The sequence below is a fragment of the Variovorax sp. Varisp85 genome (genome assembly GCF_047304045.1).
GTDB lineage: Bacteria > Pseudomonadota > Gammaproteobacteria > Burkholderiales > Burkholderiaceae_C > Variovorax.
In genome coordinates, this window is record NZ_JBGLYN010000003.1 from 57,105 (window position 1) to 140,501 (window position 83,397).

The following is an 83,397-nucleotide window of genomic DNA, read 5'->3' on the forward strand; positions in this document are numbered from 1 at the left end:
TCACGCTGCAGGGCCGCCACGACACCTACCCCAAGCGCCGCGGCATGACGCGCGTGCCCGAGCTGATGGCCGCCGGCGTCAACGTCGCCTTCGGCCACGACTGCGTGATGGACCCGTGGTACGGCATGGGCTCGGGCGACATGCTCGAAGTGGCGCACATGGGCCTGCACGTGGCGCAGATGACGAGCCAGGCCGGCATCCGCCAGTGCTTCGAGGCGGTAACGACCAATGCGGCGCGCGTGATGCACCTGCAGGGCTACGGCATCGAGGCGGGTTGCGATGCGAGCTTCGTGCTTCTGCAGGCGCGCGATGCGGTCGAGGCGATCCGGCTGCGCGCCGCGCGGCTCAAGGTGTTCCGCAAGGGCCGTCTGCTAGCCGAAACGCCTGCTGCCACGGCCAGCCTGCACCTCGCGGGCCGGGATGCATCGACGAGCTGGATGGCGCCGAAGCACGCCGGTTGAGTGCAACGGTCAGCCCGGCGACAGGGCTGCAGCGCGAAAATCCGGCCTTCATCGGTTCACCGGAAGCCCTCTCATGAAACGTCTTGCAGGGATCTGCGCGGCCTGGCTGCTGGCGCTGACGTTCTCGCCGGCCATCGCGCAGCAGCCCGGCGCCGAAACGGCCGCACCGCCCGCCAGCGTGCGCTTGCTGGCCAACCAGCCCTACGGCCCCGATCCGCGCCAGCGCATGGATGTCTACCTGCCGCCGAACGTGCAGCGAGGTACACCGGTGCTCGTGATGGTCCACGGCGGGGCCTGGATGTTCGGCGACAAGGCGGCCGCGTCGGTGGTGAACCAGAAGATCGAACACTGGGTGCGCGGACAAGGCTTCATCCTCGTTTCGGTGAGCTACCGCTTCGTGCCGCAGGTCGACGTGATGCAGCAGGCGCAGGACGTGGCACGTGCCGTCGCCACCGTGCAGGCGAACGCGCCGTCGTGGGGCGGCGATGCCGGCCGCTTCGTGCTCATGGGCCATTCGGCCGGCGCGCACCTTGTCGCATTGCTCAGCGCATCGCCTTCCATCGCCCGGCAACAAGGTGCCCGCCCCTGGCTCGGCGCCGTGGCACTCGACAGCGCCGCGCTGGACACGGTCCAACTAATGCAGCGCCGCCACATGCCCTTCTACGATCGCGTGTTCGGCAACGATCCCGCCTTCTGGCGCACCGTGTCGCCCACCGATGCCCTTGCGCCCGGCGCGCCGCCGATGCTGCTGGTGTGCTCCACCCAGCGCCGCGACGGCTCATGCACGCAGGCCCAGCAGTTCGCGGCGCGCATCGCCGCAACCGGTGGCCGTGCGGAAGTGGCCCCGGAAGATCTTTCGCATGCGCAGATCAATTCCGAACTGGGGCTGCCCGGCGCCTACACCGCGGCGGTGGATGCTTTCGTCCGCGCCCTGATCGGCACGCCCAGCCGGAGCTAGGCAAGCTGCTGCACCAGCGCCGTCAGCGCCTCGCCGACGGGGCGCTCGACCTTCAGCGAAAGCAGCGCATCGGCTCGCGTGCGCCCCAGGTTCACCGCCGCCACCGGCTTGCCCGCCGCGGCCGCCGCCTGCACGAAGCGGAAGCCCGAATAGACCATCAGTGACGAGCCGGCCACGAGCACCGCATCGGCCTCTTCCAGCGCGGCGAAGGCGGCGGTGACGCGCTCCTTGGGCACGCTCTCGCCGAAGAACACCACGTCGGGCTTGAGCAAGCCGCCGCAGTGCGAGCAGGCGGGCACGTCGAAGTTGGAGAAATCGCGGCCTTCGAGGTCGGCGTCGCCGTCCGGCGCGGCGCGGGCCTCCAGCTCGGCCCAGCGGGGGTTACGCTGTCGCAGTTCGAGCTGCAATCCGGAGCGCGGCGTGCGCCGCTCGCAGCCCATGCAGCGCACGGTGTCGATGCGCCCGTGCAGGTCGATGGCGCCCCGGCTGCCCGCGGCTTCATGCAGGCCATCGACGTTCTGCGTGAGCAGCAGGCCGACGCGGCCTGCGTCGCCCAGCTTCGCCAATGCGCGGTGCGCTGCGCCGGGCCGCGCTCCCGCCATGGTCGGCCAGCCGATCAGGCTGCGCGCCCAGTAGCGCTTTCGCGTGGATTCCTCGCCCATGAAGGCCTGGTAGGTGACGGGTGACGGGCGCTTCCATTCGCCATCCACGTCGCGGTAGTCGGGAATGCCCGAATCGGTGCTGCAGCCCGCGCCGGTGAGCACGAAGAGCTTGCGGTGGCGCGTGGCGAAGTCGGTGAGCGCATTGTGCGCGGCTGGGGTGGCGGGCATCCGGCCAGCATAAGCCGGCGGCCCGATTCCTGCTAAAGGCCTCATTCTTGTCCGTCAGCGGAGAACGCCATGCCCCACCTTCATCCCACGCGCCGCGGCGCACTGCAGATTCTTGCCGCAGGCGTCGCCTCGGCCGCCCTTCCCGCTTTCGCACAATGGCCCGACAGGTCGATCAAGATCATCGTGACCTTTCCGCCGGGCGGCTCCAGCGACGTGCTGGCGCGCGTGATGGCGGAGCAGCTCGCGAAGAAGCTCGGGCAGCCCGTGGTCGTCGACAACAAGCCGGGGGCCGGCGGCACCATCGGCGGCGCGCAGGTGTCGTCTTCGACCGCCGATGGCTACACGCTGATGCTCTCGAACACCACGCCGATCGCGCTCGGACCGTTCACGCTCGACAAGCAGCCCTACGACCCGGTGACGGGCTTCACCCACGTGGCCTACCTGGGTGCCGCGCCGCTGGTGATCATGGCGAGCAAGCAGTCGGGCCTGAAGAGCTATGCCGACCTGGAGGCGATGGCGCGCAAGGAAGGTCACCTGGACTTCGGCTCGGGCGGCCCGGGCTCCATCGGTCACATCCACGGCGAGCTGCTGAAGAAGATCACCGGGCTCAACATGGTGCACGTGCCCTACCGCGGCGGTGCACCGATGAGCACCGACCTGATCGCCAACACCATTCCAGTGGGCATCGACGTCATCACCTCGTACGTGCCCTTCTTCAAGAGCGGCCAGCTGGTGCCGCTCGCGGCGACGGGCGCGCAGCGCTCGCCGCTGATGCCCGATGTGCCGACGATGGTCGAGCTGCATCAACCGAAGCTGGTGCTCGAGAACTTCTTCGGCCTGTCGGGCCCCGCCAAGCTGCCGGCGGACGTTGTGACCCGGCTCAATGCCGCCTGCAACGAAGTGCTGGTGATGCCCGAAATCCAGAAGAAGCTGACCGAGCTGGGCATCGTCGCCAAGCCGGAATCGGTGGCCGCATTCAACGGCTTCGTCAAGGAACAGGTCGATGTGCTGGGGCCGACGGTCAAGGCCGCCGGCATCAAGCTCTAGAGCAGCGCGCCGGGCGAGATGCTCGTATACGCGCCGATGGCGCAGCCGGCATGCTCAGGCCTCGGGCGCGATGGCCTCGGCATATTCGTATAGCGCGCCGAGGATTTCCTCTCCGCGCTCGTCGGCGTTCTCGGAGAGCGCGTCAACCTCGCTGAACAGCATCTCGATGGTGCGCGCCCCGCCCTCGCCCTTGAAGAGCTTGGCCACGCGCAGAGCTTCCCAGCGCTCGTTTTCGTCTTCGTTCAGCAGTTCCGGCCAGTTGCGTGCGCGATAGCGGAAAAGAATCTCGTCGAGCCGGCCGTCGTCGAAGCCGGTGCGGTCCTTGGCCAGCTCTTCGGGCGACAGGTTGCGCAGCTGGTTCAGGCGCCGGCGGTCGGCGTTGCCGACGAAGCCGCCGTAGAGGTCTTCGTCGACGTCGGGCGTGGCCTCCTTGGGCCGGGCGTAGACCTGCGACCAGATGGCGCTCATGTCGGGCAGGTCGCGTGCGATCGCGGCGTGGCGCATGGCAGTGTCGAGATCGACGCCCCAGCGCCCTGCCATGGCCGGCGCGAGCGTGCGCAGGTTGCCGACCACCATCGGCGACTTGTTGAGGTGGATGCCCTTCAAGGGCAGGCGCACGACACCTTCGGGCAGGTCGGCCGTGCGGGTGAAGAGGCGCAGTCGCAGGGTCTCGACGTCGATGTCGCGCAGCTCGCTCGGGTCATGGGCCAGGTCCCAGGCCAGCAGTTCGTTCTTGTTGGTGGGATGGCTGGCCAGCGGCCACATCACGGCCAGGCAGCCGCGCTCGACCGGGAACATGCCCGACACGTGCAGGAAGGGCTTTGCCGTCTCGCGCATCGCGGGCAGGCCGAGTTCGCTGGCGACGCGGGCCTTCCTGTGCAGGCCGAAGGCGAAGTCGAACAGCTTGGGTTGCCTGTCGCGGATCAGCCGGGCCAACGCGATGGTGGCACGCACGTCGGACAGCGCATCGTGCGCCGATTCGTGCAGCAGGCCGTTGGCGCGCGCCAGGTCCTCGAGCTTGAAGCTGGGCTTGCCGTCTTCCTTCTTCGGCCATTCGATGCCGTCGGGGCGCAGCGCATAGGTGAGGCGGACCACGTCGAGCAGGTCCCAGCGGCCGCAATCGTTCTGCCATTCGCGCGCGTACGGGTCGATCAGGTTGCGCCAGAACAGGAAGCGCGTGACCTCGTCGTCAAAGCGGATGGTGTTGTAGCCCACGCCGATGGTGCCGGGCTGCGAGAAGGCGCGCTCGATGTGCGCGGCGAATTCATGCTCGGGAATGCCGCGTTCCAGGCATACCTGCGGCGTGATGCCGGTGATGAGGCAGGCCTCGGGGCTGGGCAGGTAGTCCGGCGCGGGCTTGCAATAGATCATCAGCGGCTCGCCGACTTCGTTGAGTTCGGCGTCGGTGCGGATGGCCGCGAACTGCGAGGGCCGGTCGCGGCGCGGCACCGCGCCGAAGGTTTCGTAGTCGTGCCAGAGAAAGGTGTGGTTCATTCAGAGCAAGGGTGAAAACAGGCGCGCAATCGCATCGCCGAGGCGAATCCAGAAATTCTGTGGCCGGTGGGCGCGCACCGCGCCGGAACTGTGCAGGTCGGTCTCGAACTGCGCCGCCAGCGGCCGGGCCAGTTCCGGACCATAAACCACCGCGCACACCTCGAAGTTGAGGCGGAAGCTGCGGTTGTCGAAATTCGCGGTGCCGATCATCGCGCAATGGTCATCGACCACCAGGGTCTTGGAGTGCAGCATGCGCGCCTTGTACTCCCAGACCTTCACGCCGGCGGCGATCAGCTCGTCGAAATATGAGCGCGCCGCCGCACTCACGATGGCCGAGTCGCTGCGGCGCGGCACCAGCAGCCGCACGTCGACGCCGCGCAGCGCGGCGCTGGTCAGCGCCATCAGCGCGGGCTCGCCCGGCACGAAGTACGGCGTGGTGAGCCACGCGCGGTGCGTGGCCGAATGGATGGCCTCGACGTGCATGCGGTGGATGGCCTCCATCGCGTTGTCGGGGCCGCTGGTGACGATCTGCACCGGGATATCGCCGGCTTCGAGCTGCGGCAGCATCGCGCTCATCGCGTCGTCCATGCCACGCGGGTCTTCGCCGGTGGCGTAGGTCCAATCTTCGAGGAAGGTGGTCTGCAGCCAGCGCACGGCGCTGCCCTCGATGCGCAGGTGCACGTCGTGGTACGCATCGGGCCGGGTGCGCTTGTCTTCCTCATCGGTGATGTTCACGCCGCCCGTGAAACCCACCCGACCGTCGCACACAACGATCTTGCGGTGCGTGCGGTAGTTGGTCACGGGGCGCAGGCGGCGGCCGATCTTGGTGTCGTGGAACAGCGCCACCTTGACGCCCGCCTCGTGCAGCGGCGCCATGAACTTGCGACCGACGCGCTTGGAGCCCAGTGCATCGATCAGCAGGCGCACCGTCACGCCCTGCTTCGCGCGCTCGACCAGCAGGTCGCGCAGCGCGGTGCCGATCCTGTCGGGCTCGAAGATGTAGTACTCGAGGTGGACGTGGTTCCGTGCGGCGCGCACGGCCTCGAAGATCGCATCGAAGGTGCGCGCCCCGCCCGAGAGCAATTCGACATCGACCGCGCTCGACACCGGCAGCCCGCAGGTCGCCGTGCCGAGCTTCGCCATCTGCTGCAGGGCCGGCGGGGCGTTCTGCGCCGCATCGCGCAGCCGCGCCACGTCGGCCTGGGCGAAGGCGCTGGCGCGGCTGCGCAGGCGCTTGAGCCGCTGCTTTCGCAGGCGCTGCGGCCCGAGGAAGTAGTAGATGACGAAGCCCGCGAACGGCAGCAGCGCGAGCGACAGGATCCAGCTCATGGTGGACACCGGCGCGCGCTTCTGCATCACGATCCAGATCGACAGCACTGCGATGTAGCCGCTCCACGCGAGGGAGAGGCCGGTTTTCCATTCGTGGCTGAGTTCGGGGAGGATCAAGGCGAAAAAGCGGTTGGAATGGCTGTGCGATATGGCTGGCCCAAAAGAAAAAGGCCGGTGGCGATGCTACCGGCCTTTGACTTCATTCCTGGAACCGCAGTGGGCTCACCCTGCTGCTGCTTCCTCTGCTTCGGGCTTCTGCTTGCCTTCCTTCTTCGGAAGCGGCTGGATGTCGAGCAGCACTTCGTCCTTGTCGTCGAGGTCGACTTCGAGGCGGCCGCCGTCGGTCAGGCGACCGAACAGCAGTTCGTCGGCCAGTGCACGACGGATCGTGTCCTGGATCAGGCGCTGCATCGGGCGCGCGCCCATCAACGGATCGAAGCCCTTCTTCGCCAGATGCTTGCGCAGCTTGTCGCTGAAGGTGACTTCCACCTTCTTCTCGCTGAGCTGCGTTTCCAACTGGAGCAGGAACTTGTCGACCACGCGCAGGATGATGTTCTCGTCGAGCGCCTTGAAGTTGACGATGGCATCCAGCCGGTTGCGGAATTCGGGCGAGAACAGGCGCTTGATGTCGCCCATTTCGTCGCCCGCCTGGCGCGGGTTGGTGAAGCCGATGGTCGCCTTGTTCATGGTCTCGGCGCCCGCATTCGTCGTCATGATGATGATGACGTTGCGGAAGTCGGCCTTGCGTCCGTTGTTGTCGGTCAGCGTGCCATGGTCCATGACCTGCAGCAGCACGTTGAAGATGTCCGGGTGCGCCTTCTCGATTTCGTCGAGCAGCAGCACCGAGTGCGGCTTCTTCGTGACAGCCTCGGTCAGCAGGCCACCCTGGTCGAACCCGACGTAGCCCGGAGGCGCGCCGATCAGCCGGCTCACCGCATGGCGCTCCATGTACTCCGACATGTCGAAGCGGATCAGCTCGATGCCCATGATGTAGGCGAGCTGCTTCGCGGCTTCGGTCTTGCCGACGCCCGTGGGACCGGAGAACAGGAACGAGCCGATCGGCTTGTCACCCTTGCCCAGGCCGGAACGCGCCATCTTGACCGCGGAGGCCAGCACTTCGAGTGCCTTGTCCTGGCCGAACACCACGCTCTTGAGGTCGCGCTCGATGGTCTGCAGCTTGCCGCGGTCGTCGTTGCTGACGTTGGCCGGGGGAATGCGCGCGATCTTCGCGACGATTTCCTCGACTTCCGTCTTGCTGATGGTCTTCTTGCGCTTGCTCGGCGGCAGGATGCGCTGAGCAGCACCGGCTTCGTCGATGACGTCGATCGCCTTGTCGGGCAGATGGCGGTCATTGATGTACTTGGCGCTGAGCTCGGCCGCAGCCTGCAGGGCCGCCACCGCGTACTTCACGCCATGGTGCTCCTCGAAGCGCGACTTCAGGCCCTTCAGGATGTCGACGGTTTCCTGCACCGACGGCTCGACCACGTCGACCTTCTGGAAACGGCGCGACAGGGCCGCGTCTTTCTCGAAGATGCCGCGGTATTCCGTGAAGGTGGTCGCGCCGATGCACTTCAGCTGGCCGCTGGAAAGCGCCGGCTTCAGCAGGTTCGACGCATCGAGCGTGCCGCCCGAAGCCGCGCCCGCACCGATCAGGGTGTGGATTTCGTCGATGAACAGGATGGCGTTCGGCTTGTCCTTGAGCGACTTGAGCACGCCCTTCAGGCGCTGCTCGAAATCGCCGCGGTACTTGGTGCCGGCCAGCAGCGCGCCCATGTCGAGCGAAAACACGTTCGACTCGGCCAGGATCTCCGGCACGTCGCCCTGCGTGATGCGCCATGCCAGGCCCTCGGCGATGGCGGTCTTGCCCACGCCAGCTTCACCCACCAGCAGCGGGTTGTTCTTGCGCCGGCGGCACAGGATCTGGATGACGCGCTCGACCTCATACTCGCGGCCGATCAGCGGATCGATCTTGCCGTCCTTGGCCATCTGGTTGAGGTTCTGCGTGAACTGCTCGAGCGGCGATGCCTTCTCGTTGCGTTCGCCGCCGCCTTCCTCGCCCTCGCCCGAAGGCGCTTCACCGCTGCCCTTGACGGCTTCCGGCGGATCGCTCTTCTTGATGCCGTGGGCAATGAAGTTGACCACGTCGAGGCGGGTGACGCCCTGCTGGTGCAGGTAGTACACGGCGTGCGAGTCCTTCTCGCCGAAGATCGCGACCAGCACGTTGGCGCCGGTGACTTCCTTCTTGCCGTTGCCGGTGGACTGCACATGCATGATGGCGCGCTGGATCACGCGCTGGAAACCCAGCGTGGGCTGAGTGTCTACATCGTCGGTACCCGCCACCTGGGGCGTGTTGTCCTTGATGAAGTTGGTGAGCGACGCCCGCAGGTCGTCGACGTTGGCCGAGCAGGCGCGCAGAACCTCCGCGGCGCTCGGGTTGTCCAGCAAAGCGAGCAGCAGATGCTCCACGGTGATGAACTCGTGGCGCTGCTGCCGGGCCTCGACGAAGGCCATGTGCAAGCTGACTTCCAGTTCTTGGGCAATCATGTGATTTCCTTTTGCCTTGCTGTAAATAAGTTCTCAGATGGGTTGGAGCTTGCGCAATTCAACTGGTTCATGCAACAGGTTCACTGACGCATTGGAGTGGATGCCCGGCCTGCTGTGCGGCCTCCATCACCTGGTTGACCTTGGTGGCCGCCATGTCGCGGGAATAAACCCCACAGACGCCTCGGCCATCGAGGTGGATCTTGAGCATGATCTGAGTCGCGGTTTCGCGATCCTTGCTGAAATATTCCTGCAGCACGACGATCACGAACTCCATTGGCGTGTAGTCGTCGTTCAGCATCACCACCTGGTACATCTGGGGCGGCGCGGTTTTTTGCGGCCGGCGCTCCAGGACGACCGAATCCCCGTCATCCCCGGCCGGTTTTTGGGCCGGGGGGGTGCTGGGAGTTTTTGGAATTCTCGTTGCCATGAAAATGATTCTATAGAGCGTGCAAGCGCCGTGCCGGCGCAGGAAGACTTGGTGACGTGTATTCGACAAATCAAGGGTCTTGCACCGTGAATGACGACGGAATTTCCGGAGAATTCGCCAGGAAACGAGCTCAGGCGAGCACATGAATGAAAAAGCCCCTGAACGCCTTTCGGCAGCTCAGGGGCTTGATGCTCGACGCCGGCAGGCATCGACGAGCAACCATGGCAATTACATGTGATCGATCATCACCTGCCCGAATCCCGAGCAGCTCACCTGCGTGGCGCCGTCCATCAGGCGCGCGAAATCATAGGTGACTTTCTTGCTGGCGATCGATTTCTCCATCGAGCTGATGATGAGGTCGGCGGCTTCCTTCCAGCCCATGTGGCGCAGCATCATTTCAGCCGAGAGGATTTCGGAACCGGGGTTCACATAGTCCTTGCCAGCGTACTTGGGTGCCGTGCCGTGGGTGGCCTCGAACATGGCGACGGTGTCGCTCAGGTTCGCGCCCGGGGCGATGCCGATGCCGCCCACCTGCGCGGCCAGGGCGTCGGACACGTAGTCGCCGTTGAGGTTGAGCGTGGCGATCACGCTGTACTCGGCAGGACGCAGCAGGATCTGCTGAAGGAAGGCGTCGGCAATGCTGTCCTTGACGGTGATTTCCTTGCCCGTCTTCGGGTTCTTGAACTTCATCCACGGCCCGCCGTCGATCAGTTCGGCGCCGAATTCCTTGGCGGCGAGGCCGTAGCCCCAGTCACGGAAGCCACCTTCGGTGAACTTCATGATGTTGCCCTTGTGCACCAGGGTGACGCTGGGCTTGTCGTTGTCGATGGCGTACTGGAACGCCTTGCGCACGAGACGCTCGGTACCTTCCCTCGACACGGGCTTGACGCCGATGCCCGAGGTATTGGGGAAGCGGATCTTCTTGACGCCCATTTCGTCCTGCAGGAACTTGATGAGCTTCTTCGCCTTGTCGCTCTCGGCTTCGAACTCGATGCCGGCGTAGATGTCTTCCGAGTTCTCGCGGAAGATCACCATGTTGGTCTTGTGCGGCTCGCGCACCGGGCTGGGTACGCCCTCGAAGTACTGGATGGGACGCAGGCAGACATAAAGGTCGAGTTCCTGGCGCAGCGCGACGTTCAGCGAGCGGATGCCGCCGCCGACGGGCGTGGTCAGCGGGCCCTTGATGGAAACCACATAGTCACGCACGGCGTGCAGCGTTTCCTCGGGGAGCCAGACGTCGGGACCATAGACCTTGGTCGACTTCTCGCCGGCATAGACCTCCATCCAGTGGATCTTTTTCTTGCCGCCGTAGGCCTTGGCCACCGCCGCATCCACCACTTTCAACATCACCGGGGTGATGTCCAGGCCAGTGCCGTCGCCTTCGATGAAGGGAATGACCGGTTGGTCAGGCACATTGAGCGAGTTGTCGGCGTTGACCGTGATCTTCTGGCCGTCGGTCGGGACTTTGATGTGCTGGTAACTGGTCATGAGAGGGGATGGCTCCGGAATTGACGTAATTTTTGACGACTGTCAGCGAATTCAGACACGGCGTGGATTCGCTGTACAGACTGTGAACAAATCGCTGTACATTTTAGACGCAGCCCATCAGCAAGCGTTTGTCAACCGGCGAGCCAATGGGCTCGTTAGTGGCTGACCTTCTGCTCGCCGGGAGGCGTTTCCAACCAATTCTCGATAGAGGAATCATCAATGAGCAAAATTCTCGCAGTCATGATCGCTGGCCTGTTCGCCGCTGGCGCCTACGCCCAAAACCCGGCCGGTACGACGCCCGAACAAGGTAACGCCACCAACAGCAAGTCGCAGCAACGTGCTGAAGCCAAGAAGGCTGCCAAGCCCGCTGGCCAGGTCAAGGCTGCTGGCGGCGACGAAGCCAAGACGCCCGAAGGCGGCGCCATCGGCACCGACAAGGCTGCTGCCTCTGGCGAGAAGCGCGCTGAAACCCGCGACCAGCGTCGTCGCAACAAGGACGGCAGCATCAAGCGCAAGTCGACCCAAGGCGGCACCCCGCAGTAATTCGGTCTGCCTCCCAAAAAAAAGCGCTCTTCCGAGCGCTTTTTTTTTTGATCGAGGGAGCTGCGTGGCTGTCAACCGCGCGAAACGGCTTTCGTTGAATGTCTACCTTCCGCAGGGAGGGCAATCCAGATCAACGAATTTCAAAGGATATGTTCATGAACAAGCTGCTCGCAGCCCTGGTCGCCGGTTTCTTCGCCGTCGGTGCTTTCGCTCAACAAGCCGAACCCGCGGCCGCTCCCGCCGCAGCCGCTCCCAAGATGGCCAAGCACGCGCCCGCCAAGAAGCACGCCGCTGCCAAGAAGCATAAGGTTCGCCACGTGGCCAAGGCCCACACGGCTGCCGCCAAGAAGGTGTAAGCTTTCCAGCTCACCGGCAATGCCCGCATCAGCGGGCATTTTTATTGGTTACGGGCTGGGCTTCGCCCCGCTCTGAAAGAGTTGTCCCCGATGTTCCAGCGTCTCGCCGCCCTGCTCCTCGTGTCTGCGTCCTTTTTGATGCCGGCTCATGCCCAGCAGCAACCCCAGACCGACCTGCCACGCACGCAGTTGTCGGTCGGCCTGTACAAGATCGACGCGCAGATCGCGCAAACGCCCCTGCAACGCGAAATCGGCCTGATGTTCCGCAAGGAAATGCCGCAGGCTGAAGGCATGATCTTCGTGTTCGAGCAGCCTGCAACGCAATGCTTCTGGATGCGCAACACGATCCTGCCGCTGACCGCTGCGTTCGTGGCCGAGGACGGCCGCATCGTCAACCTGGTCGACATGCAGCCCATGACCGAGAACTCGCATTGCTCGCTGGAGCCGGTGCGCTACGTGCTCGAAATGAACCAGGGCTGGTTCGCCAAGAAGAACATCAAGAAGGGAGCCAAGCTCGGCGGCGAGTTGTTCGCAGCCGGCAAGCGCTGAGCATCTGCCGTCTCAAGCCCTCAAAAAAGCCGACCCATGGGTCGGCTTTTTGCTGGAGAAACCCGGGCTCAGCCGAAGTTCTTCGCCGCGAAGTCCCAGTTCGCCAGCTTGGCCAGGAAGGTCTCGACGAACTTCGGGCGCAGGTTGCGGTAGTCGATGTAGTAGGCGTGTTCCCACACGTCCACCGTCAGCACCGGGGTGTCGCCGGTGGTCAGCGGCGTGCCCGCGGCGCCCATGTTCACGATGTCCAGCGAGCCGTCGGCCTTCTTCACCAGCCACGTCCAGCCCGAGCCGAAGTTGCCCACGGCCGACTTCACGAAGGCTTCCTTGAACGCGTCGTAGCTGCCCCACTTGGCGTCGATGGCCTTGCCCAGGGCACCGGTCGGAGCGCCGCCGCCCTGGGGCTTCATGCAGTTCCAGAAGAAGGTGTGGTTCCAGATCTGTGCGGCGTTGTTGTAGATACCGCCGCTGGACTTCTTGACGATCTCCTCGAGCGTCATCGATTCGAACTCGGTGCCCTTCTGCAGGTTGTTGAGGTTCACCACGTAGGCGTTGTGGTGCTTGCCGTAGTGGTATTCGAGGGTTTCCTTCGAATACTCGGGCGCCAGTGCGTCGAGGGCGTAAGGCAGGGGTGGGAGCACATGTTCCATGATTTTTTTCTCGCGGGTTGGTTGTAGGAATCAGCGATTCTAGGAAGTAATTAGCGAGGCAGCGTCGGACGTGTGCCCGTTGCATCGCCCGGCGTGACGGTCAGGTCGACTTCGCCATCAGCAAGCCGCGCCTTGACGGCGTCGCCCGCCGCCAGTTGCGTTGCGCTGACGATCGCATGACCGTCTGTGTCGGTCAGCCACGCATAGCCGCGTTGCAAGACCAGGGCCGGGTCGAGCAGCCGCAAACGCAAGGCCATGCTCTCCAGGCGCTCGCGACGCTGAACCAGTGCGCGCCCCAGCCGCAAGGGAAAGTCGGCCGCGATCGACCGCGGCGTCTGCGACAGGCGCTCCCGTCTCGACAGCACCGCATACCGCAGGCGCTGCGCATGATGCGCCAATCGGAGCTGCTGCCGCGCCACGAGGTTCGAGGGGCGGCCCAGGCGTCCCGCGGCTTGGTCGATGCGCTGCCCGAGCGCGTCGAGGCGCCCATCCAGCGCATCGCCGAGCCGCTCGTCGAGCAGATCGAGTGCACCGAGCCACAGGTCGCGCGGCGCGCTCACCAGTTCTGCCGCGGCCGTGGGCGTGGGCGCGCGCAGGTCGGCGCAGAAATCGGCGATGGTGAAGTCGGTTTCGTGGCCCACGCCGCTGATCAGCGGCACCGGGCTCTGCACGATGGTGCGCGCCAGCGTCTCGTCGTTGAAAGCCCAAAGGTCTTCGATGGAGCCACCGCCACGCACCAGCAGGATCACGTCGACGGCAGGTTCGAGGCGGTAGAGCGACTGCAACGCCCGCACCAGCTCGGCTGGTGCGCCGACTCCCTGCACTGCCGCCGGTGCGAGCACGACCGGGATGTGCGGAACACGCCTTCGCAGCGCCGTCACTACATCGTGCAAGGCCGCCGCGCCCAACGACGTGACGATGCCGACCGCCCGCGGCATGGCCGGCAACGCCCGCTTGCGCGCTGGATCGAACAGGCCTTCGGCTTCCAGGCGTGCCTTGCGCTGCATGAACTGCTCGAACAGGGCGCCCTGCCCGGCCCGCCGCAAGCTCTCGACCACCAGTTGCAGATCGCCGCGAGGCTCATACACCGCAAGGCGCCCACGCACTTCGACCTGATCGCCATCGCGCGGCGAAAAGTCGAGCAAACCGGCAGCGCGGCGGAACATCGCGCAGCGCAGCTGGCCGGACTCGTCCTTGAGCGAGAAGTAACAATGTCCGCTTGAGGCTCGCGAGAAGCCGGAAATTTCGCCCCGCACCGCGACCGGATTGAAGCGCGCGTCGAGTGCGTCGGCCACCGCCCGGCACAACGCGCCGACGGCCCAGACGCGCGGCCCCGGCGCGGAGTTCGATTCACGCAAGTTCACAGAATGCACGCTCGGCCAGATGCCACTCGTCCACAACAGGCCGCATGCGGCCCCGCGTCAGCCCCTGGAGCGAGGCAAACGCACGGTTTCTCGTGCAAGCCGTTGATTTCATTAAAAAAAGTGCTGCTCAAAATTCAGTCGATCTAGCAGAAAGGCCGCCCCATGCGGGCCCGGACGAGTTGCGTAGCAGGTTAATCACAAAGTTATCCACAGAATCTGTGCGTCCTTGCCGACACAAAAACAAGGTGCGTGCCGATGGTGGGCTCGGTGGATAATCGCCGCGCATTTGCAGTCTACGGGCCGGAGGATTTTTTCTTGTTTTCCATCATAGTTGCCGCGGGTTGGCCAATCTGGCCCTTGCTCGCTTGTTCGGTCATTGCGCTCGCGCTGGTTATAGAACGTTTCACGAGTCTGAAGACCGTGAGGGTACTTCCGCCGAAGCTGCTCGACGAAACCATCACCGTGTCGCACGGGGCCATTCCCGGCCCGGACATCGTGACCAAACTTGAACGCAACTCGATGCTCGGCCAGGTGCTGGCCGCCGGCCTGCGTGCGCTGAACGCCAACCCGCGCTGTACCGAAGACGATCTGCGTGCCGCCATGGAGGCCTCGGGCCGCACGGTGGCGCACAAGCTGGAGCGCTACCTGCCGGCGCTGGCCACCATCGCCTCGGCAGCCCCGCTGCTGGGGTTGCTGGGCACGGTGATCGGCATGATCGAGATCTTCGGTTCGCAGTCGCCGGGCAGCGGCGCTGTCGGCTCGGGTAATCCTGCCCAGCTGGCGCACGGCATCTCGATCGCGCTCTACAACACGGCCTTCGGCCTGATCGTGGCCATTCCGACGCTGATCTTCTGGCGCTACTTCCGCAGCCGCGTCGACGAATACCTGCTGAACCTCGAACTGTCCGGCGAGCGCTTCGCCCGCCACCTGAACGCACTGCGCAAATGATGACCCCCACGCTTGCCACTGCGTGTGCTGCGCTGCCCCCCGAGGGGGCCGCCGCCTCCTTGGGGCGGCCCGGCGGAGGCTTGTCATGACCCGCGCCCGCATGCAGTTCCGCCATGGTGCGCGCGACGAGCCGGAGATCAACCTGATCCCGTTCATCGACGTGCTGCTGGTGATCCTCATCTTCCTGATGCTGTCGACCACCTACAGCAAGTTCACCGAAATGCAGCTGAGGTTGCCGACGGCAGACGTCGACGCGCAGCGTGACTATCCGAAGGAAGTGATCGTGGCGGTGTCGGCCGACGGCCGCTACTCGATCAACAAGAGCCCGGTGGCCGACCGCAGCGTGGAAACCGTGACGGCAGCCCTCGCCGCCGCGGCCACCGGCGGCAAGGACAGCGTGGTGATCATCAGCGCCGACGCGACCAGCCCGCACCAGGCCGTGGTGACGGTGATGGAGGCCGCGCGCCGCGCCGGCATGATGCAGATCACCTTCGCCGCCCAGTCGACGGCACAAGCCGGGCACTGAGTGCCTTCCGACGGCCGCAGCAGCAGCAAGGCGGGTTCGCCGTCCGCCTCGCGGCTGCAGCGTGCCTGGCTGCGCCGAGGCCCGCTGGCTTGCCTGCTGTGGCCATTGTCGTTGCTATATGCCGCGCTCTTCGCGGTGCGGGGCTGGCTCTATCGGCTGGGATGGCTGCGGACCGAGCGGGTGCCCGTCCCGGTGATCGTGGTCGGCAACGTGATCGCGGGTGGAGCGGGGAAAACACCGGTCGTGATGGCCGTCGTCCAGCATCTGCAGGCGCGAGGACTGACGGTCGGCGTGGTGTCGCGCGGCTACGGCCGGCGCACCGACGATTGCCGCGAGGTGCTCGGCGACAGCGATCCACAGGATGTCGGCGACGAACCTGCGCTGATTCACCATGCCACGAAGGCGCCGGTGTTCGTGGCGCGCAAACGCATCGATGCGGCGCGCGCCCTGCTCGCCAGCCACCCGGCCACGCAGGTCGTCGTGAGCGACGACGGCCTGCAGCATCTGGCACTGGGTCGCGATATCGAGATCTGCGTGTTCGACGACCGCGGCATCGGCAACGGCTGGCGACTGCCTGCAGGCCCGTTGCGCGAAGCCTGGCCGCGGCCATGCGATCTGGTGTTGCACAGCGGCGCACGGCCCGCGTTCGCCGGCGGCTACACCGCTACCCGCGCGCTCGCATACGACGCCTTGACCGGCAGCGGACAACGCGTGCCCCTGGCAACCCTTGCAGGCCGGCCCCTGGTGGCACTGGCAGCCATTGCGCGGCCGGAGGCCTTCTTCGACATGCTGCGCGCACGCGGCCTGATGCTCGCCGAAACCATCGCACTGCCCGACCACTTTGACTTCGGGAGTTGGCAGCGCCCTGCCGCCACCGAACGCACCATCGTCTGCACGGAAAAAGATGCCGTCAAGGTGTGGCGCAAGGCGCCCGATGCGCTGGCAGTGCCATTGCACTTCGCGCCCTCGCCGGAATTCTTCACCGCACTCGACGCAAAGCTATCATCGCTCGATGGATACCAAGCTGCTTGAACTGCTCGTCTGCCCCGTCACCAAGGGTCCGCTAACCTGGAACCCCGAGAAGCAGGAGCTCTGCTCGCGCAGCGCGCGCCTCGCCTATCCGGTGCGCGACGGCATTCCAGTGCTGCTCGAGAACGAAGCGCGCACGCTCTCCGACGAAGAGCTCGGGCTGTGAGCTTCACCGTTCTGGTGCCGGCGCGCCTGGCGTCGACACGGCTTCCCAACAAACCGCTGGCCGACATCGCTGGCTTGCCTATGGTGGTGCGCGTGGCGCAGCGCGCCGGCGAATCCAGCGCGGCGCGTGTGGTGGTCGCCGGCGACGATCCTTCGATCGTTGCGGCGTGCAAGGCGCACGGCGTCGAAGCCATCCTGACGCGCCAGGACCACCCCAGCGGCACCGACCGGCTGGCCGAAGCCTGTGAGCAGCTTGGCCTGGACGGCGACGACATCGTTGTCAACGTACAGGGCGACGAGCCACTGATCGATCCCGCGCTGATCGACGCCGTGGCATCAACGCTGGCCACCCATGCGGAAGCAGCGATGAGCACAGCGGCCCACGAGATCGACTCGATCGGCGACTTCATGAACCCCAACGTGGTGAAGGCCGTGCTCGACACGCAAGGCAACGCCATGTACTTCAGCCGCGCACCGATCCCGTGGTGGCGCGACGGCTCCGCAAACGGCGCGGCCCCCGCGGTGCTGCCCACGCCCGCCCCGCTGCGCCACATCGGCATCTACGGCTATCGCGCGGGCTTCGTGCGGAAGTTTCCGTCGCTGCCGCCGGCGCCTGTCGAGGCCACCGAAGCACTCGAACAGCTGCGCGCGCTATGGCACGGCCATCGCATCGCGGTGCATGTGAGCCATGTCGCCCCCGGACCGGGCATCGACACGCCCGAAGATCTGGCGCGCGTGCGTGCCGTCTTTGCCGCCGCACCCCCCGCCTGAGACGCTCCGCAGCCTGCCCGGCAGCGGAAATTCTTCGCGGGCACGCGTGCTATCCTCGAAGCAACTCCGCCTAGCCCAGCCCTGGGGCCGACGCTTGGTGCGACACAAAATCCAAGAACCGTCCGAGGAAACCATGAGACTAATTTTGCTGGGCGCGCCCGGGGCGGGCAAAGGCACGCAAGCGGCTTTCATCTGCCAGAAATACAGCATTCCCCAAATCTCGACCGGCGACATGCTGCGCGCCGCCGTCAAGGCCGGCACGCCGCTCGGCCTGCAGGCCAAGGCCGTCATGGACGCCGGCGCACTGGTCAGCGATGACCTGATCATCAATCTTGTGAAGGAACGCATTGCGCAACCCGATTGCGCCGGCGGCTTCCTGTTCGACGGCTTTCCCCGCACCATTCCCCAGGCCGATGCCATGAAGGCAGCGGGGGTCAAGCTCGACTACGTGCTCGAGATCGACGTGCCCTTCGGCGACATCATCGAACGCATGAGCGGCCGCCGCTCGCACCCGGCCTCGGGCCGCACCTATCACGTCAAGTTCAATCCGCCCAAGGTTGAAGGCAAGGACGACGTGACCGGCGAGGAACTGATTCAGCGCGAGGACGACAAGGAAGAAACCGTGCGCAAACGGCTCGACGTGTACAGCCAGCAGACGCGTCCGCTGGTCGACTACTACTCGGCCTGGGCCGAGGCCGACCCGGCCGCCGCCCCGAAATACCGCGCCATCAAGGGTGTGGGCACGGTGGACGAAATCACGCAACGTGCATTGGCTGCCCTGAACAGCTGATCCTCCCAACCGCCCCTGTACGGGGCGGTTTTGCTTTCACCCCAGCAGTTCCAGCATCAGCGCGATGCGCGCCTTCACGGGCGTCAATGCGCCAGCATCGCGCAGCTCGTCCCCGGCCTTCGGCAGGATGCGCCCGTTGGCGCAACGCGTGGCGCGAACAACCGCAACGCCTGCGTCCTGCGCCTTGAGCGCAGCCGCTTCCAGCGCGTGGTGCAGGGTGCCGTTGCCAGTGGCGGCAAGCACCAGTCCTCGCACGGGATCGGCACCGCCGAACTGCAGCAGCGCATCGATCACAGCACCGCTGGCGCCGGCATGGCTCATGACGATCTCGACGCGGGGCCACTGAACCGCAGCCTCCAGGAAGACCTTCGACGCGTGTGATGCAGCGCCTTCCGGCCAAGACCGGACAAGGCGAACCTCCCCTTCCTCGACATAACCGACGGGCCCAGCATCGCCTGAAGCAAAGGCGTCAGGCCGATAGGTGTGCACCTTCTGGATGTCGATGCCGCTGTGGATCGTGCCGGCGCACACCACCGCTACGCCTCGCGCGCCCTGCGTCGCGGCAACGCTGATGGCGTCGCGCACGTTCTGTGGTCCGTCGGGCGCCAGCGCGGTCGCCGGGCGCATCGCGCAGGTCAGTACCACGGGCTTGGAGGGCGCCAGCACCGAGTGCAGGAAGAATGCGGTCTCTTCGAGCGTGTCGGTGCCGTGCGTGATCACGACGCCTGCCACGTCGGCCTGCGCCAGCCAGTGCGCACTGCGCCGGGCCAGTTGCTGCCAGATGGCGAACGACATGTCCTTGCTGTCCACCTGCGCGACCTGCTCCGCTTCCAGCAACACGCCCTCAGGCGCCTCGATGCCGCCCAACAGGTCGGCCACGCCGACCTGTCCCGCGGTGTAGCCGATGTTGTCGCCGCTACTGGCGGCCCGGCCGGCAATGGTGCCGCCCGTGCCCAAAACCACGACACGGCGGCGCGATTCAGGCGAAGAGGAATTGACCATAGCTTGTCAACTTTTAAAAACTGGTTAAAAATACAGCTACTGGATATCTAGCCAGTGCCGCAAGGAACCACATATGCAGTTCGCCGTGAAGCTTACAGCCCGCCAGCAGCAGATCCTGGACCTGATCCAGAGCGCCATAGCACGCACCGGTGCGCCGCCCACGCGCGCCGAAATCGCCACCGAGCTCGGGTTCAAGTCGGCCAACGCCGCCGAAGAGCATTTGCAGGCGCTGGCGCGCAAGGGTGTCATCGAGCTCGTGAGCGGCACCTCGCGCGGCATCCGCCTCAAGGGCGACGCCCTGCGTTCGCTCAATGAAACACGCCACCGCGAAGGTGGCCAGTTCTCGCTCTCGCTGCCCGGCATGGCCCAACTGGCATTGCCGCTCATCGGCCGCGTCGCAGCCGGCTCGCCCATCCTCGCGCAGGAGCACGTCGACCAGACCTACTACGTCGAGAACACGCTGTTCCAGCGCCAGCCCGACTACCTGCTCAAGGTGCGCGGCATGTCGATGCGCGACGCCGGCATCATGGACGGCGACCTGCTCGCGGTGCAGGCCACCAAGGAAGCGCGCAATGGCCAGATCGTGGTTGCGCGCCTGGGCGACGAAGTGACCGTCAAGCGCCTGAAGCGCAACAAGCAGGTCATCGAGCTGCACGCCGAGAACCCCGACTACCCGACCATCATCGTCCAGCCCGGCGAGCCCTTCGAAATCGAAGGCCTCGCAGTCGGGCTCATCCGCAACACCATGCTGATGTAGGCCCCGCGGCCTGCTTTTTGCAGCACCCCATCCGGCAGCGACAGGTGGCGGGCGTATGGCGAAGAGTCGCCATCACCCTGTCGCAGCCGACTCAAGAAATCCTGCCTGTGTTCAACCTCATACTTTTTTGGAGTTCACATGGGAATCGCCCTCCTCGCCATCGCTGATTTCTGGATGCCGCTGCAATCGCTGGCCAGCCGCCTGATGCCGGCACACCGTCCTCGCCGCAGGGATCGCCTCGACGCTGCCGAATCCTCGACCGGACTTCGCTACGTGGCGGTGCGCCCTGCCTGCACCGCCCGCGCCGGCGGCGGTGCAACACCCACAGCAGCCAGCGCCGCGCCGGCGCGTCCGTTGCGCGTGGTTCGCGTGGTCGACGGCATGGGCCAGCAGCGCAGCAACCGCGTCGTGATCTCGGGCCGCATGGCCGATGTCTGCGCCGAACTCGACCGGCTGGCCGCACTCGAAACCGCCGAGACCGCGGCCGCGGCCCCTCGTTCGACCCGCCTTCACTGAGCCAGAACACCCCTGCGAGCGGCTGTGGGGTGGGTATCCAAACGTTCACTGGCACGACATTCCAATGCTGCGAGGCACAATGGCACGCCATGAACATTGTGATCCTCGACGATTACCAGGACGCCGTGCGCAAACTGCGCTGCGCCGCCAAGCTGGACGCGTACGCGGCCAAGGTCTATACCAATACGGTGAAGGGTATCGGGCAGCTTTCGGTTCGCCTCAAGGATGCCGACGTGATCGTGCTGATCCGCGAGCGCACCCAGATCTCGCGCCAGCTGATCGAAAAGCTGCCGAAGCTCAAGCTCATCTCGCAGACGGGGCGTGTCGCCGGGCACATCGACGTTACTGCCTGCACGGAACGTGGCGTCGCGGTCGCGGAGGGCTCGGGCTCGCCGCAGGCGCCTGCTGAGCTCACCTGGGCGCTCATCATGGCCGCCATGCGCCGGCTGCCGCAGTACATCAGCAACCTCAAGCACGGCGCGTGGCAGCAGTCGGGGCTCAAGTCGGCCTCGATGCCGCCCAACTTCGGGATCGGCTCGGTGCTCAAGGGCAAGACGCTGTGCATCTGGGGTTATGGCCGCATCGGCCAACTGGTGGCGCGCTATGGACAGGCTTTCGGGATGCAGGTCGTGATCTGGGGCCGTGAAGCCAGTTGCGCCAAGGCCCGCTCCGACGGCTTCCAGGTCGCACAGAACCGCCACGAGTTCTTTGCCGCGGCCGACGTGCTGTCGGTGCATCTGCGGCTCAACGAAGAGACCAACGGCCTCATCACGCTGGAAGATCTCTCGCGCATGAAGCCGACGGCGCTGTTCGTCAACACTTCGCGCGCCGAACTGGTCGAAGCCGACGCCCTGCTCGCCGCGCTCAACCGCGGCCGCCCCGGGCTGGCCGCCATCGACGTGTTCGAGAGCGAGCCGCCGCTGCAAGGCCATGCGTTGCTACGGCTCGAGAACTGCATCTGTACGCCGCACATCGGTTACGTCGAGCAGGAGAGCTACGAGAGCTACTTCGGTCAGGCGTTCGACAACGTGGTGAGCTACATCAACGGCAACCCGACGAACATCGTGAATCCCGGCGCGCTGCAGGTTCGCCGGTGAACCGGCCGGCGCCCCGGGGTGCACTCTGGGCGCTGCTCGCCGGCAATTTCGTGATCGGCACGGGCGTGATGGTGGTGCCCGGCACGCTCAATGAAATCAGCACCTCGCTTTCGGTCACGGCCGCCACCGCGGGCCAGCTGATCACGGCCGCAGCGGCAGTGATGTGCGTCGGCGCACCGCTGCTGGCTGCGGCGGTCGCGGGCTGGGACCGCCGCCAATTGCTGGCGCTCAGCCTGCTCTGGTACGCCGCGGGCCACATCCTCTGCGCGCTGATGCCGAGCTTCGGCGCCCTGCTGCCGGTGCGCATGCTCACGGTGGTCGCTCCAGCCATCTTCACGCCCCAGGCCGCGGCCTGCGCCGGCATGCTGGTGCCGCCGGAGCAGCGCGGACGCGCCGTCACTTTCGTCTTCCTGGGCTGGTCCATGGCCTCGGTGCTGGGCCTGCCCATCGGCGCGCTGATCGGCGGCCACCTGGGCTGGCGCATGGCCTTCCTGGCCATTGCGGCGCTCAGTGTCGCAAGCGCGACAGCGGTCTGGCTCACCTTGCCGAACGGCGTCCGCCCCGCCGCTCTGACCGCCGAAGCATGGTCGCGCGTGCTGCGCAGCCCGGTGCTGATGGGCATCGTTTCGGTCACGGCGCTGCAGGGGGCCGGCCAGTTCGTGCTGTTCAGTTATTTCGGCCCGGTCCTCAAGCAAGGCTTCGGCGCGGACGCCACCACGCTGAGCGTGATGTGGGCGCTGTTCGGCGCCTGCGGGCTGGTCGGCAACATGATGGTCAGCCGCTTCATCGACCGTGTGGGCGCCGGCCGCATGGTGCTGATTACCACCGTGCTGATCGCCTCGAGCCTGCTGCTGTGGCCGCTGGCCTCCACGCTCGCCTGGCTGGCTGTCGTGCTCGTTCCGTGGGGGTTGGGCTGCTTCTCCGCCAACTCAGCCCAGCAGGCCCGTCTGGTGGGTCTGGCGCCGGCCCTCGCACCAGGCTCCGTGGCGCTCAACAGCTCCGGCATCTATACCGGGCAGGCCGTGGGCGCCGCGGTCGGCGGCTGGCTGCTTGCCAACGATGCCGGGGCATGGATGAGCTGGGTCGGTTTTGGCCTGCTGCTGGTCGCCATATCGCTCAGCGTGGCCATCGATCGCAGCCGCCGGGCGGCCTGAAAGCGCGCCCCCGCGTTAAACCCGTCACGCCCCACCCGCACGGGGCTGCAAAATCAGAGTCTTCGTCAGCATCAATCTCCAGCAAATGACAGTGAACTACACCCGAATCGGCGTCATCGGCGCAGGCGCCATGGGTCGCGGCATCGCACAGATCGCCGCCCAGGCAGGCAGCGAAGTGCTGCTGCTCGACAGTTTCGCAGGCGCCGCCGAGCGCGGCCGCGAGGCCCTCGTTGCGCAATGGAACAAGCTGCACGAGAAGAACAAGATCGACGCCGCCACGCGCGATGCCCAGATCGCCCGCGTCAAGGCGATCGACAGCATCCAGGCTCTGGCCGGCTGCGACCTGGTGATCGAAGCGGTCATCGAAGACCTCGAAGTCAAGCGCAAGCTGTTCCGCGAGCTCGAAGGCTCGGTGAGCGAGGCCGCCACGCTGGTCACCAACACCTCGTCGCTCTCGGTGACGGCCATCGCCGCCGGCCTCAAGCACCCGGAGCGCTTCGCGGGCTTCCACTTCTTCAACCCCGTGCCGTTGATGAAGGTGGTCGAGGTGGTCGCGGGCTTCAAGACCGCGCCCGAAGTCTGCAAGCAACTGGCCGGCTACGCGGTGCAGATGGGCCACAGCGCCGTGCAGGCACAGGACACGCCGGGCTTCATCGTCAACCACGCGGGCCGCGGCTATGGCACCGAGGCGCTGCGCATCGTCGGCGAAGGAGTGACCGACTTTGCGACCATCGACCGCATCCTCAAGGACCAGGCGGGCTTTCGCCTGGGCCCGTTCGAGCTGCTGGACCTGACGGCTCTCGACGTGTCGCATCCAGTGATGGAGTCGATCTACCACCAGTATTTCGAGGAGCCGCGCTTTCGACCGAGCGTGATCACCGCGCAGCGGCTGGCTGCGGGTGCCCTGGGCCGCAAGACCAACGAAGGCTTCTACCGCTACACCGACGGCGTGATGCAGCAGGCGCCCGAGGCCCCTGCGCCGGTGGTCGAGGGCACGCCTTCGGTCTGGGTGTCTCCGCGCGCAGCACGCCGCGCCGAGCTGCTGCGCCTGGTGAACACGCTGGGCGCGCAGATCGACAGCGGCGCCGCGGCCGCGCCGCACTCGCTGATCCTGGTGGCGCCGCTGGGCTTCGACGTGACCACGGTCGCAGCGGTCGAGCGCCTGGACGCCACGCGCACTGTCGGCATCGACATGCTCATCGACGACGACGCTACCAAGCGCCGCGTACTCGCCACCAACCCTGCGACGCGCCGCGACGTCCGCGATGCCGCGCACGCCCTCTTCGCGCGCGATGGCAAGGCAGTGAGCGTGATCCGCGACAGCGGCGGCTTCGTCACGCAACGCGTGATCGGCACCATCGTCAACATCGCCACCGACATGTGCCAGCAGCGCGTGTGCACGCCGGCCGACCTCGAGACCGCGGTGCAGCTGGGACTCGGCTATCCGCGCGGCCCGCTCGCCATGGGCAATCTCTACGGTCCGACCAACATGCTCGAAGTGCTGTTCAACCTGCAGACGGTGTACGGTGATCCGCGGTATCGCCCGAGCCCGTGGCTGCGCCGCCGCGGCGCGTTGGGCCTGAGCCTGCTGCACGAAGAAGAATAGACAGACATGACCGCCGAACTCAAGAGCACAAGCGAAGGCAGCACCATGGTGCTGACGATCGCAAACCCCACCCAGCGCAACGCACTGGGTCCGGAAATCTATGCCGCGGGCATCGAGGCGCTCAACGGCGCCGAGAACAGCGCCGAGATCCGCAGTGTCGTCATCGTGGGCGAAGGTGCATGGTTCTGCGCCGGCGGCTCGCTGCAGCGGCTGCTGGCCAACCGGCAGCTCGACCGCTCGGTGCAGGCCGAGAGCATCGAGGGCCTGCACAACTGGATCGATTCGATCCGCACCTTTCCCAAGCCGGTCATCGCAGCGGTCGAAGGCGCGGCTGCCGGTGCCGGCTTCTCGCTCGCGCTGGCTTGCGACTTCGTCGTGTCGGCCCGTGACGCGGTGTTCGCGGCCTCGTACAGCAACGTGGCGCTGTCGCCCGACGGCGGCCTGAGCTGGCACCTGGGACAGCAGTTGCCGCGCCAGCTGGCGAGCGCATGGCTCATGAACGGCGAGCGCATCGGCGCACCGCGTCTGCATGCGCTCGGCCTGGTCAACGAACTCACGGAAAACGGCCAGGCGCTCGCAGGTGCGCTGGCGCTGGCCGCGAAGCTCAATGCACGCGCGCCGAACTCGCTGGCCAGCATCAAGGAACTGCTCAGCGAGGCGCGAGGCGCCACGCTGGCCACGCAGCTCTCGCAGGAGCGCGACCACTTCGTGCGCAACCTGCACCATGCGAACGCAGGCATCGGCATCGCCGCGTTCCTCGAAAAGAAGCCGCCGCAGTACGAGTAACGCCAAACGGCGTCGCTCCCGTGACACCCACCAGCATTCCAGTCGCCGAGAGGACAGACCAATGGACGACCCCATTCTTACCATCGAAGAACGTGAAGCGATCAATAGTGGTCGCTGGTTTTCTTCCCTATCTCCATCGCTACGGCACGACATCCTCCGATGCGCCTTCGTCAAACGCTACAAGGACGGCGACCTGATCGCTGCCCGCGGCGATCCTCCCGAACACTGGATCGCCTGTGCCAAGGGCGCGGTGCGCGTGAGTTCGACGGCCGTCTCCGGCAAGCAGGTGACGCTGACCTACGTGGAGCCGGGCATCTGGTTCGGCGACGTGGCGATGTTCGACGGGGACCGGCGCACGCACGATTCCTACTCGCACGGCGACACCACGATCCTGTGCGTGGCGCGCGCCGACTTCCAGAAGATCCTGGCCTCGCACGTGGAGTTGTACGAGGCGCTGATGCGGCTGCAGGCACGCCGCATCCGCACGCTGTTCGGGCTGGTGGAAGACCTCAACACCCTGCCCCTGCGGGCACGGCTGGCCAAGCAGCTCATTCACCTCGTGCGCAGCTACGGCGTGCCGAACCTGGAAGACGGCAACCAGATGCGCATCGGCCTGCAGCTGGCGCAGGAAGAGCTGGCGCAGCTGCTGGGCGCATCGCGCCAGCGGGTCAACCAGGAACTCAAGACCATGGAGCGCGAGGGCAGCATCCGCATCGAACAGGGCGGCCTGGTCGTGCTGGACCGCGCAGCCTTGAGGCGCATTTCCGAAGCCGAGAACTGAAAAGCCAGACGCAGACATGAGCCAGGACTTCTCCAACTTCATCGGCACCCGTGCCGTCTCGCAACAGCACGCTTTCGACGTCGACGCGCTCGCGGCCTGGCTCGAGAAGAACCTCGAGGGGTTCAAGGGTCCGCTCGCGGTCGAGATGTTCAAGGGCGGCCAGTCGAACCCGACCTACAAGCTCGTCACGCCGTCGCAAAGCTATGTGATGCGCGCCAAGCCGGGTCCGGTCGCCAAGCTGCTGCCCTCGGCCCACGCGGTAGAGCGCGAGTTCAAGGTGATGAGCGGCCTGGCCGGCACCGATGTGCCCGTGCCACGCATGTACTGCCTGTGCGAAGACGAGGCCATCATCGGCCGCGCCTTCTACGTCATGGAGTTCATGCAGGGCCGCGTGCTGTGGGACCAGTCGCTGCCCGGCTTCAGCAATGCCGAACGCGCGGCCCACTACGACGAGATGAACCGCGTCATCGCGGCGCTGCACACGGTCGACTTCGCCGCCCGCGGCCTGGCCGGCTACGGCAAGCCCGGCAACTACTTCGAGCGCCAGATCGGCCGCTGGAGCAAGCAGTACAAGGCCTCGGCCGACGGCACCGGCGAACTCTCCCAGCCCATCGAGGCCATGGAGCGCCTGATCGACTGGCTGCCCGCCCACATGCCGGCGAGCGCGCGCGACGAGAGCAAGGTGTCGATCGTCCATGGCGACTATCGCCTCGACAACGTGATGTTCCACGCCACCGAGCCGCGGATCATCGCGGTGCTCGACTGGGAACTCTCCACGCTGGGCCACCCGCTGGCGGACTTCAGCTACCACTGCATGTCCTGGCACATGCCGCCCACCACGGGCCGCGGCATCGGCGGTGTGGACGTCGCCGCGCTGGGGATTCCCACCGAGAGCGAATACATCCGCCGTTATTGCGAACGCACCCGCATCAGCACACCCGAGGCGCTGGCGCCCGACTGGAATTTCTACCAGGCCTACAACCTGTTCCGCATGGCCGCGATCCTGCAAGGCATTGCCAAGCGGGTCGAGGCCGGCACCGCGTCGAGCGAGCAAGCCGTGGCTTCGGCCCGCGGCGCCCGCCCCATGGCCGAAATGGCCTGGCAGTTTGCCCAAAAGGCATAAGCCGCCCCACACCCACCAGGAGACGAAGATGGATTTCGAATACTCGGCCAAGACCAAAGACCTGCAGAAACGCGTCCAGGCATTCATGGACGACCACATCTATCCGGCCGAAGCCGAGTACCACGCCGAACTGGCCGCCAACACGGTCGCCGGCAAGCGCTGGTCGGCTCTCAAGACCGTCGAGAAGCTCAAGGAAAAGGCCAAGGCCCAGGGCCTGTGGAACCTGTTCCTGCCGGTCGACAGCGCCGCCGCCTCGGGCTATGAAGGCGCGGGGCTGACCAACCAGGAATACGCCCCGCTGGCCGAGATCATGGGCGCGGTGCCATGGGCGAGTGAAGCCTTCAACTGCTCGGCGCCCGACACCGGCAACATGGAGACCATCGCGCGCTACGGCTCGGAAGAAATCAAGGCCCGCTGGCTCAAGCCGTTGCTCGAAGGTCAGATTCGCTCGGCCTTCGCGATGACCGAGCCCGAAGTGGCATCGAGCGATGCCACCAACATCGCCACGCGCATCGAACGCCAGGGCGACGAATACGTGATCAACGGTCACAAATGGTGGATTTCGGGTGCGGCCGACCCGCGCTGCGCCGTCTTCATCACCATGGGCAAGAGCGACCCCGATGCGCCGCGCCACTCGCAGCAGAGCATGGTCATCGTGCCGGCCGATGCCAAGGGCATCCGCATCGTGCGCCCGCTGAACGTGATGGGCTACGACGATGCGCCGCACGGCCACGTCGAGATGTACTTCGAGAACGTGCGCGTGCCCGTCAACAACATTCTGCTCGGCGAAGGCCGTGGCTTCGAAATCGCCCAGGGCCGCCTCGGCCCTGGACGCATCCACCACTGCATGCGCCTGATCGGCCTGGCCGAGCGCGCGCTCGAACTGATGTGCAAGCGCGCCTCGTCGCGCGTGGCCTTCGGCAAGACCGTGGCCTCGCAGACCGTGACGCAGGAACGCATCGCCGAAGCCCGCTGCAAGATCGACATGGCTCGCCTGCTCACGCTGAAGGCCGCCTGGCTGATGGACGTGGCCGGCAACAAGGTCGCCAAGAACGAGATCGCCATGATCAAGGTGGTGGCGCCGTCGATGGCCTGCCAGGTGATCGACTGGGCCATGCAGGTCCACGGCGGCGGCGGCATGTGCGACGACTTCCCGCTTGCGGCCGCCTATGCCGGTGCGCGCACGCTGCGCTTTGCGGACGGCCCGGACGAAGTGCACCGCAATGCAATCGCCAAGTGGGAGCTGGGCAAGTACGCCCCGACCAAGGCGGGCGATGCCGAAATGCCGGTAACACGTTTCTGATCTGACTTGCCCCTCTTCCCGGGGGAGAGGGTTGGGGTGAGGGCCGACGGCGACAGGTACGCCTCGGCCCTTTTTCTTTTCAGAGCTTCTTCTGCAGGAAGACGGCCCTGCCGAACGCCGGATCGAGCTGATAGCTCACGAACCCGTCGCGTTCATAGGCGCGCAGCGCGGGCGCGTTGCCCGACAGCACTTCGAGCGTGAGCTTGCAGGCGCCGCGCCTGCGCGCCTCCTGCTCCACCTGAGCGAACATCTTCTGCGCCACGCGCTGCCCGCGATGGCCGGCCAGCACGACCACATCGTGCACGTTCACCAGCGGCTCGCAGGCAAAGGTCGAGAAGCCTTCGATGCAGTTGATGAGGCCCACGGCCCGCTCACCGTCGTAGGCCAGCACGCTGAAGGCCTGCGGGCGCGCTGCCAGCGCCGCAGGCAAGGCTTCGCGCACGGCCGCGTCGAGCGGCGTGCCGCCACCAGCCGGATCGCGGGCATAGCTGTCCAGCAGGGACACGACAGCCTCGGCGTGCGCGGGATTGCGATAGTCGGCGATCAGGGTCGCGATCGCGGCGTGGCCAGGCGTCGACATGCGATGCGCGCCGATCAGCCCAGCGTGGCCGCCAGGCGCTGGGCGTACGAGTCGGCTTGTGCCGCATCGCGCGCCTCGACCATCACCCGCACCAGCGGCTCGGTGCCGCTCGCACGGATCAGCACGCGGCCGCTGTCGCCAAGTTCCGCCTCGATGCGCTGGGTTTCGCTCGCGAGCGCCTTGTTGGACTTCCAGTCCTGGTCCGGAGACAGGCGCACGTTGATCAGCGTCTGCGGGAACAGCGTGACGCCTTCGAGCAGCTGCGCCACTGTCTTGCCGCTGCGCACGCAGGCCTGCAGCACCTGCAGTGCGCTCACGATGCCATCGCCCGTGGTGTGGCGATCGAGCGCCAGCAGATGGCCGGAACCTTCGCCGCCCAGCAGCCAGCCGCGCTTGTCCAGCTCTTCGAGCACGTAGCGGTCGCCGACCTTGGCACGCACGAACTCGATGCCCTGCCCGCGCAGCGCCACTTCGACGGCCTTGTTGGTCATGAGCGTGCCGACCACGCCCGCCGGCTTCTCGCCGCGCGCGATGCGCTCGGCCACCATGAGGTAGAGCAGCTCGTCGCCATTGAACAGGCGCCCGCTGGCATCCACCAGCTGCAGGCGGTCGGCGTCGCCGTCGAGGGCGATGCCATAGTCGGCCTGCTGCGTCGTCACCGCGGTCACCAAGGCCTGTGGATGCGTGGCGCCGAAGCCCTTGTTGATGTTGAGCCCGTCGGGCGAAACGCCGATGCTGCTGACCTCCGCACCCAGTTCGTGGAACACGTTGGGCGCGACCTGATACGCCGCGCCGTGCGCCGCGTCGACGACCAGCTTCATGTCGCGCAGGGTCAGGTCGTTGGCGAAGGTGCTCTTGCAGAACTCGATGTAGCGCCCCGGCGCGTCGTTGAGGCGGCGGGCCTTGCCCAGGTCGGCGGAGGCTGCCCATACCGGCGCTTCCTCCAATGCCGCCTCGACAGCCAGTTCCCAGGCGTCGTCGAGCTTGGTGCCCTGCGCGCTGAAGAACTTGATGCCGTTATCGGGGTAGGCGTTGTGGCTCGCGCTGATCACCACGCCCAGGCTCGCGCGCTGGGCGCGCGTGAGGTACGCCACGCCGGGCGTCGGCAACGGGCCGAGCAGCACCACATCGACGCCCGCCGAATTGAAGCCCGACTCGAGCGCCGACTCAAGCATGTAGCCCGAGATGCGCGTGTCCTTGCCGATCAGCACCGTGGGACGCGCCTGGGTTCTCTTGAGCACGCGGCCCACGGCATGTGCGAGGCGCAGCACGAAATCGGGCGTGATGGGCGCCTGGCCGACAGTGCCGCGGATGCCGTCGGTGCCGAAATATTTGCGGGTCATGTGGTTTCCTCTTTTCTTTGTTGTGGTTCTTGTGTCGCCTTCATTGCTCGCCACACGGCGAGGGCGGCCACTGTGTCGCGCATGTCATGCACGCGCACCACGGCCGCGCCGCGGTCCACGGCCAGCACCGCCGCGGCGACGCTGGGTACCATGCGCTCGCCCGCCGCCTCGATGCCCGTGACGGCGCCGATGGACGACTTGCGCGACCAGCCCAGCAGCAGCGGGTAACCGCCGGCGAGCAACTCGCGCTGGCGCGCCAGCAAGGCGAAATTCTGCATCACGGTCTTGCCGAACCCAACGCCGGGGTCGAGCATGATGCGCGAAGAATCGACTCCCGCCGCACGAAGAAGTTGCGCCTGCTCCCCGAGGAAAGACAGCACTGCCGGGATCACGTCGCCCGCCATGGGCACGGCCTGCATGGTCTGCGGGTCCCGATGCATGTGCATCAGGCAGATGCCGCACGAAGGGTGCGCCGAGACGGCTTCGCGCGCGCCCGGCTGGCGCAGCGCCCAGATGTCGTTGACGATGTCAGCGCCCAGATCGAGCACGGCGCGCATGACCTCGGGCTTGTAGGTGTCGATGGAGATCGGCGCGTTCAGCTTCACTGCCTCGCGCACCACGGGCAGCACGCGTGCCAGCTCGGCCTCGAGCGGCACCGCGGGGCTCCCTGGGCGGGTCGATTCACCGCCGATGTCGAGGATGTCGGCGCCCTCCTTCAGCAGCTGCTCGCAGTGCTTCAGCGCGCTGCCGGTGGAAGCGTGGGCACCGCCATCGGAGAAGGAGTCGGGCGTGACGTTGACGATGCCCATCACGCGCGGCTGCGCGAGGTCGATGCGAAAGCGTGAGGTCTGCCAGACCTCTCCATGGAAAACGGGGCCAGAGGCCCCGTTGTTGCTTGCTGCCAAGTCCACTTCAAGCCGCAGTGGGCGCCGGGTCGGGATTGACCGCCGGCGTGCCGCCGCTGCCGCCACTGCCCGAAGGCGGGATGCGCGGCGTCCAATCCTTGGGCGGGCGCGGCGCACGGCCGGCCATGATGTCGTCGAGCTGTTCGCTGTCGATGGTTTCCCATTCGAGCAGCGCCTTGGCCATGGCGTGCATCTTGTCGCTGTTCTCTTCGATCAGGCGACGCGCCAGGGCGTACTGCTCGTCGATGATGCGGCGCACCTCGCTGTCGACCTTTTCCATGGTCTGTTCGCTCATGTTCGTGGTCTTGGTGACCGAGCGGCCCAGAAACACTTCGCCTTCGTTCTCGGCGTAGACCATCGGGCCCAGCGCATCGGTCATGCCGTAGCGCGTGACCATGTCGCGGGCAATGGAGGTCGCGCGCTCGAAGTCGTTGCTGGCGCCCGTGGTCATCTGGTGCATGAACACTTCCTCGGCGATGCGGCCGCCGAACAGCATGCTGATCTGGTTGAGCATGTATTCGCGGTCGTAGCTGTAGCGGTCCTGCGAAGGCAGGCTCATGGTCACGCCGAGGGCACGGCCGCGCGGAATGATCGTGACCTTGTGGACCGGGTCGCACTTGGGCAGCAGCTTGCCGATGAGGGCGTGGCCGGACTCGTGGTAGGCCGTGTTGCGGCGCTCTTCCTCGGGCATGACCATGCTCTTGCGCTCGGGGCCCATGAAGATCTTGTCCTTGGCCTTCTCGAAGTCCTGCATCTCGACCACGCGCGCATTGCGGCGTGCGGCCATCAGGGCGGCTTCGTTGCAGAGGTTGGCCAGGTCGGCACCCGACATGCCGGGCGTGCCGCGGGCGATCACGCTCGGGTTCACGTCCTGGCCCAGCGGGACCTTGCGCATGTGCACGCCGAGGATCTGCTCGCGGCCGCGGATGTCGGGCAGCGTGACGTAGACCTGGCGGTCGAAGCGGCCGGGACGCAGCAAAGCGGCGTCCAGGATGTCGGGGCGGTTGGTGGCAGCCACCACGATCACGCCGAGGTTGGTTTCGAAACCGTCCATCTCGACCAGCATCTGATTGAGGGTTTGCTCCCGCTCGTCGTTGCCGCCGCCGAGACCGGCGCCGCGCTGACGGCCCACCGCATCGATTTCGTCGATGAAGATGATGCAGGGCGCGTTCTTCTTGGCGTTCTCGAACATGTCGCGGACACGGGCGGCGCCGACGCCGACGAACATTTCAACGAAGTCGGAACCCGAGATCGAGAAGAAAGGCACCTTGGCTTCACCGGCGATCGACTTGGCCAGCAGCGTCTTGCCGGTGCCTGGGGGACCGACCAGCAGCAGACCACGCGGAATGCGACCGCCGAGCTTCTGGAAGCGTTGCGGGTCTTTCAGGAAGTCGACCACTTCACGGACCTCTTCCTTGGCCTCGTCGCAGCCCGCGACGTCGGCAAAAGTGACCGTGTTGTTGTTCTCGTCCATCATGCGGGCCTTGCTCTTGCCGAAGCTGAACGCCCCGCCCTTGCCGCCGCCCTGCATCTGTCGCATGAAGTAGATCCAGACGCCGATCAGCAGCAGCATCGGCCCCCAGCTGACCAGCAGCGTCATGAGGAGCGAGCCCTCTTCGCGCGGCTTGACGTCGAACTTGACGTTGTGGTCGATCAGATCGCCCACGAGGCCGCGGTCGAGCACCGTGGCGGTCGTGCGGATCTTGCGATCGTCGTTGGTGACGGCGACGATTTCACCGCCGGCAGCGCCTTCAGGAATGATGGCGCTCTTGACCTGATTGTTCCGGACCTGGTCCAGGAACTCGGAATAGCTGACTGTCCCCGAACCGACGCTGCCGCGGGTGTCGAACTGCTTGAACACAGTGAACAACACCATGGCAATGACGAGCCATACGGCAACTTTGGAAAACCACTGATTGTTCAAACGAAGCTCCAGGCTAAAGCGCGTGACAGACAGATGAAAAACGCGCTATGGGTACGCAATTGCGACCCATTTTAGGCTTTTCAAGCTGCGAAAAGCGGGCATTTCCCTAATGCGGCGATAGGCTGGCATGGGTTTGTGCCCCGGACGCGCCCCTGCGCAGCAAGGTATCAAGGCGTATCCGAGGCCTTGAGGCCCACGCCGACCAGGAAGGTTTCAGCCGATTTGTCCCGCGATGCCTTGGGCTTGAAAGGCTTGACGATGCGGAAATTCGCCTTGAAAAGCTTCACCAGGTCGTCGTAGCCGCTGCCGTGGAACAACTTGGCCACCAGCGCTCCTTCAGGCTTCAGATGGTGCTGGGCGAAGTCGATCGCAAGCTCGATCAGGTGAGCCACGCGGGCGGCGTCGGCCGAATGGATGCCTGACAGGTTGGGCGCCATGTCCGACACCACCAGGTCGGCCTTTCGGCCCGCCAGCACGCCCAGCAACTGTTGCAGCAGCGCGTCTTCGCGGAAATCCCCCTGCAGGAAGGTCACGCCCTCGATGGGCTCCATCGGCAGGATGTCGAGCGAAACGATGGTGCCGTTGAGCTCGCCGGCCGCCGCCCCGCCGGGCGACATGCGCCGGCGCAGGTACTGGCTCCAGGCGCCCGGGGTAGAACCTAGGTCCACCACCAGCTGCCCCGGCTTGACGAGCCCAAGCGACTCGTCGATCTCCTTGAGCTTGTAGGCGGCGCGTGCGCGATAACCCTCCTTGGCGGCGAGTTTCACGTAGGGGTCGTTGATATGGTCGTGCAGCCACGCCTTGTTGACTTTTTTGCTTTTGGCTTTGGTGCTCATGAAGGTCTTCGTGTACGCGTCGATAATACGGGGATGCCCGCCATTCAACTTACCCCTGCCGAGCGCAAGGTGCACCGCGCCGAAGCTCACCACCTGGATCCGATCGTCATGGTCGGTGGAGACGGGCTCACCCCTGCCGTAAAAAAAGAGGCCGATGCGGCGCTCAAGGCCCATGGCCTGATCAAGGTCCGGGTCTTTTCCGACGACCGCCTCGCCCGCGACGCCATGCTGCGAGAGCTGTCCGACGAACTCGGCGCGGCCCCGATCCAGCACATCGGCAAGCTGCTGGTGCTGTGGCGCCCGAAGCCCGAAAAGGAACGCGTGGTCGATGAAGACCGCATGCCCGGCCCGCGCGACGTCAAGATCGTCAAGTACAGCAAGCGCGGCGGCCAGCGCCCCGAAATCAAGACCCTGCGTGTGCTCGGCAATCAGCGCCTCACCCCCGGCGGCACCATCAAGCGCGCCAAGGCAAAGCGGCCGCTGTCGGCCAAGAAGCGCAACCAGGCGGACTGAGCTTGGTGGCAGCGCAAGGCGCCCAGCGCCACATCCTCTGCATGAAATGGGGCACGAAATACGGCCCCGAATACGTCAACCGGCTCTACGCGATGGTGCGCCGCAACCTCCGCGGCGACTTCAAGTTCGTGTGCCTGACCGACGACGGCAACGGCATCCACCCCGAGGTGACGTGCCTGCCGATCCCGCCCCTCAATCTGCACCTGGCCCCGGGCCAGCGCGATGGCGCCTGGAAGAAGCTCACGACCTTCGAGCAGGACCTGCACGGCCTGCGCGGCACCGCCCTCTTCCTCGACCTCGACGTGGTGGTCGTCGGCAGCCTGGACGCCTTCTTCGAACAGCCCGGCGAATTCCTGATCATTCACGACTACGCCCGCCCCTGGCGACGCGAGCGGGTCACCGGCAATTCGTCGGTCTACCGTTTCGAGTTGGGCGCCCATGCCGACGTGCTGGCGTATTTCCGCGCCAACATGGACAAGGTCCAGGCCGAGTACCGCAACGAGCAGGCTTACCTCTCCGACGTGCTCCACAAGCAGGGCAAGCTGGCCTACTGGCCTGACGCCTGGTGCCCGAGCTTCAAGTACCACGGCATCCCGACCTGGCCGACCAACTACTGGAAAGAGCCCTTCGTGCCCGAGGGCGCGCGCATCATGGTGTTCCATGGCGAGTGCAACCCGCCGGATGCGCTGGCAGGCCGCCGCAACCGGGCCTTCCGGTACATCCGGCCTGCGGGCTGGGTCGCCAAGTATTGGAAAGAGTGAGAGGCACGAGGCGGCAATTGCCGCCTCTGCACTTCAGCCCGGCTTGCGGGCGCCCATGCGCCATAGCAGCACGCCGGTACACAGCCACTGCACGAAGTACATGCCGGTGCCCACGGCGTGCCACAACTTGAGGTTCTCGCGCGCCAGGATGCGCGGCGCCACGGCGTACTGCTGAAGCAGCGCCAGCAACAGCGCCCCCAGGATGAAGAAGATCGCCGTCATTGCCGGCCCGTCCATGCGCTCGTCGGCCTTGGACCTGAAATGGATCAGCAGGATCAGTCCGCAGGCAATTGCGATCCAGCTCTGCGCCTCGAACAACTGGCCGGCGAAGTTGCCCGCCACCGATGGATTGCCCAGCTTCGCGAACAGCATCGGCACCACCAGGAAGCCGATCGTGGTGAGGCTGCCCCACCAGAAGGCGGCCAGCATCAGCGCAATGCGGTCTTTCACGGGTCGAAGAATCAGAGGTAGCGCACGGCCACGATCTCGTAGCGCTTGAGTCCGCCGGGCGCCTGCACTTCGGCGGTGTCGCCTTCTTCCTTGCCGATCAGCGCACGCGCGATCGGGCTGGAAATGTTGATCAGGCCGAGCTTGAGGTCGGCTTCGTCTTCACCAACGATCTGGTACTTCACCGCGTCGCCGGTCTCTTCCTCTTCGAGCTCCACGGTGGAGCCGAACACCACCTTGCCACCGGCATCGAGCTCGCTGGGATCGATGATCTGCGCGGCCGACAGCTTGCCTTCGACCTCCTGGATGCGGCCTTCGATGAAGCCCTGGCGGTCTTTGGCGACTTCGTATTCGGCGTTCTCGCTCAGGTCGCCCTGGGCACGCGCTTCGGAGATGGCGTTGATGACCCAGGGACGGTCCACCGTCTTGAGCTGGTGAAGTTCGGCGCGCAGCTTTTCGGCACCGCGCTTGGTGATTGGAATGGTGGCCATGTTTGGTTCTCCATAAAGCGAAACCGCCGAACGATGCCGTTCGGCGGTCGATTGGGGGGACAGGTCAGACGAGATTGCGTCCGGTCAGCCGGCTCAGGATGGCGAGCGGGCTCGAGTCGGGATTGTATTGCTTCGAAGCGGCCAGATGAAGGGTCTGCTCGAGCATGTACTGGCCCGCCATCACGGCGTGCGAGGTCTGGTCGGAGAAGCACACCCACACCGAGCCCGGCGGGAACTCGGCCTTTTCCTGCGGCGAGTTTTCCTGGTACGCCATGTCCGATTTCATGCCGTCGTGCAGCTGCAGCATCAGGTGGTCGTACTCGCTGCGGAACGACTTGGTCACGTGCAGCGCCTGCAGCAGCCTGGCTTGCCAGCGCACATACGGCTTGGCGCGCGGCAGGAAGCGCTTCGCGATGTTCTCGAAAGGCTCGCCCACCCGCCACACGCGCGGTGCGCCTTCAGGATTGACATTGGTGAACACACGCAGGATGCGCTCGCCGTAGTTGGGACGCGACGGGAACGCATCGACGTGCAAACGCCGATCGTCCGCGCGCCACGACTGCACGCGCGTCTCGACCTGCGCCGGCCGGTAGCTCGTGGGCGCCAGCCGCAAGGCTGGCGTGTAATGCGGCAGCAGCCCATGAATGAGCTGCGTGGCCTGCGCCCGAAAGCGCCCCACCATCGCCGCGGCCTTGCGCTGCACCGCCTCGTCGCCGACAGCGCCCTTGAGCTTGCCATTGGCATCGAGGCTGATGTTGCGCACATCCGGCGACAGCAGGCTCGGCGTGAGCAGGCTGCGCTCTTCGGGCAGCAGCTCGAAGCTCAGGCGCGGGAAATACAGCACCTTGCCCGCTTCCAGCTCCGCGATCCACGCCTCGTTCGGCGTGGCCGCGTTCCAGTCGCTCAGGCTCAGTTCGACGAGCTGCGTTTCCATGACGGCGCTCAGGCGGCAGCCAGCTGCGCGTGCATCTCCTGCACCGAGATCACGCCCAGCTCGTCCATGAAGCCCATGCCTTCCACCGCGGCTTCGGCGCCGAAGATCGTGGTGAACGTGGTCACGCGCGCCAGCAGCGCCGAAGTGCGGATTTGCCGCGAATCGGTGATCGCATTGCGGCGCTCCTCCACCGTATTGATGACCAGCGCAATCTCGTTGTTCTTGATCATGTCCACGATGTGCGGGCGGCCTTCGGTCACCTTGTTCACCGTCGCACATTCGATGCCGGCGGCGCCGATGGCGGCAGCCGTGCCCTTGGTGGCGATGATCTCGAAGCCCAGCTTGACGAGTCCGCGCGCCACTTCCACGGCACGCGCCTTGTCGTTGTTCTTCACCGAGATGAAGACCTTGCCCGACTTCGGCAGGTGTGTGCCCGCGCCGAGCTGAGACTTCACGAAGGCTTCGCCGAAGGTCTTGCCCACGCCCATCACTTCGCCGGTCGACTTCATCTCTGGGCCGAGGATGGTGTCCACGCCCGGGAACTTGACGAAGGGGAACACGGCTTCCTTCACGCTGAAGTACGGCGGCGTGACTTCCTTCGTCACACCCTGCGACTTGAGCGACTGGCCGGCCATGCAGCGTGCCGCCACCTTGGCGAGCTGGATGCCGGTGGCCTTGCTCACGTAGGGCACGGTGCGAGAAGCGCGCGGGTTCACTTCCAGTACGTAGATGACGTCTTTGCCATCCTTTTGCTGGATCGCAAACTGCACGTTCATCAGGCCGACCACGTTCAGAGCCTTGGCCATCGCGGCGCTCTGGCGCTTCAGTTCAGCGATGGTTTCTGCGCTCAGGCTATAGGGCGGCAGCGAACAGGCAGAGTCGCCCGAATGCACACCGGCCTGTTCGATGTGCTCCATCACGCCACCGATCAGCGTGGCGCCTTCGGCGTCGCGGATGCAGTCGACATCGCACTCGACAGCGTCGTTCAGGAAGCGGTCGAGCAGCACCGGCGAGTCGTTGCTGACCTTGACCGCTTCGCGCATGTAGCGCTCGAGGTCGCGCTGCTCGTGCACGATTTCCATCGCGCGGCCGCCGAGCACGTAGCTCGGGCGCACCACCAGCGGGTAGCCCAGCGCCGCAGCCTTTTCGAGCGCCTCGGGTTCGGTGCGCGCCGTGGCGTTCGGCGGCTGGCGCAGGCCCAGTTCATGCAACAGCTTCTGGAAGCGCTCGCGATCTTCGGCCGCGTCGATCATGTCGGGCGAGGTGCCGATGATCGGCACGCCGTTGGCTTCGAGGTCGAGCGCGAGCTTCAGCGGCGTCTGGCCGCCGTACTGCACGATCACGCCGAGCGGCTTTTCGCGGTCGACGATCTCGAGGACGTCTTCGAGCGTCAGCGGCTCGAAGTACAGCCGGTCGGACGTGTCGTAGTCGGTCGACACGGTCTCCGGGTTGCAGTTGACCATGATGGTCTCGTAGCCGTCCTCGCGCATGGCGAGCGCAGCGTGCACGCAGCAGTAATCGAACTCGATGCCCTGGCCGATGCGGTTGGGACCGCCGCCGAGCACCATGATTTTCTTCTTGTCGGTCGGATCGGCTTCGCACTCGTCCTCGTAGGTCGAGTACATGTAGGCCGTGTTGGTCGCGAACTCGGCCGCGCAGGTGTCCACGCGCTTGTAGACCGGGCGCACGCCCAGGGCACGGCGCTTCTCGCGGATGGCCGTGTCGGTGGTCTTGAGCTGCTTGGCCAGGCGGCGGTCGGAGAAGCCCTTCTTCTTCAGCGCGAGCAGCGTGTCCTTGTCGATCTGGTCGAGCGACTTGGTTTCCAGCTCGAGTTCGATCTTCACGATCTCTTCGATCTGCACCAGGAACCACGGGTCGATCTTGGTCAGCGCGAACACCTCATCGACGCTCAGGCCCATGGCGAAGGCATCGCCCACGTACCAGATGCGCTCGGGACCGGGCTCGCCCAGTTCCTTTTCGAGCACTTCGCGGTCCTGCGTCTTCTCGTTCAGGCCGTCGACGCCCACTTCGAGGCCGCGCAGGGCCTTCTGGAACGACTCCTGGAAAGTGCGGCCCATGGCCATCACCTCGCCCACCGACTTCATCTGCGTCGTCAGGCGCGAGTCGGCCTGCGGGAATTTCTCGAACGCGAAACGCGGGATCTTGGTGACCACGTAGTCGATCGAGGGCTCGAACGACGCGGGCGTGGCGCCGCCGGTAATTTCGTTGCGCAGCTCGTCGAGCGTGTAGCCCACGGCCAGCTTGGCCGCGACCTTGGCGATCGGGAAGCCCGTGGCCTTGGAGGCCAGCGCCGACGAACGCGACACGCGCGGGTTCATCTCGATGACGACCATGCGGCCGTCCTTCGGGTTGATGGAGAACTGCACGTTCGAACCGCCGGTGTCGACGCCGATCTCGCGCAGCACGGCCAGCGAGGCGTTGCGCAGGATCTGGTATTCCTTGTCGGACAGCGTCTGCGCCGGTGCCACGGTGATCGAGTCGCCGGTGTGCACGCCCATGGGGTCGAGATTCTCGATCGAGCAGACGATGATGCAGTTGTCGGCCTTGTCGCGCACGACTTCCATCTCGTACTCCTTCCAGCCGAGCAGCGATTCTTCGATCAGCAGCTCGTTGGTCGGCGAGGCTTCGATGCCGCGCTTGCAAATGGTCTCGAATTCGTCGGGGTTGTAGGCGATGCCGCCGCCCGTGCCGCCGAGCGTGAAGCTGGGGCGGATCACGGTCGGGAAACCGAGCGTCTTCTGCACGGCCCAGGCTTCGTCCATCGTGTGGGCGATGCCCGAGCGCGCCGAACCGAGACCGATCTTGGTCATCGCGTCCTTGAACTTCAGACGGTCCTCGGCCTTGTCGATGGCTTCGGGCGTGGCGCCGATGAGTTCGACTGGCTTGTTGGTGGCCGCGCCCGTGTACTTGTCGAGCACGCCGTTGCGCCAGAGGTCGAGCGCGCAGTTCAGCGCGGTCTGGCCGCCCATGGTCGGCAGGATCGCGTCGGGGCGTTCCTTGGCGATGATTTTCTCGACCGTCTGCCAGGTGATGGGCTCGATGTAGGTGACGTCGGCCGTGGCCGGGTCGGTCATGATCGTCGCGGGGTTGCTGTTGATCAGGATGACCTTGTAGCCCTCTTCGCGCAGCGCCTTGCAGGCTTGCACGCCGGAGTAGTCGAACTCGCAGGCCTGGCCGATGATGATCGGGCCGGCGCCGATGATGAGGATCGATTTGAGGTCTGTGCGCTTAGGCATTCTTGCTCTCCGTCTTGTGCTTTTCCATGAGTGCCGTGAAGCGATCGAACAGGTAGCCGATATCGTGCGGGCCGGGCGAGGCTTCAGGGTGGCCCTGGAAGCAGAACGCGGGCTTGTCGGTGCGCGCCAGGCCCTGCAGCGTGTTGTCGAACAGGCTGATGTGGGTGGGACGCAGGGTAGCCGGCAGCGACTTCTCGTCGACCGCGAAGCCGTGGTTCTGGCTGGTGATGCTCACGCGGCCGTTGTCGAGGTCCTTCACCGGATGGTTCGCGCCGTGGTGGCCGAACTTCATCTTGAAGGTCTTGGCGCCCGAGGCCAGCGCCATGATCTGGTGGCCCAGGCAGATGCCGAAGGTCGGGATGCCGGTCTCGATCAGTTCCTTGACGGCGCTGATGGCGTAGTCGCAAGGCTCCGGGTCACCGGGGCCGTTGGCCAGGAAGATGCCATCGGGCTTGAGCTTGAGCACGTCGGCCGCGGGCGTCTGTGCCGGCACCACGGTGATGCGCGCGCCGCGCTGCGCGATCATGCGCAGGATGTTCTTCTTGACGCCGTAGTCGAAGGCGACGACGTGGAACTTCGGTGTGATCTGCACGCCGTAGCCCGCGCCGAGCTTCCACTCGGTTTCAGTCCATTCGTAGGTCTGCGTGACCGACACCACCTTGGCGAGGTCGAGGCCCGACATGCTCGGCGCGGCCTTGGCTGCGGCGATGGCCTTGTCGATCAGCGCCTGCGTCACGGTCTCGCCCGCGGCCAGGCCCAGGATGCAGCCGTTCTGCGCGCCGTGGGTGCGCAGGTGTCGCGTGAGCTTGCGGGTGTCAATGTTCGCAATGGCCACCGTGTTGCCGGACACGAGGTACTCGGTCAGCGTGGTGGTCTTGCGGAAGTTGGAGGCGACGAGGGGCAGGTCCTTGATGATCAGGCCCGCGGCATGGATCTTGTCGGCTTCGATGTCTTCACCGTTGACGCCGTAGTTGCCAATGTGCGGATACGTGAGGGTCACGATCTGCTGGCAGTAGCTCGGGTCGGTGAGGATTTCCTGGTAACCGGTCATGGCGGTGTTGAACACCACTTCACCGGTCGTGGAGCCGGTGGCTCCGATCGAATTGCCTTGAAAGACCGTGCCGTCTGCGAGCGCCAGGATGGCGGGCGGGAAACTTCCCTTGAGAGACAAAAGCACTGGGTTCTCCGGATGGTTACGGTCGCCCGGAGCCCCAGGCGCGTTGCCTGCGGACTGCTGCTTCAGGGGATTTTGGCGTTAAAGGCGGCCGGGCGACGCTGATTTGCGAGTAAGCCCCCGATTGTAGCCCGGACTGGGTGTGTTATTTGGCCTGCAGGGCTGCTCCGCTCGCATGCAAGCAGATCGCGGCAGCTGCCGCGACGTTGAGCGACTCCTCGCCGCCTGGCTGGGCGATGCGGATATGGTGCGTGGCGCGCGCCTCGAGCGCGGGCGACACGCCCTGCCCTTCATGGCCCATCAGCCAGGCGCAGGGATGCGGCAGCTCGGCCTTGTGAAGCCACTCGCCGTGGTGCGAACTGGTCGCCACCAACGGCACTTTCAGGCCGTCGAGCACGTCGGCGTCCACGCCTTCGATCAGCCGCAGGCCAAAATGCGCACCCATGCCTGCACGCAGCACCTTCGGCGCCCACAGGGCCGCCGTACCCTTGAGCGCGATCACCTGGGTGAAGCCGAAAGCGGCCGCGCTGCGAAGGATGGAGCCGGCGTTGCCGGCGTCCTGCAGACGGTCGAGCACCACGCTGGGCGCATCGGGGATCAGCTCCGGCCGCGCTGGCAGGTCGAGCACGAAGCCCATCGGCGCAGGCGACTCCAGGCCGCTGGCGCCGCGCAGCAGATCGTCGCTGACTACTACGGTTTTAATAGCGCTACTTGCCCATTCGGCAGGGGCTGTAGGCCAGAAAGACTCCGAAAACACCGCAATCGCCGGCTTCACGCCGCGCGCCAGCGCCGCCCGGCACAGATGGTCACCTTCGAGCCAGATGCGGCGCAGCTTGCGATAGGCGCCCGGGTCCTGGGCCAGTTTGCGCAGGTCCTTGAGGAGCGGGTTGTCGCGCGAACTGATGAGGCTCGCGCCGGGATCGGTGGTCATGAGAGTCAGGGCGCAGCGCGCAGGTCGAGGTGCACGGTCTCGACCGTTGCCGCGAACACCGTGGGCGCGACAGACTCAGTCTCGACGACCTGCGCGGTACCCGCTGCCGTCCGAGCCAGCGCGGCGGCAACCGGGCTGAACGACCTGCGGTGATGCACACAGGCGCCGTGGCGCTGCAGCGCTTCCAGGTGCTCCGGCGTGCCGTAGCCCTTGTGGCCGGCAAAGCCGTAGTTCGGAAATTCGACGTGCAATTGCTCGCAGAGACGGTCGCGATGGACCTTGGCCAGGATGGACGCAGCCGAAATCGCCTTGACCAGCGCATCGCCCTTGACCACGGCTTCGGCCAGCACGTCCAGCGTCGGCAGGCGGTTGCCGTCGACCAGCACCTTGGCCGGCTTCAGGCGCAAGCCCTCGACCGCGCGCCGCATCGCAAGCATCGTGGCCTGCAGGATGTTGTGCGTATCGATTTCCTCGACGCTCGCCTGGGCGATGGAGCAGCAAAGGGCCTTGGCCAGGATCTGGTCGTGCAGGCGCTCGCGCTGCAAAGGTGTGAGGGTCTTGGAATCGGCCAGTCCGCGGATCGGCCGGGTGTCGTCGAGGATCACCGCCGCGGCCACCACGGGGCCCGCCAGCGGGCCGCGACCGGCCTCGTCCACGCCTGCGAGCAGGCCCGGCGCGTCCCACACCAAACGGGCTTGCTCAGCTTTCAAGAACTTTCTGGATCGCATCGGCGCAAAGTGTCGGCGTATCGCGCTGCAATTGCACGTGCAGCTCGGAAAATCTTTGTTGCAGGGCCCGCGTCTTTTCGGGCTCGTCGAGCCAGGCGAGCGTGGCCTGGGCCAGCGCCTCGGGCGTGGCGGCTTCCTGCAGCAGTTCGGGCACCACGAACTCGCGGCACAGGATGTTGGGCAAGCCGACCCACGGCTGCAACTGCTTGCGCTGCATCAGGCGCCACGAGAGCGCGTTCATGTTGTAGGCGATGACCATCGGCCGCTTGAACAGCGCCGCCTCGAGCGTGGCGGTGCCGCTGGCGATCAGCGTGGCGTCGCAGGCGGCCAGTGCGGTGTGCGACTGGCCATCGAGCAGCTTCACCCGGCCCGTCATGCCGCTGGCCTGGAGCAAGGCCTCGACCTCGGAGCGCAGCCTCGGAAGGATGGGCGCCACGAACTGGAGCGCCGGCCGGGCCTTCTGCATCAGCGCGGCGGCGGCGAAGAATCGGTCCGCCAGGTAGCGTATCTCGGAGCGGCGGCTGCCCGGCAACAAGGCGACGACCTGAGCCTCGGACGCCAACCCGATCGCGGCGCGGGCCGCGGCGCGGTCGGGTGTCATCGGGATCACGTTGGCAATCGGATGCCCCACGTAGCTCGCGGCAACACCCTGCTTTTCGAGCAGTTCGGGCTCGAACGGGAAGATGCACAGCACATGGTCGGCTGCAGCCCGGACCTTCTCGATGCGCTTCGGCCGCCAGGCCCAGATCGAAGGGCAGATGAAATGCACGGTCTTGATGCCCTGGCTGCGCAGCCCGGCTTCGAGATCGAGATTGAAATCGGGCGCATCGACGCCGATGAACAGCTCGGGCCGTTCGCTCAGCAAACGGGTCTTCAGCTGGCGGCGGATGCCGGCGATCTCGGCATAGTGCCGCAGCACCTCGACGTAGCCGCGCACCGCGAGCTTTTCCTGCGGCCACCAGCTCTGGAAGCCGTGGGCCAGCATGCGGGGGCCGCCGATGCCGACGGTCTGGAGATCCGGCCAACGGGCCTGGAGGCCATCGAGCAGCAAACCCGCGAGCAGATCGCCGGAGGCTTCGCCCGCGACCAGCGCGAAGCGTCGCTGTCCGTCCTTCTGCATCGCGGTCACGTCAGCGCGCGATGCCGCGCGTCGAGTTGGCGAGGAAGGACTCCATCAGCGCGACGTCACCTGCAGCTTCCGGCATTTCCGTCGCGAGCGCGGCAATGCCCAGGCGCGCTTCTTCGAGCGTCTTGCCCTGACGGTATAGCAGGCGATGCATCTGCTTCACCGCTGCAAGCCGCTGGGCAGAGAAGTCGCGCCGCCGCAGGCCGACGATGTTGAAGCCGCGCACTGCCAGCGGATTGCCGTCGACCAGCATGAAAGGCGGCACGTCCTGCGACACCGCGCTTGCGAAGCCGAGCATGGCATGCGCCCCCACCGAGACGAACTGGTGAATGCCGGTGAGCCCGCCGACCGTCACCCAGTCTGCGAGGTGAACGTGGCCGGCCAGCGTGGTGTTGTTGGACAGCGTGGTGTGGTTGTCGACCTGGCAGTCATGCGCGATGTGCGTGTACGCCATGATCCAGTTGTCGTCGCCCACGCGCGTCACGCCGCCCGCCCCCGGCACGCCGAGATTGAAAGTGCAGAACTCGCGAATGACGTTGCGGTCGCCGATAACGAGCTCGGTCGGTTCGCCCGCGTACTTCTTGTCCTGGGGAATGGCGCCGAGCGACGAGAACTGGAAGATCCTGTTGTCGCGCCCGATGGTCGTGCGCCCCTCGATCACGCAATGCGCGCCGATGGTAGTGCCCGCGCCCACCCGCACGTGCGGACCGATCACGGTATAGGGACCGACCGACACCGAGGCGTGGAGTTCGGCCTGGGGGTCGACGAGTGCGGTCGAATGAACCTGGGTCATGCCTTGTGGAAACGACTGCGGCCGGATCAGTTGATCTGGCGCATGGCGCACATCAGCGTCGCCTCGCAGGCGAGTTCGCTGCCCACCAGGGCCCGGCCCTTGAACTTGGAAATGCCGGCCTTCATGCGCTCGATCTCGACTTCGAGCGTCAACTGGTCACCGGGCTCCACGGGCCGCTTGAAGCGTGCGCCGTCGATGGCGGCAAAGTAGTAGACGGTGTTGTCGTCCGGCACGATGTCGAGCGAGTGGAACGACAGCAGGGCCGCGGCCTGGGCCATGGCTTCGAGCATCAGCACGCCCGGCATCACCGGACGGTGCGGGAAGTGGCCGTTGAAGAACGGCTCGTTCATCGTCACGTTCTTCAGCGCCGTGATGCGCTTGCCCTTTTCCATGTCCAGTACGCGGTCCACCAGCAGGAACGGGTAGCGGTGGGGCAGCAGCTTGAGGATTTGATGGATATCGAGCGCTATCGCTGGCTTTGTCATGATTTTCTGTTCCTGCATCGTCGTCATTTTTTCGAGGGAGCCTTCTCCAGCGCCTTCAGTCGTTCGCGCAGGCTGTGCAACTGCTTGAGCGTTGCCGCATTCTTTTCCCAGCTCGCATTGTCATCGATGGGAAACATGCCGGTGTATTGGCCGGCCTTGTGGATCGAACGGGTAACCACGGTTGCGGCGGACACGTGGACGCCGTCGGCCACCGTCAGATGGCCCAGCACGATGGCGCCGCCGCCGAAGGTGCAGTTGGCACCGATGGTGGCGCTGCCAGCCACGCCGACACAGCCCGCCATGGCGGTGTTCTTGCCGACGCGCACGTTGTGGCCGATCTGGATCAGGTTGTCGAGCTTCACGCCGTCGTCGATCACTGTGTCGTCGAGCGCGCCGCGGTCGATGCAGGTGTTGGCGCCGATCTCGACGTCGTTGCCGATGCGCACCGCACCCAACTGTTCGATCTTGATCCAGCGCCCCTCGTGCGGCGCCAGGCCGAAGCCGTCGGCACCGATGACCACGCCCGGGTGCAGCAGGCAGCGCTCGCCGATGGTGCAGTCTTCGCTGACCGTCACCCGGGACTTCAGCACAGTGCCCGCACCGATGCGCGCGCCCCGCTCCACCACGCACAGCGCGCCGATGCGCGCAGTGGCATCGACTTGCGCCTCAGCATGGATCACTGCGCTGGGATGGATGCGATCGGCTTCCGGACGCGCGTGGTGCGCCTTCCAGAGCTGTGTCAGGCGGGCAAAGTAGAAGTACGGATCCGGCGTGAGGATGAAAGCGCCACGCGCCGCAGCCGCCTCGCGCATGGCCGGCGACACGATCACGCAAGCGGCCTTCGAAGCCGCCAATTCCTGCTGGTATTTGGGATGGCTCAGGAAACTGAGCGCATCGGGCTGCGCATTCTGCAGCGGCGCCAACCGCTCGATGGACAGCGCCGCATCGCCATGAAGTTCGCCCCCAAGGGCGTCAACGATGGCTCCGAGCTGCAGTGACACGCCGGCTCCCGGCGCTACTTGCCGGCCGCAGGCGCAGAAGAGCTGACCGACGCGTTCAGCGCCTTGATCACCTTGTCGGTGATGTCGTGCTTCGGATTGATGTAGATCGCCTCCTGCAGGATGGCGTCGTACTTCTCGGCCTCGGCCACCTGCTTCACCACGCGGTTGGCGCGCTCGTAGACCTGCTGGAGCTCTTCATTCTTGCGCGAGTTCAGGTCTTCCTGGAACTCGCGCCGCTTGCGCTGAAAGTCGCGGTCCTGGTCAACCAGCCCGCGCTGGCGCGCTGCCCGCTGGCTTTCCGACAGGGTGGGTGCCTCGCGCTCGAACTTCTCCGAGGCCGCTTTCAGGGCGTCGCCCTGCGAAGTCAGATCCTTCTCGCGCTTCAGGAATTCGGCTTCGAGTTTTGCCTGGGCAGTCTTGGCCGGCTGCGCCTCGCGCAGCACGCGGTCCGGGTTCACGAAACCGATGCGAAAGGTTTCCTGCGCCTGGGCGGGCACCGCAGCGAACGCGAGAGCGGGAATCAACAACACGCCTGCCGCGGCGCGAATCAAATGCTTCATTTAGAAAGACGTTCCGATCTGGAATTGGAGGCGCTGAATTCTATCCTTCGGGATGTAGCCGGGCGTCAGCGGGACCCCTACTTCCTTCTGGGACTTGATGGGGAAGGCGTAGGCGAGGCGCAGCGGGCCCAGCGGCGAGATCCAGCTGATGCCCAGGCCGACGGAAGCGCGCAGCTTCTTCTCGGCCTTCCATTGCTCGTCGGTCAGTCCGGCGGCACGCGAGCCGAACACATTGCCGACGTCGAAGAAGCCGTACAGGCGCAGCGTGCGGTCGTTGCCGGCCCCCGGGAACGGCGTGCTCAGCTCCGCGTTGAAGATGGCCTTCTTGGTGCCGCCCAAAGCAGCACCTTCGCTCTGGCCCAACAGCGGCACGTCGCGTGGACCCAGCGAGTTTTGCTCGAAGCCGCGAATGGAGCCGAGACCACCCGCGTAGAAGTTCTTGAAGATCGGATAGACCTTGCCGCCCAGCGCCTTGGCATAGCCGACTTCGCCGTTGATCGAGAAGGTGTACTGCTTGTTGATCGCGAAGAACTGCTGGTACTGGTAGTTCGTCTTGACGTACTTCATGTCGCCCGCCACCCCCAGTTCGAGGTTGGCACGCTGCAGCCGCCCGGTGGTCGGAATCAGCGCGCTGTCGCGGTTGTCCCGGCCCCAGCCTACGCTCAGCGGCACGCCCCAGACGCTGTCCTGCGAGCAGCCCGTGACGAGCCAGCCGGCCGGTGTCGGCGGCAGCAGCGGGCCGTTGCTCACAGGGCTCGTGTTGAGATGGCACTGGAAGTAGTCGAGGTAGGAACGCGGCGTGGTCAAGCCCGCGAGTGCCGTCGTCTTGTTCGGATCGAACGCATACCGCTCCAGGCCGATGCCGAAGAAGACCGTATCGACCTCGCTGAACGGAACGCCAAAGCGGATGGAAGCGCCCTGGTTGACCAGCTTGTAGTCGCCGTCGATGGTCGTCGAATACGGCCGTGTCGTCGTGTGATACACGCTGATCGTGCGCGAGATGCCGTCAGGCGTGAAGTACGGGTCGGTCGTCGTCAGCGACAACGTGCGGTTGTACTTGCTGGTGTTGACCTGCACGCCGAGGAAGTTGCCCGAGCCGAACACGTTTTCCTGCGAAATACCGAAGGTCAGTGCGACCTTCTCGGCGCTCGAGTAGCCGGCGCCGAGCTGCAGGCTGCCGGTGGGCTTTTCGGCCACGTTGACTGTCAGGTCCACCTGATCAGGCGAGCCGGGCACTTCCTGCGTATCGACATTCACCTCGGTGAAGAACCCCAGGCGGTCCACGCGGTCGCGCGAGAGCTTGATCTTGTCGCCGTCGTACCAGGAGGCCTCGTACTGGCGGAACTCGCGGCGAATGACTTCGTCGCGGGTCTTGTTGTTGCCGCCCACCGACACGCGCCGCACGTACACGCGGCGCGAAGGTTCGGCCTGCAGCGTGAGCGCGACCCGGTTGTTGACACGGTCGATCTCGGGGCGCGCCTGCACGCGTGCGAACGCGTAGCCGAAGGTGCCGAAATAGTCGTTGAAGGCCTTGGTGGTCTCGGTGACCTGCTCGCCGTTGTAGGGCTCGCCCGGCTTGATGGTAATGAGCGACTTGAACTCCTCGTCGCGGCCGAGGTAGTTGCCGTCGAGCTTGACGCTCGACACCACGAACTTCTCGCCTTCGGTGATGTTCACGGTCACCGTCAGGTCCTTGCGGTCCGGCGAGATGGCAACCTGGGTCGAGTCGATGCGGAACTCCAGATAGCCGCGCGTGATGTAGTACGAGCGCAGGGTTTCGAGGTCGGCATTGAGCTTGGCGCGCGAGTACTGGTTCGACTTGGTGTACCAGCTCATGAAGCCGCCGCTGTCCTGGTCGAACAGGCTCAGCAGCGTCGATTCGCTGAAGGCCTTGTTGCCCACCACGTGCACTTCGCGGATGCGGGCCGAATCGCCTTCGGTCACGGTGAAGGTCAGGTTGACGCGGTTGCGCTCGATGGGCGTGACGGTGGTCACGACCTGCGCGTTGTAGAGGCTCTTGCTCACGTACTGGCGCTTGAGTTCCTGCTCGGCACGGTCGGCCAGCGCCTTGTCGTAGGGACGGCCATCAGCCAGACCGACTTCGCGCAGCGCCTTCTGCAGAGCCGCCTTGTCGAACTCCTTCGCACCAACGAAATCGACGTCTGCAATGGTCGGCCGCTCTTCAACGATCACCACCAGCACGTTGCCGTTCACGTCGATGCGCACATCCTTGAACAACCCCAGATCGAACAGCGCGCGAATGGCGGCCGAGCCGCGCTCGTCGCTGTAGGTATCGCCCACGCGCAGCGGCAGCGATGCGAAGATCGTGCCGGCTTCGACGCGTTGCAGGCCTTCGACGCGAATGTCGCGCACCGTGAAAGGCTCGACGGCCCAAGCTGCCGTGGCGGCGAGCGCACTGGCGACCACCGCGGCAACGCTACGCAGGCGAAAGCGACTGAAGTTTTTGTTCATCTGTGAATTGAACCGGCACGGAAAGGGCCGGCTGAAAGTTAACCAAAGAGCCGCGTGACGTCGTTGAAGAGTGCGACCGACATCATGACCAGCAGCAGGGCCACACCCCCGCGCTGAAGCCGTTCCATCCAGGCGTCGGAGACGCTCTTGCCGGTCAGGCCCTCCCAAAGATAATACATCAGGTGTCCACCATCGAGGACCGGCAGCGGCATGAGATTGAGGACCCCGAGGCTCACGCTGATGAGCGCCAGGAAGATCAGATACTGAGTGAAGCCGAGGCTTGCGGACTTGCCCGCGTAGTCGGCGATCGTGAGCGGACCGCTCAGGTTCTTGAGCGAAACCTCGCCGATGACCATCTTGCCCATCATGTGCACGGTCAGCGCGGAGACCTCCCAGGTGCGCACCACGCCGCGCCAGACACCGTCGATCGGCCCCTGACGCACCGTCACCATTTCGGGCGGCGCACCGACGTACGCGCCGATGCGACCGACCTTGTTGCCGCCCTCTTCCCGCACCTCGGGTTTCACGTCGATCGTGAGCGACCTGCCACCGCGCTCGACCTGCCAGGCCTGCGTGCGCGGCTCGCCGCCATCGACCGACGCCCGGATCGCTTCACGCAGCTGCTGCCCGTCGACGATGGCCGTGCCGCCGATGGCACGCACCACGTCGCCGTTGCGAAGACCGGCACTCTCGGCCGCGCCACCTGCCATGACTTCACCGATCTCGGGCCTGGTCAGGGGGGCCAGCACGCCGATCTTGCGGAACATTTGAGGATCAGCGTCCTTGGCCTCCATGCGGCTCAGCGGCAGCACCAGTTGCCGCGCCGGCCGGCCGCCCTCGCCCGCCACTTCGAGCGTCAGGTCGTGTCCATCCAGCGCGCCGCGCGTCATGCGCCAGCGCAGGTCCTCGAAGGACTGCACCCGTGAAAGGTCTCCATCGAAGCCCGCCCGGGTGATCTGTTCGCCACCGCGCAGGCCCGCTGCCTCTGCCAGCGAAGCCGCCACCGGCCGCGCAAGCCTGGCGACCGGCTCCTGCACGCCGATCCAGTTGACCGCGGTGTAAAGCACGACGGCCAGCAGCAGATTGGCAATAGGCCCCGCCGCAACGATGGCCGCTCGCGAACGCAGGGACTGGGTGTTGAAGGCGCGATGACGCTCTTCGGGCGCAACCGGCCCTTCGCGCTCGTCGAGCATCTTGACGTAGCCACCCAATGGATAGGCGCCGATGACGAATTCGGTCTGCTGCCCCGGATGCTGGCGCTTCGGTTGCCAGCGAAACAGCGCCTTGCCGAATCCGACGGAGAAGCGCTCGACCTTGACGCCACAGGCAACGGCCACGCGGTAGTGCCCGTATTCGTGCACCGCGATCAGGACACCGAGCGCGACCACGAAGGCTATGACTGTGAGCAGCATCGGGATCCTTGGTCTCTTGAGGGGGTACGTCAGGCTGCGAAGCGCAGCGCAGCGGCATTGGCCGCCGCACGGGCGCTGGCATCGATCGCCAGCAGGTCGGCCAGCGATGCCGGCTTGGAGGGAGAGACTGCTTCCAAAGTTTCCATGTTGACCGCATGAATGCAATCGAACCGAAGGCGGCGGCTCAGGAAAGCTTCCACCGCAACCTCGTTGGCAGCGTTGAGCACCGCCGTCGTGCCCGGTGCGGCGCGCAGCGCGTGCCATGCAAGGCCCAACCCGGGGAAGAGCGTCGCATCGGGGGATTCGAAGGTCAGCGAACCCATCTGCCGGAAGTCGAGCCGCGCGGCGCCGCTCTCTATGCGTTCGGGCCAGGCCAGGCCCACCGCGATCGGCACCCGCATGTCGGGCGTACCGAGCTGTGCGATGACCGATGCATCGGTGAACTGCACCATCGAGTGCACCACGCTCTGCGGATGGATGACGACCTCGATCTGCTCGGGCGAGACGCCGAACAGGTGACGCGCCTCGATCACCTCGAGCGCCTTGTTCATCATGGTGGCCGAGTCGACCGAAATCTTGCGGCCCATGACCCAGTTCGGATGGGCACAGGCCTGCTCGGGCGTTACCGTGCCCAGGGTTTCCGGAGCACGCGTACGGAACGGACCGCCCGAGGCGGTCAGGATGATCTTGTCGATGCGCCGTGCCCAGGTGGATGGGTCCTCGGGCAGCGACTGGAAGATGGCCGAATGCTCGCTGTCGATAGGCAGCAGCGTGGCGCCGCCCTCGCGCACGGTACGCATGAAGAGCTCGCCGCCGACGACCAGCGCCTCCTTGTTGGCCAGCAGCAGGCGCTTGCCGGCGCGCGCGGCGGCCAGGCACGGGCCCAGGCCCGCGGCACCGACGATGGCGGCCATGACGGCATCCGTTTCGTCATGGGACGCTATCATTTCGAGAGCGCCATCGCCCATCAAGACAACCGTCTTCAGGCTGTTCTGCTTCAGCTTTTCAGCCAGCATCGCGGCATGCGGCGCGCTGGCCATCACCGCGAACCGCGGCAAGAACTGGGCGCACTGCGCCAGCAACTCGTCGACCTTGGTGGCAGCCGAAAGCGCGAACACCTCAAAGCGCTCGGGGTGGCGCGAAATGACGTCGAGCGTGCTCACGCCGACCGAGCCGGTCGAGCCGAGCACCGTGACGCGTTGTCTTCTGAGTGAGTTCACAGGAAAGCCAGCATCATGGCAATGGGAAGCGCCGGCAAGAGGGCATCCACGCGGTCGAGAACACCACCGTGGCCGGGCAACAGCCGGCTGCTGTCCTTGGCGCCGGCACTGCGCTTGATGAGAGATTCGACGAGGTCGCCCACGACGCTCATGGCCGAGAGGAACAACGCGGCGAGCAGCAAGAGCCACCAGCCACGCTCGTTGAGACGGGTGTAGAGGCTGGCCACGGCGGCGCCGGTGGCCTTGTCGGCCCAGGCCCAGGCAAAGGCCAGTACCACCACGCCGATCATGCCGCCCCAGACACCTTCCCAGCTCTTGCCGGGACTGATCGCGGGCGCGAGCTTGTTGCGCGTGAACCTGAGGCCGAAGGCACGGCCGGCGAAATAGGCGAACACGTCGGCCACCCATACCAGCACCAGGATCGACAGCAGGAAGTTGATGCCGATCATGCGCGCCTGCACCGCGGCAAGCCACGCCACCCAGAGCGCAAGCAGGCCGCCGACCAGCCGCAGCCCACGCGGAATGCGGGGCCAGCCCGGCACCGCCACGCGCAGCAGGGCCGCACCGCCCAGCACCCAGGCTGCGCTGGCCAGGGTCCACACCAGCACCAGCGGCCGCTCCAGCAACCCCAGCCACCAGGACAGCGCACACAGCACCACCATCTCGAAGCCGAGGAATACCGACAGCCGCTGGCCGTATCCGTTCAGGCGCCCCCACTCCCAAGCGGCCGCGCCGATCAAGACCAGCATGACGCAGGCAAAAGGGATGTAGTTTCGGTAGAACAGCGCCGGCAGCAGGATCGCGAGCAGCACGATCGCCGTGAGGATGCGTTGTTTGAGCATGCGTGAGGTTGTGAGGTCTTCAGGCCGCAGCCGTCGAAACCTGTGCCGAGGTCTGGCCGAAGCGGCGCTCGCGGCCTTGGAACGCGGCAATCGCCTCGTCCAGCGCGGCCTCGTCGAATTCGGGCCACAGCTTGTCGCTGAAGAAGAGCTCGGCGTAGGCACTCTGCCAGAGCAGGAAATTGGACAACCGCTGCTCGCCGCCCGTTCGGATGAACAGGTCAGGGTCGGGCACGTGGGCCAGGGCCATGGCGCGGTCGAGGCTGATCTCGGTGATCGCTTCGCCCTGCGCCACCAACCTGGCGGCGGCCTGCGCGATGTCCCAGCGGCCGCCGTAGTTGAAGCAGACGTTGAGCACCATGCGCGTGTTGTGTGCCGTGGCAACCTCGGCGTCGACCAGGCCCTTCACCATCTTCGGTGACAGGCCGCCCCGCTCGCCGACGAAATGCAGCCGCACACCGTCGCTGCTGAGCTTGGGCACCTCGCGGGCGAGCGCCCCGACCATCAGCTCCATAAGCCCGGAGACTTCCTCGACGGGCCGATTCCAGTTCTCGGAGGAGAACGCAAACACCGTGAGCACGCCCACGCCGCGATCGGCGCAGGCCTTGACACAGCGCCGCAGCGCTTCGACGCCCTGTTTGTGCCCCGCGACGCGAGGCAGGAAACGTCGCGTCGCCCAACGGCCGTTGCCGTCCATGACGATGGCAACGTGGTGGGGAATGCGCGGCGCTGACGAGGCCATGGCGAGCCTCAAACGGCCATGATCTCCGCTTCCTTGGCCGCGACCAGGCGGTCGATTTCCGCGATGTGGCGGTCGGTAACCTTCTGGATCTCGGCTTCGGCACGCTTCTGGTCGTCTTCGGAGGCCAGCTTGTCCTTGACCAGCTTCTTGACCGACTCGTTCGCGTCACGGCGCAGGTTGCGCGTGGCGATCTTGGCGGTTTCGCCTTCGTTGCGGACCAGCTTGGTCATTTCCTTGCGGCGCTCTTCGCTCATGGCGGGCAGCGGCACGCGGATCAGGTCGCCCATCGAGGCGGGATTCAGGCCCAGGTCGCTTTCGCGGATGGCCTTCTCGATCTTGGCGCCCATGCCCTTTTCCCAGGGCTGGACGCTGATGGTGCGCGAGTCGAGCACCGACACGTTGGCCACCTGGCTCAGCGGCACTTGCGAGCCGTAGTACTCGACGTGGATCGAGTCGAGCAGCGCCGAATTGGCGCGACCCGTTCGGATCTTGGTGAGGTTGTTCTGGAATGCGGCGAGCGACTGATTCATCTTCGCGTCGGTCGCACTGCGGATGTCTGCAATGGTCATCTCAAATACTCCTAGGCATGCACCAGCGTGCCCTCGTCCTCGCCCATCACGACGCGCTTGAGCGCACCGTTCTTGAGGATCGAGAACACCTTGATCGGCAGCTTCTGGTCGCGGCACAGCGCGAAGGCCGTGGCATCCATGATGCCGAGATTTTTTGCGATCGCCTCGTCGAAAGTCAGCGTGGCGTAGCGCGTTGCATCGGGGTTGGTCTTGGGGTCGGCGGTATAGACGCCGTCGACCTTGGTCGCCTTGAGCACGAGCTCGGCGCCGATCTCGGCGCCGCGCAGCGCGGCGGCCGTATCGGTGGTGAAGAACGGATTGCCCGTGCCGGCCGCGAACACCACGACCTTGCCCTCTTCGAGGTATTGCAGGGCCTTGGGGCGCACATAGGGCTCGACCACCTGCTCGATGGCAATAGCGGACATCACGCGGGCCACGAGACCCTGCTTGTCCATTGCGTCGGCCAGCGCCAGCGAGTTCATCACGGTGGCCAGCATGCCCATGTAGTCGGCCGTGGCGCGGTCCATGCCGACCGAGCCACCCGCGACGCCGCGGAAGATGTTGCCGCCCCCGATCACGACCGCCACCTGGACGCCCATGTTCACGACCTCGGCCACTTCCTGCACCATGCGCACGATGGTGGCGCGGTTGATGCCGAAGGCGTCATCGCCCATCAATGCCTCTCCCGACAGCTTCAACAAGATTCGCTTGTGGGCTGGGCGGGCATCAGACATGGGCAATTTCCTTTGATTTGGCGGGGACGAGTGTAAAACGTAGCGATGAAAAAGCGACGGCACGCGTGGCGCACCGTCGCTGGAGCCCGAAAGGCTTAGGCAGCGGCCTTGGCTGCTGCGACCTGCGCGGCAACTTCCGCAGCGAAGTCGTCAACTTTCTTCTCAATGCCTTCGCCGACCACGTACAAGGTAAAGCCCTTGATCGAGGTGTCGGCGGCCTTGAGCATCTGCTCGACGGTCTGCTTGTCGTTCTTCACGAACGGCTGGTTGTGCAGCGAGACTTCCTTCAGGTACTTCTGCACGCCGCCTTCGATGCGCTTGGCAACGATGTCGTCGGGCTGCGGCTTCTTGCCTTCGGCCTCGGCTACCTTGCGGTCTTCGGCAGCCTTGCCGGCAGCCACGGCGCGCTCTTTTTCGATCAGCTCGACAGGCACGTCCGACGCCTGGATGGCGACCGGCTTCATGGCGGCAATGTGCATCGCCACGTCCTTGGCCGACGTATCGTCGCCCTCGAACTCGACCATCACGCCGATGCGCGTGCCGTGCAGGTACGAAGCCAGCTTGCCGTTGCCGGCAAAGTGCTTGAAGCGGCGAAAGCTCATGTTCTCGCCGATCTTGCCAATCAGGCCCTTGCGCACGTCCTCGAGCGTCGGGCCGAAGCCGTCCTGCTCGTAAGGCAGCGCGCCCAGCGCAGCGATGTCGGCCGGGTTGTTCTTGGCGACCAGCATCGCGGCAGCGTTGGCCATGGCCAGGAAGCTGTCGTTCTTGGTGACGAAGTCGGTTTCGCAGTTGATTTCGATCATGCCGCCGGCAGCGCCATCGACGAATGCCGTGACCACGCCTTCGGCAGTGATGCGGCCCGATGCCTTGCCAGCCTTGTTGCCGAGCTTGATGCGCAGCAGCTCTTCGGCCTTTTCCATGTTGCCGTCGGCCTCGGTCAGGGCCTTCTTGCATTCCATCATCGGCGCGTCGGTCTTTGCGCGCAGTTCGCCGACCATGCTTGCGGTGATTGCAGCCATTGTTGTATCTCCGTAAATCCAAAAATCAGGTTAAAAAAAAGGGGCACCAAAGCCCCTTCTTCAGGCTCGCGAGCGCGCCTATCAGGCCGAAGCGCCCTCTTCGACTTCGACGAATTCGTCGCTGCCTTCGGCGATGGCCTTGACCACGTCACCGGTGGCGCTGTTGCGGCCTTCGATGATCGCGTCAGCGATGCCGCGGGCGTACAGCGTGACAGCCTTCGACGAGTCGTCGTTGCCAGGAATCACATAGTCGATGCCTTCGGGCGAGTGGTTGGAGTCCACCACGCCGATCAGCGGAATGCCGAGCTTCTTGGCTTCGGCCACGGCGATCTTGTGGAAGCCCACGTCGATCACGAAGATGGCGTCGGGCAGCGCGGTCATGTCCTGGATGCCGCCGATGTCCTTTTCGAGCTTCTCGATTTCGCGCGAGAAGGTCAGTTGCTCCTTCTTGCTCAGCGAGTCGAGACCGGCTTCCTGCTGGGCCTTCATGTCCTTCAGGCGCTTGATCGAGGTCTTGACCGTCTTGAAGTTGGTCAGCATGCCGCCGAGCCAGCGGGTGTCGACGAAAGGCACGCCGGCGCGGCGAGCCTCGGCAGCCACGATTTCACGGGCCTGGCGCTTCGTGCCGACCATCAGGATCGTGCCGCGGTTGGCGGTGAGCTGCTTGGCGTACTTCATCGCGTCCTGGAACATCGGGAGCGACTTTTCCAGGTTGATGATGTGGATCTTGTTGCGATGGCCGAAGATGAACGGGGCCATCTTGGGGTTCCAGAAGCGGGTTTGGTGACCGAAATGGACACCTGCTTCCAGCATTTCGCGCATGGTGGTAGACATTGAAATTACTCCAAAGGTTGGGTCTAAAATCCAGCCCGTTTTGTGCTCTTTTGAACGGAGTCACAACACCTTGATTGGGCCGGTTTGCGGATGTGTCTGGCTGGATGCAACGAAAGCCGTCGCTTTGCCAGCGAAACCCAAAGAGTATAGCACGGCCGCCGCCCCTTCTCCCTCGAAACCGAGCCGCCTCACGGCATCCGCAGCCTCCATGAACGACCTTCACGCCACTCGCTTCACCCTTCTGGCAGGTGGCTCCGACGCCCGCACCGAAATGGAGCGCGCCATCGGCATCGCCCTGTCCCCGGCCTGCGCGCACGTCTTCACCCGCACCATGTTCGACGAGGCCCGCCAGACTGCCGCCGCGTCGACCCCCGATAGCCGCCTTTCCGGACTGGCCTTCACTGCGAAGGACCTGTTCGATGTCGAAGGCCAGCCAACGCCCGCCGGCTCCGCAGTGCTGGCCCATGCGCCCGCTGCCAAGGCCGACGCCCTTGCCGTGGCGCGGCTGCGCGCCGCGGGCGGCGTGCTGACCGGCCGCACCAACATGACGGAGTTCGCCTTCTCGGGCGTCGGCGTCAATCCGCACCACGGCACGCCGGCCAACGCGTGCGACGCCGCCACGCCCCGCATCCCGGGCGGCTCGTCGTCCGGCGCGGCAGTGTCGGTGGCCAGCGGCGCTGCGTTCATCGGGCTGGGCTCCGACACCGGCGGCTCGATCCGCATCCCGGCGGCGCTGAACGGCATCGTCGGCTTCAAGAACACGGCCCGGCTGACACCTGCGGAAGGCGCACTGCCGCTCTCGACCACCCTGGACACGGTTTGCGCCATGACGCGGTCGGTGCGCGACGCCATCACGGTGCACGAAATCCTCGCCGCGCGGCGCGTGACCGCCGGCAACGCCCCGCTGGCCGCCTACAGGCTGGCGGTAGTGAAGAACGTGTTCTTCGACAGTATCGAACCCGCCGTGGCCGCCGCTGTCGAGCGCTCGCTGAAGGCGTTGCGGGCCGCCGGCGCCCGCATCATCGAGATCGAACTACCCGAACTGGCCGAGTTGACCACCATCAACGCCACTGGCGGCTTCTCGGCAGCCGAGTCTTACGCCTGGCACCGCCTGCTGCTGGAGCGCAGCGGCGCAGGCTACGATCCGCGCGTGGTCCAGCGCATCCTGCGCGGTGCCACGATGAAGGCGCACGAATACATCGACCTGATGCATGCCCGCCGCGACTGGATCGCCCGCGTCGAAACCGCACTCGCCCCGTTCGACGCCGTCCTGTCGCCGACCGTGCCGATCACCGCGCCGTCCCTCTCCAGCGTGGCGCCGGGCGCCGAGCGCGACGACGAATTCTTCCGCGTCAATACACTGCTGCTGCGCAATCCATCGATCGTCAACATGCTCGACGGCTGCGCCATCTCGCTGCCCTGCCACGTCGACGGCGAACTGCCGGTCGGCCTGATGCTGTGGCACGCCGCGCTGCACGACGACGCCGTGCTCGCAGTTGCGCTCCAGGCCGAGCGCTCGCTGCAAAAATAACAACCGACGCTGCCCAACTCACAGGCGCCAACCATCTCTCTTATCCAGAAAATTCAATGAAAATCGCGATCGTGGGCGCCGGCATCGTCGGCGTCACCACCGCCTGGGAACTGGTTTCCGACGGCCATGAAGTGACCGTGTTCGAGCGCAGGGGCGCCGCCGCAGAAGAAGCCAGCTTCGCCAACGCCGGCGTGGTCGCTCCCGGGTACGTCACGCCATGGGCCGCCCCCGGCATGCGCGGCAAGGTGCTGCGTTCGCTGCTGTCCTCGCACGGCGCCGTCAAGCTGCGATGGCCGCTGGCTTCGCGCGACATAGGCTGGCTGTCGCGCTGGCAAAAGGCCTGCAAGCTCGAAACCTACCTCGCCAATCGCGCACGCATGCAGCGCCTGGCCTTCTACAGCCGCAACCGCCTGCACGAAGTGACCGAGGCGCGCGAGCTCAGCTACGAACGCAGCGACGGCTACCTGGTGCTGCTGCGTTCCAAGCGCGAAAAGAAGCTGGTGCAGCCCGGGCTCGACGTACTGCGCGCGGCCGGCAGCGTTTTCAAGGAAATCGATGCAGACGAGGCCCGGCTGATCGAGCCGGCCCTCAACCCCGAGGCCCCGCTGGCGGGCGCCATCCACCTGCCCGACGATGAAGTGGCCAACTGCCGGCAGTTCGCACTGCTCCTCAAGTGGGAGGCCGAGTCGCTCGGCGCCCAGTTTCACTTCAACTGCGACATTGCCCCCCTGAGCCGCGCGGCGCCCACTTCGCTGTCTTTGGCGAGCGGCTCGGACCCGGTGCGCTACGACGCGGTCGTGATGTGCGCCGGCCTGGCGTCGGCGTCGCTGCTGCGGCCGCTGGGGCTGCGCATCCCGATGGCGCCGGTCTACGGCCATTCGATCAGTGCGCCGATCCGCGAACCGCTCAATGCACCGCGCAGCGCGGTGATGGACGAGCGCTACAAGGTTGCCATCTCCCGTCTGGGCCAGCGCGTGCGCGTGGCTGGCGGAGCCGAGATCGGCGGCTCGCTCGACACGATGAATCCGGCTGCCGTGCAGACGCTCTACAAGGTGCTGCACGACTGGTTCCCGGGCGCAGCCACGCTGCAGTCCGGCGTACAGCAATGGAAAGGCGCGCGGCCGATGCTGCCCGACGGCCCGCCCGTGCTGGGCGCAAGCGGCATCCCCGGCGTGTGGCTCAATCTCGGCCACGGCTCGAGCGGCTGGGCGCTGTCATGCGGCAGCGCGCGCGTGCTGGGCGACCTGATCGCCGGACAAGACCCTGGCATCGACCTCGAAGGCCTTGGGGTCGAACGGCTCAGTCTTTAGGACCCCACCGGCGCAGGCGCTCGGCGCTGGCCGGCTGCTCGACGGGCAACCCGGGCTCCGGCGGCGGCCGGAGTTTCTGCGCAGTCCATCCCAGCAAACCGGGGCCGACCAGCACAAAGAAACCCAGGCACAGCGCATCAGCACTCAGCAGCGCGAGGCGCGCCAGACCGGAAACGGTTTCGGACGGCACGTCAAACCAGCGGACCACGCTGATGCCGAAGCCGACATTGGCGGCCCATGCCAGGTCCCGCAAAGCCACCCATCGCTTCAAATCGGCCAGCAGAAAGGCGCCCCACACGCAGCACAGCAGGCCCAGGACCCATCCCAGCCCTGCAATCCACGACATCGTCGCAGCCACGAAGAAGACGAGCGCCGCGCAAAGCAGGACGAGCACCCAGCCGACGCTCTTGAGATTCATCCCCGGATGATAAGGAGACGACGCGACGGCACAATGCGCCGATGCAACGCATCACGTCCGCCACCGTCGCCGAGCTGTTCGACATCGCCGCCACGCGCCGCATCGAACAGGCTGCGGCGGCCGCCCTGCCCGCGCACGCGCTGATGCAGCGTGCCGGCCTCGCAGTCGCACGGCTGGCAATGGCGATCGCGCCGCATGCACGGACGATCTGGGTGGCCTGCGGGCCAGGCAACAACGGCGGCGATGGCTTCGAGGCCGCTGCGCAGTTGCGGCACAGGGGCTTCTTTCCGGTCGTCACCTTCCTGGGGGATGAAAGCCGCTTGCCGCCGGACGCCAAGGCATCGCTGCAGCGCGCCCGCGACGCAGGCGTGACATTCGCATCGACACCGCCTTCGGCCTATGAACTGGCCATCGACGCGCTGCTCGGCATTGGATCGACTCGGCCACCCGAAGGCACGATGGCCGAATGGCTGGCGAATATGCATGCAAGTGCCCGGCCGGTGCTCAGCGTCGACGTGCCATCGGGCCTGAATGCCGACACGGGCACGCTAACCCACGGCATCGAACCTGCCCAGACATCGACGCGCAGCTGCGTCACCTTCCTCACGCTGAAGCCCGGCCTGTTCACCGCCCAGGGCCGCGATGCGGCAGGCGCCGTGTGGTTCGACGATCTGGGTTGCGGCGCATTCAAGGATCAACCCGCGGCCCGGATCGCCGGGGCGCCCGAAGCTCGGCGGCGCGCACATGCGTCGCACAAGGGCAGTTTTGGCGATGTCGCGGTGATCGGCGGCGCGCTCGGCATGGCAGGAGCCGCGCTGCTGGCCGGGTCGGCGGCTTTGCACAGCGGTGCGGGGCGCGTATTCGTCGGGCTGCTCGATCCGAGCGCGGCCCCCGTCGACATCGCGCAACCCGAACTGATGCTGCGCGACGCCCGAACGCTCGACCTGTCAGGCATGACAGCAGTGTGCGGATGCGGCGGCGCAAAGGCCGTGGCCGAACTGCTGCCGCGCGCGCTCTCGACGGCGGCCGCACTGGTACTCGATGCCGACGCGCTCAATGCCATCGCAGCCGATGGCGCGCTGCAAGCCCAATTGGTATTGCGAGGAAAAGGCGGAGCACCCACCGTGATCACGCCGCATCCGCTGGAAGCGGCGCGCCTGCTGGGCTGCCCGGTCGGCGAGGTCCAGGCCGACAGGCTGGCCGCAGCCCACCAACTCGCCGCGCGCTTCGGTGTCGTGACAGTGCTCAAGGGTTCAGGCACTGTGGTTGCCGACGCCCGCGGCGCACCACCCATCATCAACCTGACCGGCAATGCGCGCCTCGCGACGGCCGGCACCGGCGACGTGCTGGCCGGCATGATCGGCGCGGCACTGGCCATGCGCCAGCCAGCCTTCGAGGCGGCGCACGAAGCCGTCTGGCAGCACGGCCACATCGCCGATACCTGGCCGGCCGATGCCGCCCCGCTCACGGCCGGCACGCTGGCCCGCCGTGCGTCCGCCTGACGGCGCTTAGCCGCGCCCGACGAAGGGCATCTTCGTCGCCATGATGGTGTGGAACAGCACGTTGGCTTCCAGCGGCAGGTTTGCCATGTAGAGCACCGACTGGCCCACGATCTTGACGTCGATCAGCGGCTCGATCGCAAGTTCGCCGTTGGCTTGCGGCACGCCCTTGGCCATGCGTGCGGCCAGTTCGGTCATGGCATTGCCGACGTCGACCTGCCCCACCGCGATGTCGTACTTGCGGCCATCGAGCGACGCAGTTTTCGTCAGCCCTTCGACCGCATGCTTGGTCGCCGTATAGGCAGCCGAGTTCGGCCGCGGCGCGGTGGCCGAGATGGAGCCGTTGTTGATGATGCGGCCCCCCTGCGGCGTTTGCGCCTTCATCGTGCGGAACGCCTGCTGGATGCAGAAGAACATGCCCGTCAGGTTGATGTCGACAACACCCTGCCACTGCGCGGGCGTCCAGTCCTCGAACGGGCCCGGCGGGTTGCCCACGCCGGCGTTGTTGAACAGCAGGTCGACACGGCCGAAGCGCTCGACCGTGGCCGCGAACAGGGCTTGCACCGAGTCCGCATTGGCCACGTCGGTCGGCACCGCGAAGGCGCGCGCGCCGGCACCCGATTCTTGCGCCACCTGTTCCAGCGGCTCCAGGCGGCGCCCCGCCAGCGCCACGCTCCAGCCGTCGCCCAACAGCGCCAGTGCGGCTGCGCGGCCGATGCCGGAGCCCGCCCCCGTGACGATGGCGATGCGGCCCTTGTTGTCTTCAGCGCTCATGCTGTGTGTCTCTTTCTCTTCTTGGGTTGGTCGATGGTTCGTGCGGCCTGGGCTTCATCGGCGCGGCTTGCGCCCCTTCATCTTGTTGGCGGCCTTCTTGACCGCCGACTTGAAGGCCTGCATTGCCGACTGCGGTCCTGCCGCAGGCGAGGAACCGCGCTCCGCGCGCGGCTCGGCGTTGCCGGCTTCAGCCTTCTGGCGCGTGCTGCGCTTGGCCGAGGCCTTGACCGGCACGCCCGATGCCACGCCCTTGTCCTTCATGGCACGGGTCGCCAGCTCTTCGCCTTCGCGCACGAGGCGGAAGTCGATCTTGCGGCCGTCGAGGTCGACGCGGCTCACCTGCACCCGCACCCGCGTGCCGATGGCGTAGCGGATGCCGGTGCGCTCGCCGCGCAATTCCTGGCGCATCTCGTCGAACTTGAAGTACTCGCCGCCAAGCTCGGTGATGTGCACCAGGCCCTCGACGTACATCGCATCGAGCGTGACGAAGATGCCGAAAGTCGTGGCGGCCGTGACCACACCGCCGTATTCCTCGCCGAGGTGCTCGCGCATGTACTTGCACTTGAGCCACGCCTCGACGTCACGGCTGGCTTCGTCGGCTCGGCGCTCGTTGGCGCTGCAATGCAGGCCCGCGGCCTCCCATGCGAGCACTTCCTTGCTTGGCGCCACAGTGGCCTTCTGCGGCTTGTTGGTCGGCGCCTTCACGCGCGACGCAAGCCGCTTGGCCAGTTTGGCGTGCGCTTCGCCGGGCGTGGGCAGCATCGGCAGCTGGTAGCGCGTCTTGCCGAGGATCGCCTTGATCACACGATGCACCAGCAAATCCGGATAGCGCCGGATCGGGCTCGTGAAATGCGTGTAGGCCTCGTAGGCCAGGCCGAAGTGGCCGCTGTTGATCGGCGTATAGATCGCCTGCTGCATCGAGCGCAGCAGCATGGTGTGGATCTGCTGCGCATCGGGGCGCTCTTTCGTGGCCTCGGCAATCGCTTGGAACTCGCCCGGCCTGGGGTCGTCGGTGATGCTCAGGCCCACGCCCATCGCCTTCAGGTAGCCACGCAGGATTTCCTTCTTCTCGGGCGTCGGGCCTTCGTGCACGCGGTACAGGCCCGGGTGCTTGCCTTCGGCGATGAAGTCGGCGCTGCAGACGTTGGCCGCGAGCATCGCTTCCTCGATCAGGCGGTGCGCTTCGTTGCGCGTGCGCGGAACGATCTTTTCGATGCGCCCGGCGTCGTCGCAGATGATCTGCGTCTCGGTGGTTTCGAAGTCGACCGCGCCGCGCTTGCCGCGTTGCTTGAGCAGCGCCTTGTAGACATCGGCGAGGTTCAGCAGATCCTTGACGCGGTCCTTGCGCTTGGCGGCTTCGGGGCCGCGTGTGTTGCCAAGGATGGCCGCCACTTCGGTGTACGTGAAGCGCGCATGGCTGAACATCACGGCCGGATAGAACTGGTAGGCGTAGATCTCGCCGTCTGCGGCCACGAGCATGTCGCACACCATGCACAGGCGCTCGACCTCGGGGTTCAGCGAGCACAGGCCGTTCGACAACTTCTCGGGCAGCATCGGAATGACGCGGCGCGGGAAGTAGACGCTGGTGGCGCGGTCGTAGGCGTCGATGTCGATGCCCGAACCCGTCTGCACGTAGGCGCTGACGTCGGCGATCGCAACCAGCAAGCGCCAGCCCTTGCCACGGCCCACCTTCGCAGGCTCGCAGTACACGGCGTCGTCGAAGTCGCGCGCGTCTTCACCGTCGATGGTGACGAGCGGAATGTCGGTGAGGTCCACGCGCCCCTTCTTGTCGGCGGGACGAACCTTCTCTGGCAGCGCCTTGGCCTCGGCCAGGCACTCTGCGGAAAATTCATGCGGCACGCCGTACTTGCGCACGGCGATCTCGATCTCCATGCCGGGGTCGTCGATCTCGCCCAGCACTTCCTTCACGCGGCCCACCGGCTGGCCGAACAACGCCGGCGGCTCGGTGAGTTGCACGACCACCACCTGCCCCACCTTTGCGGGACCGGTGGCGCCCTTGGGAATCAGGACGTCCTGTCCGTAGCGCTTGTCTTCCGGCGCAACAAGCCAGATGCCGCCTTCGTGCAGCAGGCGGCCGATGATGGGCTGCTCGGGACGCTCGACGATCTCCACCACGCGCCCCTCGGGACGGCCGCGGCGGTCCTGGCGCACAACGCGCGCCTTGACGCGGTCCTTGTGCAGCACCGCGCGCATCTCGTTCGGGGGCAGGTAGATGTCTGCCTCGCCGTCATCGCGCTGAACGAAGCCATGCCCGTCACGATGCCCTTGAACGGTTCCTTCGAATTCATCCAGCAAGCCGCTGGAAGTGACATTATTTTTGATATGATCTCCTTCTTTCCTGAAATTCAAAACATAACTGCTTCGGCAGTTCTGTGGGCCCAGATGGCGGAATTGGTAGACGCACTAGTTTCAGGTACTAGCGAGTAACATCGTGGAGGTTCGAGTCCTCTTCTGGGCACCAGATTCAACAAGACCCTTACCAGGTCATTCGATTCAAGCCACCGGCCTCCGGTGGCTTTTTTCTTGTCCGCTTGAATCTGAAGCATCAAACGGGCAGCGCGATCAAGTCATGGCCCTCGGCGCCCACGATGCGGGCGCGAGTGAACTCGCCCACCTTCAGCGTCTTGCTGATCTTCTCGGGCGGCAGCAGGCGAACCGTGCCGTCGATCTCCGGCGCATCGGCGTACGTGCGCCCCACTCCACCCTTGCGGCCCATGCCCGGCGCCGAATCAACCAGCACCTGCATCGTCGAGCCAACACGCTTCTGCAGCTTGGCGATCGATACGATCTCCGCCACCTCCATGAAGCGGGCGCGACGCGCTTCACGCTCCGGCTCGGGCAGCATGCCGGGAATGTCATTGGCGGTCGCGCCCTCGACCGGGCTGTAGGCAAAGCAACCAGCACGATCGATCTCGGCTTCCCGGATGAAGTCGAGCAGATGCTCGAACTCCCGCTCCGTCTCGCCAGGAAAGCCGGCGATGAAGGTGCTGCGGATCACAAGCTCCGGGCACACCTCGCGCCAGCGCGCCAGCCGCTCCAGATTCTTCTCGCCACTGGCCGGGCGCTTCATGCGCTTCAGCACATCGGGATGGCTGTGCTGCAACGGCACGTCGAGGTACGGCAGCACCTGGCCGCTGGCCATGAGCGGAATGACTTCGTCGACGCTCGGATACGGGTACACGTAGTGCAAACGGACCCATGCGCCGTAGGGCTCGGCGATTTCACCCAGCGTGCGCACCAGTTCGAGCATGCGGGTCTTGACCGGCTTGCCATCCCAGAACCCGGTGCGGTACTTCACGTCGACGCCATAGGCCGAAGTGTCCTGGCTGATCACCAGCAGTTCTTTCACGCCGCCTTCGAACAGGGCCTTCGCCTCGCTCAGAACATCTCCGACCGGCCGCGACACGAGGTCGCCGCGCATCGAGGGAATGATGCAGAAGGTGCAGCGGTGGTTGCAGCCTTCGCTGATTTTCAGATAGGCGTAGTGGCGCGGCGTCAGCTTGAGGCCGGCAACGCCGAAGGTGTTCGGCACCAGGTCGATAAACGGATCGTGCGGCTTCGGCAGGTTCGCATGCACCGCGTCCATCACCTCCTGCGTGGCATGCGGACCGGTCACGGCCAGCACGCTCGGGTGCATCTGGCGCACCAGGTTGCCCCCCTGGTCGCCAGTCTTGGCGCCCAGGCAGCCAGTAACGATCACACGGCCGTTCTCGGCCAAAGCCTCACCGATGGTGTCGAGGCTCTCCTTCACGGCATCGTCGATGAAGCCGCAGGTGTTGACGATCACTAGATCGGCGCCTTCGAAAGTCTTGGCGGTTTGATAACCCTCGGCACTCAGCTGGGTCAGGATCAATTCGGAATCGGTAAGGGCCTTGGGACAGCCCAGGCTCACGAATCCGACCTTAGGGGCGGCCGGCGTGGCCGTACGTTCGGGGGAGGCAACTTCGCTCATATGCCTCTATTGTCCCAGCTATCGGTGACGGCTGGGCATTCAAGGGCGCTTGATGCCAAAGGCCCCCAGTACCTGTTCGGTGTTTTTTTGCATCTGCTCCTGCATCTGCAGGAAAACGTTCTTCGATTGCTCGACGTAATTGCCCATCAGCCCCTGCAGCATCGGAGACTGCATGGTCATGAAGCGCGACCACATTTCCGGCGTCAGCCCCTCGGCCTTCTCGGCCAACTGTGCCTGCACCTCGGTCATGGCCTGGATGTTCTTCTCGAGATACGGCCCCATGTAGCCCTGCATAGCCTGTCCATAGAACCGGATGATGTTGGCCAGGACCTGCTCGGTGAACATCGGCGCGCCGCCCGCTTCTTCTTCGAGAATGATCTGCAGCAGGATGCTGCGAGTGAGGTCGTCGCCCGTCTTGGCATCGCGCACCACGAACTGGGCGTTCTGGATGACCAACTGCTTCACCTCGGTCAGCGTGATGTACGTGGATGTCTCGGTGTCGTAGAGCCTTCGGTTGGGGTACTTCTTGATCACACGCTGTACCGGCTTGACCCCGGACTTCTTGCTCTGCACTGCGGACTCCTTCACATGGACGCCCATGTCATCGGATGATTCTAGGGAGCGGTTTTGCTGCGCCGCGACAAGGTTTACCCTGACCGGGCTCGCCGCCTTCCTCAATCCGACGATGTCGCGTACTCCGCGCCGCACGCATGGCAGGCGGCCGACTCGGGCCGCTCTTCGTCGGCCTCTCGAAAACGCAGCGGTGTTTTTTGGCCGTAGACCACCCAGCAGCGCGGACAGTGCTCCTGCCCCACGGTCGGCAGGTAGGCACGAGCGCGCTGTTCGGCGCGCTCTTCGGTCAAGGGCATGCCCTGGCGTTGGGCACGCGCCACTTCGCGCGCCGCCATCGTGTCGGTACGTCCACCCGCGTGGTCGTTGATGCCGTAGACAGCACGCGCAAACTCGACGGGAGCCTGCTTCAACAGCGCCGCAAGGCGCTTGTCGGCATGAGCCCGATCAACCAGCGTTGATCGCGTATTCATCGGATCGCTTGTCAAGAAAAATGGAATGAGGATGCAGAGAGGCCAAGGTAGCACAACAACATGGTCGAGGGCTTTTTCCGCATCACCGCAAATGGGACGATATGTGCACCGGGGAACCCGGTGCATGCTCTGTTCAACGGGTCCGGTGGTTGGCCGGGGTTGAAACAGAAATTGGTAGGCGCGATTGGACTCGAACCAACGACCCCCACCATGTCAAGGTGGTGCTCTAACCAGCTGAGCTACGCGCCTAAGGATGTGTCCGAGAAGCAGCTATTGTAGCAGGAGAAAACGCGCTTTTCAGCGGCGACGTGCAGATCGCACACCAATAACTGCAGTGACCAGCCCAAGGACCTGCGTGAGCCGCGCGGCATCTGCGATTTCCACAGTGAACGTCATCCACGCCGTGCCCTTGATCGACTGCGTCTGCACGCCGATCACGTTCATCTTCTCGCGCGCAAACACGTCGGAGATATCGCGCAGCAACCCTTGGCGGTCGGCCGCCTCGACGGCCACGTCCACCGCATACACAGGCGCATCGGCACCCTTCTTCGCAACGCCCCACTCCACATCGATAACGCGCTCGCCATCCTTCGCTGCCATCGTGCGGAAGTTGCTGCAATCGCCGCGGTGCACGCTGACGCCATGGCCCCGCGTGACGAAGCCGCGAATGGCATCGGGCGGCGCGGGCTTGCAGCACTTGGCGAGCTGCGTCATCAGCGAAGACACGCCCACCACCAGCACGCCGCCCTTGCCCGATTTTTCGCTGCCGCGCGCTTTCTTGATAAGCACGCCGTCATCCGGCCCCGGTGCGGGCTCGGGCGGACGCAGCAGCGTCTCGATGTTGCGCAGCGAGAACTCGTCCTTGCCCACCACTTCGAACAGGTGGTCCGCCGACTTGAAGCCGAGCTGCGACGCCAGGTCTTCGAGCCGCACTGCTGTCTTGCCTTCGCGCTGCAGCAGCTTCTCGACCGCTTCGCGTCCGCGCGCCACGGTCTCGTGCGTGATCTGTGCGTTGAACCATGCGCGCACCTTCGCGCGCGCACGATGGCTGGCCAGATAGCCCAGTTCAGCATTGAGCCAGTCGCGCGACGGACCGCCCTCCTTGGCCGCGATGATCTCGACCGTCTGCCCGTTCGACAGCGGCGTGTTCAACGGCACCATCGCACCATCGACGCGCGCTCCGCGGCAGCGATGGCCCAGCGTGGTGTGCACGGTGTAGGCAAAGTCGACCGGCGTCGCGCCCTGCGGCAACTCGACGATGGCGGCATCGGGCGTCAGCACATAGATGCGGTCGTCGAACAGACCCTGACCCTGCAGGCCGCCCGACAGATCGCGCTCCCATGCCAGCAGTTGCCGCAGCACCGCGATCTTCGCGTCGTACTCGCCACTCGCCCATACGCCCGCGTAGCCCTTGTGGCCCGCTTCCTTGTAGGCCCAGTGCGCCGCCACGCCATGCTCGGCGTGGTCATGCATTTCTTCGGTGCGGATCTGGATCTCGATCGGCTTGCCCGCCTTGCCATCCACCAGCTCGCGCACCACCGTGTGCAGCGACTGATAGCCGTTGGGCTTGGGCCGCGCGATGTAGTCGTCGAACTCCTCGTCGATCGGCTGGAAGTGCGAATGCACCCACGCCAGCGCCGCGTAGCAATCCTTGACGTCGGGCACCACCACGCGCAGTGCGAGGATGTCGAAGACCTGCTCGAAGTCGAGCGACTTGCCGCGCATCTTCTTGACGATGCTGTAGATGTTCTTGGGGCGCCCCTGCACAGTGGCCTTGACGCCTTCGGCCTGCAGTTCGTGCTCGAGCTGCGAGCGCAGTTGCTCGATGTGCCCCTCGCGCTCGATGCGCTTTTCGTCGAGCAGGCGCGCGATCAGCTTGTAGGTTTCGGGCTCGAGGAAGCGGAACGAGAGGTCCTCGATCTCCCACTTCACCTGCCAGATACCCAGCCGGTTGGCCAGTGGCGCGAACACCTGCAACGACTCGCGAGCCACGCTCTCGGGCGCAGGCTGCTTGCTTGCGGCCGCATGCCGCAGCGTCTGCAGGCGCGAAGCCAGCCGCAGCATCACCACGCGAAGGTCGCGCGAGAACGCAAGCAGCATCTTGCGCACGTTCTCGGTCTGCGCGCCCGCGCCTTCGACGTGATGCCCCTGCGACGCGGAGCGGGCCTGCTCCTGCACACGCACCAGCTTGGTCGTCTCGACGGCGAGCGCTGCAAAGTTGTCGCCGAACACCTTGGCGATCACCTCCTGCGGGCGATTCAGGTGCTGACACGAATAAACCAGATAGCTCGCCGCCTGCATGGCCTCGGAGCCACCCATCTTCGCGACGATGGCGGCAACCGCGTCGGCATGCGCGAGCGAGTTCTCGCCCGTGTCGAGCTTCTCGTCGGCGATCAGCGGTTCGGCGAACGCACGCGCGCGCGCCAGCATGTTTTCCATCACCGGCGTACGGTCGGCCGTTGCCGCGGACAACGGATAGTCGACCATGGCCGCGTCGGACATGGGTGCCGTCTGGAGACTCGAGGAATCGCGCTTCACGCTTCAATCAATCAATCGAACAGGAAGTTGGTGACAGCGGCGATCTGCAGGGGATCGACAAAGGTCGGCGCGTGGCCCACGCCTTCGAACTCGACCAGCGTGGCGTGCGGGCCGCGCTGTGTCATGGCCAGTGCGGTTTCGCGCGACAACAGATCCGATTCGGCGCCCCGCGTGACGAGCGTGCGCGCCTCGATGGCGTCGTACAGGCTCCACATGATCGCGCCGCCCTGCGCCGCGGCCTCGGGCGTGATGGCGCGCAGCGCCACGCCGATGGCGGGGTCGTAGTGAAGCAGCCAGGCCCCCTCGTCGCCGCCAGCCTCGGCCTTGGCCGAACCATCGGCAGTGCGCTGCGACGCGGGCACCACCATGTGCTGCGACAGCGCCAGCCACTGCGCGGGCGTGTGCGGCCCGAAGCTGGTCGACAACGTCCACATGGCATCGGCCGCCGCCTGCACGCTCGCGTAGGAACCGTTTTTCCCTACGTAGGCGCCGATGCGCTGCACTGCGGCCGGCTCGATCGTCGGACCGACATCGTTCGCGATGAAGCGGCGGATGGGCCGCGCCAGCGGCAGTTCCTTGTGGCCCGCGAGCACGAAGCCGATCAGCCCGCCCATGCTGGTGCCGAGGTAGTCGAGCGTGCCGATGGCCTGCTCGCGATGGAGCTGCGCGATCAACGCGACCATGTCGGCCGCATACACCGGCACCTGATAGAAAGCGGGGTCGCGCAGCCAGTCGCTGCGCCCACGGCCCACCACGTCGGGGCAGACCACGCGCACATCGCCGGCAGCGCGCGCCACGATGGCCTGAGCCAACAGGTCGAAATCGCGGCCCTGCCGGGTCAGCCCGTGCACGCAGATCACGACATGCGCACTGCGCGCGTCGCCCCATTGCCAATAGGCCATGCGATGGCCGCCTTGGGCGTCATCGCACGCCACGTAATGAAGCGTCGGTTCTGTCATGAAAACGAAGTCGTCCTGGTGCGGATAATTGTCTCGTCGCATCCTAATTCATCCGGAGATTGATCTTCATGCTCAAAGGCAAAACCGCGCTTGTCACGGGGTCCACCAGTGGCATTGGCCTCGCCATCGCCAAGGCTCTCGCCCAGCAGGGCGCACACATCGTGCTCAACGGCTTCGGCGATGCCGAAGCCCCCAAGGCCCAGATCGAGGCGCTCGGCGTGCGCGCCGAGTACCACGGCGCCGACATGAGCAAACCCGACCAGATCGAAGACATGATGAAGTTCGCCGCGTCGAAGTTCGGCCGCGTCGACATCCTCGTGAACAACGCCGGCATCCAGCATGTGGCCAAGGTCGAAGACTTTCCCACCGAACGCTGGGATGCGATCATCGCCATCAATCTCACCAGCGCATTCCATACGACGCGGCTGGCGATTCCCGCGATGCGCGAAGCCAACTGGGGCCGCGTCATCAATATCGCGTCGGCCCATGGCCTCGTGGCATCCGCGCAGAAATCGGCCTATGTCGCCGCCAAGCACGGCATCGTCGGCCTGACCAAGTCGGTCGCGCTCGAAACCGCGACCACCGGCGTCACTGCCAATGCAATCTGCCCCGGCTGGGTGCTGACCCAGCTGGTGCAAAAGCAGATCGACGACCGCGCGGCGCGCGAAGGCATCACGGCGGCGCAGGCGCAGAACGAGCTGCTGGGCGAAAAGCAGCCATCGCTGCAGTTCACCACCGTCGAGCAGTTGGGCGGCCTGGCCGTCTTCCTGTGCTCGCCGGCGGCCGATCAGGTCCGAGGCGTCGCCTGGGCCATGGACGGCGGCTGGACTGCCCAATAAAGGGTAGCCTGCCGGTACGCGCGCCCCTTACTTGAGCTGCACCGAGCCCGACACGCTCACCACGACGCTGGTCTTGCCGGCTTCGACCGGGACCGTCGAGTCGGACGAGAACGACTTGGCCTGCACCGCCATCATGCGCGGGCGGATCGGGCCACCGTCGTTCGCGTTCACCGATACCTCGCGCAGCGTGTAGCCGCTGAAGCCGAAGCCCTTGGCCAGCTCGCCGGCCTTCTGCTTGAAGTTCTCGATGGCGATGTTCTGCGCCTCGGTTTCGGTCTTGGCGCGCTGCTCGCGGCTCAAGCCGAAGCCCACGTTGCCCACGCTGAGCGTCGTGATGCGGCCGGCCGTCTGGGTGATGCGCGGGAAGTCGCGTCCCTCGAGCACCAGCTCGGTCGAGCCCTGCCAACCGTTGATCTTGCCGTCCTTGGAATAGCGCGGCGACAGGCTGAAGTTGCCGGTGCGCACGTCGAGCTGGCCCGCCTGGGCGTTCTTCTTCGCTTCGGCCAGGGCCGCGTCGAGCGCCGCCTTCAGCTGCGTCTGCACGGCGGCCGCGTCAGGGGCGTCGCGGGTGGTCACGAGCGTCATGCTCAGCATGTCCTGCTGCACTTCGACCGTGCCGGAAGCCGCCAGCTGCAGCACGTTCTGCGGTACCGGCGCAGCGTTCTGGGCCAGTGCGGTGCCGGCGGCGGCCAGGGCGGCGCACGCCGCGAGCAATTTGATTGTTTTCTTCAAGACGAAGTACTCCCCTGAGTTGGTATGAAAAGACAAGCCTGCGCCCGCAGGCTCGCGCATCAGCGGCGCTGGCTGCGCGGTGCGGTCAAGGACGGGCGGGCCGCGGGCGGCGGCACCGGCACGATCCGCTCGGCCGGCTGCGATTCTGCCGAATTGAGCAAAGCACCCGTCGCGGGCGGGGTCCATTGGCCGCGAACCTGCTGCCGCAGCTCGAACAGTTCGGCGGCGGTCAGGCGCCTGCCCGCGGCCGCCTGTTCGCGGCGGACCTCCTCGCGCTGCGCGGCACGATGGGCCGCCACCGCGTCCCGGACTTCGCTGCGGCGCACTTCGCCCACCCTGAAGAAATCGCCGGACATCGCCAGCGACGAACCGCAGGCGAAAACGAGGATGAACGGCAGGGCGAAAAATGGACGTCTCATTGAGCACAAGTCATCAGGAAATAGGACTTTGCCACCTCCCCGCTAACGTCGGATGACCAGACCGCGAGCGTCCGCAAGTTTTGTAACTTAGTGTCAAACCATAAGTAAATCCGGCTCAACGGAGCCTCAACGCCTTCAGAATCGGCCCTGTTACAAATTCATCGTTGTAGAAATGACTCAAGTTCCCGCTCGCACCGACAAGATCGTGATCGTCGACGACGACGCCCGCATCCGCGACCTCCTGCGCCGCTACCTGACGCAAGAAGGTTTCGAAGTGATCGTGGCCGAGGACGGCAAGGCGCTCAACCGCATCCTGTTGCGCGACACGGTCGACCTGATCGTGCTCGACCTGATGATGCCCGGCGAAGACGGCCTCTCGGTCTGCCGCCGCCTGCGGGCCGCCAACGACCGCACCCCGATCATCATGCTCACCGCCAAGGGCGAGGACGTGGACCGCATCGTCGGCCTCGAAGTCGGCGCCGACGACTATCTCGGCAAGCCTTTCAACCCGCGCGAACTGCTGGCCCGTGTGCACGCCGTGCTGCGCCGCCGTCCGCCGCTGGAGGCGCCGGGCGCCCCTTCTACCGAGAACGAGACCGTCACTTTCGGCCCGTTCGCCTTCGACCTCGGCTCGCGCACCCTGAAGAAGGATGGCGAAGAACTCTCGCTGACCACCGGCGAGTTCGCGATGCTGAAGGCGCTCGTGCGCCATCCGCGTCAACCGCTGTCGCGCGAAAAGCTGGCCCAGCTGGCGCGCGGGCGCGAGTTCGAGCCCTTCGACCGCAGCCTGGACGTGCAGATCTCGCGCCTGCGCAAGCTGGTCGAGTCCGACGCCGCGGCGCCGCGCTACATCCAGACCGTCTGGGGCGTCGGCTACGTGTTCGTGCCGGACGGCACGGCCTGACGCGCCGTTGACAGGTGGCCGTCGGCCAACCCACCAGACCCGGCGCGGCCCAGGAGGACGGCGTGCAGGTCACGATGCCGAGCCCGCTCGAAGCGAGCGCGCAACGTGACCGCCGCCCCGGCCTCAAGCTGGGGTTCAGCCTTTTCTGGCGCACCTTCTTTCTGCTGGCGCTGCTGCTCATCGGCTGCACGGTCGCCTGGCTGCAGACCTTCCGCTCGCTCGAATATGAGCCGCGCGCCATCCAGACCGCGCACCAGATCGCCTCGCTCGTGAACCTCACGCGCGCGGCGCTGGTGTATTCGGACGCGATAACCCGGGTGTCGCTCATCAAGACGCTGGCCGACCAGGAGGGCGTGCGCATCCTGCCGCGCGAACCCAACGACCGGTTCCAGCCCTACACCAGCGGCGCGCTCGACCTGCGCGTGACCGAGGAGCTGATTGATCAGCTCGGTGAAGGCACCACGGTGGCCAGCCGCGTGAACGACGAGGCGGGTCTCTGGATCGGCTTCACCATCGAGAGCGACACCTACTGGCTGCTGCTCGACCCCACGCGCTTCAGCCGCGTGGGAGGGCGTACCTGGCTGGTCTGGCTCAGCACGGCGATGGCGCTCTCGCTGGCCGGCGCGGCGCTGATTACGCGGCTCATCAACCTGCCGCTCAAGCAGCTGTCGCGCGCGACCATGCAGGTGCGCGAAGGCGAGTACGAGGCGCACCGGCTCGACGAACGAGCCCGCACCAACGAGATCCGCGCCGTCAACATCGGCTTCAACCGCATGGCGGACCAGCTCGCCAAGATCGAGCAGGACCGCGCCATCATGCTGGCCGGCATCTCGCATGACCTGCGAACGCCGCTGGCCCGGCTGCGGCTGGAAACGGAGATGAGCGTGGCCGACGAGGACGCGCGCGACCACATGGCGGCCGACATCGCCCAGCTCGACGCGATCATCGACAAGTTCCTCGACTACGCGCGGCCCGACCATGTCGATCCTCGTCCGGTGCTGCTGCGCGACGTGGTCGACGCCTGCACCTATGCGGTGCAGGACTACGAGGAGATGAACATCAAGGTCGAGGTGCCGTCCGACCTGCGCGTGATGGGCGATGAAGTCGAACTCACGCGCGTGATCTCCAACCTGGTGGAGAACGCGCGGCGCTATGGCAAATCGCCCTCCACAGGCGTGGCCGACGTCACGATCCAGGCACAGGCCAACAACGACGCGGTGCTGATCAAGGTGCGCGACCACGGCGCAGGCGTCGAGCCCGCCCTGCTCTCGCAGCTGACCAAGCCCTTCTTCCGCGGCGACACAGCGCGCACCTCGGCAGCCGGCGCGGGCCTGGGCCTGTCGATCGTGGCGAAGAACATCGAGCGCATGGGTGGCACCTTCGCGCTGACCAGCACGCCGGGCCGCGGCCTGGCGGCGCACATCAGGATGCCGCGCGCGATGCCGGCGCCGAAGCCGGGTGAGCTGCCGGGAGGCAGGAAGCCAGCCTGAGCCCGCGGAGGCCTCAGCGATGCAGAAGTACGGCCGCGCGGGCTTCCATCGCGCGGCCCTCGCCCACCGGGCCGAGCTTCTCGGCCGTCTTGGCTTTCACGTTCACCTGGCCGACCGCAATGCCGAGCGTGCCGGCGATTCGCTGGCACATGAGCGGAATGTGAGGCGCGAGTTTGGGCGCCTGCGCGATCACGGTGCTGTCGACGTTGCCGATCTCCCAGCCCGCCGCGCGCACCCGGCGCGCCGCCTCGGCCAGCAGCACCGACGAATCGGCACCGCGGAACTGCTCGTCGGTATCCGGAAAATGCCGGCCGATGTCGCCGAGCCCCGCGCCACCCAGCAGGGCGTCGGTGATGGCGTGCAGCAGCACGTCGGCATCGGAATGCCCCAGCAGGCCGGTGGTGTGCGGCACCTCGACACCGCCCAGGATCAGCTTGCGCCCCGCCACCAGCTGGTGAATGTCCCAGCCCTCGCCGACACGGATGTTGAAGGCGCTCGTCATGCAATGCCCTTCTTGCGGCCCTGCAGGACCGCCTCGGCCAATGCGAAGTCCTCGGGGAACGTCACCTTGAAGTTCTGCGCGCTACCCTGCACCAGCAGCGGCGACAGGCCGATGGCCTCTATGGCGCTGGCCTCGTCGGTCACGGTGTCGCCCGTGCGCTCCAGCGCGTCGAGCAGCATGCCGATGCGGAACATCTGCGGCGTCTGCGCCAGCCACTTGTCGGCGCGCGACAGCGTCTGGGCTACTCGGCTCTCGGCCGTCGACGCCTTCAGTGTGTCCGCCAGCCGGTGCGCCAGCAGGCCGCCCACAGCGTCGTGCTCGCAGGCCGCAATCAGCGCCTCGATCTGGCTCGACGTGACGAGGCAGCGCGCCGCGTCGTGCACCAGCACCCAGTCGTGCGCGCCTGCGCCCTTCTGCCGCAGTGCCACCAGGCCGTTGCGCACCGTGGCCGCGCGGGTCACGCCGCCCACGCGCAGCAGGTATTCGTTTTCGGCGGGAAAGCGCGGCAGCACCGCATCCACGTCGCGGTCGTCCGGCGACACCACCAGCGCCAGCCCGGCGAAGCGCCCCGCCAGCGCGCGGAAGGCCTCCAGCGTGTGGGCCACCATCGGCAGGCCGGCCAGGCGTCGGTACTGCTTGGGCAGCGCGGACTGCGCATGCCCCGCACGATGGCCGGAGCCGGCGCATGGGATCAGCACGAAAAGTCGGGAAGAGGACATGAGGGCCCGGCGCCGGCGCTGGCCAGCAAGCGAATAAAGGGCCGCCATTCTAGAATCGACCGCTACGCACACCCCTCGCCAACCGGCGCGGGGTGTTGTGCATTTCCAGTAAGCGTTCCATGGACCTCCCCCACCTCACGGCGGGCAAGCGTTTCACGCTGCCGCGTCCCCCGTTGTCGGCCGATGCACTGCTGCTGGCGCAGCTGGCCATGCGCGAGAAAGCCGCCGGGCGCGCCACGGCGATGTTCACGGCCGACGCCAACGACGCGCAGCGCCTGATCGATGAAATCGCCTTCTTCGCGCCCGACCTGCGATGCGCCTTGTTCCCCGACTGGGAGACGCTGCCCTACGACAGCTTCTCGCCCCACCAGGACCTGATCAGCGAGCGCCTGGCCACCCTCTGGCGCATCAGCCAGAAGGAGGCCGACGTGGTGCTGGTGCCCGCCACCACCGCCCTCTACCGACTCGCACCCCCGGCCTTCCTGGCCGGCTACACCTTCCACTTCAAGGCCAAGCAGAAGCTCGAGGAATCGAAGCTCAAGGCCCAGCTCACGCTGGCCGGCTACACCCACGTGACGCAGGTGGTCAGCCCCGGCGAATACGCGGTGCGCGGCGGCCTGATCGACCTGTTCCCCATGGGCTCGCCGGTGCCGTTTCGCGTCGACCTGTTCGACGACGAGATCGACACGATCCGCACCTTCGACCCGGACACCCAGCGCAGCCTCTACCCCGTGCCCGAGGTGCGCCTGCTGCCGGGCCGCGAATTCCCGATGGACGACGACGCGCGAGCGCGCTTTCGCAGCCGCTGGCGCGAACTGCTCGAGGGCGACCCGACCAAGAGCCGCATCTACAAGGACATGGGCAACGGCGTGGCCACCGCCGGCATCGAGTACTACCTGCCGCTGTTCTTCGACGAGACGGCCACGGTGTTCGACTACCTGGGCGCAGACGCCACGGTGGTGCTGCACGGCGACCTCGAACCTGCGTTCCAGCATTTCTGGCAGGACACGAACGAACGCTACCGGCTGGTGCGTGGCGACCCCGAGCGCCCCGCCCTGCCGCCCGAGGCGCTGTTCCTGAACGCCGAGCAGTTCTACCAGCGCGCCAAGCCGCACGCGCAACTCGCCATCCGCGGCGACGTGCCCACGGAAGCGCCCTACGCCGAATTCGACAAGCTGCCGCCCTTCGCCGTGGTGCGCGGCGCGGAAGACCCGCTGGTCGGGCTCAAGGCCCACATCAAGGCCACGCCCCACCGCGTGCTGCTGATCGCCGAGAGCGACGGCCGCCGCGAGAGCCTGCTCGACTTCCTGCGCGCCAGCGGCGTGAGCCCGCCGGCCTTCGACTCGCTGGCCGAGTTCGAAGCCTCTGCCGACGAAAAGGTCGGCATCGCCACCGCCGCGCTGGCCTCGGGCTTCGCCTGGCGCGAGCAGGGGATCGACCTCGTCACCGAGACCGAACTGTTCGCCACCGCGCCCACCACGCGCCGGCGCAACAAGAAGCAGGAGCAGGTCAGCGACGTCGAGGCGCTGATCAAGGACCTGTCGGAACTCAACGTCGGCGACCCGGTGGTCCACACCGCGCACGGCATCGGCCGCTACCGCGGCCTGATCCACATGGACCTGGGCCAGGGCAGCGGCCCCGACGGCAAGCCGCTGCTGCAGGAAATGCTGCACCTGGAGTACGCCGACAAGGCCACGCTCTACGTGCCCGTGTCGCAGCTGCACCAGATCAGCCGCTACACCGGCGTGAGCGCCGACGAGGCCCCGCTGCACAAGCTGGGCTCCGGCCAATGGGAAAAGGCCAAGCGCAAGGCCGCCGAGCAGGTGCGCGACTCCGCTGCCGAACTGCTCAACATCTACGCTCGCCGCGCCGCGCGCGAAGGCCATGCTTTCCGCTACTCGCCGGCCGACTACGAGGTGTTCGCCAACGACTTCGGCTTCCAGGAAACCGCCGACCAGAAGGCCGCTATCCACGCCGTGGTGCAGGACATGATCTCGCCCCAGCCCATGGACCGCCTCGTGTGCGGCGACGTGGGCTTCGGCAAGACCGAGGTGGCGCTGCGCGCCGCCTTCATCGCCGTCACCGGCGGCAAGCAGGTCGCGTTCCTCGCGCCCACCACGCTGCTGGCGGAGCAGCATTACCAGACGCTGGTCGACCGCTTCGCCAAGTGGCCCGTGAAGGTGGCCGAGATGAGCCGCTTCCGCTCGGCCAAGGAAATCACCACCGCCGCCAAGGGGCTGGCCGAGGGCCAGGTCGACATCGTGGTCGGCACGCACAAGCTGCTGTCGCAGTCGGTCAAGTTCAAGAACCTGGGCCTGCTCATCATCGACGAGGAGCACCGCTTCGGCGTGCGCCACAAGGAGGCGATGAAGGCCATGCGCGCCGAGGTCGACGTGCTCACGCTCACGGCCACGCCGATTCCGCGCACGCTGGGCATGGCGCTCGAAGGCCTGCGCGACCTCAGTGTGATCGCGACCGCACCGCAACGGCGCCTCGCCATCAAGACCTTCGTGCGCAACGAAGGCACGGGCGTGATCCGCGAGGCCGTGCTGCGCGAGCTCAAGCGCGGCGGGCAGGTCTACTTCCTGCACAACGAGGTCGAGACCATCGAGAACCGGCGCCAGAAGCTGGAAGAAATATTGCCCGAGGCCCGCATCGCCGTGGCCCATGGCCAGATGCCCGAGCGCGAGCTGGAGCGCGTGATGCGCGACTTCGTGGCGCAGCGCTACAACCTGCTGCTGTGCTCGACCATCATCGAGACCGGCATCGACGTGCCAACCGCCAACACCATCGTGATGAGCCGCGCCGACAAGTTCGGCCTGGCGCAGCTGCACCAGTTGCGCGGCCGCGTCGGCCGCTCGCACCACCAAGCCTATGCCTACCTCATGGTGCCCGACACCGAGGGCCTGACCAAGCAGGCGGCGCAGCGGCTCGACGCCATCCAGCAGATGGAAGAGCTGGGCTCCGGCTTCTACCTCGCCATGCATGACCTCGAGATTCGCGGCACCGGCGAGGTGCTCGGCGAGAACCAGAGCGGCAACATGATGGAAATCGGCTTCCAGCTCTACAACGAGATGCTCAGCGAGGCCGTGCGCTCGCTCAAGGCCGGCCAGGAGCCAGACCTGCTCTCACCGCTGTCGGTCACCACCGAAATCAACCTGCACGCGCCCGCCCTGCTGCCTGATGACTACTGCGGCGACGTGCACCTGCGCCTGTCGTTCTACAAGAAGCTGGCCACCGCGAAGACGCCCGACCAGATCGACACGCTGCTCGAAGAAATCGTCGACCGCTTCGGCAAGCTGCCGCCGCAGGCACAGACGCTGATCGACACGCACCGCCTGCGCGTGCTGGCGCGGCCCTACGGCGTGGTCAAGGTCGACGCGGCGCCGGGCATCATCAACATCACGTTCAAGAAAGATGCGCCGGTCGATGGCATGGCCATCATCCAGCTGATCCAGAAGAACAAGCACATCAAGCTCGCCGGCAACGAGAAGCTGCGCATCGAGCGCGAGCTGAAAGAGCCCAAAGAGCGAGCCCAGATGGTGCGCGACGTGCTGCGCAGCCTGGGCCAACCCCTCGTCAAGGAAACAGTCACCGCATGAGCGCTACCCAAGAAATCTCCCCCGGCCTCGTCATCCAGCGCGTGAAGCCACCGTTGCGGCTCGCCGACTTCAAGCTGATTGCGTTCGACATGGACTCGACGCTGATCAACATCGAATGCATCGACGAGATCGCCGATGCCGTCGGCAAGAAGGCCGAGGTCGCCGCCATCACCGAGGCCACGATGCGCGGCGAGATCAAGGACTTCAAGGAAAGCCTGCGCCGCCGCGTGGCGCTGTTGCAGGGTGTGCCGGTCGAGGCGCTGCAGCAGGTGTACGACGAGCGGCTGAAGCTCAACCCGGGCGCGAGCGAACTGGTAGCAGCCTGCAAGAAAGCCGGCCTCAAGGTGCTGCTGGTGTCGGGCGGCTTCACCTTCTTCGCGAACCGCGTGAAAGACCGGCTGGGCATCGACTTTGCGCGCTCCAATCTGCTCGACGAAGCCGGCGGCAAGCTCACCGGCGAAGTCGTCACGCAGAGCTGGGGCGACATCTGCGACGGCGCCGAAAAGCGCAGGACGCTGCTCGAGGTGGCTTCGCTCATGGGCATCTCGCCGCAGGAAACCATCGCCGTGGGCGACGGCGCGAACGACCTCCCGATGATGGGCGAAGCCGGCCTGTCGGTGGCCTATCACGCGAAACCCAAGGTGCGTGAACAGGCAATGGTTGCAATCAACGAAGGCGGACTGGACCGCCTTCTCGAAATACTGCGATGAGCGATTGGGGGCGTGGTTCGGGGGCGATGATGCCGACGGGGGACATTCGCGCAGGAGCGTACCCGGTGCCCTTGCACGCGCCCTGAACGACAGCGCCCCCAAGAACAACCGCCCCAACGAGACACGGACCACTGACATGACCGACACCGCCCCGCTCTACCGCGCCGAAGCCCTCAAGGACTACGCGAGCGCCCTGCTGCAAAAAGCCGGGCTCGCCGCGTCGATGGCCGACAGCGTCGCCCGCACGCTCGTCGAAGGCGACCTGCTGGGACACGACACGCACGGCCTCGCGCTGCTGGCCGGGTACGTCAAGGAACTGGAATCCGGTGGCATGACGCGCGACGGCACCCCCGAGGTGCTGTCCGACCGCCCCGCCGCCGTGCTCTGGGACGGCAAGCGCCTGCCCGGTCCTTGGCTCATGGACCAGGGCATGGATTTGCTGATTCCGCGTGCCCGCGAACTCGGCACCGCCTCGCTCGTCATCCGCCGCAGCCACCACATCGCCTGCCTCGCCGTCTACATGTTGCGCGCGCTGCAGGAAGACATGCTGATGCTGCTGGCCTGCTCCGACCCCAATGCCGCCAGCGTCGCGCCCTTCGGCGGCACGCAGGCCGTGTTCACGCCGAATCCGCTGGCCATGGGTTTTCCGCTCTCGCAAGGCGGCGTGATGGTCGACATCTCGGCCTCCATCACCACCAACGGCATGAGCAACCGCAAGCGCGCAGCGGGCGAGACCTTCGCCGAGGAATGGCTGATCGACGCTGCCGGCAAGCCGTCGAACGACCCGCAGGTGCTGTTCGACCAGCCGCCTGGCACGCTGCTGCCGGTCGGCGGATTGAGCCACGGCCACAAGGGCTACGGCATGGCGCTGCTGGTCGAGACGCTCACGGCCGGCCTCGCGGGCCACGGCCGGGCCGATCCGCCCGAGGGCTGGGGCGCGACGGTGCACATCACGCTGCACGACCTGAATGCCTTCGGCGGCAAGGACGCCTTCCTGCGCCAGATGGACCATGTGGCGGCGAAGTGTCGCGGCAACGTGCCCATCGACCCGGCCAAGCCTGTGCGGCTACCGGGCGAAGGCGGTTTGAAGCGTCGGGAAGCGCAGGCCAGGAACGGGGTGCGGCTGCACCCGTCGATTGCGCGCTCGCTGCAGGATGCGGAGCAGCGGTACGGCCTGCGGTTGGCGCAGGCGCAGGCCTGACGGCGGTTATTCCTCTTCGGAATCGGTGGCCGCGCCCTGTTCGCCTTCAGGCCGCGGCTTGCGCTTGCCGGGCTTGGCCAGGATCTCGATGTAGAACTGCTTGCCGCCTTCCTTCACCACCCCGTCGATGAGGCCCGTGATGGCGGAAAGGTGAATGACTTCGGCGGATTCCTGGGCCGCGCCGAACTTGCAATCGAAGTCCCAGAAATCGCTGCCTTCGGGCAATTCGCGCCGCCGCTCGCGCTTGATGTACTTGCGGATCTCGTGCTTGATGGCTTCGAGGAGACGGTCGGGGTGCTTGCCCTCGACCTGAAGCTGAAAGGTTTTTCTCATGGGTGATCGTAACCAATGTGGATGCCGCCGATTCGCGCGCCATCCGATGCCCTCGATGGGCACCGATCTTGCTCGCTACCATGGCTGCCGAGCAAATTCCACGGCGGCCATGCCGAATCGCCCATGCTGACCTACTTCCATCCAGAGCAGCTGCTGCACCATCCGCGCAGCTACCTGTCGCGCGGACAGATGCGCACCCCGCAGGAAATTCCCGACCGCGCACTTCGACTCGTCGCCGCCGTGCAATCGCTCGGCTTCGATCTCCGGACGCCGGCCGACGCCGGCATGGCGCCATTGGCCGCCGTGCACAGTGCCGACTACCTGCGCTTTCTGGAGGACGCGCACGGCGAATGGAAGCAGATGCCGCCCGACTGGGGCGACGAGGTGATGTCGAACGTTTACGTGCGCGAGCCCAACCGCCTGCGCGGCGTGCTGGCCAAGGCGGCGCGCTACCTTGCCGACGGCAGCTGCCCGGTCGGGGCCGAGACCTGGCGCTCCGCGTACTGGTCGGCCCAGAGCGCGGTGGCCGGCGCGGCGGCCATCGTCGACGGCGCCCCTGCGGCCTACGCACTGTGCCGCCCGCCCGGCCACCATGCGCGCGTCGATGCCGCTGGCGGCTTCTGCTACCTCAACAACGCGGCCATCGCCGCCCAGGCGCTGCGCGGGCGCTTCGCTCGCGTGGCGGTCCTCGATACCGACATGCACCACGGCCAGGGGGTGCAGGAAATCTTCTACGACCGCAGCGACGTGCTGTATGTCTCGATCCACGGCGACCCGACCAACTTCTACCCTGCCGTGGGGCGCGGGGCCACCCCGCGCGGCCGCGCCGGCGGCGCGCCGCGGGAGACACGCGTAAAACATAGCCACCGGCCCCCCG

The 83,397-nt window shown here is 66.0% G+C and carries 81 protein-coding genes and 2 tRNA genes (1 of these 83 cut by a window edge); 34 read left to right on the plus strand and 49 right to left on the minus strand.

Annotated elements, in window-relative coordinates; translation table 11 throughout:
• Together ACCC97_RS02465 and ACCC97_RS02470 are read left to right on the plus strand one after the other, a co-directional pair.
• Positions 1–461, plus strand: partial view of an amidohydrolase family protein gene (locus tag ACCC97_RS02465; protein ID WP_413331500.1) — the final stretch only. The gene continues 826 nt to the left of window position 1, outside the view; only the last 461 of its 1,287 coding nucleotides appear in the window; its start codon lies beyond the left edge, outside the window; it ends in the stop codon at positions 459–461.
• Between the two features lie 73 nt (positions 462–534).
• Positions 535–1,419: an alpha/beta hydrolase gene (locus tag ACCC97_RS02470; protein ID WP_413331501.1), complete on the plus strand. Its 885-nt coding sequence runs from the start codon at positions 535–537 to the stop codon at positions 1,417–1,419.
• On the opposite strand, the gene ACCC97_RS02475 is transcribed toward ACCC97_RS02470, so the two are convergent.
• Positions 1,416–2,249 (minus strand): NAD-dependent protein deacetylase, encoded by an 834-nt coding sequence (locus tag ACCC97_RS02475; RefSeq protein ID WP_413331502.1) that lies wholly within the window; start codon positions 2,247–2,249, stop codon positions 1,416–1,418. The two genes, ACCC97_RS02470 and ACCC97_RS02475, sit on opposite strands and share 4 nt — an antisense overlap.
• A 69-nt stretch (positions 2,250–2,318) precedes the next feature.
• Between ACCC97_RS02475 and ACCC97_RS02480 the strand changes: the two genes are divergently transcribed.
• A complete protein-coding gene (locus ACCC97_RS02480; protein WP_413331503.1) occupies positions 2,319–3,296 on the plus strand; it encodes a Bug family tripartite tricarboxylate transporter substrate binding protein in 978 nt (325 codons plus the stop codon).
• Positions 3,297–3,350: 54 nt separating this feature from the next.
• On the opposite strand, the gene sbcB is transcribed toward ACCC97_RS02480, so the two are convergent.
• The 5 genes from sbcB to icd form a co-directional block, all read right to left on the minus strand.
• Entirely contained in the window at positions 3,351–4,790 is a 1,440-nt protein-coding gene (gene sbcB, locus ACCC97_RS02485; RefSeq protein WP_413331504.1) for an exodeoxyribonuclease I, read from the minus strand.
• Positions 4,791–6,236 (minus strand): cardiolipin synthase, encoded by a 1,446-nt coding sequence (gene cls / locus ACCC97_RS02490; RefSeq protein WP_007838834.1) that lies wholly within the window; start codon positions 6,234–6,236, stop codon positions 4,791–4,793.
• A 105-nt stretch (positions 6,237–6,341) separates the two neighbouring features.
• The gene (gene clpA, locus ACCC97_RS02495) at positions 6,342–8,663 is read right to left on the minus strand and encodes an ATP-dependent Clp protease ATP-binding subunit ClpA (protein WP_007838831.1); all 2,322 of its coding nucleotides are present in this window, start codon (positions 8,661–8,663) and stop codon (positions 6,342–6,344) included.
• Between the two features lie 67 nt (positions 8,664–8,730).
• Entirely contained in the window at positions 8,731–9,090 is a 360-nt protein-coding gene (clpS, locus tag ACCC97_RS02500; protein WP_042674481.1) for an ATP-dependent Clp protease adapter ClpS, read from the minus strand.
• Between the two features lie 228 nt (positions 9,091–9,318).
• Positions 9,319–10,578, minus strand: coding sequence for an NADP-dependent isocitrate dehydrogenase (gene icd, locus ACCC97_RS02505; protein ID WP_007838827.1), 1,260 nt, complete (start codon positions 10,576–10,578; stop codon positions 9,319–9,321).
• Between the two features lie 219 nt (positions 10,579–10,797).
• Here icd and ACCC97_RS02510 point away from each other — a divergent pair, with 219 nt between their 5' ends.
• The 3 genes from ACCC97_RS02510 to ACCC97_RS02520 all read left to right on the plus strand — a co-directional run bounded on the left by ACCC97_RS02510 (position 10,798) and on the right by ACCC97_RS02520 (position 12,026).
• On the plus strand, positions 10,798–11,121 hold the full coding sequence (locus tag ACCC97_RS02510; protein ID WP_413331505.1) for a cell envelope biogenesis protein TolA: 324 nt from the start codon (positions 10,798–10,800) through the stop codon (positions 11,119–11,121).
• Between the two features lie 155 nt (positions 11,122–11,276).
• Positions 11,277–11,477, plus strand: a complete 201-nt coding sequence (locus ACCC97_RS02515; RefSeq protein ID WP_007838823.1) for a hypothetical protein — start codon at positions 11,277–11,279, stop codon at positions 11,475–11,477.
• A 90-nt stretch (positions 11,478–11,567) separates the two neighbouring features.
• Positions 11,568–12,026 carry a DUF192 domain-containing protein gene (locus tag ACCC97_RS02520; protein ID WP_007838821.1) on the plus strand — a complete coding sequence of 153 codons (459 nt, stop codon included), beginning with the start codon at positions 11,568–11,570 and terminating at the stop codon, positions 12,024–12,026.
• Between the two features lie 68 nt (positions 12,027–12,094).
• Here the strand turns inward: ACCC97_RS02520 and ACCC97_RS02525 are convergent, their stop codons facing one another.
• Together ACCC97_RS02525 and xseA are read right to left on the minus strand one after the other, a co-directional pair.
• A complete protein-coding gene (locus ACCC97_RS02525; RefSeq protein WP_413331506.1) occupies positions 12,095–12,676 on the minus strand; it encodes a superoxide dismutase in 582 nt (193 codons plus the stop codon).
• A 50-nt stretch (positions 12,677–12,726) separates the two neighbouring features.
• Positions 12,727–14,040 (minus strand): exodeoxyribonuclease VII large subunit, encoded by a 1,314-nt coding sequence (gene xseA, locus ACCC97_RS02530; protein ID WP_413331531.1) that lies wholly within the window; start codon positions 14,038–14,040, stop codon positions 12,727–12,729.
• A 315-nt stretch (positions 14,041–14,355) separates the two neighbouring features.
• Between xseA and ACCC97_RS02535 the strand changes: the two genes are divergently transcribed.
• The 6 genes from ACCC97_RS02535 (at position 14,356) to adk (ending at position 18,269) form a co-directional block, all read left to right on the plus strand.
• Positions 14,356–14,988: a MotA/TolQ/ExbB proton channel family protein gene (locus ACCC97_RS02535; RefSeq protein ID WP_042674017.1), complete on the plus strand. Its 633-nt coding sequence runs from the start codon at positions 14,356–14,358 to the stop codon at positions 14,986–14,988.
• 100 nt (positions 14,989–15,088) lie between these two features.
• Positions 15,089–15,514 (plus strand): ExbD/TolR family protein, encoded by a 426-nt coding sequence (locus tag ACCC97_RS02540; RefSeq protein WP_042674034.1) that lies wholly within the window; start codon positions 15,089–15,091, stop codon positions 15,512–15,514.
• Positions 15,515–16,546: a tetraacyldisaccharide 4'-kinase gene (lpxK, locus tag ACCC97_RS02545; RefSeq protein ID WP_413331507.1), complete on the plus strand. Its 1,032-nt coding sequence runs from the start codon at positions 15,515–15,517 to the stop codon at positions 16,544–16,546.
• Positions 16,527–16,709 (plus strand): Trm112 family protein, encoded by a 183-nt coding sequence (locus ACCC97_RS02550; RefSeq protein ID WP_007836935.1) that lies wholly within the window; start codon positions 16,527–16,529, stop codon positions 16,707–16,709. Before lpxK ends, ACCC97_RS02550 begins: the two co-directional genes overlap by 20 nt.
• Positions 16,706–17,479 carry a 3-deoxy-manno-octulosonate cytidylyltransferase gene (gene kdsB, locus ACCC97_RS02555; protein WP_413313576.1) on the plus strand — a complete coding sequence of 258 codons (774 nt, stop codon included), beginning with the start codon at positions 16,706–16,708 and terminating at the stop codon, positions 17,477–17,479. Before ACCC97_RS02550 ends, kdsB begins: the two co-directional genes overlap by 4 nt.
• Positions 17,480–17,612: 133 nt before the next feature.
• Positions 17,613–18,269 carry an adenylate kinase gene (adk, locus tag ACCC97_RS02560; protein WP_413331508.1) on the plus strand — a complete coding sequence of 219 codons (657 nt, stop codon included), beginning with the start codon at positions 17,613–17,615 and terminating at the stop codon, positions 18,267–18,269.
• A gap of 36 nt (positions 18,270–18,305) precedes the next feature.
• Here the strand turns inward: adk and ACCC97_RS02565 are convergent, their stop codons facing one another.
• Entirely contained in the window at positions 18,306–19,271 is a 966-nt protein-coding gene (locus tag ACCC97_RS02565; RefSeq protein WP_413331509.1) for an asparaginase, read from the minus strand.
• A gap of 73 nt (positions 19,272–19,344) precedes the next feature.
• Between ACCC97_RS02565 and lexA the strand changes: the two genes are divergently transcribed.
• The 9 genes from lexA to ACCC97_RS02610 all read left to right on the plus strand — a co-directional run bounded on the left by lexA (position 19,345) and on the right by ACCC97_RS02610 (position 28,394).
• Positions 19,345–20,028 carry a transcriptional repressor LexA gene (gene lexA, locus ACCC97_RS02570; protein WP_007836939.1) on the plus strand — a complete coding sequence of 228 codons (684 nt, stop codon included), beginning with the start codon at positions 19,345–19,347 and terminating at the stop codon, positions 20,026–20,028.
• A 138-nt stretch (positions 20,029–20,166) separates the two neighbouring features.
• Positions 20,167–20,544, plus strand: coding sequence for a hypothetical protein (locus ACCC97_RS02575; protein WP_007836940.1), 378 nt, complete (start codon positions 20,167–20,169; stop codon positions 20,542–20,544).
• Between the two features lie 89 nt (positions 20,545–20,633).
• Positions 20,634–21,641, plus strand: a complete 1,008-nt coding sequence (locus ACCC97_RS02580; protein WP_007836951.1) for a D-2-hydroxyacid dehydrogenase family protein — start codon at positions 20,634–20,636, stop codon at positions 21,639–21,641.
• Positions 21,638–22,795, plus strand: a complete 1,158-nt coding sequence (locus ACCC97_RS02585; protein ID WP_007836952.1) for an MFS transporter — start codon at positions 21,638–21,640, stop codon at positions 22,793–22,795. The genes ACCC97_RS02580 and ACCC97_RS02585 overlap by 4 nt, the downstream gene beginning before the upstream one ends.
• An 85-nt stretch (positions 22,796–22,880) precedes the next feature.
• Positions 22,881–24,401, plus strand: coding sequence for a 3-hydroxyacyl-CoA dehydrogenase (locus ACCC97_RS02590; protein ID WP_007836953.1), 1,521 nt, complete (start codon positions 22,881–22,883; stop codon positions 24,399–24,401).
• A gap of 6 nt (positions 24,402–24,407) precedes the next feature.
• On the plus strand, positions 24,408–25,187 hold the full coding sequence (locus tag ACCC97_RS02595; RefSeq protein ID WP_413331510.1) for an oxepin-CoA hydrolase, alternative type: 780 nt from the start codon (positions 24,408–24,410) through the stop codon (positions 25,185–25,187).
• Between the two features lie 61 nt (positions 25,188–25,248).
• The gene (locus ACCC97_RS02600) at positions 25,249–25,968 is read left to right on the plus strand and encodes a Crp/Fnr family transcriptional regulator (RefSeq protein WP_007836955.1); all 720 of its coding nucleotides are present in this window, start codon (positions 25,249–25,251) and stop codon (positions 25,966–25,968) included.
• A 16-nt stretch (positions 25,969–25,984) separates the two neighbouring features.
• Positions 25,985–27,091: a phosphotransferase gene (locus ACCC97_RS02605; protein WP_413331511.1), complete on the plus strand. Its 1,107-nt coding sequence runs from the start codon at positions 25,985–25,987 to the stop codon at positions 27,089–27,091.
• Between the two features lie 28 nt (positions 27,092–27,119).
• Positions 27,120–28,394, plus strand: a complete 1,275-nt coding sequence (locus tag ACCC97_RS02610) for an acyl-CoA dehydrogenase family protein (protein WP_056592700.1) — start codon at positions 27,120–27,122, stop codon at positions 28,392–28,394.
• 79 nt (positions 28,395–28,473) lie between these two features.
• On the opposite strand, the gene ACCC97_RS02615 is transcribed toward ACCC97_RS02610, so the two are convergent.
• From ACCC97_RS02615 to ACCC97_RS02635, 5 genes are all read right to left on the minus strand, one after another.
• On the minus strand, positions 28,474–28,974 hold the full coding sequence (locus tag ACCC97_RS02615) for a GNAT family N-acetyltransferase (RefSeq protein WP_413331512.1): 501 nt from the start codon (positions 28,972–28,974) through the stop codon (positions 28,474–28,476).
• Positions 28,975–28,988: 14 nt separating this feature from the next.
• Complete coding sequence (gene glmM, locus ACCC97_RS02620; RefSeq protein ID WP_007836960.1) at positions 28,989–30,317, minus strand: phosphoglucosamine mutase; 1,329 nt, start codon at positions 30,315–30,317, stop codon at positions 28,989–28,991.
• The gene (folP, locus tag ACCC97_RS02625; RefSeq protein WP_413331532.1) at positions 30,314–31,126 is read right to left on the minus strand and encodes a dihydropteroate synthase; all 813 of its coding nucleotides are present in this window, start codon (positions 31,124–31,126) and stop codon (positions 30,314–30,316) included. Before folP ends, glmM begins: the two co-directional genes overlap by 4 nt.
• A gap of 103 nt (positions 31,127–31,229) precedes the next feature.
• On the minus strand, positions 31,230–33,146 hold the full coding sequence (gene ftsH / locus ACCC97_RS02630) for an ATP-dependent zinc metalloprotease FtsH (RefSeq protein ID WP_007836965.1): 1,917 nt from the start codon (positions 33,144–33,146) through the stop codon (positions 31,230–31,232).
• 167 nt (positions 33,147–33,313) lie between these two features.
• Entirely contained in the window at positions 33,314–33,982 is a 669-nt protein-coding gene (locus ACCC97_RS02635) for an RlmE family RNA methyltransferase (protein WP_413331513.1), read from the minus strand.
• 33 nt (positions 33,983–34,015) lie between these two features.
• Between ACCC97_RS02635 and ACCC97_RS02640 the strand changes: the two genes are divergently transcribed.
• Positions 34,016–34,495 carry a YhbY family RNA-binding protein gene (locus ACCC97_RS02640; RefSeq protein ID WP_042674024.1) on the plus strand — a complete coding sequence of 160 codons (480 nt, stop codon included), beginning with the start codon at positions 34,016–34,018 and terminating at the stop codon, positions 34,493–34,495.
• Positions 34,496–34,497: 2 nt separating this feature from the next.
• Positions 34,498–35,256 carry a glycosyltransferase gene (locus ACCC97_RS02645; protein WP_413331514.1) on the plus strand — a complete coding sequence of 253 codons (759 nt, stop codon included), beginning with the start codon at positions 34,498–34,500 and terminating at the stop codon, positions 35,254–35,256.
• A 33-nt stretch (positions 35,257–35,289) separates the two neighbouring features.
• Here the strand turns inward: ACCC97_RS02645 and ACCC97_RS02650 are convergent, their stop codons facing one another.
• The 21 genes from ACCC97_RS02650 to rpsB all read right to left on the minus strand — a co-directional run bounded on the left by ACCC97_RS02650 (position 35,290) and on the right by rpsB (position 57,024).
• A complete protein-coding gene (locus tag ACCC97_RS02650) occupies positions 35,290–35,706 on the minus strand; it encodes a DUF4149 domain-containing protein (RefSeq protein WP_042674026.1) in 417 nt (138 codons plus the stop codon).
• A gap of 11 nt (positions 35,707–35,717) precedes the next feature.
• Positions 35,718–36,194 (minus strand): transcription elongation factor GreA, encoded by a 477-nt coding sequence (gene greA / locus ACCC97_RS02655; RefSeq protein WP_007836973.1) that lies wholly within the window; start codon positions 36,192–36,194, stop codon positions 35,718–35,720.
• A gap of 64 nt (positions 36,195–36,258) precedes the next feature.
• On the minus strand, positions 36,259–37,128 hold the full coding sequence (locus ACCC97_RS02660) for a Kdo hydroxylase family protein (protein WP_413331515.1): 870 nt from the start codon (positions 37,126–37,128) through the stop codon (positions 36,259–36,261).
• Positions 37,129–37,136: 8 nt separating this feature from the next.
• Positions 37,137–40,385, minus strand: coding sequence for a carbamoyl-phosphate synthase large subunit (gene carB, locus ACCC97_RS02665; RefSeq protein ID WP_007836975.1), 3,249 nt, complete (start codon positions 40,383–40,385; stop codon positions 37,137–37,139).
• Complete coding sequence (gene carA / locus ACCC97_RS02670; RefSeq protein WP_007836976.1) at positions 40,378–41,562, minus strand: glutamine-hydrolyzing carbamoyl-phosphate synthase small subunit; 1,185 nt, start codon at positions 41,560–41,562, stop codon at positions 40,378–40,380. Before carA ends, carB begins: the two co-directional genes overlap by 8 nt.
• Before the next feature lie 142 nt (positions 41,563–41,704).
• A complete protein-coding gene (locus ACCC97_RS02675; protein WP_007836977.1) occupies positions 41,705–42,490 on the minus strand; it encodes a TrmH family RNA methyltransferase in 786 nt (261 codons plus the stop codon).
• 5 nt (positions 42,491–42,495) lie between these two features.
• On the minus strand, positions 42,496–43,218 hold the full coding sequence (gene rnhB, locus ACCC97_RS02680) for a ribonuclease HII (RefSeq protein ID WP_042674028.1): 723 nt from the start codon (positions 43,216–43,218) through the stop codon (positions 42,496–42,498).
• Complete coding sequence (gene lpxB / locus ACCC97_RS02685) at positions 43,190–44,338, minus strand: lipid-A-disaccharide synthase (RefSeq protein WP_413331516.1); 1,149 nt, start codon at positions 44,336–44,338, stop codon at positions 43,190–43,192. Before lpxB ends, rnhB begins: the two co-directional genes overlap by 29 nt.
• A 10-nt stretch (positions 44,339–44,348) precedes the next feature.
• A complete protein-coding gene (gene lpxA, locus ACCC97_RS02690) occupies positions 44,349–45,137 on the minus strand; it encodes an acyl-ACP--UDP-N-acetylglucosamine O-acyltransferase (protein ID WP_007836980.1) in 789 nt (262 codons plus the stop codon).
• 26 nt (positions 45,138–45,163) lie between these two features.
• A complete protein-coding gene (gene fabZ / locus ACCC97_RS02695) occupies positions 45,164–45,622 on the minus strand; it encodes a 3-hydroxyacyl-ACP dehydratase FabZ (RefSeq protein WP_007836981.1) in 459 nt (152 codons plus the stop codon).
• Positions 45,623–45,645: 23 nt separating this feature from the next.
• On the minus strand, positions 45,646–46,623 hold the full coding sequence (gene lpxD, locus ACCC97_RS02700) for a UDP-3-O-(3-hydroxymyristoyl)glucosamine N-acyltransferase (protein WP_007836982.1): 978 nt from the start codon (positions 46,621–46,623) through the stop codon (positions 45,646–45,648).
• A gap of 14 nt (positions 46,624–46,637) precedes the next feature.
• On the minus strand, positions 46,638–47,183 hold the full coding sequence (locus ACCC97_RS02705; protein WP_007836983.1) for an OmpH family outer membrane protein: 546 nt from the start codon (positions 47,181–47,183) through the stop codon (positions 46,638–46,640).
• Positions 47,184–49,655: an outer membrane protein assembly factor BamA gene (gene bamA, locus ACCC97_RS02710; protein WP_007836984.1), complete on the minus strand. Its 2,472-nt coding sequence runs from the start codon at positions 49,653–49,655 to the stop codon at positions 47,184–47,186.
• A gap of 38 nt (positions 49,656–49,693) precedes the next feature.
• Positions 49,694–51,067: an RIP metalloprotease RseP gene (gene rseP, locus ACCC97_RS02715; protein ID WP_413331518.1), complete on the minus strand. Its 1,374-nt coding sequence runs from the start codon at positions 51,065–51,067 to the stop codon at positions 49,694–49,696.
• A 29-nt stretch (positions 51,068–51,096) separates the two neighbouring features.
• Entirely contained in the window at positions 51,097–52,287 is a 1,191-nt protein-coding gene (gene ispC / locus ACCC97_RS02720; RefSeq protein WP_413331519.1) for a 1-deoxy-D-xylulose-5-phosphate reductoisomerase, read from the minus strand.
• Positions 52,284–53,129, minus strand: coding sequence for a phosphatidate cytidylyltransferase (locus ACCC97_RS02725; RefSeq protein ID WP_413315777.1), 846 nt, complete (start codon positions 53,127–53,129; stop codon positions 52,284–52,286). Before ACCC97_RS02725 ends, ispC begins: the two co-directional genes overlap by 4 nt.
• A 19-nt stretch (positions 53,130–53,148) precedes the next feature.
• Complete coding sequence (gene uppS / locus ACCC97_RS02730; protein WP_007836990.1) at positions 53,149–53,868, minus strand: polyprenyl diphosphate synthase; 720 nt, start codon at positions 53,866–53,868, stop codon at positions 53,149–53,151.
• Positions 53,869–53,876: 8 nt separating this feature from the next.
• The gene (frr, locus tag ACCC97_RS02735) at positions 53,877–54,437 is read right to left on the minus strand and encodes a ribosome recycling factor (protein ID WP_007836991.1); all 561 of its coding nucleotides are present in this window, start codon (positions 54,435–54,437) and stop codon (positions 53,877–53,879) included.
• 11 nt (positions 54,438–54,448) lie between these two features.
• Positions 54,449–55,171 carry a UMP kinase gene (gene pyrH / locus ACCC97_RS02740; RefSeq protein ID WP_007836993.1) on the minus strand — a complete coding sequence of 241 codons (723 nt, stop codon included), beginning with the start codon at positions 55,169–55,171 and terminating at the stop codon, positions 54,449–54,451.
• 95 nt (positions 55,172–55,266) lie between these two features.
• A complete protein-coding gene (gene tsf / locus ACCC97_RS02745; RefSeq protein WP_007836995.1) occupies positions 55,267–56,190 on the minus strand; it encodes a translation elongation factor Ts in 924 nt (307 codons plus the stop codon).
• Between the two features lie 81 nt (positions 56,191–56,271).
• Complete coding sequence (gene rpsB / locus ACCC97_RS02750; RefSeq protein ID WP_007836997.1) at positions 56,272–57,024, minus strand: 30S ribosomal protein S2; 753 nt, start codon at positions 57,022–57,024, stop codon at positions 56,272–56,274.
• Positions 57,025–57,232: 208 nt separating this feature from the next.
• Between rpsB and ACCC97_RS02755 the strand changes: the two genes are divergently transcribed.
• Positions 57,233–58,555: an amidase gene (locus tag ACCC97_RS02755; protein ID WP_007836998.1), complete on the plus strand. Its 1,323-nt coding sequence runs from the start codon at positions 57,233–57,235 to the stop codon at positions 58,553–58,555.
• A gap of 56 nt (positions 58,556–58,611) precedes the next feature.
• Complete coding sequence (locus tag ACCC97_RS02760) at positions 58,612–59,865, plus strand: D-amino acid dehydrogenase (RefSeq protein ID WP_413331520.1); 1,254 nt, start codon at positions 58,612–58,614, stop codon at positions 59,863–59,865.
• On the opposite strand, the gene ACCC97_RS02765 is transcribed toward ACCC97_RS02760, so the two are convergent.
• Entirely contained in the window at positions 59,855–60,283 is a 429-nt protein-coding gene (locus ACCC97_RS02765) for a hypothetical protein (RefSeq protein ID WP_413331521.1), read from the minus strand. The genes ACCC97_RS02760 and ACCC97_RS02765 overlap by 11 nt on opposite strands.
• A 41-nt stretch (positions 60,284–60,324) precedes the next feature.
• On the opposite strand from ACCC97_RS02765, the gene ACCC97_RS02770 reads away from it, so the two are divergent.
• Entirely contained in the window at positions 60,325–61,785 is a 1,461-nt protein-coding gene (locus ACCC97_RS02770) for an NAD(P)H-hydrate dehydratase (RefSeq protein ID WP_413331522.1), read from the plus strand.
• A gap of 6 nt (positions 61,786–61,791) precedes the next feature.
• Here ACCC97_RS02770 and ACCC97_RS02775 read toward each other — a convergent pair whose 3' ends face one another.
• Together ACCC97_RS02775 and rnr are read right to left on the minus strand one after the other, a co-directional pair.
• Complete coding sequence (locus tag ACCC97_RS02775; protein ID WP_007837002.1) at positions 61,792–62,556, minus strand: SDR family oxidoreductase; 765 nt, start codon at positions 62,554–62,556, stop codon at positions 61,792–61,794.
• A gap of 54 nt (positions 62,557–62,610) precedes the next feature.
• Positions 62,611–64,872, minus strand: a complete 2,262-nt coding sequence (gene rnr, locus ACCC97_RS02780; RefSeq protein WP_413331523.1) for a ribonuclease R — start codon at positions 64,870–64,872, stop codon at positions 62,611–62,613.
• Positions 64,873–64,953: 81 nt separating this feature from the next.
• Here rnr and ACCC97_RS02785 point away from each other — a divergent pair.
• A tRNA-Leu gene (locus tag ACCC97_RS02785) sits at positions 64,954–65,038 on the plus strand.
• Positions 65,039–65,122: 84 nt separating this feature from the next.
• Here ACCC97_RS02785 and rimO read toward each other — a convergent pair.
• The 6 genes from rimO to ACCC97_RS02815 all read right to left on the minus strand — a co-directional run bounded on the left by rimO (position 65,123) and on the right by ACCC97_RS02815 (position 71,111).
• Positions 65,123–66,529, minus strand: a complete 1,407-nt coding sequence (gene rimO, locus ACCC97_RS02790) for a 30S ribosomal protein S12 methylthiotransferase RimO (RefSeq protein WP_413313925.1) — start codon at positions 66,527–66,529, stop codon at positions 65,123–65,125.
• A 39-nt stretch (positions 66,530–66,568) separates the two neighbouring features.
• The gene (gene phaR / locus ACCC97_RS02795; protein ID WP_007837005.1) at positions 66,569–67,129 is read right to left on the minus strand and encodes a polyhydroxyalkanoate synthesis repressor PhaR; all 561 of its coding nucleotides are present in this window, start codon (positions 67,127–67,129) and stop codon (positions 66,569–66,571) included.
• Between the two features lie 74 nt (positions 67,130–67,203).
• Positions 67,204–67,572, minus strand: a complete 369-nt coding sequence (locus ACCC97_RS02800) for a hypothetical protein (protein WP_413331525.1) — start codon at positions 67,570–67,572, stop codon at positions 67,204–67,206.
• Between the two features lie 172 nt (positions 67,573–67,744).
• Positions 67,745–67,821 (minus strand) — tRNA-Val (locus tag ACCC97_RS02805).
• 48 nt (positions 67,822–67,869) lie between these two features.
• Positions 67,870–70,074, minus strand: coding sequence for a RelA/SpoT family protein (locus tag ACCC97_RS02810; protein WP_007837007.1), 2,205 nt, complete (start codon positions 70,072–70,074; stop codon positions 67,870–67,872).
• Between the two features lie 47 nt (positions 70,075–70,121).
• Complete coding sequence (locus ACCC97_RS02815; RefSeq protein WP_413313924.1) at positions 70,122–71,111, minus strand: alpha/beta fold hydrolase; 990 nt, start codon at positions 71,109–71,111, stop codon at positions 70,122–70,124.
• 26 nt (positions 71,112–71,137) lie between these two features.
• On the opposite strand from ACCC97_RS02815, the gene ACCC97_RS02820 reads away from it, so the two are divergent.
• Complete coding sequence (locus ACCC97_RS02820) at positions 71,138–71,908, plus strand: 3-hydroxybutyrate dehydrogenase (protein WP_056519156.1); 771 nt, start codon at positions 71,138–71,140, stop codon at positions 71,906–71,908.
• 27 nt (positions 71,909–71,935) lie between these two features.
• Here the strand turns inward: ACCC97_RS02820 and ACCC97_RS02825 are convergent, their stop codons facing one another.
• Positions 71,936–72,640, minus strand: coding sequence for an SIMPL domain-containing protein (locus ACCC97_RS02825; protein WP_413313910.1), 705 nt, complete (start codon positions 72,638–72,640; stop codon positions 71,936–71,938).
• Positions 72,641–72,699: 59 nt separating this feature from the next.
• Complete coding sequence (locus ACCC97_RS02830; RefSeq protein WP_413313909.1) at positions 72,700–73,059, minus strand: hypothetical protein; 360 nt, start codon at positions 73,057–73,059, stop codon at positions 72,700–72,702.
• A 172-nt stretch (positions 73,060–73,231) separates the two neighbouring features.
• Between ACCC97_RS02830 and ompR the strand changes: the two genes are divergently transcribed.
• On the plus strand, positions 73,232–73,963 hold the full coding sequence (ompR, locus tag ACCC97_RS02835) for a two-component system response regulator OmpR (RefSeq protein WP_007837017.1): 732 nt from the start codon (positions 73,232–73,234) through the stop codon (positions 73,961–73,963).
• A 74-nt stretch (positions 73,964–74,037) separates the two neighbouring features.
• On the plus strand, positions 74,038–75,453 hold the full coding sequence (locus tag ACCC97_RS02840) for a sensor histidine kinase (RefSeq protein ID WP_042674038.1): 1,416 nt from the start codon (positions 74,038–74,040) through the stop codon (positions 75,451–75,453).
• Between the two features lie 13 nt (positions 75,454–75,466).
• Here the strand turns inward: ACCC97_RS02840 and ispF are convergent, their stop codons facing one another.
• Together ispF and ispD are read right to left on the minus strand one after the other, a co-directional pair.
• Entirely contained in the window at positions 75,467–75,955 is a 489-nt protein-coding gene (gene ispF / locus ACCC97_RS02845) for a 2-C-methyl-D-erythritol 2,4-cyclodiphosphate synthase (RefSeq protein ID WP_413313908.1), read from the minus strand.
• On the minus strand, positions 75,952–76,674 hold the full coding sequence (gene ispD, locus ACCC97_RS02850; protein WP_007837023.1) for a 2-C-methyl-D-erythritol 4-phosphate cytidylyltransferase: 723 nt from the start codon (positions 76,672–76,674) through the stop codon (positions 75,952–75,954). The genes ispF and ispD overlap by 4 nt, the downstream gene beginning before the upstream one ends.
• 119 nt (positions 76,675–76,793) lie before the next feature.
• Here ispD and mfd point away from each other — a divergent pair, with 119 nt between their 5' ends.
• The 3 genes from mfd (at position 76,794) to ACCC97_RS02865 (ending at position 82,187) form a co-directional block, all read left to right on the plus strand.
• Entirely contained in the window at positions 76,794–80,276 is a 3,483-nt protein-coding gene (gene mfd, locus ACCC97_RS02855) for a transcription-repair coupling factor (protein WP_413331526.1), read from the plus strand.
• Positions 80,273–80,986: a phosphoserine phosphatase SerB gene (serB, locus tag ACCC97_RS02860; protein WP_007837026.1), complete on the plus strand. Its 714-nt coding sequence runs from the start codon at positions 80,273–80,275 to the stop codon at positions 80,984–80,986. The genes mfd and serB overlap by 4 nt, the downstream gene beginning before the upstream one ends.
• Before the next feature lie 136 nt (positions 80,987–81,122).
• Positions 81,123–82,187, plus strand: a complete 1,065-nt coding sequence (locus ACCC97_RS02865) for an Ldh family oxidoreductase (RefSeq protein ID WP_413331527.1) — start codon at positions 81,123–81,125, stop codon at positions 82,185–82,187.
• 6 nt (positions 82,188–82,193) lie between these two features.
• Here ACCC97_RS02865 and ACCC97_RS02870 read toward each other — a convergent pair whose 3' ends face one another.
• Positions 82,194–82,520, minus strand: a complete 327-nt coding sequence (locus ACCC97_RS02870) for a DUF6172 family protein (protein WP_007837030.1) — start codon at positions 82,518–82,520, stop codon at positions 82,194–82,196.
• 123 nt (positions 82,521–82,643) lie between these two features.
• Between ACCC97_RS02870 and ACCC97_RS02875 the strand changes: the two genes are divergently transcribed.
• A partial coding sequence (locus ACCC97_RS02875; protein ID WP_413331528.1) for a histone deacetylase family protein occupies positions 82,644–83,397 on the plus strand: 754 nt, incomplete at its 3' end.

What these genes read in the sequence shown, in the direction of transcription:
- ACCC97_RS02470 (WP_413331501.1), top strand. Translation starts at nt 535, where the DNA reads ATGAAACGTCTTGCAGGGATCTGCGCGGCCTGGCTGCTGGCGCTGACG.
- ACCC97_RS02475 (WP_413331502.1), bottom strand. Translation starts at nt 2,249, where the DNA reads ATGCCCGCCACCCCAGCCGCGCACAATGCGCTCACCGACTTCGCCACG.
- ACCC97_RS02480 (WP_413331503.1), top strand. Translation starts at nt 2,319, where the DNA reads ATGCCCCACCTTCATCCCACGCGCCGCGGCGCACTGCAGATTCTTGCC.
- sbcB (WP_413331504.1), bottom strand. Translation starts at nt 4,790, where the DNA reads ATGAACCACACCTTTCTCTGGCACGACTACGAAACCTTCGGCGCGGTG.
- clpA (WP_007838831.1), bottom strand. Translation starts at nt 8,663, where the DNA reads ATGATTGCCCAAGAACTGGAAGTCAGCTTGCACATGGCCTTCGTCGAG.
- clpS (WP_042674481.1), bottom strand. Translation starts at nt 9,090, where the DNA reads ATGGCAACGAGAATTCCAAAAACTCCCAGCACCCCCCCGGCCCAAAAA.
- icd (WP_007838827.1), bottom strand. Translation starts at nt 10,578, where the DNA reads ATGACCAGTTACCAGCACATCAAAGTCCCGACCGACGGCCAGAAGATC.
- ACCC97_RS02510 (WP_413331505.1), top strand. Translation starts at nt 10,798, where the DNA reads ATGAGCAAAATTCTCGCAGTCATGATCGCTGGCCTGTTCGCCGCTGGC.
- ACCC97_RS02515 (WP_007838823.1), top strand. Translation starts at nt 11,277, where the DNA reads ATGAACAAGCTGCTCGCAGCCCTGGTCGCCGGTTTCTTCGCCGTCGGT.
- ACCC97_RS02520 (WP_007838821.1), top strand. Translation starts at nt 11,568, where the DNA reads ATGTTCCAGCGTCTCGCCGCCCTGCTCCTCGTGTCTGCGTCCTTTTTG.
- ACCC97_RS02525 (WP_413331506.1), bottom strand. Translation starts at nt 12,676, where the DNA reads ATGGAACATGTGCTCCCACCCCTGCCTTACGCCCTCGACGCACTGGCG.
- ACCC97_RS02540 (WP_042674034.1), top strand. Translation starts at nt 15,089, where the DNA reads ATGCAGTTCCGCCATGGTGCGCGCGACGAGCCGGAGATCAACCTGATC.
- ACCC97_RS02550 (WP_007836935.1), top strand. Translation starts at nt 16,527, where the DNA reads ATGGATACCAAGCTGCTTGAACTGCTCGTCTGCCCCGTCACCAAGGGT.
- adk (WP_413331508.1), top strand. Translation starts at nt 17,613, where the DNA reads ATGAGACTAATTTTGCTGGGCGCGCCCGGGGCGGGCAAAGGCACGCAA.
- ACCC97_RS02565 (WP_413331509.1), bottom strand. Translation starts at nt 19,271, where the DNA reads ATGGTCAATTCCTCTTCGCCTGAATCGCGCCGCCGTGTCGTGGTTTTG.
- lexA (WP_007836939.1), top strand. Translation starts at nt 19,345, where the DNA reads ATGCAGTTCGCCGTGAAGCTTACAGCCCGCCAGCAGCAGATCCTGGAC.
- ACCC97_RS02575 (WP_007836940.1), top strand. Translation starts at nt 20,167, where the DNA reads ATGGGAATCGCCCTCCTCGCCATCGCTGATTTCTGGATGCCGCTGCAA.
- ACCC97_RS02580 (WP_007836951.1), top strand. Translation starts at nt 20,634, where the DNA reads ATGAACATTGTGATCCTCGACGATTACCAGGACGCCGTGCGCAAACTG.
- ACCC97_RS02590 (WP_007836953.1), top strand. Translation starts at nt 22,881, where the DNA reads ATGACAGTGAACTACACCCGAATCGGCGTCATCGGCGCAGGCGCCATG.
- ACCC97_RS02595 (WP_413331510.1), top strand. Translation starts at nt 24,408, where the DNA reads ATGACCGCCGAACTCAAGAGCACAAGCGAAGGCAGCACCATGGTGCTG.
- ACCC97_RS02600 (WP_007836955.1), top strand. Translation starts at nt 25,249, where the DNA reads ATGGACGACCCCATTCTTACCATCGAAGAACGTGAAGCGATCAATAGT.
- ACCC97_RS02605 (WP_413331511.1), top strand. Translation starts at nt 25,985, where the DNA reads ATGAGCCAGGACTTCTCCAACTTCATCGGCACCCGTGCCGTCTCGCAA.
- ACCC97_RS02610 (WP_056592700.1), top strand. Translation starts at nt 27,120, where the DNA reads ATGGATTTCGAATACTCGGCCAAGACCAAAGACCTGCAGAAACGCGTC.
- ACCC97_RS02615 (WP_413331512.1), bottom strand. Translation starts at nt 28,974, where the DNA reads ATGTCGACGCCTGGCCACGCCGCGATCGCGACCCTGATCGCCGACTAT.
- glmM (WP_007836960.1), bottom strand. Translation starts at nt 30,317, where the DNA reads ATGACCCGCAAATATTTCGGCACCGACGGCATCCGCGGCACTGTCGGC.
- folP (WP_413331532.1), bottom strand. Translation starts at nt 31,126, where the DNA reads ATGGGCATCGTCAACGTCACGCCCGACTCCTTCTCCGATGGCGGTGCC.
- ACCC97_RS02635 (WP_413331513.1), bottom strand. Translation starts at nt 33,982, where the DNA reads ATGAGCACCAAAGCCAAAAGCAAAAAAGTCAACAAGGCGTGGCTGCAC.
- ACCC97_RS02640 (WP_042674024.1), top strand. Translation starts at nt 34,016, where the DNA reads ATGCCCGCCATTCAACTTACCCCTGCCGAGCGCAAGGTGCACCGCGCC.
- greA (WP_007836973.1), bottom strand. Translation starts at nt 36,194, where the DNA reads ATGGCCACCATTCCAATCACCAAGCGCGGTGCCGAAAAGCTGCGCGCC.
- ACCC97_RS02660 (WP_413331515.1), bottom strand. Translation starts at nt 37,128, where the DNA reads ATGGAAACGCAGCTCGTCGAACTGAGCCTGAGCGACTGGAACGCGGCC.
- carB (WP_007836975.1), bottom strand. Translation starts at nt 40,385, where the DNA reads ATGCCTAAGCGCACAGACCTCAAATCGATCCTCATCATCGGCGCCGGC.
- ACCC97_RS02675 (WP_007836977.1), bottom strand. Translation starts at nt 42,490, where the DNA reads ATGACCACCGATCCCGGCGCGAGCCTCATCAGTTCGCGCGACAACCCG.
- rnhB (WP_042674028.1), bottom strand. Translation starts at nt 43,218, where the DNA reads ATGCGATCCAGAAAGTTCTTGAAAGCTGAGCAAGCCCGTTTGGTGTGG.
- lpxB (WP_413331516.1), bottom strand. Translation starts at nt 44,338, where the DNA reads ATGCAGAAGGACGGACAGCGACGCTTCGCGCTGGTCGCGGGCGAAGCC.
- lpxA (WP_007836980.1), bottom strand. Translation starts at nt 45,137, where the DNA reads ATGACCCAGGTTCATTCGACCGCACTCGTCGACCCCCAGGCCGAACTC.
- fabZ (WP_007836981.1), bottom strand. Translation starts at nt 45,622, where the DNA reads ATGACAAAGCCAGCGATAGCGCTCGATATCCATCAAATCCTCAAGCTG.
- ACCC97_RS02705 (WP_007836983.1), bottom strand. Translation starts at nt 47,183, where the DNA reads ATGAAGCATTTGATTCGCGCCGCGGCAGGCGTGTTGTTGATTCCCGCT.
- bamA (WP_007836984.1), bottom strand. Translation starts at nt 49,655, where the DNA reads ATGAACAAAAACTTCAGTCGCTTTCGCCTGCGTAGCGTTGCCGCGGTG.
- rseP (WP_413331518.1), bottom strand. Translation starts at nt 51,067, where the DNA reads ATGCTGCTCACAGTCATAGCCTTCGTGGTCGCGCTCGGTGTCCTGATC.
- ACCC97_RS02725 (WP_413315777.1), bottom strand. Translation starts at nt 53,129, where the DNA reads ATGCTCAAACAACGCATCCTCACGGCGATCGTGCTGCTCGCGATCCTG.
- uppS (WP_007836990.1), bottom strand. Translation starts at nt 53,868, where the DNA reads ATGGCCTCGTCAGCGCCGCGCATTCCCCACCACGTTGCCATCGTCATG.
- frr (WP_007836991.1), bottom strand. Translation starts at nt 54,437, where the DNA reads ATGACCATTGCAGACATCCGCAGTGCGACCGACGCGAAGATGAATCAG.
- pyrH (WP_007836993.1), bottom strand. Translation starts at nt 55,171, where the DNA reads ATGTCTGATGCCCGCCCAGCCCACAAGCGAATCTTGTTGAAGCTGTCG.
- tsf (WP_007836995.1), bottom strand. Translation starts at nt 56,190, where the DNA reads ATGGCTGCAATCACCGCAAGCATGGTCGGCGAACTGCGCGCAAAGACC.
- rpsB (WP_007836997.1), bottom strand. Translation starts at nt 57,024, where the DNA reads ATGTCTACCACCATGCGCGAAATGCTGGAAGCAGGTGTCCATTTCGGT.
- ACCC97_RS02755 (WP_007836998.1), top strand. Translation starts at nt 57,233, where the DNA reads ATGAACGACCTTCACGCCACTCGCTTCACCCTTCTGGCAGGTGGCTCC.
- ACCC97_RS02760 (WP_413331520.1), top strand. Translation starts at nt 58,612, where the DNA reads ATGAAAATCGCGATCGTGGGCGCCGGCATCGTCGGCGTCACCACCGCC.
- ACCC97_RS02765 (WP_413331521.1), bottom strand. Translation starts at nt 60,283, where the DNA reads ATGAATCTCAAGAGCGTCGGCTGGGTGCTCGTCCTGCTTTGCGCGGCG.
- ACCC97_RS02770 (WP_413331522.1), top strand. Translation starts at nt 60,325, where the DNA reads ATGCAACGCATCACGTCCGCCACCGTCGCCGAGCTGTTCGACATCGCC.
- ACCC97_RS02775 (WP_007837002.1), bottom strand. Translation starts at nt 62,556, where the DNA reads ATGAGCGCTGAAGACAACAAGGGCCGCATCGCCATCGTCACGGGGGCG.
- rimO (WP_413313925.1), bottom strand. Translation starts at nt 66,529, where the DNA reads ATGAGCGAAGTTGCCTCCCCCGAACGTACGGCCACGCCGGCCGCCCCT.
- phaR (WP_007837005.1), bottom strand. Translation starts at nt 67,129, where the DNA reads ATGGGCGTCCATGTGAAGGAGTCCGCAGTGCAGAGCAAGAAGTCCGGG.
- ACCC97_RS02800 (WP_413331525.1), bottom strand. Translation starts at nt 67,572, where the DNA reads ATGAATACGCGATCAACGCTGGTTGATCGGGCTCATGCCGACAAGCGC.
- ACCC97_RS02810 (WP_007837007.1), bottom strand. Translation starts at nt 70,074, where the DNA reads ATGTCCGACGCGGCCATGGTCGACTATCCGTTGTCCGCGGCAACGGCC.
- ACCC97_RS02815 (WP_413313924.1), bottom strand. Translation starts at nt 71,111, where the DNA reads ATGCGACGAGACAATTATCCGCACCAGGACGACTTCGTTTTCATGACA.
- ACCC97_RS02820 (WP_056519156.1), top strand. Translation starts at nt 71,138, where the DNA reads ATGCTCAAAGGCAAAACCGCGCTTGTCACGGGGTCCACCAGTGGCATT.
- ACCC97_RS02830 (WP_413313909.1), bottom strand. Translation starts at nt 73,059, where the DNA reads ATGAGACGTCCATTTTTCGCCCTGCCGTTCATCCTCGTTTTCGCCTGC.
- ompR (WP_007837017.1), top strand. Translation starts at nt 73,232, where the DNA reads ATGACTCAAGTTCCCGCTCGCACCGACAAGATCGTGATCGTCGACGAC.
- ACCC97_RS02840 (WP_042674038.1), top strand. Translation starts at nt 74,038, where the DNA reads ATGCCGAGCCCGCTCGAAGCGAGCGCGCAACGTGACCGCCGCCCCGGC.
- ispF (WP_413313908.1), bottom strand. Translation starts at nt 75,955, where the DNA reads ATGACGAGCGCCTTCAACATCCGTGTCGGCGAGGGCTGGGACATTCAC.
- ispD (WP_007837023.1), bottom strand. Translation starts at nt 76,674, where the DNA reads ATGTCCTCTTCCCGACTTTTCGTGCTGATCCCATGCGCCGGCTCCGGC.
- mfd (WP_413331526.1), top strand. Translation starts at nt 76,794, where the DNA reads ATGGACCTCCCCCACCTCACGGCGGGCAAGCGTTTCACGCTGCCGCGT.
- serB (WP_007837026.1), top strand. Translation starts at nt 80,273, where the DNA reads ATGAGCGCTACCCAAGAAATCTCCCCCGGCCTCGTCATCCAGCGCGTG.
- ACCC97_RS02865 (WP_413331527.1), top strand. Translation starts at nt 81,123, where the DNA reads ATGACCGACACCGCCCCGCTCTACCGCGCCGAAGCCCTCAAGGACTAC.
- ACCC97_RS02870 (WP_007837030.1), bottom strand. Translation starts at nt 82,520, where the DNA reads ATGAGAAAAACCTTTCAGCTTCAGGTCGAGGGCAAGCACCCCGACCGT.